Annotated in this window: 99 protein-coding genes (2 of these 99 running past the window's edge); 30 read left to right on the forward strand and 69 right to left on the reverse strand. The window is 42.1% G+C overall.

Annotated features, from left to right (window positions below; translation table 11 throughout):
• The 3 genes in view from CWB80_RS08565 to yjjG are tightly spaced (at most 49 nt apart) and all read left to right on the forward strand, a layout consistent with a single transcriptional unit that may run on beyond the window.
• Nucleotides 1-383 carry the 3' portion of a phosphoribulokinase gene (locus CWB80_RS08565; protein ID WP_054552722.1) on the forward strand. It extends 517 nt beyond the left edge of the window, so 383 of the gene's 900 nt are visible here — the last part of the coding sequence; its start codon lies off the left edge, out of view; it ends in the stop codon at nucleotides 381-383.
• 49 nt (nucleotides 384-432) lie between these two features.
• On the forward strand, nucleotides 433-972 hold the full coding sequence (gene yjjX, locus CWB80_RS08570) for an inosine/xanthosine triphosphatase (RefSeq protein WP_138598845.1): 540 nt from the start codon (nucleotides 433-435) through the stop codon (nucleotides 970-972).
• A gap of 11 nt (nucleotides 973-983) precedes the next feature.
• Nucleotides 984-1,658, forward strand: a complete 675-nt coding sequence (yjjG, locus tag CWB80_RS08575) for a pyrimidine 5'-nucleotidase (protein ID WP_138598844.1) — start codon at nucleotides 984-986, stop codon at nucleotides 1,656-1,658.
• A gap of 71 nt (nucleotides 1,659-1,729) precedes the next feature.
• Here yjjG and lpxC read toward each other — a convergent pair whose 3' ends face one another.
• The 16 genes from lpxC to mraZ form a co-directional block, all read right to left on the reverse strand.
• Nucleotides 1,730-2,641, reverse strand: a complete 912-nt coding sequence (gene lpxC, locus CWB80_RS08580; RefSeq protein ID WP_138598843.1) for a UDP-3-O-acyl-N-acetylglucosamine deacetylase — start codon at nucleotides 2,639-2,641, stop codon at nucleotides 1,730-1,732.
• Nucleotides 2,642-2,745: 104 nt separating this feature from the next.
• Nucleotides 2,746-3,993 carry a cell division protein FtsZ gene (ftsZ, locus tag CWB80_RS08585; protein WP_138598842.1) on the reverse strand — a complete coding sequence of 416 codons (1,248 nt, stop codon included), beginning with the start codon at nucleotides 3,991-3,993 and terminating at the stop codon, nucleotides 2,746-2,748.
• A gap of 21 nt (nucleotides 3,994-4,014) precedes the next feature.
• Nucleotides 4,015-5,247 (reverse strand): cell division protein FtsA, encoded by a 1,233-nt coding sequence (gene ftsA, locus CWB80_RS08590; protein WP_054552726.1) that lies wholly within the window; start codon nucleotides 5,245-5,247, stop codon nucleotides 4,015-4,017.
• Nucleotides 5,244-6,023 carry a cell division protein FtsQ/DivIB gene (locus tag CWB80_RS08595; RefSeq protein WP_054552727.1) on the reverse strand — a complete coding sequence of 260 codons (780 nt, stop codon included), beginning with the start codon at nucleotides 6,021-6,023 and terminating at the stop codon, nucleotides 5,244-5,246. The genes ftsA and CWB80_RS08595 overlap by 4 nt, the downstream gene beginning before the upstream one ends.
• 1 nt (nucleotide 6,024) lies before the next feature.
• Nucleotides 6,025-6,945, reverse strand: coding sequence for a D-alanine--D-alanine ligase (locus CWB80_RS08600; protein ID WP_138598841.1), 921 nt, complete (start codon nucleotides 6,943-6,945; stop codon nucleotides 6,025-6,027).
• Nucleotides 6,942-8,378 (reverse strand): UDP-N-acetylmuramate--L-alanine ligase, encoded by a 1,437-nt coding sequence (murC, locus tag CWB80_RS08605; RefSeq protein ID WP_206769780.1) that lies wholly within the window; start codon nucleotides 8,376-8,378, stop codon nucleotides 6,942-6,944. Before murC ends, CWB80_RS08600 begins: the two co-directional genes overlap by 4 nt.
• 17 nt (nucleotides 8,379-8,395) lie before the next feature.
• Entirely contained in the window at nucleotides 8,396-9,469 is a 1,074-nt protein-coding gene (gene murG, locus CWB80_RS08610) for an undecaprenyldiphospho-muramoylpentapeptide beta-N-acetylglucosaminyltransferase (protein ID WP_138598839.1), read from the reverse strand.
• A complete protein-coding gene (gene ftsW / locus CWB80_RS08615) occupies nucleotides 9,466-10,641 on the reverse strand; it encodes a cell division protein FtsW (RefSeq protein WP_054552731.1) in 1,176 nt (391 codons plus the stop codon). Before ftsW ends, murG begins: the two co-directional genes overlap by 4 nt.
• Nucleotides 10,638-11,963 carry a UDP-N-acetylmuramoyl-L-alanine--D-glutamate ligase gene (gene murD, locus CWB80_RS08620; protein ID WP_138598838.1) on the reverse strand — a complete coding sequence of 442 codons (1,326 nt, stop codon included), beginning with the start codon at nucleotides 11,961-11,963 and terminating at the stop codon, nucleotides 10,638-10,640. Before murD ends, ftsW begins: the two co-directional genes overlap by 4 nt.
• Entirely contained in the window at nucleotides 11,964-13,046 is a 1,083-nt protein-coding gene (gene mraY, locus CWB80_RS08625; protein ID WP_054552733.1) for a phospho-N-acetylmuramoyl-pentapeptide-transferase, read from the reverse strand.
• Nucleotides 13,040-14,428, reverse strand: a complete 1,389-nt coding sequence (locus CWB80_RS08630) for a UDP-N-acetylmuramoyl-tripeptide--D-alanyl-D-alanine ligase (RefSeq protein ID WP_138598837.1) — start codon at nucleotides 14,426-14,428, stop codon at nucleotides 13,040-13,042. The genes mraY and CWB80_RS08630 overlap by 7 nt, the downstream gene beginning before the upstream one ends.
• Complete coding sequence (murE, locus tag CWB80_RS08635) at nucleotides 14,425-15,903, reverse strand: UDP-N-acetylmuramoyl-L-alanyl-D-glutamate--2,6-diaminopimelate ligase (RefSeq protein WP_138598836.1); 1,479 nt, start codon at nucleotides 15,901-15,903, stop codon at nucleotides 14,425-14,427. The genes CWB80_RS08630 and murE overlap by 4 nt, the downstream gene beginning before the upstream one ends.
• On the reverse strand, nucleotides 15,896-17,713 hold the full coding sequence (locus CWB80_RS08640) for a penicillin-binding transpeptidase domain-containing protein (protein WP_138598835.1): 1,818 nt from the start codon (nucleotides 17,711-17,713) through the stop codon (nucleotides 15,896-15,898). The genes murE and CWB80_RS08640 overlap by 8 nt, the downstream gene beginning before the upstream one ends.
• Nucleotides 17,710-18,036 (reverse strand): cell division protein FtsL, encoded by a 327-nt coding sequence (gene ftsL / locus CWB80_RS08645; RefSeq protein ID WP_054552737.1) that lies wholly within the window; start codon nucleotides 18,034-18,036, stop codon nucleotides 17,710-17,712. Before ftsL ends, CWB80_RS08640 begins: the two co-directional genes overlap by 4 nt.
• Nucleotides 18,036-18,971, reverse strand: coding sequence for a 16S rRNA (cytosine(1402)-N(4))-methyltransferase RsmH (gene rsmH, locus CWB80_RS08650; RefSeq protein WP_138598834.1), 936 nt, complete (start codon nucleotides 18,969-18,971; stop codon nucleotides 18,036-18,038). The genes ftsL and rsmH overlap by 1 nt, the downstream gene beginning before the upstream one ends.
• A 30-nt stretch (nucleotides 18,972-19,001) precedes the next feature.
• Complete coding sequence (mraZ, locus tag CWB80_RS08655) at nucleotides 19,002-19,460, reverse strand: division/cell wall cluster transcriptional repressor MraZ (protein ID WP_054552739.1); 459 nt, start codon at nucleotides 19,458-19,460, stop codon at nucleotides 19,002-19,004.
• A 459-nt stretch (nucleotides 19,461-19,919) separates the two neighbouring features.
• On the opposite strand from mraZ, the gene CWB80_RS08660 reads away from it, so the two are divergent.
• From CWB80_RS08660 to CWB80_RS08675, 4 genes are all read left to right on the forward strand, one after another.
• Nucleotides 19,920-20,261 (forward strand): DUF883 domain-containing protein, encoded by a 342-nt coding sequence (locus CWB80_RS08660; protein WP_138598833.1) that lies wholly within the window; start codon nucleotides 19,920-19,922, stop codon nucleotides 20,259-20,261.
• A gap of 5 nt (nucleotides 20,262-20,266) precedes the next feature.
• On the forward strand, nucleotides 20,267-20,713 hold the full coding sequence (locus CWB80_RS08665) for a hypothetical protein (RefSeq protein WP_054552741.1): 447 nt from the start codon (nucleotides 20,267-20,269) through the stop codon (nucleotides 20,711-20,713).
• Complete coding sequence (locus tag CWB80_RS08670) at nucleotides 20,713-20,970, forward strand: hypothetical protein (protein WP_054552742.1); 258 nt, start codon at nucleotides 20,713-20,715, stop codon at nucleotides 20,968-20,970. Before CWB80_RS08665 ends, CWB80_RS08670 begins: the two co-directional genes overlap by 1 nt.
• An 89-nt stretch (nucleotides 20,971-21,059) precedes the next feature.
• On the forward strand, nucleotides 21,060-21,635 hold the full coding sequence (locus CWB80_RS08675; protein WP_138598832.1) for an AAA family ATPase: 576 nt from the start codon (nucleotides 21,060-21,062) through the stop codon (nucleotides 21,633-21,635).
• Nucleotides 21,636-21,676: 41 nt separating this feature from the next.
• On the opposite strand, the gene CWB80_RS08680 is transcribed toward CWB80_RS08675, so the two are convergent.
• The 5 genes from CWB80_RS08680 to CWB80_RS08700 all read right to left on the reverse strand — a co-directional run bounded on the left by CWB80_RS08680 (nucleotide 21,677) and on the right by CWB80_RS08700 (nucleotide 26,400).
• Nucleotides 21,677-22,648: a glutathione S-transferase family protein gene (locus CWB80_RS08680; RefSeq protein WP_138598831.1), complete on the reverse strand. Its 972-nt coding sequence runs from the start codon at nucleotides 22,646-22,648 to the stop codon at nucleotides 21,677-21,679.
• 9 nt (nucleotides 22,649-22,657) lie between these two features.
• Nucleotides 22,658-23,500, reverse strand: a complete 843-nt coding sequence (locus tag CWB80_RS08685; protein WP_054552745.1) for a pirin family protein — start codon at nucleotides 23,498-23,500, stop codon at nucleotides 22,658-22,660.
• A gap of 97 nt (nucleotides 23,501-23,597) precedes the next feature.
• Nucleotides 23,598-24,491, reverse strand: a complete 894-nt coding sequence (locus tag CWB80_RS23100; protein WP_283235023.1) for a sensor histidine kinase — start codon at nucleotides 24,489-24,491, stop codon at nucleotides 23,598-23,600.
• A gap of 50 nt (nucleotides 24,492-24,541) precedes the next feature.
• Entirely contained in the window at nucleotides 24,542-25,240 is a 699-nt protein-coding gene (locus CWB80_RS08695) for a hypothetical protein (protein ID WP_138598830.1), read from the reverse strand.
• 194 nt (nucleotides 25,241-25,434) lie between these two features.
• Nucleotides 25,435-26,400, reverse strand: a complete 966-nt coding sequence (locus CWB80_RS08700; protein WP_138598829.1) for a YihY/virulence factor BrkB family protein — start codon at nucleotides 26,398-26,400, stop codon at nucleotides 25,435-25,437.
• 122 nt (nucleotides 26,401-26,522) lie between these two features.
• On the opposite strand from CWB80_RS08700, the gene CWB80_RS08705 reads away from it, so the two are divergent.
• The gene (locus tag CWB80_RS08705) at nucleotides 26,523-27,602 is read left to right on the forward strand and encodes a mechanosensitive ion channel family protein (RefSeq protein ID WP_138598828.1); all 1,080 of its coding nucleotides are present in this window, start codon (nucleotides 26,523-26,525) and stop codon (nucleotides 27,600-27,602) included.
• An 11-nt stretch (nucleotides 27,603-27,613) separates the two neighbouring features.
• Here CWB80_RS08705 and tatA read toward each other — a convergent pair whose 3' ends face one another.
• On the reverse strand, nucleotides 27,614-27,769 hold the full coding sequence (tatA, locus tag CWB80_RS08710; protein ID WP_082389242.1) for a twin-arginine translocase TatA/TatE family subunit: 156 nt from the start codon (nucleotides 27,767-27,769) through the stop codon (nucleotides 27,614-27,616).
• Nucleotides 27,770-27,815: 46 nt separating this feature from the next.
• Nucleotides 27,816-28,580 (reverse strand): transcriptional repressor AgaR, encoded by a 765-nt coding sequence (gene agaR, locus CWB80_RS08715; RefSeq protein ID WP_138598827.1) that lies wholly within the window; start codon nucleotides 28,578-28,580, stop codon nucleotides 27,816-27,818.
• 159 nt (nucleotides 28,581-28,739) lie between these two features.
• Between agaR and CWB80_RS08720 the strand changes: the two genes are divergently transcribed.
• Nucleotides 28,740-30,071 carry a sugar MFS transporter gene (locus CWB80_RS08720; RefSeq protein ID WP_209327275.1) on the forward strand — a complete coding sequence of 444 codons (1,332 nt, stop codon included), beginning with the start codon at nucleotides 28,740-28,742 and terminating at the stop codon, nucleotides 30,069-30,071.
• 30 nt (nucleotides 30,072-30,101) lie between these two features.
• Here the strand turns inward: CWB80_RS08720 and CWB80_RS08725 are convergent, their stop codons facing one another.
• The 6 genes from CWB80_RS08725 to CWB80_RS08750 are packed head-to-tail and all read right to left on the reverse strand — an operon-like array spanning nucleotide 30,102 to nucleotide 36,804.
• Complete coding sequence (locus tag CWB80_RS08725) at nucleotides 30,102-30,614, reverse strand: hypothetical protein (RefSeq protein ID WP_138598826.1); 513 nt, start codon at nucleotides 30,612-30,614, stop codon at nucleotides 30,102-30,104.
• Nucleotides 30,607-32,301, reverse strand: coding sequence for a GMC oxidoreductase (locus CWB80_RS08730; protein WP_138598825.1), 1,695 nt, complete (start codon nucleotides 32,299-32,301; stop codon nucleotides 30,607-30,609). Before CWB80_RS08730 ends, CWB80_RS08725 begins: the two co-directional genes overlap by 8 nt.
• A 13-nt stretch (nucleotides 32,302-32,314) precedes the next feature.
• Complete coding sequence (gene nagA, locus CWB80_RS08735) at nucleotides 32,315-33,478, reverse strand: N-acetylglucosamine-6-phosphate deacetylase (RefSeq protein WP_138598824.1); 1,164 nt, start codon at nucleotides 33,476-33,478, stop codon at nucleotides 32,315-32,317.
• Nucleotides 33,456-34,379 carry an ROK family protein gene (locus CWB80_RS08740; protein WP_138598823.1) on the reverse strand — a complete coding sequence of 308 codons (924 nt, stop codon included), beginning with the start codon at nucleotides 34,377-34,379 and terminating at the stop codon, nucleotides 33,456-33,458. The genes nagA and CWB80_RS08740 overlap by 23 nt, the downstream gene beginning before the upstream one ends.
• 17 nt (nucleotides 34,380-34,396) lie before the next feature.
• Nucleotides 34,397-35,515 carry an SIS domain-containing protein gene (locus tag CWB80_RS08745; protein WP_138598822.1) on the reverse strand — a complete coding sequence of 373 codons (1,119 nt, stop codon included), beginning with the start codon at nucleotides 35,513-35,515 and terminating at the stop codon, nucleotides 34,397-34,399.
• 23 nt (nucleotides 35,516-35,538) lie between these two features.
• Nucleotides 35,539-36,804 (reverse strand): D-tagatose-bisphosphate aldolase, class II, non-catalytic subunit, encoded by a 1,266-nt coding sequence (locus CWB80_RS08750; protein WP_138598821.1) that lies wholly within the window; start codon nucleotides 36,802-36,804, stop codon nucleotides 35,539-35,541.
• Between the two features lie 273 nt (nucleotides 36,805-37,077).
• Here CWB80_RS08750 and CWB80_RS08755 point away from each other — a divergent pair, with 273 nt between their 5' ends.
• Nucleotides 37,078-38,538 (forward strand): Gfo/Idh/MocA family protein, encoded by a 1,461-nt coding sequence (locus CWB80_RS08755; RefSeq protein ID WP_138598820.1) that lies wholly within the window; start codon nucleotides 37,078-37,080, stop codon nucleotides 38,536-38,538.
• A 148-nt stretch (nucleotides 38,539-38,686) separates the two neighbouring features.
• On the opposite strand, the gene CWB80_RS08760 is transcribed toward CWB80_RS08755, so the two are convergent.
• The 3 genes from CWB80_RS08760 to CWB80_RS08770 form a co-directional block, all read right to left on the reverse strand.
• Nucleotides 38,687-41,365: a M14 family metallopeptidase gene (locus CWB80_RS08760; protein WP_138598819.1), complete on the reverse strand. Its 2,679-nt coding sequence runs from the start codon at nucleotides 41,363-41,365 to the stop codon at nucleotides 38,687-38,689.
• A gap of 139 nt (nucleotides 41,366-41,504) precedes the next feature.
• Nucleotides 41,505-43,751: a S46 family peptidase gene (locus CWB80_RS08765; protein WP_138598818.1), complete on the reverse strand. Its 2,247-nt coding sequence runs from the start codon at nucleotides 43,749-43,751 to the stop codon at nucleotides 41,505-41,507.
• A gap of 185 nt (nucleotides 43,752-43,936) precedes the next feature.
• Complete coding sequence (locus CWB80_RS08770) at nucleotides 43,937-44,179, reverse strand: HP1242/YdcH family protein (RefSeq protein WP_063702664.1); 243 nt, start codon at nucleotides 44,177-44,179, stop codon at nucleotides 43,937-43,939.
• A gap of 226 nt (nucleotides 44,180-44,405) precedes the next feature.
• Between CWB80_RS08770 and CWB80_RS08775 the strand changes: the two genes are divergently transcribed.
• The 5 genes from CWB80_RS08775 (at nucleotide 44,406) to katG (ending at nucleotide 51,856) form a co-directional block, all read left to right on the forward strand.
• The gene (locus CWB80_RS08775; RefSeq protein WP_138598817.1) at nucleotides 44,406-45,035 is read left to right on the forward strand and encodes a response regulator transcription factor; all 630 of its coding nucleotides are present in this window, start codon (nucleotides 44,406-44,408) and stop codon (nucleotides 45,033-45,035) included.
• Nucleotides 45,022-45,348 (forward strand): hypothetical protein, encoded by a 327-nt coding sequence (locus CWB80_RS22910; RefSeq protein WP_249362549.1) that lies wholly within the window; start codon nucleotides 45,022-45,024, stop codon nucleotides 45,346-45,348. The genes CWB80_RS08775 and CWB80_RS22910 overlap by 14 nt, the downstream gene beginning before the upstream one ends.
• Entirely contained in the window at nucleotides 45,345-46,580 is a 1,236-nt protein-coding gene (locus CWB80_RS08780) for a histidine kinase (protein ID WP_249362551.1), read from the forward strand. The genes CWB80_RS22910 and CWB80_RS08780 overlap by 4 nt, the downstream gene beginning before the upstream one ends.
• A gap of 119 nt (nucleotides 46,581-46,699) precedes the next feature.
• The gene (locus tag CWB80_RS08785) at nucleotides 46,700-49,453 is read left to right on the forward strand and encodes an alpha/beta hydrolase family protein (protein WP_138598816.1); all 2,754 of its coding nucleotides are present in this window, start codon (nucleotides 46,700-46,702) and stop codon (nucleotides 49,451-49,453) included.
• A gap of 189 nt (nucleotides 49,454-49,642) precedes the next feature.
• A complete protein-coding gene (gene katG / locus CWB80_RS08790) occupies nucleotides 49,643-51,856 on the forward strand; it encodes a catalase/peroxidase HPI (RefSeq protein ID WP_138598815.1) in 2,214 nt (737 codons plus the stop codon).
• A 259-nt stretch (nucleotides 51,857-52,115) separates the two neighbouring features.
• Here the strand turns inward: katG and CWB80_RS08795 are convergent, their stop codons facing one another.
• Entirely contained in the window at nucleotides 52,116-53,300 is a 1,185-nt protein-coding gene (locus tag CWB80_RS08795) for a BaiN/RdsA family NAD(P)/FAD-dependent oxidoreductase (protein ID WP_138598814.1), read from the reverse strand.
• 324 nt (nucleotides 53,301-53,624) lie between these two features.
• Between CWB80_RS08795 and CWB80_RS08800 the strand changes: the two genes are divergently transcribed.
• Nucleotides 53,625-55,760, forward strand: a complete 2,136-nt coding sequence (locus CWB80_RS08800; protein ID WP_138686275.1) for a S8 family peptidase — start codon at nucleotides 53,625-53,627, stop codon at nucleotides 55,758-55,760.
• 76 nt (nucleotides 55,761-55,836) lie between these two features.
• Here the strand turns inward: CWB80_RS08800 and CWB80_RS08805 are convergent, their stop codons facing one another.
• The 5 genes from CWB80_RS08805 to prlC all read right to left on the reverse strand — a co-directional run bounded on the left by CWB80_RS08805 (nucleotide 55,837) and on the right by prlC (nucleotide 62,597).
• Nucleotides 55,837-56,310, reverse strand: coding sequence for a peroxiredoxin (locus CWB80_RS08805; protein ID WP_054552771.1), 474 nt, complete (start codon nucleotides 56,308-56,310; stop codon nucleotides 55,837-55,839).
• A gap of 107 nt (nucleotides 56,311-56,417) precedes the next feature.
• Nucleotides 56,418-58,343, reverse strand: coding sequence for a methyl-accepting chemotaxis protein (locus CWB80_RS08810; protein ID WP_138599256.1), 1,926 nt, complete (start codon nucleotides 58,341-58,343; stop codon nucleotides 56,418-56,420).
• A 117-nt stretch (nucleotides 58,344-58,460) separates the two neighbouring features.
• Entirely contained in the window at nucleotides 58,461-59,216 is a 756-nt protein-coding gene (locus CWB80_RS08815) for a class I SAM-dependent methyltransferase (RefSeq protein ID WP_138599257.1), read from the reverse strand.
• Between the two features lie 43 nt (nucleotides 59,217-59,259).
• Nucleotides 59,260-60,438 carry a response regulator gene (locus tag CWB80_RS08820; protein WP_054552774.1) on the reverse strand — a complete coding sequence of 393 codons (1,179 nt, stop codon included), beginning with the start codon at nucleotides 60,436-60,438 and terminating at the stop codon, nucleotides 59,260-59,262.
• A gap of 107 nt (nucleotides 60,439-60,545) precedes the next feature.
• Nucleotides 60,546-62,597, reverse strand: a complete 2,052-nt coding sequence (gene prlC, locus CWB80_RS08825; protein ID WP_138599258.1) for an oligopeptidase A — start codon at nucleotides 62,595-62,597, stop codon at nucleotides 60,546-60,548.
• Nucleotides 62,598-62,748: 151 nt separating this feature from the next.
• Here prlC and gorA point away from each other — a divergent pair, with 151 nt between their 5' ends.
• Complete coding sequence (gorA, locus tag CWB80_RS08830) at nucleotides 62,749-64,110, forward strand: glutathione-disulfide reductase (RefSeq protein WP_138599259.1); 1,362 nt, start codon at nucleotides 62,749-62,751, stop codon at nucleotides 64,108-64,110.
• A gap of 87 nt (nucleotides 64,111-64,197) precedes the next feature.
• Here the strand turns inward: gorA and CWB80_RS08835 are convergent, their stop codons facing one another.
• Nucleotides 64,198-64,791 (reverse strand): Fic/DOC family protein, encoded by a 594-nt coding sequence (locus tag CWB80_RS08835; protein ID WP_138599260.1) that lies wholly within the window; start codon nucleotides 64,789-64,791, stop codon nucleotides 64,198-64,200.
• On the reverse strand, nucleotides 64,781-64,939 hold the full coding sequence (locus CWB80_RS22475) for a hypothetical protein (RefSeq protein WP_166338734.1): 159 nt from the start codon (nucleotides 64,937-64,939) through the stop codon (nucleotides 64,781-64,783). The genes CWB80_RS08835 and CWB80_RS22475 overlap by 11 nt, the downstream gene beginning before the upstream one ends.
• Nucleotides 64,940-65,134: 195 nt before the next feature.
• Here CWB80_RS22475 and CWB80_RS08840 point away from each other — a divergent pair, with 195 nt between their 5' ends.
• From CWB80_RS08840 to CWB80_RS08850, 3 genes are all read left to right on the forward strand, one after another.
• Nucleotides 65,135-66,175 carry a helix-turn-helix domain-containing protein gene (locus tag CWB80_RS08840; protein ID WP_138599261.1) on the forward strand — a complete coding sequence of 347 codons (1,041 nt, stop codon included), beginning with the start codon at nucleotides 65,135-65,137 and terminating at the stop codon, nucleotides 66,173-66,175.
• A gap of 184 nt (nucleotides 66,176-66,359) precedes the next feature.
• Nucleotides 66,360-68,054 (forward strand): hypothetical protein, encoded by a 1,695-nt coding sequence (locus CWB80_RS08845; RefSeq protein WP_171041503.1) that lies wholly within the window; start codon nucleotides 66,360-66,362, stop codon nucleotides 68,052-68,054.
• Between the two features lie 125 nt (nucleotides 68,055-68,179).
• Nucleotides 68,180-68,911, forward strand: a complete 732-nt coding sequence (locus tag CWB80_RS08850) for a glutaredoxin family protein (RefSeq protein ID WP_138599263.1) — start codon at nucleotides 68,180-68,182, stop codon at nucleotides 68,909-68,911.
• A gap of 54 nt (nucleotides 68,912-68,965) precedes the next feature.
• Here the strand turns inward: CWB80_RS08850 and tldD are convergent, their stop codons facing one another.
• From tldD to CWB80_RS08895, 9 genes are all read right to left on the reverse strand, one after another.
• Nucleotides 68,966-70,405 (reverse strand): metalloprotease TldD, encoded by a 1,440-nt coding sequence (tldD, locus tag CWB80_RS08855; protein ID WP_055021391.1) that lies wholly within the window; start codon nucleotides 70,403-70,405, stop codon nucleotides 68,966-68,968.
• Nucleotides 70,402-71,232: a carbon-nitrogen hydrolase family protein gene (locus CWB80_RS08860; RefSeq protein ID WP_138599264.1), complete on the reverse strand. Its 831-nt coding sequence runs from the start codon at nucleotides 71,230-71,232 to the stop codon at nucleotides 70,402-70,404. The genes tldD and CWB80_RS08860 overlap by 4 nt, the downstream gene beginning before the upstream one ends.
• Nucleotides 71,222-75,079, reverse strand: coding sequence for a YhdP family protein (locus CWB80_RS08865; RefSeq protein ID WP_138599265.1), 3,858 nt, complete (start codon nucleotides 75,077-75,079; stop codon nucleotides 71,222-71,224). Before CWB80_RS08865 ends, CWB80_RS08860 begins: the two co-directional genes overlap by 11 nt.
• Nucleotides 75,079-76,551 (reverse strand): ribonuclease G, encoded by a 1,473-nt coding sequence (gene rng, locus CWB80_RS08870; protein ID WP_054552783.1) that lies wholly within the window; start codon nucleotides 76,549-76,551, stop codon nucleotides 75,079-75,081. The genes CWB80_RS08865 and rng overlap by 1 nt, the downstream gene beginning before the upstream one ends.
• A 1-nt stretch (nucleotide 76,552) precedes the next feature.
• A complete protein-coding gene (locus CWB80_RS08875; RefSeq protein ID WP_054552784.1) occupies nucleotides 76,553-77,122 on the reverse strand; it encodes a Maf family protein in 570 nt (189 codons plus the stop codon).
• Nucleotides 77,122-77,601, reverse strand: coding sequence for a rod shape-determining protein MreD (gene mreD, locus CWB80_RS08880; protein WP_054552785.1), 480 nt, complete (start codon nucleotides 77,599-77,601; stop codon nucleotides 77,122-77,124). The genes CWB80_RS08875 and mreD overlap by 1 nt, the downstream gene beginning before the upstream one ends.
• Nucleotides 77,594-78,436: a rod shape-determining protein MreC gene (gene mreC / locus CWB80_RS08885; RefSeq protein ID WP_054552786.1), complete on the reverse strand. Its 843-nt coding sequence runs from the start codon at nucleotides 78,434-78,436 to the stop codon at nucleotides 77,594-77,596. Before mreC ends, mreD begins: the two co-directional genes overlap by 8 nt.
• Nucleotides 78,436-79,479 (reverse strand): rod shape-determining protein, encoded by a 1,044-nt coding sequence (locus tag CWB80_RS08890; RefSeq protein ID WP_054552787.1) that lies wholly within the window; start codon nucleotides 79,477-79,479, stop codon nucleotides 78,436-78,438. The genes mreC and CWB80_RS08890 overlap by 1 nt, the downstream gene beginning before the upstream one ends.
• A 132-nt stretch (nucleotides 79,480-79,611) precedes the next feature.
• Nucleotides 79,612-81,639, reverse strand: coding sequence for an SUMF1/EgtB/PvdO family nonheme iron enzyme (locus CWB80_RS08895; protein WP_138599266.1), 2,028 nt, complete (start codon nucleotides 81,637-81,639; stop codon nucleotides 79,612-79,614).
• A 271-nt stretch (nucleotides 81,640-81,910) separates the two neighbouring features.
• Here CWB80_RS08895 and CWB80_RS08900 point away from each other — a divergent pair, with 271 nt between their 5' ends.
• Nucleotides 81,911-82,777 (forward strand): 1-aminocyclopropane-1-carboxylate deaminase/D-cysteine desulfhydrase, encoded by an 867-nt coding sequence (locus tag CWB80_RS08900; protein WP_407681619.1) that lies wholly within the window; start codon nucleotides 81,911-81,913, stop codon nucleotides 82,775-82,777.
• Here CWB80_RS08900 and CWB80_RS08905 read toward each other — a convergent pair.
• From CWB80_RS08905 to CWB80_RS08915, 3 genes are all read right to left on the reverse strand, one after another.
• Complete coding sequence (locus tag CWB80_RS08905) at nucleotides 82,774-84,426, reverse strand: EAL domain-containing protein (protein WP_171041504.1); 1,653 nt, start codon at nucleotides 84,424-84,426, stop codon at nucleotides 82,774-82,776. The genes CWB80_RS08900 and CWB80_RS08905 overlap by 4 nt on opposite strands.
• 326 nt (nucleotides 84,427-84,752) lie before the next feature.
• A complete protein-coding gene (gene ssb / locus CWB80_RS08910) occupies nucleotides 84,753-85,445 on the reverse strand; it encodes a single-stranded DNA-binding protein (RefSeq protein ID WP_054552791.1) in 693 nt (230 codons plus the stop codon).
• A 20-nt stretch (nucleotides 85,446-85,465) separates the two neighbouring features.
• On the reverse strand, nucleotides 85,466-86,833 hold the full coding sequence (locus CWB80_RS08915; protein ID WP_138599269.1) for an MFS transporter: 1,368 nt from the start codon (nucleotides 86,831-86,833) through the stop codon (nucleotides 85,466-85,468).
• Between the two features lie 162 nt (nucleotides 86,834-86,995).
• On the opposite strand from CWB80_RS08915, the gene uvrA reads away from it, so the two are divergent.
• On the forward strand, nucleotides 86,996-89,815 hold the full coding sequence (uvrA, locus tag CWB80_RS08920; RefSeq protein WP_054552793.1) for an excinuclease ABC subunit UvrA: 2,820 nt from the start codon (nucleotides 86,996-86,998) through the stop codon (nucleotides 89,813-89,815).
• Nucleotides 89,816-89,827: 12 nt separating this feature from the next.
• Nucleotides 89,828-90,883: a hypothetical protein gene (locus tag CWB80_RS08925; protein ID WP_138599270.1), complete on the forward strand. Its 1,056-nt coding sequence runs from the start codon at nucleotides 89,828-89,830 to the stop codon at nucleotides 90,881-90,883.
• 14 nt (nucleotides 90,884-90,897) lie between these two features.
• Here CWB80_RS08925 and CWB80_RS08930 read toward each other — a convergent pair whose 3' ends face one another.
• Nucleotides 90,898-91,143 carry a hypothetical protein gene (locus CWB80_RS08930; RefSeq protein ID WP_130151675.1) on the reverse strand — a complete coding sequence of 82 codons (246 nt, stop codon included), beginning with the start codon at nucleotides 91,141-91,143 and terminating at the stop codon, nucleotides 90,898-90,900.
• 277 nt (nucleotides 91,144-91,420) lie between these two features.
• Here CWB80_RS08930 and CWB80_RS08935 point away from each other — a divergent pair, with 277 nt between their 5' ends.
• A complete protein-coding gene (locus CWB80_RS08935; protein ID WP_138599271.1) occupies nucleotides 91,421-91,612 on the forward strand; it encodes a hypothetical protein in 192 nt (63 codons plus the stop codon).
• 55 nt (nucleotides 91,613-91,667) lie between these two features.
• Nucleotides 91,668-92,561, forward strand: a complete 894-nt coding sequence (locus CWB80_RS08940) for a TraB/GumN family protein (protein ID WP_138599272.1) — start codon at nucleotides 91,668-91,670, stop codon at nucleotides 92,559-92,561.
• 131 nt (nucleotides 92,562-92,692) lie between these two features.
• Here the strand turns inward: CWB80_RS08940 and trpS are convergent, their stop codons facing one another.
• From trpS to rpe, 3 genes are read right to left on the reverse strand one after another with little or no spacing between them, the layout of a single operon-like run.
• Entirely contained in the window at nucleotides 92,693-93,697 is a 1,005-nt protein-coding gene (gene trpS / locus CWB80_RS08945; protein WP_054552798.1) for a tryptophan--tRNA ligase, read from the reverse strand.
• Nucleotides 93,698-93,747: 50 nt separating this feature from the next.
• Nucleotides 93,748-94,413 (reverse strand): phosphoglycolate phosphatase, encoded by a 666-nt coding sequence (locus CWB80_RS08950; RefSeq protein ID WP_138599273.1) that lies wholly within the window; start codon nucleotides 94,411-94,413, stop codon nucleotides 93,748-93,750.
• Nucleotides 94,410-95,096, reverse strand: coding sequence for a ribulose-phosphate 3-epimerase (rpe, locus tag CWB80_RS08955; protein ID WP_138599274.1), 687 nt, complete (start codon nucleotides 95,094-95,096; stop codon nucleotides 94,410-94,412). Before rpe ends, CWB80_RS08950 begins: the two co-directional genes overlap by 4 nt.
• A gap of 333 nt (nucleotides 95,097-95,429) precedes the next feature.
• On the opposite strand from rpe, the gene CWB80_RS08960 reads away from it, so the two are divergent.
• Nucleotides 95,430-95,726 carry a hypothetical protein gene (locus CWB80_RS08960; protein ID WP_054552801.1) on the forward strand — a complete coding sequence of 99 codons (297 nt, stop codon included), beginning with the start codon at nucleotides 95,430-95,432 and terminating at the stop codon, nucleotides 95,724-95,726.
• Nucleotides 95,727-95,731: 5 nt separating this feature from the next.
• A complete protein-coding gene (locus CWB80_RS08965) occupies nucleotides 95,732-95,917 on the forward strand; it encodes a DUF2970 domain-containing protein (protein WP_054552802.1) in 186 nt (61 codons plus the stop codon).
• Here the strand turns inward: CWB80_RS08965 and CWB80_RS08970 are convergent.
• The 9 genes from CWB80_RS08970 to CWB80_RS09010 all read right to left on the reverse strand — a co-directional run bounded on the left by CWB80_RS08970 (nucleotide 95,889) and on the right by CWB80_RS09010 (nucleotide 104,828).
• Nucleotides 95,889-96,731, reverse strand: coding sequence for a Dam family site-specific DNA-(adenine-N6)-methyltransferase (locus CWB80_RS08970; RefSeq protein ID WP_054552803.1), 843 nt, complete (start codon nucleotides 96,729-96,731; stop codon nucleotides 95,889-95,891). The genes CWB80_RS08965 and CWB80_RS08970 overlap by 29 nt on opposite strands.
• Before the next feature lie 53 nt (nucleotides 96,732-96,784).
• Complete coding sequence (locus CWB80_RS08975; RefSeq protein ID WP_138599275.1) at nucleotides 96,785-98,185, reverse strand: AAA family ATPase; 1,401 nt, start codon at nucleotides 98,183-98,185, stop codon at nucleotides 96,785-96,787.
• Complete coding sequence (aroB, locus tag CWB80_RS08980) at nucleotides 98,185-99,255, reverse strand: 3-dehydroquinate synthase (RefSeq protein WP_054552805.1); 1,071 nt, start codon at nucleotides 99,253-99,255, stop codon at nucleotides 98,185-98,187. Before aroB ends, CWB80_RS08975 begins: the two co-directional genes overlap by 1 nt.
• 27 nt (nucleotides 99,256-99,282) lie before the next feature.
• Nucleotides 99,283-99,801 (reverse strand): shikimate kinase AroK, encoded by a 519-nt coding sequence (gene aroK / locus CWB80_RS08985; RefSeq protein ID WP_036973192.1) that lies wholly within the window; start codon nucleotides 99,799-99,801, stop codon nucleotides 99,283-99,285.
• A gap of 179 nt (nucleotides 99,802-99,980) precedes the next feature.
• Nucleotides 99,981-102,038, reverse strand: coding sequence for a type IV pilus secretin PilQ (locus CWB80_RS08990; RefSeq protein ID WP_371351972.1), 2,058 nt, complete (start codon nucleotides 102,036-102,038; stop codon nucleotides 99,981-99,983).
• Nucleotides 102,039-102,060: 22 nt separating this feature from the next.
• Nucleotides 102,061-102,597, reverse strand: coding sequence for a pilus assembly protein PilP (locus CWB80_RS08995; protein ID WP_054552806.1), 537 nt, complete (start codon nucleotides 102,595-102,597; stop codon nucleotides 102,061-102,063).
• On the reverse strand, nucleotides 102,594-103,199 hold the full coding sequence (locus CWB80_RS09000; RefSeq protein ID WP_054552807.1) for a type IV pilus inner membrane component PilO: 606 nt from the start codon (nucleotides 103,197-103,199) through the stop codon (nucleotides 102,594-102,596). Before CWB80_RS09000 ends, CWB80_RS08995 begins: the two co-directional genes overlap by 4 nt.
• On the reverse strand, nucleotides 103,189-103,761 hold the full coding sequence (locus CWB80_RS09005; RefSeq protein WP_054552808.1) for a PilN domain-containing protein: 573 nt from the start codon (nucleotides 103,759-103,761) through the stop codon (nucleotides 103,189-103,191). Before CWB80_RS09005 ends, CWB80_RS09000 begins: the two co-directional genes overlap by 11 nt.
• A complete protein-coding gene (locus CWB80_RS09010) occupies nucleotides 103,749-104,828 on the reverse strand; it encodes a pilus assembly protein PilM (protein ID WP_054552809.1) in 1,080 nt (359 codons plus the stop codon). The genes CWB80_RS09005 and CWB80_RS09010 overlap by 13 nt, the downstream gene beginning before the upstream one ends.
• A 132-nt stretch (nucleotides 104,829-104,960) precedes the next feature.
• Here CWB80_RS09010 and CWB80_RS09015 point away from each other — a divergent pair, with 132 nt between their 5' ends.
• Nucleotides 104,961-107,471, forward strand: coding sequence for a penicillin-binding protein 1A (locus tag CWB80_RS09015; RefSeq protein WP_138599277.1), 2,511 nt, complete (start codon nucleotides 104,961-104,963; stop codon nucleotides 107,469-107,471).
• Nucleotides 107,472-107,550: 79 nt separating this feature from the next.
• On the opposite strand, the gene metL is transcribed toward CWB80_RS09015, so the two are convergent.
• Together metL and metB are read right to left on the reverse strand one after the other, a co-directional pair.
• Entirely contained in the window at nucleotides 107,551-109,896 is a 2,346-nt protein-coding gene (gene metL, locus CWB80_RS09020) for a bifunctional aspartate kinase/homoserine dehydrogenase II (protein ID WP_138599278.1), read from the reverse strand.
• A gap of 4 nt (nucleotides 109,897-109,900) precedes the next feature.
• Nucleotides 109,901-111,160: a cystathionine gamma-synthase gene (gene metB / locus CWB80_RS09025; protein ID WP_054552812.1), complete on the reverse strand. Its 1,260-nt coding sequence runs from the start codon at nucleotides 111,158-111,160 to the stop codon at nucleotides 109,901-109,903.
• A 224-nt stretch (nucleotides 111,161-111,384) separates the two neighbouring features.
• On the opposite strand from metB, the gene metJ reads away from it, so the two are divergent.
• The gene (gene metJ / locus CWB80_RS09030; RefSeq protein WP_036973203.1) at nucleotides 111,385-111,705 is read left to right on the forward strand and encodes a met regulon transcriptional regulator MetJ; all 321 of its coding nucleotides are present in this window, start codon (nucleotides 111,385-111,387) and stop codon (nucleotides 111,703-111,705) included.
• 100 nt (nucleotides 111,706-111,805) lie between these two features.
• Here metJ and CWB80_RS09035 read toward each other — a convergent pair whose 3' ends face one another.
• Nucleotides 111,806-113,047 (reverse strand): malic enzyme-like NAD(P)-binding protein, encoded by a 1,242-nt coding sequence (locus CWB80_RS09035; RefSeq protein WP_054552813.1) that lies wholly within the window; start codon nucleotides 113,045-113,047, stop codon nucleotides 111,806-111,808.
• A gap of 521 nt (nucleotides 113,048-113,568) precedes the next feature.
• On the reverse strand, nucleotides 113,569-113,784 hold the full coding sequence (rpmE, locus tag CWB80_RS09040) for a 50S ribosomal protein L31 (protein ID WP_036973208.1): 216 nt from the start codon (nucleotides 113,782-113,784) through the stop codon (nucleotides 113,569-113,571).
• Between the two features lie 233 nt (nucleotides 113,785-114,017).
• Here rpmE and priA point away from each other — a divergent pair, with 233 nt between their 5' ends.
• Nucleotides 114,018-115,343: the 5' portion of a primosomal protein N' gene (gene priA, locus CWB80_RS09045; RefSeq protein ID WP_138599279.1), read on the forward strand. The gene runs 855 nt beyond the window's last position; only the first 1,326 of its 2,181 coding nucleotides appear in the window; the start codon lies at nucleotides 114,018-114,020; its stop codon lies off the right edge, out of view.

The raw sequence follows: 115,343 nt of genomic DNA on the forward strand, positions 1-115,343 counted from the left end.
GCCATTCGCGAGAAGCGGTAATGGGCTCTATTGTGCGTTCAATGGATGACTACATTAACCACATTACCCCGCAGTTTTCACGTACTCATATCAACTTCCAGCGAGTGCCGACGGTTGATACCTCAAACCCATTCAGCGCAAAAGATATTCCTTCTTTAGACGAAAGCTTTGTTGTGATTCGTTTTCGTGGCATAGATGACGTCGATTTTCCGTACTATTTGAGCATGATTGAAGGCAGCTTTATGTCTCGTATCAATACGCTTGTGGTACCTGGAGGCAAAATGGGCTTAGCAATGGAGCTTGTGCTAACCCCGTTGATCAAAGATATTATTTTGAAAAAACGCGCCCTTGAAAATTTAGCCCCGGTTGACTTGCCGATTTAACTCACTCGGGTACACTGCTGACTCTGGTGAAAACAATGGAGTCGTCGCCTTGAAACAAACATTACGTGTTATTGTTGGTTCAAAGAACCCCGTTAAAATTAACGCGGCTAAACATGTCTTTAGTCTTTATTTCCCACATCATACCATTGAGTGCAAAGGTGAAGATGCACCTTCTGGCGTACCTGATCAGCCACTAGGTGAAGATGAAACCCGTATCGGCGCTGAAAATCGCGTTAAGTATTGCCAAGATCACTTTGACGCCGATTTTTATACAGCAATGGAAGGTGGCGCAGAACAATTTAGTTATGGCGCTGCAACCTTTGCCTTTGTAGTGATTGCAAACAAGCAGCAATTTAGCGTGGGTCGCAGTAGCAACCTACCGTTACCGCAACCTTTTTACGATGCCTTGCTAGCTGGTAAAGAACTAGGTGATGTCATGGATGAGGCATTCAATACCGTTAATATCAAACAACAAGGTGGTGCTATTGGCTTATTAACCAATCATCTTGCCACGCGCGAAAGTACTTATGTACAAGCGCTGACATTGGCCATGGCGCCATTTTCACACCCTACCCTATTCAACCAGTAATTAGGATAACCATGAAGTATAGCCACGTATTATTCGATGCCGATGAAACGCTTTTTAGCTTTAATGCATTTGAAGGTTTAAAAGTGATGTTTGCACATTACGGCGTAGAATTTACTGAGTCAGATTATCATCATTACCAAGCAACCAATAAGCCGCTGTGGGTTGCATATCAAAAGCACGAAATTACCGCCAGTGAACTACAGATAACTCGCTTTACCGAGTGGGCAAATAAACTCGATGTACCAGCAAAAGAGCTTAACGATGGCTTCTTGGATGCTATGGCCTCTATTTGTGTGCCATTACCTGGTGCAGTTGACTTGCTTACAAAGTTAAAACCACACGCCAAGCTAGGCATTATTACCAATGGGTTTGCTAAGTTACAACAAAAACGCCTAGAGCACACCGGTTTACAGGATATGTTCGATTGGCTGGTTATTTCAGAGTTAGTCGGTAAAGCAAAACCTGCCCCAGAGATTTTTCAACATACATTTCAATTAATGGGCAATCCACCAAAAGAGCAGATTTTAATGGTAGGCGATACAGCTGCCAGTGATATTTTAGGTGGTCACAATGTGGGTATCGACACGTGTTGGTTACAACACCCAGGAGTTGAGCTACCTGAAGATATTAAACCAACTTATCAAATCAATCAGTTGGTCGAGCTTGAAGCTATTCTAGGCTTATAATTCTTGATAATAGTTTGGCAAAAAAAATGACGCTTAAAGCGTCATTTTTTATAACTGTAATATGCTTGCGATTAAGCTGTCGCTACTTCTAAGCCTGGTGCTGGCATAGTCACTGGGGAATCGAAAGTTGCCCATTCCCATGCTGACTCAGTCGCCATAATTTTACGAAGTAGTTTATTGTTTAAATCATGGCCTGATTTATAAGCCGTGATTTTACCTAGAATGTTGTGGCCAGTCATAAACATATCGCCCACACAGTCTAAGATCTTGTGTTTAACAAACTCATCGCTATAACGTAAGCCGTTTGGATTTAGTACTTTAAACTCATCCAATACAACTGCGTTATCCATGCTACCACCTAATGCTAGGTTGTTAGCGTGCATATACTCGATATCTTTCATAAAGCCGAAAGTACGTGCGCGGCTGATTTCTTCAGTGAAGCTTTGTGCCGTGATATCTAAACCGATACGTTGGCGGCTTTCATTGATTGCTGGGTGATCAAACGCAATTTCAAAATCGATGTGGAAACCATCGTATGGTTCTATCTCAGCCCATTTATCGCCTTCTTCAATACGTACTTTTTCTTTAATACGAATAAAGCGCTTAGCTGCATTTACTTCTTTAATGCCGCCTTTCTGTAACAAATAGATGAATGGTAATGCACTACCATCCATGATTGGTACTTCTGAGCTGTCTAATTCAACAATTAGATTATCAATACCCATTGCCGCTACCGCCGCAATAAGGTGCTCAGTCGTTGATAAACGAACACCATCTTTGTTTGTCAAACAGGTACACAGTTGCGTATCACCAACGGCTTCTGGTGTTGTTTCAAAATCAACAACCGGATCAAGGTCTACGCGACGAAATACTATCCCAGTATTTGCGCTCGCAGGTCGGAGAGTAATAGTGACCTTCTCACCTTTATGAAGTCCAATTCCTATGGCTTTGACTACTTCTGCAATCGTACGCTGTTTAATCATAGGTTCGCTCACTTATAGTTACAGTTAGACGGCGAATTGTATCATAAATACATTCAACTGCCAATTTGTTTATTTATCGAACAAAATTACCAACAAAAACTGTCTTAGTCAGCTTGCTTTCTTAGGAAAGCTGGAATGTCGAAGTAATCGCCACCCTCTGATTTATCAGACTTTTTGCTGCTCTCAGTGCTGCTAGATACTGAGCTGCTCGTTGTACTTTGTTGTACTGGCTCTTGCTTTTCAGACGCAGATGACATGCTTACATCATCACCGCTGCTTTGACTTGCAAAGCTTGGTACATACATGCTGCTAGTTGTTTGGTTCATTGAGCTTTGTACATCAGAACCTGATGCTTTCTTAAAGCCATTATCAACAATGCCAAACTGTGGACGACGATCACCGCCTAAACCTGTTGCAACAACCGTTACACGTAACTCGTCGCTCATTTCAGGGTCAATTACCGCACCCACAACCACTGTTGCGTTTTCTGACGCAAGTGCTTTAACGTGGTTACCAACAATTTCAAATTCTTCAATCGCGATATCCATACCTGCCGTGATATTAACTAGGATACCTTTAGCGCCTGTTAAATCGACATCTTCAAGTAGCGGGCTTGAGATAGCCGCTTCTGCAGCTTCTTGCGCACGGTCAGGGCCAGACGCAGATGCTGTGCCCATCATCGCAGTACCCATCGCTGACATAACTGTACGTACGTCGGCGAAATCCACGTTGATTAGACCAGAACGTGTGATTAGTTCTGCAATACCTTGTACCGCACCAAATAATACGTCATTCGCTTTTGCGAAGGCATCTAATAGTGTAGTGCCTTTACCTAAAACTTTAAGCAATTTATTGTTCGGAATTGTAATAAGTGAATCTACAGTTTCTGACAATTCATTAATGCCTTGTTCAGCAGCTGCAGCACGCTTTTTACCTTCAAAGTCAAACGGGCGCGTTACAACAGCAACCGTTAAAATGCCTAACTCTTTAGCAATTTTAGCAACCACTGGTGCAGCACCTGTACCCGTACCACCGCCCATACCTGCTGCGATGAATACCATATCAGCGCCTTCTAAGCTGGCACGGATAGTCTCAGCGTCTTCTTCAGCAGAATTACGACCCACTTCAGGGTTAGCACCCGCACCTAGACCAGAGGTGATTTGTGTACCTAGCTGTACAGTGACATCTGCTGATGAATTACGTAATGCTTGTGCATCCGTATTCGCAGCAATGAAACGTACACCTTCAATTTGTTGTTTTACCATGTGCTCAACAGCGTTACCGCCGCCACCGCCCACGCCAATTACTTTAATGACAGCTTCTTCGCTGTGCTGTTCCATCATATCAAACATGTTTACTCTCCGACTTGAGTCTTAAAACTCACCTTGGAACCATTTAGTAATACGGTTCCACCAATTATTATCACCTTCTGCTTTCGACTTTTGTGCATTCATCGATTGCATTGTACGGCCGTATTGTAACAAACCAACCGCGGTTGCGTACGAAGGATCATCTACATAATCTGTCAAACCAACAATCCCGATTGGTTTGCCAATTCTGACCGGCATTTGGAAAATGTCTTCTGCCACTTCCATTGCACCCGTCATTTTTGCTGTTCCGCCAGTAATGACGAGACCTGCAGCAATTTGGTCTTCAAAACCTGAGCGGCGGATTTCTTCCATCGCCAACTCGAATAATTCTCTAAAACGAGGCTCAACAACCTCAGCTAAGGTATGGCGCGACATAATACGCGCTGGTCGGCCACCCACACTCGGTACTTCAATAGTGTCTTCGTTGCTTGCCATCTGGCTACTCGCACATGCATATTGTACTTTGAGTGACTCAGCATGTGATATAGGCGTTCTAAATATTTTTGCAATATCACCAGTCACTTGGTTACCGGCTACAGGAATAACGGCTGAGTGGCGAAGCGCACCATTAATATAAATGGTGATATCCATGGTACCGCCACCAATATCTAACACGGCTACACCCAGTTCTTTTTCGTCATCTGTAAGTACTGAGTAACATGATGCCAGTGCCGTGAAGATCAACTGATCGACTTCAAGGCCACAACGCTCAACACATTTCTCGATATTCTTTGCCATATCGTTTGAGCAAGTAATAATGTGCGCGCGAGCTTCCATACGTACACCGCTCATGCCAAGTGGGTTTTTAATCCCTTCTTGCATATCGATGCTGTACTCTTGTGGCAATGCATGTAGCATTTTTCGTTCTGCCGAAATAGGCACTGAACGCGCAATGTGGATGACATTTTCAATATCTTCGTCTGTCACTTCCGTGTTGTTAATTGCCACTACACCGCTTTCATTTTGGCACTGGATATGTTTTCCAGAAATCCCTAAATAAACAGAGCTAATACGGCAATCAGCCATTAGCTCAGCTTCATCTATAGCTCGACGAATCGATTCAGAAACAAGGTTAAGGTCGTTAACGCCGCCTTTATCCATACCATGCGATACTTGGCTGCCAACACCCACAATGCTTAGTTTGTTATCTGCGGTGATTTCACCAACGGTGGCCACAACTTTCGATGTGCCAACGTCTAATCCAATCACTAGGTTTCTTTCTGCTGACTTGGTCATGCCTTACTCTTATTTTCTAATTGTTCTTCTTGCACTGGCTTCCAGCTCACTGCAAGACCGGTATCATACCGTAAATCAACAACATCGATTTGTGCATCTGCACGTTGTTCCATGCGCGGATACACGTCAATAAAACGCTGTACACGCTTTGCTTTTTCTTTGCGGCCTAAGTTCAGGCGAATGCCGTTATCAAGCCATAACTGCCACGAAAAGCGCTCAGAAAGCGCTAAACTAGTCAGCTCTAAGTTATTCACTTTGAGCATTTCTTGAAATTGACTAAATGCTGTCCACGCCTCAATCTCACTGCCTTCAGGGCCGTATAATTGTGGCAAGCTTGTGGGTAATTTATCACTACTTGCTTGGAACACTTCGCCAGCTTGGTTTAACAGCATATCACTGTTCCAATGAGCTACAGCTTGATGTTCAACAACATATACTTGCAGGGTATCTGGCCATTGCTTTCTGACCGATGCCGTTGCCACCCACGGCAAGCTTTGTACTAAGCGTTGCACATGTTTTACGTCTAATTCAAAAAAACTCGATAAGTCGGCTTTTTTTATTGCACCAATAATTGCTTTCTCATCAGTATATTGGGGCTGTCCAAGTACTGATAAATGCTTTATTTGTGCGTCTTTGTTTTCTACCAACCAATCTGAGACGCCCGTGGTGATTTTTACTAATGCAAAAATCACGACTAGAAAAAAGCTCACACCAAAAATCAACGACCAATTTAGTTGCTGTTTTAATTGTTGCGCTTTTTCTAAAAAAGGATGCATATTAAAGGGTTTGCTCCAAAATGCGAACAACTAATTGCTCAAAGCTTGCACCATTCGCTTTCGCTGCCATGGGCACTAAAGACTTTTCTGTCATGCCTGGTACCGTATTTACTTCTAATAAGTAAAAGTTACCTTGCTGATCACGCATCGCATCAACACGCCCCCAACCACTTGCACCCACTAAATCAAATGCTTTTAATGCCATATCTTGCAACAATTCAGTTTCTTGCGCAGATATATCTGCAGGGCAATGATACTGAGTTGTATTCGATTGATACTTAGCTTGATAGTCATAAAAGCCATTTGGCGTCGTCATCTCAATGACAGGCTGAACATCTTGCCCAAGTACAGCAACAGTAAATTCACGGCCAGTGATCCATTGCTCAACAAGCACTTGGCTATCAAACTTAAATGCAGCGTTAAGCGCCGCATCGAGTTGCTCAGCGCTGCTTGCTTCTGCCATACCAATGCTTGAGCCTTCATGTGACGGTTTTACCATCACTTTGCCAAACTCATTAATAATCGCTTGGCTATCAAACTCATGGCGGCTATCAACAACAGTGTAAGGTGCTGTGCTTAGCCCCATTGCTTTAAATAAGTGCTTACAACGCACTTTATCCATCGCAAGCGCAGAACCTAAAACGTCACTGCCAGTATATGGGATACCCATAAATTCAAGTGCACCTTGAATAGTGCCATCTTCGCCACCACGACCATGCAGAGCAATAAACACACGTTCAATGTTTAGCTCTTTTAATTGCCATAGCGGCTGATCTTTCGGATCAAAAGCAATGGCATCAACGCCAGCACTTTGCAAAGCATTCAATACAGCTTGGCCTGATTTAAGAGAGACTTCTCGTTCGGCAGATGTGCCACCAAAAAGTACCGCTACTTTGCCAAATTTGTCACTTAACTGGCTCATACGTTTACCTGCTTTAGTTGTTCAATAGACAACTCGGTTGCTGCTAACTTTTTCACTAACTGGCCAATGTTACCAGCGCCTTGTGTTAAAACTAAATCATTATCTTGCAGTGTACTGGCAAGAACACCAGCAAGCTCGGAGCTGTTGGCAATATGTAATGGTTCTTTACCACGCTGGCGTAAACTACGACATAAACTCTTGCTGTCGGCCCCTACAATTGGCTCTTCACCCGCTGAATACACATCTAGCAGTAATAACTGATCAACATCAGCCAGTACTTTGACAAAGTCTTCGTATAAATCACGGGTTCGACTATAACGGTGCGGCTGATAAATCATCACTAAACGTTTATCTGGCCACCCTTCACGAACCGCCGCAATTGTTGCTGCAACTTCTGATGGGTGATGACCATAATCATCAACTAACATCACATTACCGCGTTCATTCTCAAAGCTTCCATAATGCTGAAAACGACGGCCTACGCCTTCAAATTTTGTCAGCGCTTCTAAAATTGCATGGTTAGCGATGTTTTGATCTTTAGCCACCGCAATCGCAGCTGTCGCGTTAAGCGCATTGTGCTTACCCGGCATATTAAGCGTAACGGCTAGGCTTTCACCTTGCTTATTCACAACATTAAATGAACAAGTATTCGCTGCTTGACTAAAATCAACCATGCGGTAATCAGCTTCTGCCGACTCACCATAGGTAATCACAGGGCGTCCAAAGCGAGGGATCAACTCCGCTGCAACCTCAGAATCAATACACACAACAGCTAAACCATAAAACGGTAAGTTATGAATGAAATCAACATACGTGTCTTTCATTTTTTCTAAGCTACCGCCGTATGTATCCATGTGATCTTCTTCAATATTCGTGATCACCGACACCATAGGCTGTAAGTGTAAGAATGACGCATCACTCTCATCAGCTTCAGCAATTAAAAAGTCGCTTTTACCGACCTTGGCATTACTTCCAGCACTGTTTAACAAGCCACCAATAATAAAGGTTGGATCAAGGCCCGCTTGTGCATAAATACTTGCTATTAAACTGGTTGTTGTTGTTTTACCATGAGTGCCCGCTACAGCAATACCGTGGCGAAAGCGCATTAATTCTGCCAACATTTCGGCGCGGCGAACAATTGGAATACGTGCCGCTTTTGCTGCTTTAATCTCAGGATTTTGCTCGTTAATCGCACTTGATACCACGACAACGCTGGCATCTTTTACATTGTTCTCATCATGGCCAATAAATACTTCTGCACCCACTTGTATTAAGCGCTCAGTCATCGCACTGTGCGCAATGTCTGAACCTGTGATACGGTAGCCTTCAAAAGCAAGTACTTCGGCAATACCACCCATGCCTGCGCCACCAATACCCACAAAGTGGATGGTGTCTATACGACGCATCGCAGGACGAGTGTTGTTTTCTTTCATCGTGCTTTCTTTCACTACTAATCTCTTCTATCTGCTAGTTGCTCACAGCGTTTTGCAACATTGGCTGTGGCATCTAAAATAGCAAGCTGTTTTGCTTTACTTGCCATTGTTGAAATTTTTTCTGGTGCATTTACGTAAGGCGTTAATAACTCAACAACCGCCGCTTGGTTAAACTCACTTTGCTGCATAATCAATGCAGCTTGCTCAGTCACTAAATACTTTGCATTGGCAGTTTGATGGTCATCGACAGCATGTGGAAAAGGCACAAATAAGGCCATTCTTCCGGCTGCCGCAATCTCACTCACCGTTAATGCACCAGCTCGGCAAATTACCAAATCAGCCCATTGATATGCGCTATCCATATCATCAATGAATTCAGCGACTTTACTATTTTCAGTTAACCCTAACTGTTGATAGCTGGCAGTCACATTCGGTTCATTATTTTTACCTGTTTGGTGCCATATATTAAGCGTTGTTAGCGCTGAAAGTTCACTGAATACAGCTGGTAAAGTCTCATTAAGAACTTGCGCACCGAGTGAACCGCCAACTACTAGCACATTAATCGGTGTCGCTGTTTGCTTTACAGTGACATTAGCGACACTTGCTCGCACAGGGTTACCCACCACTTCGCATTGTTCTTTTGCAAAAGCCGATGGAAAAGCAGCTAAAACTTTATTGGCAAACTTTGCTAGCCAACGATTACTCATGCCTGCAACAGCATTTTGCTCATGAATAACCAAAGGAATACCTAAGCTCTTTGCTGCAATGCCCGTAGGTCCAGTCACATAACCACCCATAGCTAAAACAACATCGGGCTTTTGTGCTTTTAAAATTTTGCGTGCTTGAAAAATGGCATTCATCACCATAAATGGTGCCTTGACCAAACGTTTAATACCATTGCCACGCACACCTTTCACATTGATAAAATCAATCTCAATGTTGTGCTTAGGTACTACCGTTGCTTCCATTCTGTCAGGCGTGCCAATCCAGCTAACCTGCCAGCCTTGCTGCTTTAAAAAATCAGCAACTGCAATACCCGGGAAAATATGACCACCAGTACCGCCTGCAACAACAAGTAATTTTTTACTCATCGCTTACCTCCTCGAGAGGTTGCCTGCTTAGTTGCCATTTTTGTCTCAAAATCTATTCGCAAAAGTACACCTGTTGCTATGGTCATAATTAATAAACTAGAGCCACCGTAAGAAACAAACGGCAGTGTTAAACCTTTGGTTGGCAAAATACCCGCACTTGCGCCAACATTTACCATGGTTTGAAACGCAAACCAGATACCAATAGCAAAAGCAAAATAGCCTTCGTACTCTTTGCCGCATTTCAATGCTTTTTGACCAATTAACAGGGCTCTGAATACAAACACAGCAAGCACAATCAAAATACTTAATACGCCAAAAAAGCCAAGCTCTTCACCAATCACTGCAAAGATAAAGTCATTATGTGCTTCAGGAAGATATTGCAGTTTTTGCACGCTATTTCCTAAGCCTTGACCAAACCAACCACCTTGACTGTATGCCATTAGCGATTGCACTAACTGATAACCTTTACCGAATGGATCTTCCCACGGCTCTAAAAAGCCAGTGACACGAGCCATACGGTATGGTTCAGCGATAATTAGCACTACCACGGCAGCAATACCCGTTAAAATAAGGCCAAAAAACTGCCATAACTTAGCCCCCGCTAAAAACAACAAACCAACTGTCGTCACAAACAGTACAACTACGGTCCCTAAGTCTGGTTGCATCAAAATCAAAAATGCATACACACCAAATACAGCTAATGGCTTGAAAAAACCTTTTAAGTTCTCTTGTACTTCTTCACGTTTACGTACCAAGTAACCGGCAATATAGCTAAAGAAATACAACTTGGCGGCTTCAGCAACCTGAAAGCCCACAGGGCCAATGGGTATCCAGCGCTTTGCACCGTTCACTTCACGGCCAACAATCAGCACTAAAACCAGCAAACCTAAACCCAGCAACAATAAATAGGCGTTACTGCGCTTCCACCAATCCATAGGCACATTTGTGGCAATCCAAAATAAGAAAAAGCCCATAATTAAGAACATGCCGTGGCGAATAATAATGTGATACGGATTATCAAATAATCGCTCTGCTGTTGGCATAGAGGCACTGGTTACCATCACAAAGCCAACGCCAATCAACATCAACATGCAATACAATAACGGCACATCATAAAGCTGTGGCGATTGCTTTGGTGTTAATGCGTCACGGATGTCAGCAAATGCAATCATACTGCCTCCGCCAATACGCACTGCGCAAAATCATCACCACGTTGCATGTAATTGTTGTACATATCAATGCTGGCACATGCGGGTGCTAATAAAACGATATCGCCACTGCTGCTTAACTGTTTTGCTAGTTGCACAGCTTCATGCATGTTGGTGGTTAGGTGGCCTTTTTCGGTTAATGCTACGAGAGCTTTAGCATCCTTACCAAAACAAATAAGCGCTTTCACTTTATTGTTTAAGTATGGCTTTAAGGCATCTAAATCAGCCCCCTTTGCATCACCACCGGCAATCACAACCAATTGCTTTGCTTGATCAGCTAAGCTTTCAATCGCAGCGATAGTTGCACCTACATTGGTCGCCTTTGAGTCGTTAAAGTATTTCACTCCATTAATTTCAGCGACAAACTGGCAACGGTGTGCAAGCCCAGTAAAAGCACTAAACGCTTGCTGGTAATACTCTTTAGCAATATCAAACGGGCTCAGTAATGCCATCACCGCTAAAGCGTTTTGTTGATTGTGTGAACCAACAACATTTAAGCAGCTTGCTGGTAATACTGGTTTACCGTGTGCTGCAAAGTGTTGTTCGCCTTGATGTTCAACCAAGGCAAAATCTGCATTGGCGAGCGCAAAGCTTACTTGGGGCTGCTTTGCAGTGTGTGTTGCCACATCAATGGCATTAACTACAGCAAGCTCTGAGCCATTATAAATACTTTGTTTAGAGTCTATGTATGCTTGATAACTTGAATAACGATCGAGGTGGTCTTCACTCACATTCAACACACAGGCACTTTTCGCTTTTAAGCTATGCGTGGTATCAAGTTGAAAACTCGACAGTTCAAGTACATACACATCATAGTCTTGCGATAGTAAATCAAGTACCGCAGTACCAATGTTGCCACCGAGGCCAACTTTATAACCGGCCGCTTTCAGTACTTCAAACGCCAATGTGACCACTGTCGACTTACCATTTGAACCTGTCACCGCAACAATTGGTTTATCGGTTAAACGGGCAAAAAGCTCCACGTCACCAATCACTTCAACACCAGCATCAATCGCTTTTGCTACAGCGGGTGTCGCAAGGCTTAAACCTGGGCTGATAATAATAATGTCATTGCTGGCTAAGTCTGCCTGTTCTAAATCACCAAAGTGAGTCGTTAGCTCACTGGCATGCTCATTTAGCCAATCAGCACCCGGCGGCGCTGTGCGGCTATCAACAACAATTGGCTTAATATTCTGAGATAATAAAAAACGCACAATGCCCAGACCGGTTACACCGAGTCCGAGCACTGAAATTTGTTTGTTTTTAATCTCGTTAATTACTGTCATTTACCTGATCTTCAATGTCGCAAGGCCAGCAAGCACTAGCACGATTGAAATAATCCAAAAGCGCACAATTACGCGCGGCTCAGGCCACCCCTTTAATTCATAATGGTGGTGAATAGGCGCCATTCTAAAAATACGTTGACCACGTAATTTGTAAGAGCCTACTTGTAAAATCACCGACAATGCTTCCATTACAAACACACCACCCATGATGATAAGTACCAGTTCCTGACGAACCAGCACCGCAATAATACCCAGTGCACCACCAAGTGCTAATGAACCTACATCACCCATAAATACCTGTGCTGGGTAGGTGTTAAACCATAAGAAACCAAGTCCAGCTCCCACAATTGCTGTACACACAACCACAAGCTCACTGGCGAGCGGTAAATGCGGAATATGTAGGTAGCTTGAGAAATTAACGTTACCTGTTAAATAAGCAATAATGGCAAGTGCTGCCGCCACTAAAATGGTTGGCACAATCGCTAAACCATCAAGGCCATCTGTCAGGTTTACCGCGTTCGACGTACCTACAATTACAAAGTAAGTCATCACGATATAAAACAGCCCAAGCTGTGGTAACACGTCCTTAAAAAACGGCACAACTAACGAGGTTTCGCTGCCTTGCTGCGAGGTAAAATAAAGTGCACTGGCAACCACTAACGCAATCACTGATTGCCAAAAGTATTTCCATTTAGCAATTAAGCCTTTAGGGTCTTTGCGGATCACTTTACGGTAGTCATCAATAAAACCAACCACGCCCAACGAGCCCACGACAAATAAAGTTGCCCAAACATATTTATTTGAAAGGTCTGCCCACAGTAATGTGCTGGTAAAAATCGCCCCTAAAATCAAAATGCCGCCCATAGTTGGCGTACCTTTTTTAGATAGGTGAGATTCTGGACCATCGTGACGAACCACCTGACCAATCTGCATTTTTTGCAATGCACGAATTAGCTTAGGACCAAAATAAAGTGAGATAAGTAGCGCTGTTAAAATACCTAAAATTGCGCGCAGCGTTAGGTAAGAAAAAACATTAAAACCACTGTAATACTGTGTTAAATACTCGGCCAGCCAAACTAACATGACGATACTCCATTATTGCCATTTTGCTGGCTATTTACTAAATCTGTGACCACAAGCTCCATACGAGAACTGCGCGAACCTTTTACAACAACTGTGGTTTTTTGCGTCGATTGAGCAAGTTCACTTTGTAATTGTTGTAATAATTGTTCACGGCTTGAGAAGTGGCGGTTTGGCTTTTCAAATACATCACTGGCTGATTTACTTAATACACCTAGGCTATAAAGTTCATCAATGCCTTTTTGCTGTGCATATTCACCGACTTGTTGATGATAAAAACGCGCTTCTTCACCAAGCTCGCCCATATCACCTAACGCAAAAATACGACGCCCCGGCATATCACTTAACAAATCAATTGCCGCTTTAACCGATTGCACATTCGCGTTGTAGGTATCATCAATCACCGTCAATGAGTCTGACACTTTAAGGACGTTTACACGACCTTTAACTTCACCCATGGTTGCCAGCGCCGATGCGACACTTTCGAGACTTACACCGAGCTCAGTGGTTAAGGCGGTGGCTATTAACGCATTAGCAATATTATGCTTGCCCGGTAATGCCAATGTGACAGGTACTTTTTTATCTTTATTGCAAAGCACAAAAGAAGCGCGCGCTTGTTCATCAAGCACCACATCTTCTGCCCAATAATCTAATTGTTGGCTAGTAGAAAAACGTTTTACGTTGCGATTAGTTAACTTTTCAAGCCAAAAATCGGCATAATCGCTGTCGCAATTAACTACGGCAACACCATCAGGCTTTAAGCCATCATAGATTTCGCCTTTGGCCGTTGCTACACCTTGTAATGAGCCAAAGCCTTCTAAGTGAGAAGCTGCAACATTACATACCACAGCAACATCAGGTTTCGTCATTGCAACGGTGTAAGCAATTTCACCAATGTGGTTTGCACCTAACTCAATCACCGCATATTGGTGTTGTGGTTCAAGGCGTAATAACGTGAGTGGTACGCCAATGTCATTATTAAAGTTGCCTTTTGTTGCCAGTACTTCACCATGACCAGATAAAATCGCCGCACACATTTCTTTTACGGTCGTTTTACCCACGCTACCAGTAATAGCAATTGTTTTCGGTGCAACCTGTGCCATCACAGCTGCGCCGATGTGACCTAGCGCAATACGTGTGTCACTAACCACAAACTGCACAATATCGACATTAACAGGGCGCGCTACAATAGCAGCTATCGCGCCTTTTTCTTTTGCTTGCGCAACAAATTTATGGCCATCAAAATTAGGCCCTTGTAGCGCTAAAAACACTTCACCGTCACACAAAGTACGGGTGTCAGTGTTAATATTTTTTACCGTTTGATTACCACCTTGGTAATCGGTTGCTAGAACTTTAGCTAGCCAATCAAAATCCATAGGGATCATAACTGCGCCCCTTGCGATTTTTCTTTTAATTGTTGTTGTACATATTGACGATCGCAGAAGTCGATTCGTTGGTCGCCAATAATTTGATAATCTTCGTGACCTTTGCCCGCAATAAGGATGACATCATCAGCACTCGCTTGCGAAATGGCATAACTAATAGCCTGCGCGCGGTCTGCTTCACAATGTGCGCGTTCAGGCTGCTTAAGCCCCGCAACCACATCAGCGATAATAGCGTCAGGGTCTTCACTTCTTGGGTTATCGCTGGTGACAATAATACGGTCTGCATTGCCTTCAGCTGCTTTTGCCATCATCGGGCGCTTGCCTTTGTCTCTGTCACCACCACAGCCAAACACACAGCTAACGCCACCTGGAACGTGCTTTTGCAATGCTTGTAATGCCAGTGCTAATGCATCAGGAGTGTGGGCATAATCAACAATACAAGTCGGTTGACCTGGTGCACTAAATGCCTGCATGCGCCCAGCAACAGGCTGCAATGATTTACACCCTTCAACGAGTAAATCAAGTGGGTAACCCATACCTAATAAAGTGGCCATAGCAGCGGCTAAGTTATATAAGTTAAACTCGCCAAAAAGTGTGCAATTAACTTCGGCTAGCCCCCAGCTGGTATCAAACTTCGCCGAAATACCGCTGTTATCATAAGTTACATCGCTAAAATAAACAAAACGCGCATTTTCAGGCGTGAGGTTTTTATGGCCGTAACAAATTAGATTATTGAAGTCGTATTTTTCTAACCATGCTTCAACTTGCGCATCATCTTGATTAAGCACCACAAGCTGTGGCATATGGTCACGCATTAACATTAACTTGGCATCAGCGTAAGCATCCATGGTGCCGTGATAATCTAAGTGGTCGCGTGTAAGATTAGTAAATACTGCTGCTTTAAACTGACAATTATCAACGCGATGCTGCACTAAACCATGAGATGAGACTTCCATGGCCACAACATCATTCTGCTCTGCGACAAGCTCAGATAAAATACGCTGTAAATCAACGCTCGATGGCGTGGTATTTGCAAGCTCAGTCAGATTATCAGGGTGCCCATAACCGAGCGTACCAATCACTGCTGCGCGTTTATGACAGTGCTGTGCTAAGTGCGCAATCATTGCTGTGGTTGTTGACTTGCCATTGGTGCCTGTCACACCCACTAACTCAAGCTGCTTTGATGGTTGCTGGTAAAAAGCTGCTGCAAGTGCTGGCAGCTTTTTTGCTAAATCGGTAACTAAGTAAAGTGGTTCAAACTCACTTTCGAACTCACATAAACGGTCAGCAATAACTGCCACCGCACCATTTTCAATGGCTTTGTCAATAAACTGTCCGCCATCAAGCTGATGGCCTTTAATGGCGACAAACACATCGCCAGCTTTTACATCTCGACTATCAAGACGTAGTTGGTTAACCAATAAACTATTGGCCTCAACATCAATTTGATTAAGAATCGGTTTTAAATCACGCATCGTTATCTTTGCCTTCTACGTACGCAACCGCATCTTTGTCCGGTGCAACGTTTAGAATTCTTAAGGCATTGGAGACAATCTCTGCAAATGCAGGGCCTGCCGTCGCACCGCCGTAATAAACATCTCCACCCGGTTCATTAATCATTACTACTACCGCTAAACGTGGGTTACTCGCTGGCGCAATACCAGCAAAATAGCCAACATATTCGTCACCATACCCGCCCACAGCGGCTTTCTTAGAGGTACCTGTTTTGGCAGCAGCACGATAGCCATCAACATGAACTTTTTGTGCAGTACCACCTTTTTCGAATACGCTTTCCATCATGTGAACAACCGCTTCAACGTCTTTTTGTTGGAAAATACGTTCACCCTCTGGCACTGACTCTTGTTTAAGAACTGTTAGCGGGCGCATAACGCCACCAGAGCCTAACATGGCATAAAAACGAGCCATTTGGGCGGTACTTACAGCTAAGTTATAACCAAATGATAATGCAGCAATTTCATGATCTGACCAGCGTCGATTTGGGTAAAATAAACCGCTGCTTTCACCAACCATGCCTGTACCACTATCACTGCCAAACCCCACCTTTTGGTAAAGCCCTACAAAATAGTCTTTTGGTACTTCTTGACTGACCTTAGTTACACCCATATTACTTGAATACTTTAAGATTTCTCTTAAGGTCATCTCACCATGGTTACGAGTATCTTGCACAAGGCTGCCACCCACACGCATCCAGCCAGGATAAGTATCAATAATTGAATCCGGTTGAATTGCGCCGTAGTCTAAACCAGCTAAAATGGCTAGTGGCTTAACAGTAGAGCCTGGCTCAAACAAATCGGTGATAGCACGGTTACGACGCTTGTGCGGTGCAGCATCGTTTAAGTTATTAGGGTTAAACGATGGGCTATTCACCATAGCTAATACTTCGCCGGTTTTAACATCAACAACCATGGCTGAACCCGAAGTTGCTTTATAGGTTAGAACTGCTGATTTTACTGCTTTATAAGCAATCGCTTGAATGCGCTGATCAATACTTAAATGAATGTTTTCAGGCTCAACACGTTCACGCTCATCAAGCACTTCTACTTCACGGCCTTGGGCATCTTTACGAATGGTGCGCTGACCTTCAACACCCGTTAACGCCTTTTCATAAAGCTTTTCGATTCCCTCAATACCATGACCATCAATGTTAGTAAATCCAATAACATGGGCTGTTACTTCACCGGCAGGGTAATAACGTTTTGACTCATCAAGTAAGTGGATACCTGGTAAACGAAGATCACCAATATAGTTAGCAACAGCAGGGGTAACCTGACGTTTTAAGTAGACAAAACGACGCTTTGGATTATCACGAAGGCGAGAGTTAACTTTGCTTGGTTCAATGCGTAATACATCCGCAAGTTCACGCCAGCGAATATCATTATTGTAATAAGCGGCAATACGTTTATCTAACTCAACCGTATTTTCAGCCAGTGCTTGTTGATCTTCGCCATTTTTTCTAGCTTGACGAAGAACTTTACTGATCAGTGATTTATGCAGCGCTTTCGGATCCGCATACACACTTACCACAGGTACGCTGACCGCCAACTCTTTGCCATTACGATCGAAGATCATGCCACGTTGCACATGTTGTTTTTCAACACGCACAGTTCGTTTATCACTTTCAGAACGCGCTTTATCTGGTTCAATAACCTGTAAAAAAGCGGCACGCGCAACCAGCGTCATAAAGACTAAAAACACCACTGAGCACACCAGCAAAAAACGCCATGTGATTAAGGTATTTGTTGGCTTTTTCCCTCTGCTTCTCATCGCAGTATTACCACCTGTTCGTCTTGGCTAGTTGGCCGTTTCATTTCTAATTGCATAGTCGCGACTTCTTCAATGCGCGCATGCTGTGAATAAAACTCTTCTTCTACGAGCAAGTAACGCCACTCAAGATCGAGCTCATCACGCTCTTGCAATAATTTGTCTTGTTCAATCAATTGCTGACGCGCTAGATGCGTCACCTGAACCACACTCAAACTAGATGCGAGGATCACAACCAACAAGGCCAAGGTCAGCTTATTAGCTCCTAGGCCTTTGAAAATTTCTGTAAATAAATTAGGTTGGCGATGTGTCGCTTTAGCTTTCATTACAACCTCTGCGCAACCCTTAACACTGAACTACGTGAACGCGGGTTTGCTTCAATCTCCACCTTACTTGGCTTAATGGCTTTACCCACTGCCTTTAACGTCAGGTTTTTGTTTATTTGTGCGTCCGTCAAAGGCAGACCTCTGGGTATCGCCTCTCCCTTACTCTGTTTTTTAATAAACTGCTTAACAATGCGATCTTCTAACGAGTGGAACGAAATAACCACTAAACGTCCCCCTGGTTTTAAAACCTCAACAGCGGCTTGCAATGCAGTTTGAATTTCTTCAAGCTCACTATTGATATAAATACGGATCGCTTGGAATGTGCGTGTAGCTGGGTGTTTGTGCTTATCTTTAACTGGCACAGCTTCATCGACTAAATCAGCAAGCTGCTTAGTACTTGTGATTGCAGTGTGCTCACGTGTTTCAATGATCTTATGAGCAATTCGACGACCAAATTTTTCTTCGCCATAGGTTTTAATCACATGCGTGATATCTTCTAGTTCAGCTTCAGCTAGCCATTGTGCAGCACTGCGACCACTGGTTGGATCCATACGCATATCAAGTGGGCCATCTTTCATAAAACTAAAACCGCGTTCAGCATCATCAAGCTGTGGTGAAGAAACACCGATATCCAACAAAATACCGTCAACTTTACCGATTAAATCGTTATCTTCAGCAACCGCTTTTAGGTTTGAAAAACGAGTGTGAGCAATTGAAAAACGCGCATCATCGGCAAATTTTTCGGCGGCTTTAATAGCTTGTGGATCCTGATCAATCGCCTGTAAGCGACCTTGTTCACTTAAACGCGCAAGAATTTGCCCCGAGTGCCCACCGCGACCAAATGTGCCATCCATGTAAATGCCTTCAGGTTTAATATCCAAAGCATCTATGGTTTCGTCCATCAGTACAGAGACATGTTCAAATTGCGCTGTCATTAGCTATTATTTGCCTTTTTCTTTGTGCCGTTAGAGTGAGAAGTTATCGAACTCAGGATTCGCCTCAAAATCGCCTAGGCGTTCAATTTCAGTATCTTGGCGCATTTGTTCATGCCAACGATCTTCATCCCAAATTTCGAACTTGTTCATCAAGCCAACCAACATGATTTTTTTTCCTAGTTCTGCATGGGCTCGTAACGAAGGTGCCAGCAAAATTCGGCCATTTTTATCTAATTGATATTCTGTGGCATTGCCGAGCAACATTCGTTGCATGCGGCGAGCGCGTGGATTCATATTTGAAATTTTTAATAGTCGCTCTTCTATTTCAAGCCACTCGGCTAACGGGTATAACCACAAGCAGGGCTCGTTTAAAGCAACAGTGCAAATAACCGTTCCCTGATCTTCAGACAAGATCGCATCTCGGTACTTAGTTGGTACCGCAAAACGTCCTTTATCATCCAAACTCAGTGAGCTCGCACCCCGAAACATAACATGCCTTAAATTAGGTTATTTATTGTAACTGACTATCTCTGATCCAATTTGATCCACTAAAAACCACTTTTTACCACAGTGCTCCAGTTTAGGGCTTGACAAGCTATTTTGTCAAGTAACTAGATCATCTTCAGTGCCTTCTAAAGCCAGAAAAAATAAGGCCTCAAGCAAAGCCTCTGAATTACGTGGGAAAAAGTGGAAAACATAGAAAAAAATTTTTTTTCCAATTTTATTGGCAATCTAATGGGGAAAAATGGTTAATGAATAACCAATGAACAATTACAAAATTATCTTATTCTGTAATTTTTACTTAATCACCCTGCAAGAGTTACGAAAAACCACTAACCAAGAACGCAATAAAAAGAATAAACAATTGAAAATTATTGATTTTATATTTTGGTATGAAGGTTGCGATGAATTAATCACCAATTAAATGGCAATTTTTAAGGAATGATTATGACTACCGCAACTTCAAAATCGAATTCAAGCACGGCAACAAGTAACAGTGCAAACTCGAACGCGGCTCAAGTAGAGGCGCCATTCACAGAAAAAGCGACAGAGGCAGCTCACCACGCAGTAGATGCATTATCAACACGCGCTGCTAGTGCTGAACATAGTGTACGTCAGGGTGCATCTAACTCTGCTCAAACGCTTTCGGAAAAGCAAGCAATAGCACGCGCTAAAATTAATGAATACAGTGGTAAAACTCGTAAACTTGCATCAGAAAACCCACTTGCAACAGCAGGTATTGCATTTGCTGCAGGCATGTTAGTAACTGCACTTATTCGTCGTAAGTAATTGTTATGCAAACTTCTCAATCTACAGATGAGAAAACGCAAGATGCCACTGATCAGCCATTAAACGCTGATCAGTGGCAAGATCACCTTGCTAAACTATCTGACTACGGCAAACAGCTATATATTGACTATCGCAAACAAACTGGGACTTGCAAAAAGCTTGCAGCTGCGGAGTGGCGCTTATCAACACGTTCACTCGCCTTAACTATTATACTACTTGTCTGTTTTGCCGGTGGTTTAGTGTTACTTTGGGCTGGTTTACTTGCTACTGTCGGTATCGCGATATTCAGCTTTAGCCAATCATTGTGGTTAGCCGCTATTTCACTGATTGCATTACAATTGCTTTGTCTTGCATGGCTTTGGAAGAACATTGGTTATGTCAGCAGTAAAATAGGTTTTGATCATACGCTAAAAAGTATTCGTCAATTATTGAATATTAGTAAGGATGAATGATGTTAATTGATTATTTTATTAATAAACCGCAACACAGAGTAACTAAGCTAAGCCAGCAAATGGATTTACAAGATGAGCTTAAACGTCAACACCATCAAGCGTTCAAATACCGTTTAAAACGCTTTGCGGTAAGTAAAGTGGGTGTTGCCAGTGCCTTCACTGCGGGTATGGGTTATGAAGCACTTAATAACTCAGACCACAAGGACAGTAAATTGAAACAAGTCAGCCGCTTCAGCTGGTTACTGCGTTTGTTGTGATCATTATCATGTAATGTTTGCTTTTTACTTCTCTTTGCCACCTATTTTCATTACCTTAAACACAAACGAGCAATTTGTGAGGATGTAAGGTGAAGAAAAGGATTGTACTAACTGGTGGCCCTGGCGGTGGTAAAACAACAGCCATCGATCTATTAAGACGTGAATTTTCTAATCAAATTGTTGTTGTACCAGAATCTGCGACCATGCTGTTCAGCGGTGGTATAGAACGTGGTGATGCAACTCACCTGATCAAAGCTCACCAACAAGCTATCTTCAGCTTACAAAAACACCTTGAACATATTCAACGAACCATGCACCCAGATCGTTTAATGCTTTGCGATCGTGGTAGCTTAGATGGACTTGCCTACTGGCCCGGTGAGCAAGATGAGTTTTTTGAGTGTCTGAATACCAACCTACATACCGAGCTTAATCAATATGATGCAGTGATCTTTTTTGAAACAGCAGCGAAGTCTGGGCAAAGTATTCATTCTAATAACCCAGTCAGAAACGAGTCTGATCAGCAAGCCATATTGCTTGATGACAAACTGCAAGCAGTTTGGTCTCAGCACCCTAATTTTAATTTAGTGAAAAGTTCTGAGTCATTTATTCAAAAGGTGATGTTTGGCATCGACACTATCCGCAAGGTCATGGATAGTTATAACTAACAGTTCAATCAAGTCATTAAACTGTTAGTTATCAAGGTTTATTAACCACGGTTATGAGACCGAGCGTAGTCTATATCAGGCCCTTTTGGCACAACTTGAGTTGGGTTGATCATGGTGTGGCTAAAATAGTAATGACGTTTTATATGATAAAAATCAACGGTCTTACTTACACCTTCAATTTGATATAACTCACGTAAATAGTTGCTGATCGCCGGATAGCTCTCAATAGTACGCAAATTACATTTAAAGTGGCCCACATAAACACTGTCGAAGCGAATTAAGGTGGTAAATAAACGCCAGTCGGCCTCAGTCAGTGTGTCACCCACTAAATAACGACTAGCTGTTAAACGTTGCTCAATCTTATCTAGAGCGGCAAAGAGATTATCAAAGGCTTCCGTGTAAGCTTCTTGCGTTGTCGCAAAGCCAGCACGATACACCCCGTTATTAATATTGTGATAAACAAACTCATTAACTTCATCAATTTCAGAGCGCAACGATTGCGGATAAAAGTCGCGTTCATTACCTGTAAGGCCATTAAACGCGCTATTAAACATTCTGATAATTTCAGCAGATTCGTTGCTAACAATACGCTGCGTTTTTTTATCCCAAAGCACGGGAACCGTAACACGACCAGAGTAATCGGCTTTGTTACGCGTATAAATTTGATGCATAAATTCGCTATCGAAAAGTGCATCACCGGTGCTGTGATTGTCTTTATCAAAGGTCCAGCCATGCTCTAGCATGTCAGGACTGACAACCGACACACTGATATAATCTTCAAGGCCTTTTAAATGGCGAAAAATCAAAGTGCGATGAGCCCACGGGCAAGCTAAAGAGACATATAGATGGTAACGATCTTTCTCAGCTTTAAAGCCCGCATCACCGCTTTGCCCTGCACTACCATCTGCTGTAACCCAGTTGCGTAACTGGGCTGCCTCACGTTTGAACTCACCTTGATTGTTATCGGTGTCGTACCATTTATCTTGCCATTGGCCATTTACTAGTAATCCCACAATAACCTCCTATAGTGTGCCAAATTTACCTAGCTGATAGTCACGTACTGCTTGTTGTAACTCAGCTTGGGTTGTCATTACAAACGGGCCCATATGAGCGATTGGTTGCTTAAGCGGCTCACCGGCTAGAATTAACGCCCCTGCACCCGTTTGCGAGTTAAACTCAATGTCACTGCCAGGCTCTAAAATCAATAAGCTACCTGCTTTAACTGGTCCGCCCTGTTCAGTATGAATTTCTCCGGTATGGATATAGATCATCACCTTAGTTTGTGTAAGCGGTGTATGGTAAAACTGCGTACCAGCCGGTAAAGTCACATCAGCAAGCATGCCATCAGCGGCGAGATCTTGTAGGCTAGAGTCCTGCTTTTCACCTGCAAATTGCCAGCTTCCAGCTAATGCTTTTAGCTCAACACCTTGCTCATTTTGAGTCGTTGGTGCTGGCGCTTCAGTGGTATCTTGATATCGCGGCGCTCTTAGCTTCTCGGCACTTGGCATATTTAACCAAATCTGAAAGCCATGCATACCTTCTTTAGCATCTGCTAATGGCATTTCACTGTGGATCACACCAAAACCGGTACTCATCCACTGCACATCGCCAGCACGAATTGCTTTTTTGTTACCCATTTGATCTTGGTGCTCAAAGCCACCTTTAATAATATAAGTAAAGGTTTCGATACCACGGTGAGGGTGCGCAGGAAAGCCGCCCATAAAATCACTATGATCATCGGATTTAAGCTCATCGATCATTAAGAAAGGGTCTAAGTACTTGCCATCAAAACCTGGAATACGGCTGATGTTTACGCCATCACCATCTTGTGTGGCATGGCTATTTAATTGTTGAATCACTTTCATAACTTTACTCCCGTGAATTGTATGAAGTGATTTTAGGCGCTATTTTAACTAACAACCATGAGTAAAATAAGCACCTAACGTTCTATAAAAGCGAACACTAAAGAGGTTCTATATCATCGCTCTGCGTTATTTCATGCTCAGTTTGAAGATTTGGCAAAGTTAAATAAAAAGTGGTGCCTGTCTGTTCTTCAGATTCGAAACTAATCGAGCCCTTTAATTTTTGCGTAACTAAATTCATAACAGCATAAAGCCCTAGACCAGTATTTTTTTGGACACGCTTAGTAGTAAAAAAAGGATCAAATATTTTATCTTGAATATCTTCGCTTATGCCGCAGCCATTGTCTTTAACACTTATAAAAACATTATTATGTTTAAAACTTGCTGAAACTTCTATTTTTGCGCCTTCAATCTGCCCATCAAACGCATGAAAAAAAACATTTGAAAACAAGTTTGTCATAACGTGATTAAATGTTCCTGGGTAACTTTGAATTTTTAAATCATCGGGTATGTTAAAAATCACCTCAACATTTTTATTTTTAGAATCTGACTTAAACGACATCACAATATCATGCAGATGCGGATTCAAGTTAATTACCCTTAATTCATCACAATGCTGATCAGCGGCAATTTGTTTAAAGCTTGTTATCAATTCAACTAATCGATCTAAATTAGAATGAAGTAATAAGCTAATTTCTTCTGAAGTATGTACATATTTTTCAAGTGAGCCTTTACTAACGCGTTTATCAGCTAGCACTTTTCCCATCTTTTTATTTTCATCTTCAAGGTAACTGACAGCTGTTATACATATACCTACAGGCGTGTTGACTTCATGTGCTACCCCAACAACTAGACGACCTAGTGCTGCTGTTTTTTCTGCTTCCATTAAGTATTTTTGAGTCTTTGCCATTAAATCCATAGATTCTTTAAGCTGCAAGTTTTTCTCAGTCAAAGAAGATGTTTTTTCTGCCACTTCAGCTTCAAGTGAAGACACATATAAATGATTAAGTGATTTGCGCAAACGGCCGATAAAATACAGCACAATTAAAATGGTAATAAAGCAGCAAAAAGCGACATCAAGTAGTGATCTCGCGTCGCAGTATGCAGATTTTGCTCGGTTCGATAATCTAACATAAACAAAAAGTTATTAATGTGACTCATTATTTCTGACTTTGCCAAAAAGTAATCATCACTATACAAACTCAGAATCGCGTCAATTTGCTCCTTTTCCATATTCTCGTCAGATTTATTTGCTAAAGCTTGAAAAGCAGCGTACTCAATTTTTGTTAAATCATTTGATGCTTTTTCTGCAAGCCGGATTTGTTGCATCTCCTCATCTGTTATACCAATGGAATTTAGCATAGCTTGGAGTGATTTTTTTTCACCGTCAGGAAATGGAGCCTTACCGTTATGAGGCATTAACATATCCCAATAAACACGGTGATAATCTTCTGGACGTGGAGCTTCACCATTGCGAATAGCTAGAATTTGGTTAAAAAAGTCTAAAAATTTAGTATTGCCTGTTACCGTATAAGCCCTTGCCATTAAACTTAATTGATCTGAACTTTGTCTGACTTGCTCAGCCAAAATATAAGACTGATACCTAACCTTAGTTTCAGCCTCTATGGTTTTTAAACTGCCATACATTAAATAAACTGACAAAGCCGTTAACCCAGCTAGAATTACAGCAACCAAATTAAGTAAAGATAAACGCTTAATATTAAGTTGGAGCTCTTTTTGCATTTCATGACCTATAAATATGATTACAGCTAGAGATCGCAGATTTAACTTTCTGACCTACTGATACGTAAAATCACAGTACGAGTCATAAAAACCAAAATCGAACTTTAGGATTAAATATTTAATAGAAGTCAATTCTAAAAATGTCAATTAGGGCCTAGGGGTTACCTTAAGTCTAGGAGTAACTCGACTGCGTCTTATTGCTCATTTTCTCGTTGTTTAATTGTCAATCTATCGGCCACGATCGCGCCGCGTTTCCCTACAGCTTTTTCTGGCCCAATAGTGCTATCAACTAGAGTTTGTTGCTCTGTACTGGCATTGATAGCCGCACCAAAAATGATGATATATGCGCTGATATAAAGCCACATCAACATGATCACCACACCACCTAGCGATCCATAGGTTTCGTTATAACTAGCAAATTGAGATACATAATATGAAAAACCAATTGATGCGATGATCCACATTAACGTAGCAAGTATTGAGCCCGGCGTGATCCAGCGCCATTTAGCTGGAGTTCGATGAGGCGCATAACGATATAAAAACGCTAAAGCGAGATTAAAAATAATGGCTAACAATGGCCAAGTAATGAGCTGAATCATTAAGTCGATAAGCTCTGTTAAACCAACTAAGTTGAGTACAATCGGTAAGATACCAATGATCAATAATGCCACCAGCGCAACTACAATAGCACCCAGAGAAAATAAAAAACGCACCACTAATGCCATAAAGAACTGACGCTTATTACGCTGATGATAAGTAATATTACAGGCGGTAATAAGTGCTTGGCAGCCTTTACTGCTACTCCAAATAGTTAATAGCAAGGTACCTATGGCACTTGCACTCAATACCTTATTTGACTGCTGAGTGATATCGCTAACTTGAAGCAAAATGATGTCACGACTACTTGCAGGTAATATCGCAATCACCTTATCTAACTGATCATGGATATCTGTGGGAGAAGCAAAATAGGCATATATGGATACAATAGCTGCCAGAGCAGGAAAAATAGCTAAAAGAGCATAAAATGCCACGCCTGCTGCTACAAAAGATAAATTGTCTTGTGATAGGTTGTGATAAACCCGTTTACTGATATCCCACCAACCTCGAATTGGGATTTCCATCGGTGAACGAGCTTGAAAACCGCGGTTACCATTCGCCATAAGTGACCCAAAGAATGACTGTGAAAAGTACAATGCTGCAAACAACTTGCCAGTAATTATGGCGCCTGAATTGCATTGAACTAAACTTATTGAAGCAACTTAAAGATCCATGGAGCGGTGCAATGAGTTATTATTTACTTACTGAAAATCAACTAGCTAACATTTTAACAGCATCAATTTCCATAGCATCTCAAACAATTTCTGAAAGCTTATCTTGGCAAGACTTAAACTTTCAAATTACGCAGTTTTTACATACTGCATGGCAAATGTTACCTGCACTGACACTTGGTATTGCGGCCATCATTATCTGTTACTTGTTGGCCCGCCCTTTATCTTATCTATTAATAAAACCGCTTGGCTTTGTCAGTGAAAGCAAACTTTTACATGTCGTTACGAGGCGCTTTTTTAGCATTATTATTATCTTGTTTGGAGTCTACTTATTTTTGCGTCTAGCAGGGCTAACCAGCTTTGCTGTGGCTATTATGAGTGGTACTGGCTTAGTTGGGCTTATTTTAGGTTTTGCTTTTCGCGATATCGCCGAAAACTTTATCTCAAGTATGCTACTTAGCGTACAGCGCCCTTTTCGTATTGATGATGTTATTGAAGTAGATGGTCGTTTAGGAGTAGTTAAAAAGGTTACGGCGCGCGCCACTACCTTGGTTGACTTTGACGGTAATCATATTCAAATTCCCAATGCGACCGTATATAAGAACGTTATTAAAAACCTCACCGCAAACCCAAAAATGCGGGGCCACTTTAATGTTGGCATTGGCTACGATAATGACATTCGCTATGCCCAGCAATTAGCAATGAAAGTGGTTAATCAAAACCCTGCTGTTATTAATGATCCGCCAAGCCAAGTACTTATTAATTCATTAGGCTCAGCAACTCTTAATCTAACCATTTATTTTTGGGTAAATAGTAACGAACACAGTACTATCAAAGTGGCCTCACAATTGATGCGAGAGTTGGTCAATACTTATTTAGCGGAGCAAATAAGCATGCCGGATGATGCTCGCGAGCGAATTATTTTAAATAGCGAAAACGATACCGAACAGCCAAACAATAATGTAAGCGCAGAGCTAAAAACAGCAAAATCACTTGACGACCATAGCCTTGATGATGTTAGCAGTGATGCCGATGATATCCGCGAACAAGCAGATCAATCTCGCGACCCAGAGCAAGGTAATAACATTATTTGAGACAAAGATTATCAGGCTTCGTCTTTGGGTTTATCTTGCATTGCACGTTTAAACCCTTTAATTGATGTCCCTAAGTCACCACCGATCCGTGACAGTTTTTTTGTGCCAAATAAAAGCACCACAATTGCGGCAATAATAGCTAATTGCCAAACACTTATTCCTGCCATAATAACCTCCTTAAGGTTTAGGTAATTTGTCAGTATGCTACTAGCTCTAAACAGTGATTACGTCGATCCCCAAAGCAACCAATGACTCAACAAATTCAGCTGGCATGTTTTTATCGGTTACTAGCACATCGATTGATTTTAGTGGTAATACATTATACAAAGCCCGTTTACCAAATTTACTTGAATCAGTTACAGCAATCACTTGATCTGCACGTGTGCACATTGTTCGGTTTAACATTGCTTCAGGCTCATAATGGGTGGTGATCCCCGCTTCAGGATCTATGCCATCCACTCCTAAAATAACCTTTTTGAAATTATATTTACTGAGTGCTTGTTCAACTTCATTTGAGTAAAAAGACATTGATTTCTTGCGCAATTGCCCACCCAGCATAAATACATTGGCATCGTCTATATCAGCTAGTACATGTGCGATATTGAGGCCGTTTGTCATCACGGTTAAGTCTTGTTTGTTGATCAATGCTTTCGCGACTTCTTCGGTTGTGGTGCCCGAATCAATAATTAGTGAATCGCCATCATCAACTAAATTTGCAACAGCTTTTGCCAGTAGAACTTTCACAGCATAATTTTCGTTATGCTTATCTTTAACTGATAACTCTTTGACCAATTTATCACAAGCAATTGCGCCGCCGCGAGAACGAACAACCAGACCACGCTTGCCCAGTTCGTTAAGATCATGGCGAATACTAACCTCAGAAATATCAAAAGTTTTCGCAAGATCTTTAACATTTACTTTGCCATTTTCCTCGGTCATCAGAACGATTTTTTGTCTTCTTTCTATTGTGGTTAGCATAGCTGGCCTGTTGTTTATATAGCTGCTTTCAAATTCGTAGTTCAATATTACACAATTTACAGTTTCAAAGCCAAGCTTAGTTTCGAAATAAAATAAAACTTTCAAAACTTACGAAAAATGTTTTATCATTAATCTACCGTTAACTTATTGATGACAAAAATGACAACACAAAGCTCACTATTAGAGCAAACAGAACACACCAACCGTACACAATTACTACCTATGTTGATCATAGGTGGCTTGTTTTTCTTATTTGGCTTTATAACTTGGCTCAATGGATCTTTGATTCCATTTCTACAAATGGTCTGTGATCTCAACCATATTGAAGCTTACATGGTGACATTGGTGTTTTATATCGCCTATACCGTCATGGCACTGCCGAGCGCTAAGATATTGAAATTATTTAGTTATAAGCATGGTATGTCATTTGGTTTAGGCACCATGGCATTTGGCGCGTTGTTGTTTATTCCTGCCGCACAAATTCAGGCTTATTGGTTATTTTTGGTTGCCTTATTTACTTTAGGAAGCGGCCTCACCTTATTACAAACCGCTGCGAATCCTTACATCGTGCTAATTGGTTCTAAAGACACGGCAGCCGTACGCATTAGCATCATGGGTATTCTCAATAAGAGCGCAGGTGTGGTTGCTCCATTGCTCTTCTCTGCGATTGTATTTAGCGACATTGCCAGCTTTAGCCCTGAAGCTCTCGCCCAATTGAACAGCATTCAAAAGCAATTGCAGTTACAAGAACTGGCTAATCGTTTAATTACTCCTTACTTTGTAATGGCAATCGCATTAGCGATATTAGCGGCGTTGATTATGCTGGCTCCATTACCTGATATTGAGCAACCAAAAACTAGCAACAACAGCGAGAGTAAATCAGTACTGCAATTCCCACACTTGGTTTTAGGCGTGATAGCTCTATTCTTTTACATAGGTGCAGAAGTCATTGCCGGCGACACCATTGGCCTTTACGGCAAAGAACAAGGGGTATTGCAGTTCGCTGAACTCACCTCTTACACCATGGGCTTTATGGTGCTAGGTTATGTGTTAGGTATCGTGTTAATTCCTCGTTTTTTTAGTCAGCAGCAGGCGCTGATATTTTCCGCGTTAAGTGGTTGTGTGTTTTCACTTGGCATCATTTTGATTGATCCGCAACAAACTGCGATTGCAAACGTAGTGCTCTTTTGGCTTGCTGATAACAGTTTTCCAGATACTGTGTTATTTGTTGCATTACTTGGTTTATCGAATGCGCTGGTATGGCCGACCATTTGGCCTATGGCCCTTGCAAACCTTGGTGATAAAACCCAAACCGGCGCGGCATTACTGATTATGGGTATTTCAGGTGGCGCGCTATTACCTTTGGTATACGGTGTATTTGCAGAATATACGGGCAATGCACAACAAGCTTACTATCTGTTGATCCCTTGCTATGCGTTTATTCTTTATTACGCACTGATTGGTCACAAACTAACAAGTTGGCGAAAGTAACGACATGGGCAGGCTTAGTTATTTTAATTTTTAACTAGCCTGCAATTTTTCTGATGTGAAATAGCCCAGTAGCAAAAATTCACGCACAGTAAAAATACACTTATAAATTAAATACTCGTCACGCTTATCAGGGCTCACTTCTGAAAAAGGTAAGGCTTGCTGCGCTATTATGCGCTGTTGCTGCTGCGAAGAGATAGTAAATAAACTTGTGAGTTTATTTGCTAATTGCGACGATGAAAGAACACCTTCTGCAATCAGCTCAGCGCCTTTTACACATGCCGTACGTTCAGTCAGAGTTAGTGTATTTGCTAGCATTAAATCTGTGAAAGCGACTAAATTAAAATACAGCTGCTCATTTGGCTCTAGCTCTAAAATAACAGCCTGCATTTGCGTGACCACATCCCGATGCGCCGCTGCTTTAAGCACCTCAAAATGATTGCCATCCGTTTTATCAAATAACTGAGTCGCAGCCACTGGCGTAATAGCCGCACCGAATAATGCAGCTAAACATTTAATGGCATTTCGCCTTTGTAGATCAGCCATAAAACACCCCGTTTTGATAATGCCGTACAGCGTGATCCGCGGCTCTTGCAGTAAATGCCATATAGGTTAACGAAGGGTTCTGATAACCCGATGAGCACATAAACGAGCCATCAGTGACATAGACGTTTCGCACACTATGAATTTGGTTGTAACGATTAAGCACTGAGGTTGTAGCATCATGCCCCATACGCGCAGTTCCCATTTCGTGGATGGCTTGCCCCGGCGCTGAGCCTTTATCGTATGCTTGTACATTTTGATAACCTGCTTTGCTTAGCATCTCGACGGCTTGCGTTTTCATATCCTCGCGCATGCGTTGCTCGTTTTCAGCAAATTGGCAATCAAAATTAACTAAAGGTAATCCCCATTGATCTTTTAATACCGGATCTAAGCTCATTTTATTACGATGATAAGGCAGGCATTCACCAAAGCCTATTAATGCAACTTGCCAAGGCCCAGGTTTGGCAAGCCCTTCTCGAAAAGCCTTACCAAAGCTAAGTTCTTTAAAGCCCCGTCGCCAATCTTTGCGTGTTGCGTATCCTTGATAGCCATAGCCGCGAATAAAGCTATGTTGCTCGTTATCATCAAGGTTTCGAAAGCGCGGGATATGAAAGCCAACGGGTCTGTCGCCATCATTAAAGTCATCAGCAAAGCCCCTAGGCTCGCCAGTTGCGCCAACCCTAAAATGGTGATCCATGAGGTTATGACCAAGCTCTCCACTATCGTTCCCTAAGCCATTAGGAAAAAGTGCAGAAGTTGAATTTAATAACAAGGCTGTTGTTGCCACCGTTGATGCACAGCAAAAGATAATCTTTGCTCGCGCGATACGCTCCTTTTTAGATTCAGCATCAATTACTTTCACGCCCGTAGCTAGTCCGCTATCTGGATTGTAAATAATCTCTTTGGCAATGGAGTGAGTCTGAATTGTGAGTCGCCCTGTGCGCATCGCTGCAGGTAAGGTCGAGGCTAAACTACTAAAATAACTACCGGTTGGACAACCTCGCATACAGCGGTTGCGCTTGCTGCATGGAGCACGACCTTGCTCAGGCTTTGCCTTAGTTAAATGCGCAACTCGCCCGATGGTGAGGTGCCGATTAGTGTAGTGAGTTAATAAACTTTGTTTAAGCTGCTGCTCTACGGCATTAAGCGCAAAAGGAGGTAAGTAAGGTCCATCTGGTAGCTGAGGTAAGTTCAGCGCTTCGCCAATAACCCCGATGTAGGCTTCGACTTTATCGTACCAAGGCGCAATATCTTGATAGCGCACAGGCCAATCAACGCCGTGACCATCTTGTTTGTTGGCTGCAAAATCTATATCACTGAGGCGCAAGCATTGCCGCCCCCAAGTTAATGAGCGCCCACCAAGATGATATCCTCGGATCCAATCAAAACGTTGCGATTCTTGATAAGAGTGCTGCAAATCATTCACAAACCAGTGTTTTATTGATTGTTTGGTGGCATAGCCAGTGCGTGCTTGTTTAGCTTGATTCTGCTTTTCTAGAAGGCTGGGCCTGTCGCGAAAAGGCAGTTGCCAATCTTCTTTAAACGCAGTGATATAGTCTGTACCGTGCACAACCTGTCTGCCACGTTCAAGTAGCAGTACATTGAGTCCTTTTTCGGTCAGTTCTTTAGCAGCCCAGCCGCCAGTAATGCCACTGCCAATAACAATGGCATCGAATACTTTTGCCTGCATTCTCACTTAACTTTTAAAAGATTTGCTTACCCGCACAGATCGTTGCTTGAACAGAAAAGTCTTTATCGAGCAGGGCAAAATTAGCCTGTTTACCTACCGCAATACTGCCTATTTGCTCCGCTTTATTTAAAAACTCAGCGGGTACTAAACTGGCCATGTTAGTTGCTTCGACTAGGCTTGCGTCGGTTAGGTTGTAAAAACGTTCAACGCCAACTTCCATGGTTAATGTACTGCCCGCTAAAGAGCCGCTCTCAGTTCGCGCAACACCTTGCTCAACCACAATAGGAAGCTCACCTAAGCGGTAGCGACCATCTTGTAAGCCTCCGGCGCTCACGCAGTCTGTGATCAGAGCAATTTTATCTGCCCCTTTTAAACGGTAAACCATGTTCATGATGCTCGGGTGCAAATGAATACCATCAGGAATAAGCTCAACCATGGCATCCTTGTCCATCAACAGTGCCCCCGTACAACCAGGATCTCGATGATGAATACCGCGCATACCATTAAAAATATGCACACCACCGCAGGCTCCATGGGCAAGAGCTTGTGTTGTTTGCTCAAAATTAGCATCTGTATGACCCAGCATCACACGCACACCTTTATCGGTGATATAGCGGATCATGTCGGGGGATTTAAGTAGTTCTGGCGCTAACGCAAATGAGCTTAAGCAACCTTCACATGCGGCATAAATTTCATCAAATCGCTGTTTAGTAAGCTCTAAAAAAAATGACTCGTTATGCGCGCCTTTATGCGCTTCTGCAAAGAATAAACCTTCGTTATAAGCCCCTAGCAACTGCGCCCCAGCCAAGCCTTTTTGATAGGCACTCGCCATATTTTTATAAGCTTGAATTGAGACGTCCCAGTCTGCAGTCACCGTTGTGCCAACAAACCCCGTTACGCCGTGCTTTGCTAAAGACCGAGAAATAGTCTCTAACGACTCTGGCGTGCCGTCCATAATATCGCAGCCTTCACGACCATGAATATGCAAATCGATAAAGCCCGGAAATAAGCTATGCTCACCTAAATCGATTACTTTAATCTCTGGCTCAATTTGCGTGGTAATAGCACTAATTTTACCTCGCTCGACCAAGACCGCATGATCGAGTAAAACCGTCTCAGCAGTCACCACTTTTGCGGCCTTTAAATAATAGCGATTAAGATCCGTTGGAATTAGCATGAACACTTCCTATTATTGCAGCGCCTCTTACGCCGCTAGAATCACCAAACTTTGCACGCTTCACGTCGGGCACGGCAAAACCTGAAAATAAATGAGTTTGAATCGCATCAGGGAGCTTTTCTACTATTGCATCAATGAGCGACAACCCCCCGCCAAGTACGATAACTTCTGGGTGCAAACTTTTACTAATAGCAGCAAAGGTTTCGCCAAGAATATCTAAGTAACAGGTGAGCACCTTTAAGGCTTGCTCATCACCTAGCTTAATATCGTTTGCCCATTCAATCGCTGATTTAGGGGATTGCGTAATATGTTGATACAGAGTTTGTACACCGGGCCCTGCAATATAGCTTTCTACACAGCCATTTAAACCACAGCCACATTTTAAAACGGGCAGCTGATATTTTTGCTGCAAATATGCTGAAAGTGGTAAATGGCCGTACTCCCCTGACATGCCCAAACCTTGGTTAAACAAAGTGCCATCAATACACATACCACCCGCAGCCCCCGTACCAACAATGGCACCAAATACTCGGCTATAACCTTCACCGGCTCCGCCATTTGCTTCTGATAAAGCAAAACAGCGGGTGTCATTTAATATCGCAACAGGGCGCTTTAATAATGCTTGTAGGTCGTCGGCAATCACCTTACCTGTGGCACAAGGCACATTGGCAGATAACACTTTGCCAGCCTCATTAATGATACCTGGCATACCGATGCCCACCGCACCTTGGCTACTTGTTAATTCATCGGCCTTTAGCACCTGCTGATATATTGCCTGCAAAAATTGCTGATAATCATCAGTTGGCGTAGTAATACGCCAACTCTGCTGTTGCTCTAAATTATTATTAAAAATGGCGGTTTCTATTTTTGTTCCACCAATATCGAGTCCATAAACAGCCATACTCTACCTAACACTTTCTAACAAGAAGTTAACGGGTAAATAGTTACCCCTTGTACAACACGGTTAACTTCGCCCGTTGGGCAAGGATTGTCAGGTGTTAAACCGAGTGAGATTGATTTAAAAAATGCAAAAATCTGACAATAAACAATATAATACAGACCTTGCCACACATCATCCAGCGGTTGCTGCTTTGTACCTACCGATAATTTTTCTATGCGCAGGCATTGCTGTTCATTGACTAATTCATTATATAAATCAGTATCATATAAACTGCTGTATAGATTTCCTGATGACATCAATAGTACGGCAGTTTTGGTATTAATAATGGTTTTCGGGCCATGCCTAAAACCCAAAGGCGTTTCAAAATAACTAATTAATTCACCATTTGTTAACTCTAAACACTTTAATGCAGCTTCTTTGGCGTAGCCAAGTAAAGACCCGGCTCCTAAAAACACTAAGCGCTCAACGTTACTTTGTGCAAAACGCTTAATGTCATCAATTTGCGTATCGAGTAGCTGATTAGTATGCGCCACAACTTTTTCTAATTGAACGCTATCTGGAGTAAAAATACACAGTGTTGAAATCAGCATTGAGGTAAAGCTACTTGTCATTGCAAAGCTCTCATCAAGTGTTTCTTTTGGCATTATCACACTTAAGCTATTGCTTTTAACTGATGCGCTTTTAGCTAACTCACCGTTTTCATTACAGGTAATAACCAAGTGATAACATTTATCAACGACTTGCTCTACAATATCGACCGCTGCGACACTTTCAGGGCTATTTCCAGAGCGCGCATAAGAAATAAGTAAGGTTGGCGTGCCCTTTTGTAAAAAACCATATGGGTTTGAGACAATATCAGTGGTGCTGACAGCACATACGTCCAAATCGGTTTTCGCAGTTAAATGAGGTGTTAAAGCCTCGCCCACATAAGCTGATGTACCAGCGCCTGTTAAAACAACTTTTAAGTTATTAAGTGCTAAAATCGGCGCTAAAAAATCATTAATCTCAGCTCGCTTGTTATCAATCACTGATGCCGTATTACACCATGATTTGGGTTGTTGTGTGATTTCTCTTGCGGTCCAATAAGCGTTCTGTTGCTTAAGTTCTGTTTCGTTTAAGGATAAAAACTGTGTCATATTAAATTCTCTCTCAACACCACTTATTGATTACAAGCAAGCGAATAGCTATTCGTCACTTCCATTATTTTGTTAAGTACTAACTCACGCGGTGATGAGTTAATTTGGCCCTTAGTTAATGCTTTGTATTGCATTGGCATAAATTGGCTAAGTAAGGTCTGTGGAATAATTTGCCCTTCTAAGTTCTCAAACAGCGTTTCTACTGTTTGTTTTATCTCATCTTCAGGCCAGTAATAACGGATGCGATCGCTATAACTATAAGCCCTAAACAGCTTAGCTTCAGCACCCTGCGATGGGTAAAACTTATTCCAATAATGTGGTTTTTCTAGCATGATGCGCTCACAGACATCACGTAAATTAGAACGCTTAGCAGGTTCAACTAACTGATCTTCAATATAAGTTAAAGCAAATAAACCTTCGCGTAGTGCATAGGTAAGCTGTGGCCCCACTTTTAATATGGCAAAGTGATCTTGTACTAACTCGCGATAGCAATGATCTGGCTGGTAATCAGTAGAGTGAGCTTCATACACAAGATTATCGACAGTAGTGATAAACTCTTTCAGTTTTTGCGCTTCATTAGGTTGATAATTAAAAACTTGATGATTATCAAACTCAACCCCCGGCTGCACAACAACAGCAATAACACGCGACCACACGTCACTTATGTTTAAGCTAGCAAATGCTGCCTGATGTAATTCGATTGTTTGCTGTACCCCTTCAACATGGGATACTTCAATAATTTCATGCTCTTCTGTTGCCCCACCCGGAGGAGGAACTTCAGTACCAACCACATACAGAATATCGTTATCTTTTGAGACCGACTCGGCAGCTTGGCACATCAATGCTGCACGCTTGGCAATTTCTGCATCAGCTAAACGTTCTCCATCGTCAGCGCATGGCATGCTGGCATCTAGATGAATTTTTTTAAAACCCGCACTCGCATAGGCTTTAACAAGTTCAACAGCTTTTACCATCGCAACCTCTGCAGGCTCATTCACCCAACACACAGGACCTAGGTGATCACCACCTAAAATAATGCGCTGGGTATCTAAACCCACTTTTTCGGCTATTGCATAAACAAATTCAACAAAGTCATGAGGCTTCATACCCGTGTAGCCACCAAACTGATTAACTTGGTTTGCCGTAGCTTCAATTAAAATTTCAGTGTCATCATTAAGAGCTTGCAACATCGCTGCTTCGATAACGAGTGGATGCGCGCAGCATACAGAGTAAATTCCCTGCGCTTGCCCTACTCGATTGTTATTAATAATCGTTTTTAATGCATTCATGGTTCTCTCCAAGCAGCTTACATCAAAGGTTAGATACGTGATTTGAAATTACAGTAGCACACAGCGAAACACCACGCAACAAAATGAAAGAAAACGAAAGTGCAAATCAAAGCTAAAATTTGACCTAAAAAACCACAAAAAGGCATTAATGGTAATACAGCCACCAATTTGAAAGATTTTGAAAGCATTTAATTGTAATTAACTTTTAGTTGCGATATAACAGAAACAACTGAAACCCACTATTAAAATAATCTCAGTGATTTAGGTATCGTTATGACAATAGATAGACGTAGTTTTTTAAAATCTGCCGCAGCCATTACCGCCGCGACAGTCGTGACTGGCTGTGCGAAAAGCCAACAAGGTGATAATCAAAGCACACCTCTTGCAGCACAAGGTAAAAGCGTAATGGGCTTAGCTGTGCCTGCAATGGATGTGGTGCGTGTTGGTTTTATTGGGGTTGGTCAACGTGGTAGCGGCCATGTGAAACATCTTTGCCATATTGAAGGTGTTGAAATCAAAGCTATTTGCGACACAGATAAGCTAATGCTAGATAAGTCTGTTAATTATGTTATTGAAAAAGGCTTACCTAAACCAACTGCTTATACGGGTTCAGATAAAGCCTATTTAGATATGCTCGCTCGTGATGACATCGACATTGTGATCATTTCAACGCCTTGGAAATGGCACACACCGATGAGTGTTGAGACCATGGAAAGTGGTAAACATGCCTTTGTTGAAGTACCTGCAGCAACCACCATGGAAGAGTGTTGGCAATTAGTAAACACCGCAGAGCGCACGCAAAAGAACTGCATGATGATGGAAAACGTTAACTACGGCCGTGACGAGTTAATGGTTTTAAACATGGTTCGTAAAGGCGTATTTGGTGAGTTATTGCATGGTGAAGCAGCTTATATTCATGACTTGCGTTGGCAAATGAAAGAAATTGACCGCAGCACAGGCTCATGGCGTACTTATTGGCATACCAAAGTAAACGGTAACTTATACCCAACCCATGGTTTAGGCCCGGTTTCTCAGTATATGAACATCAACCGTGGTGACCGCTTTGACTTTGTTACTTCAGTCAGCTCACCTGCGCTTGGCCGCGCCGCCTATGCAGAACGTGAATTCCCTGCAGGCCACGAGCGTCGTTCACTAAAATTTACTGCTGGCGACATGAATACCAGCATTATTAAAACAGTGAAAGGTCGTAGCATTATGGTTCAGCACGACACCACAAGCCCTCGCCCGTACAGCCGCCATAACCTAATTCAAGGTACTAATGGCACATTTGCAGGATTCCCTAATCGTATTGCTCTTGAAGATGTGCCACCAGCTATCGCGAAAATTTACCAACAGCAATATGAAGCAGAGCTCGCTGCCTGGGAGAAAGCAGGTTCACAGGGTCGTAAGCCACATATGCAAAACTTCCATAGCTGGGATCAAGATATGGAAAAATGGCGTGCTGAGTTTGATCATCCACTGTGGAAACGCATGGGTGAAGAAGCAGTACGTAACGGTGGCCACGGCGGTATGGACTTCATTATGCTTTGGCGCATGATCTACTGCTTACGCAATAATGAGCCACTCGATCAAGATGTATACGATGCCGCAGCATGGTCATCAATCTTCCCGCAAAGTATGGCATCGGTTGCTGATAGAAGTAACAGTAAAACAATTCCAGACTTTACCCGTGGCGCTTGGCAAACAGGTAAGCCTCTAGGAATTGTGTCTTAACACTTTCTCTCCTGAAAAACTAAAAGCCCGCCCTTTGCCCTGCGGGCTTTTTTATTTCATTGTTCACTCCCTTTAGAGCTTTACTCTATAAAACTTTACCCACAAAAAAGCCCGCAACGTCAGCGGGCTTTTTAATTAGGCCTTTAGCTTACTGAGCATGTGCTGCAGCGCGGAAAATCGTGTTAGCTAAAAGTACATTCATGCCCTCAAGGTAGGCGCGGTAGGTTGGTGATTGTGTAAAGCCTATTACCATGCCTTTGCCTTGCGGTTGATGAACAAGCAATGGCTTATACGCAAGCTGTGCTTTATTTTGCTGCCACAGATAACCACTTGCTAGCACATCATCTTTACCTGTAAACCACGCTAGGTTTTTACCTGAGTTCAGTGTTATAGGCGTGTAAATATCATTACCGTAAGCTACCGCAACAAGGTCTTTATCAACCCCAGCGGTTAACCAGTGCTCTTGGTCTACTTCAACATTAGCAAGTACACCGGCTACATAGTCTGGCGATGTATGTGGCTCAATGCTCGCCGCTTTTAAATCATCGCGAGAAGTGAATAACTGCCCTGCCACTTTACTGCTTTTATCATCGCTGCTATCGGCTTTATCTTCTCGGTAAGCTTGCTCGCGTTTAACATCTAACAAACCGTAATCAGCGTTGGTGGTAAAACGGTTAGCATTACCGAGGGCAATCAACACGCCGCCTGCTTCAACCCAGCTTTTTAAATTAGCCGCGCCCGATTTACCGAGTGCTTGCTCATAATTACCTTCAGGTAAAATAAGCACTTGGTAATCACTTAAATCAGCCCAAGCAAGCATAGGTGTGCGAATAGCTGTCACCGGGTAGCCAAGCTGTCTTTCGATAACAAAACGAGTGTTACCGGCGCTTAGCTCTCGAGTGGCTGCATCCCATGCAATCGCCACTTTTGGTGCTACCATAGGCACTGTTTTGTTACTACCAAAGCTTGGGCCTTCAATCACCCAACTTGAATCAACACCATCAACTATTGCACCAGTTTGCTCGGCAATTTGGCTAATTTTAGTCAGTAAGTCTTTATCGTTTAGGCGCTTTTCGATTACTAAGCTACCCGCTGGGTAGTTAGTTTTATCACCTAATACAAATGCTTGGTCAGCACTTTTCAGTTTAATGCCAGCTTGCAGTGCTGCTGTTAAAAAGCGTGCTGCGGCTGTATCACCCCATGCAACAATATAAGCCACTGAGGCTTCTGGATTATTCACTTTACCAAGCAATGTGTCGTCGGCCTGAACCGCTTTACTATCTGCGCTAACTGCGCGACCACAACTATCGCTATCAACATTAAACATCATCGGCAGCGACCAACCTGTGACATCGTAAATTTCATCACCTAGGTTACGAGCGCGGCGTCTTTCTTGCTCTTTTACAAAAGCCTCTGCCATATCTACTTGGTCAGTAAAGGTGGTACGTACAAATACCCCGCGTGGCTGTGCAGTATCAATAAAATAGCTGCCTGCTTTGTACTTAACGCCACAGGCTTTGAAGTCTTCAGTTGCTTGTTTAACTTCAACACCATGTTCAGCCATTAAGGTTGCGAGTCTATGAGCGCCTTCACGGTTACTTTGTTTAGGTAAGATATAAACACGCTCTTTGCTATCTTTACCCGAATCAATCGCATCAACTTGATATTGATAAAAGTCACCTAGTAGTTTTTCACGTTGATTGGCAGCCCCTTCGGCAGTCGAAATTGAGGCCACAAACTGACGCTTTACAGTATTAAAATAGGTGAGTAGTTCGCCGGTATTTTTCTCAAAAACATGGCCACGCGCAGAGCCTACTTCGTAAGTTGATGCTGATGCACCATAAAATACTGGCCAGCTATCACCGTAGCCTGGGTAAAAGGCATCAAAAATTTCACGGGTAAAGTAATCAAAGCCAAATTCATCAAAATACTTCGCATGATTTTGCCCAATCGCATCCATGTTGGCGATTTGAGTTTTCGTCATATGCGGATTAAATGGCTGAGCAGCCGGTGCAAAGTAGTAAGATTGGTCGCCGCCCATTTCATGAATATCAACCACTACTTGCGGTTTATATTTATTGATTGCAGCCACTCGGCCTTTACTTTCAGGTTGAGTAAGTGCTAACCAATCGCGGTTCATATCAAACAAATAATGATTTGTTCGGCCTCTTGGCCACGGCTCATTATGCTCTGCACTTAACCTATCTGCACTGTGCTCAAGACCTACGGTCGCATAATAACGAGTAACAAAGCGCTCACGGCCATCAGGGTTTTGCAATGGGTCGATAAACACCACGGTGTTGTTTAAAATTTTGCTGTTAACGGCATCATTCGGGGCTGCTAGTAAGTGATATGCAGTGAATAATGCAGCATCGGTTGAGCTAATTTCATTACCGTGCACGGCATACTGAAGCCACACAGAGGTCGGTAAATTTTTAATTAGTGACTTAGCTTCTTTTTCAGAGGTGATACGCGGATCAGCCAAGGCTTGGGTGTTATTGGCGAGGGTTTCTAATGAGCGAATATGCTCCGCAGTGCCAACCACCGCATAAACCAGTTCACGACCTTCCCAGCTGTTTGCGTACTTAAACACTTTAATACGATCAGGCGCAGCTTGTTCAAGGGCGCTTAAATAACGACGCATATCGTTGTAATTGGTAATGCGCTCACCTACATCGTATCCGAGCACTTGTTTAAATGTTGGTATTTGCTGATTATAAGCCGTGCCTGGCCACATTGCTTCGGTATTCGCTGCACTGGCATTAAAGCTTGCCGTTATTGCCACAACACTCACTGAAATGGCTTTTATTATTTGTTTGGCGCTCATTATTTTTCCCAAGTAAAAGTATCTGCTTTGTACATTACAAAAGTATTGAAAATAAACAAATTAAAAACGTTAGATTGGCAAAAATTAAAGACATAAAAAAACCGCAGCAATTGCTGCGGTTATTTTCAAAATAGCAGGGCTATTTAACTAAGGTCATTTCATCAAGTAGGTAACCTGCGTTATCAACTTCTTCCATTAACCAAAGCATGTATCGAATATCAACGTGAATAGCACGGGTGATTTTGGCGTTAAAGTACCAATCTTTGGTGATTGATTCATAAGTCGAGTCAAAATTAAGACCCACTAATTCACCTTTACCATTCATGACTGGCGAACCTGAGTTACCCCCTGTGGTATCAGCGCTACTTAAAAAGTTGACTGGTACTGAGTTAACTTCAAGAGGTTTAGCCGCTTGTGATTCACAACCAAAGCTGAATAAGCTACAACTTACGCCTGGTAGACCTAAGTCACCACGGTAATACGCGCCAAACGCTTGCTTTTTGTATGCTTCAAGTACTTTATCGGTAACAACAAATGGTTTTTCACCTGTGTGTTTAGCCACTAAACCACGTAGTGATGTAAATGGCGTTTTATACACAGCATCTGCCGCTGGGTAACCATCAACTTGTGCGTAGCTTACGCGTAATGTGCCATTTGCATCTGGGTAAACTGGCTTACCTTTAGCATTATTGAAAGCGATCACGGCTTGCATATACTGCGGGCGAATTTCAGCTAAACGACCCGCCATTTCTTTTTCGTCAGCTTCTTGTGCCATGTTGGTATCGTATAGAGCAACAGCAAGCTTTATGAATGGGTCGTTTGATGCTTCAAACTCTGCAACAGATTTACCAATCCAGTTAACACGTGCTTCTACATCTGTAAGCTCTGTATTAGCATAAAAAGAAGCAATAATCGCATCAAGCTCAGCTTGTGTTGTGGTATCTGTAATACCTAAGCCGTCGTTTAATGCCGCAACTTGCGCTGCTTTATCTTGCGCTAAATAGTTACCTAAGTAGCTTAACCATAAGGCTTTATCGACTTCAGGCGTAAACTGTTTTTGTAAACGCTCTAAACGCGCTTTAAGCATTGGAAGGTCACGCTCTTGATAACCCATTTCGCGCTCTGCATTTGGTTTTTCACTTTCTTTAGCTAAACGATATAAACGAATTGCCGTGCTTAGTAAGTCTGCGCGTTTTGCATAATCAAAGTAAAAATGGCTTTGTTGCTGTGCATGTGCTTCAACTAATAATGACTTTAATGCGTGATATGAATCTGCGTATGCTTTACGTTCAGCACTTTGTGCAAACCAAGCGAGGTACTCTTGCTCTTGAGCAGCTTTAATACCCGGAATATCCGTTACTTTAAAGCCATCTTGTAAGCCTTCCAGTTTCTTTAAACGGTTGTTAGTGCTTTTTACACGAGAGGCATATTTAACTTGTGCTTGCTCATCGCCTTCACTCTGCTTGGCGATTACGTCTAGGGTCATGTTATAAGTATTAAGCAATGTTGGGTAATACCAACTCGCAGAATAATTTACTTCGTCTGCAAGCTTATAGCGGCTAGTTCGACCCGGGTAACCGGCCACCAGCACACCATCACCTAAGCTTACGCCGCTCGCATTCACTTTTAAGAACGACTTTGGCTCATAAGGTACGTTATCTTCACTGTAATCTGCAGGCTTACCATCTTTACCAACGTAACCACGTACAAAGGTAAAATCCGCCGTGTGACGTGGGTATTCAAAGTTATCAATGTCGCCACCAAAGTTACCCAGCGCTTCTGCTGGAGCATACACTAAGCGCACATCTTTGATCATCAGTTGTTTGATCATGAAGTACTCTAAGCCATGGTGAAAATCACGCACGGTACAACGGTAGTTAGGATCTGACTCACACTCGCTGATCAAAGCTTTGCGATTTGCTTGAATTGCTTCATAACGCGCTTTGCCGTGTAGTTCTGCAGGTAAGTTACCCAGTACGCGCTCAGTAACATCATCCACTTGTTCAGTTACATACAAACGCTCTTGCGGGCCTGCAGGTAGCTCTTTTGATAAATCAGCTGCTAAAAAACCTTTTTCAATTAAGTTGTTTTCTGGTGTGCTGTTATTTTGAATCGCGCCATAAGCACAGTGATGATTAGTTACCGCTAAGCCTTTTGGTGACACAAATGACGCAGAGCAATAGCCTAAACCAACCACTGCATTGAGTGGGTATTGGTTAAGATCTGCCACTTGTGATGCCGGTAATTCAATACCAACGCGGTCAAACTCGCTTTGTAATTGTTTTAATTGATGCGGTTGCCACTGCCCTTCATCAGCGTGCGCGCAACCGACAGCGACAACACCCATGAGTGCTAATGAAGTAGTAATAATATTTTTTTTAATCATGTTAATCCTAGTCAGTGCAAAGCACTATTCCATTGTTGCCTTAAAAAATCGCGCTAAGACTACCATAACCTTGATTGACTCAAGACATATTGCGATTAAATACAATTGGAGAGTAAAAATAGAGGGGAGAAAAAGCTCCTACCGTAAGAATGCAGTAAGCAGGAGCATTAGCTTCGATTCAATTATTAAGCATTGGCTTTTAAAAAGTCATAAAGTTCATCTTTAAGCACGGCGCGTTGATGCTTTTTTTCATGCATATCCGCATCTTCAATCGGCGAGTTTTGCAATTCAAGCTCACGAATTTCTTTATCCATATCATCATAACGCTGCATGGTTTTCTTGAAATGAGCATCGTGTTTTGCAAGGCTGTGGATTAGTTCATTAAACTCAGGGAATTCATTCAATAACGAGTGTTTCTCACCTAACATGGGCAACTCCTTTGGCTAGAATTTCAGTTCAATTTCAATGTATCACCCTAACATACAGAGTCAATGTCGCAACCTTGTCCAAGATCAATAATACAGCGATTCATACAAGTTTCTGAAACTCATGGAGTAAGCAACAAAGAAGATGTAGTTCGCACAAAATTCTAAGAATTATTCCTAGACATAACCATTTGAATTAGAGATATAATCAAATTTGATGGAGGGAAACATGCGTATTGGTATTATTGAAGATCACCAACTAGTAAGGGATAGCTTTAAAAAGTTACTAGAACTACAACAGGAGTGGCAGGTAATTATTGAAGCCTGCACGGTTAGCGAAGCTAAACTTGCCGTTGAAATTGAACAACCTGATATTTTTATAGTTGATATTTCAATGCATGAAGGAGAAACTGGCCTAGCATTTTTAAGCTACTTAAATAGTTACTACCCTGAAACTAAAACAATTGTTGCCTCCATGTATGACTACGAGCCTTATGTAAGCAACGCTCTTAGCTTGGGCGCGCAAGGTTACGTCTCTAAACGTTCAGCATCAGAAGCCTTAATCGACGCTGTCAATTCTGTAATTAAGGGCGGCAGGTATATAAGTGAAGATGTGAAGTTTAACTATAAAGACCCTTCTAATAAACTCGCTTTACTAACACCAAGAGAAAAGGAAGCTTTACCTCTATTTGCAAAAGGGCTTAACGCAAAACAAGTGGCGCAACAGTTAGACATGATGCCTAAAACTGCTCATGTGCATAAGGCTAATATTTACCAAAAACTTAAAGTATCTAACTCGTTCGATTTACTCAAAATTGCAATAGATAATGGACTCATTGCGCTTGATGAACTGGCATAATTTTCCTTTCGTGAATGTATCTGTAAACCAAGCTTTTGCTGAGTTTACAAAACAAGCTCTAGTCGCTGTTATTTACTTTGTTACCTTATGCTTTTCTTCTTGGGTAAGTAATCATTTAGAAACGGTGGCGCAAAGTAGCGCCATATTCTTGCCTGCGGGAGTTAAGCTCGCTTTTTTATTATCTTCCCAATTAGGTTTTGGCCAATTCTTTGGTTTAGCTCAAGGCTTTATGCTGCTTATATCGGCATGTTTTATAACGATGCTTGGCACTTCGATTTATTACATGGCTTTTGGCAAGAAGCTACCTACATGATAATAGTACACTGCTTTAAAGAAAGTCGTTGGCCACCCAAGATCGATGCTAATACCGGCGTTATCTCAATCGTTTTGTTGGCTACTTCAACAGCCGCTATCAAGTGGTTTTTGTTTGCTAGTGCTTTTGAGTTCACTACATGGTTAGCTGGTAAGCAGTTATTACAATACCAACTCAATATGACCCTAGGTGATTTAACAGGGACACTACTCGTTGCGCCAATATTGCTAAGTATTAAGGAAAGCTATAAACATAAAATTACGCTAAACAACTATTTACTCGTAATTGCGCTGTTAGCCCTGACCATAGTTTACCTTGCAGCCTATATACATAGGCCTGACCTATATTCTCTGCTACGCTTGTTCTCTTTACTGCCTATTCTTTGGTTTTCTTATAAGTTTGCTACAACAGGTGCTATTTTGAGTGCTTTACTCAGCAATAGTCTAATTGTTGTACAGGCAGGCATCCAACAAGATGCAACGAATACTTATATAAGTCAGTTATTTATCTTAGCAAACTCAATTACTGGGCTTTTAATTGGTACTGCAACAAATGAACTCAAATTAAAAAACGCTGAATTACAACAAAGCAATGAACAACTTTCTCAATTACTTGCTAAAAACAAACAACTTGCAAAACGGATGGTTACAATCCAAGAAGACGAACGCAAATATCTGTCTCAAGAATTACATGACGAATTAGGGCAAAATCTCACAGCGCTAAAAACAGATTTAGCAGTATTATCACTCTCACAACAAAACAGCAATAATTCAATCATTGCTACCCTTAGAGAAAATGCCAAAGCTATGTATGACTCTGTGTATCAAATTATGCATCATTTGAGACCGAGAGAGCTTGACGAGTTAGGCCTTGAACACGCTCTAAAAAATGGCAAATTAAAATCCCTATTAAATAAAGCTGATATCGAGTATCAAACGAACTTAGATATCAACAGTACCTTGGCTGATGAACACCAAACGGCTATTTACAGAATCTGCCAAGAAGCTGTTACCAATTGCATTAAACACAGCAGCGCCTCACAATTATTAGTTCAGTTGAGTGTAAATAAACAAGCCATAGATCTCTTAATTAAAGATAATGGTGAGCAAGTGCGTAACAACGCAGAATCTGGTGGCTATGGCCTTTTATTTATTGAAGAGCGAGTGCTTGCTTTAGGTGGTAAGTGTAGTTTTGACACGCAGGGTGGCTTCACTATTAAAGTATCTTTTTAACTTCATGTATTAGAGTTACGTAACCAACGTGATAAATATGCGATTTATCGTTTCTACTCGAATTGTTTATTAAAAACGCTACACTGGGTGCGTCAATTTAAAAACAACGAGAAAGATGAATGAAAGCGCAATTATCACTTTTGAGCTTAGCCTTGGTGACAAGCCTTGGTAGTGCACAGGTTAGTGCGAAAGAAGCTCTGCAATTTAAAGACGTGTTTGATTTTAAATACGCAAAAGGCACCCAACTTTCTGAAGATGGCCAAATTCTTAGCTTTAGTGCCGACCCTTATCGCGGTAATGCACAAGGTCAGGTATATACATTAAACAACAACACCCTGCTAACTAGCGTTGAGCGCGGTACTCGCCCAACTATTAATAAAGCAGCAAACTGGGTGGCTTTTACTCAAGTTCCAACCCTACTTGAAAAAGAAACCACCAAGAAAAAAGACGAGCTAAAGAACAACCTTGTTTTAGTGAACACTAACAATGGTGATCAACAAACCTTTAACGATGTAAAAGACTATGCACTATCGGATGATGGTGTGTGGCTTGCTTACCGACTAGATAAGAAAGCAGATAAAAAAGACAGCGAAGAAAAAGACGAAAACAGCAGCGAAATCAAGCCAGACAAAAAAGATAAAAGCTTTGATTTAGTGCTTGTTAACCTTCAAAACAAAACCACTCACACTGTAGATAATGTATTTAGTTATGCAATGAGTAGCACTGGCGAGCAATTATTAGCAAGCCAAAGCTACAGTGATGGTGCCGACAACCAAGTTGTATTAGTTGATCTTAATAATGGCTTTGCAACGAGTGTACTGATTGATGAGCCGGGTGTTGTGGCAAACAAAATAGCTTGGCAACCAAACAGCAATAAAGCAGCGCTATTAATTGGTAATTACGTTAATGATGATACACGCCGTCGTGACCACAGCTTACAGCTTTTACAAAATGGGGCACTTTCAACCATTAATTCTGCAGATAGCAGCTGGACTATTGGCAAAACAGCATCGCTAAAATGGTCTGAAGATGGTGCTCGTTTATACTTTGAAAACCACCCTAAACTCGCTGCAAAAGTTGCCCTAAAAGAATACAAAGATGAAGCCTCTTTATATGATTTCGATACCATTCGCGACCAAAAGGGCCTTAACGTTTGGCACAATAAAGACGCTGAAATTAAGCCACGCGAAGAGCAGCAATGGAACAAAGCGAATAAGCTTCGTCATTACCAAGCGGTATATCATGTAAATGGTCAGCAAGTTGTGCAGTTAAGCACGCCGAATATGCCTGAGGTTTCACTTAATACTCATCGCGAAGCGCTATTGGGCTATTCAGACCGACCTTACCTAGAACGTATTATGTATGGCGGTTTTTACGCAGATTACTTCAGCGTTGATGTTAAAACCGGTAAACAAACCGCTATTGTCAGCGACTATCCGTTTAGACCAAGCCTTGCGCCTAATGGTCAATTTGCGGCATTTTTCCAAAATAGCCAAGTGCAACTTAAAGATTTAGGTAACAACAAGGTTTCGACCTTATCTAAAGCAATTAACGCTATTTTTGCTGATGATAAACATGACTACCCATCACCTCAGCCGGGTTATGGTTTTGCTGGCTGGTTAAACGACAGCAGCCAAGTACTGGTTTACAGTAAATTTGATATTTGGGCTTTTGATGTCGCAACACAAAAAGCAACGCGCCTAACTCAAGGTAAAGAAACCAATACCCAATATCGTGTTATTAAACTAGATAATGACCAAGTGGGCTTTGCCAAAGACGAAACATTATTACTAAGCGCAACCAACCTGCAAGATAAGCAAACTGAAATTGCAAAACTCGACTTATCAAGCAATAAGGTAAGCAAAGTACTTTCGGGTAAAAAGCGCTTTGATGTAGTGAAAAAGGCGAAAAATGCCGATAAATATCTTTTTACTGCACAAACATATCAGCAATTCCCTGATTACTACCAAGCTGATTTTAGCTTCAAAAAGCCACAGCGTGTTACCAACCTCAACCCACAAATTAGCAACTTTGCATGGGGCGAAAAACCTGAGCTTATTAGCTATAAAGGGTTTGATGGTGAAGATTTACAAGGCGTATTAATTAAGCCTGCGGGCTACAAAAAAGGCGATAAGGTGCCAGTGGTTGTGTACTTCTACCGCTATATGAGCCAACGCATGTATGACTTCCCGAAAATGGAATTAAATCATCGTCCTAACTTCCCGATGTTTACTTCAAATGGTTATGCGATTTTCTTACCTGATATCCGTTTTGAAATTGGTCATCCGGGTAAATCGTCAACCCAAACGATGATCAACGCCACTCAAAAGTTGATTGATTTAGGCATTGCTGATCCAAATAAAATTGGTTTACAAGGTCACTCATGGGCAGGCTACCAAAGTGCCTTTATGATCACGCAGACAGATATGTTTAAGGCGGTTGTATCGGGTGCGCCAGTATCTAACATGACCAGTGCATACAGCGGTATTCGCTTAAAATCAGGTCTTGCTCGTCAGTTCCAATACGAAACAGGGCAAAGCCGCATTGGTAAAACGTTATTCGAAGCGCCAGAGCTATACATCGAAAACTCACCGGTGTTCTTCGCTGATAAAGTGAATACCCCAATTCTGATTATGTTTGGCGACAAAGATGATGCTGTGCCATGGCACGAAGGTGTTCAATACTACCTAGCACTTCGTCGTGCGGGTAAAGATGCCACCTTCTTACAATACGAAGGTGAACCACATCACCTGAAGAAATTCCCTAACCAAGTGGATTTCTCAGTACGCATGATGGAATATTTTGATCACTACTTAAAAGGCAAACCAGCCGCTGAGTGGATCAAAAACGGCGTACCCTTTATTGAAGAATAAGCAACAAGCTGAATTTAAGCTTACTGCACACCTCCCCTAGAGCCAGCATTTTCGCTGGCTTTGTTCTATAAAATCAATTAAACCATCTGTTTTTTCGATTTTATCAATCGATTTAAACCCCAGTTTGTAAGTGGAAAGTTAACCTGAACAAATCTATATTTCACCCAACTTCTAACTGGAGACTACACAATGTTTAAAAAATCAACGTCAGCTTTGTCTAAAGTAGCTGTTGCGGTATCACTATTGGTGGCAACAGGCGTACAAGCTACAAACGACATCAAATCAAACCAATTCTGGTGGCCAGAGCAATTAGATCTTAGCCAACTTCGTGCCCATGGTGCAGAGTCTGATCCTATGGGTCCTTACTTTGATTACAAAAAAGAATTCTTAAAGTTAGACCTAAACGCAGTGAAAGCTGATATTGAGAAAGTATTGACTGATTCTCAAGATTGGTGGCCTGCTGACTACGGTCACTATGGTCCATTCTTCATCCGTATGGCGTGGCACGCATCAGGTACTTACCGTACGTTTGATGGTCGTGGTGGCGCAGGCGGTGGTCAACAACGTTTCGACCCGCTAAATAGCTGGCCTGATAACGCAAACCTTGATAAGGCACGTCGTTTACTTTGGCCTATAAAACAAAAATACGGTCGCAGCATTTCTTGGGCTGACTTGATGGCGTTAACAGGTAACGTTGCGCTTGAATCAATGGGCTTCAAAACCTTTGGTTATGCCGGTGGTCGTGAAGACGATTGGGAACCAGATTACGTATACTGGGGCCCTGAAGGCAAAATGTTAACTGACGAACGTCGTGACAAAAAAGGCAAACTTAAAGGCCCATTAGCGGCAGTTGAGATGGGCTTAATCTATGTAAACCCAGAAGGCCCTCACGGTAACCCTGATCCACTACTTGCAGCAGACGACATCCGTTTATCATTCGGCCGCATGGCAATGAACGATGAAGAAATCGTTGCACTAATCGCCGGTGGTCACAGCTTTGGTAAAGCACACGGTGCGAAAAAAGCGACCTGCTTAGACAAAGAGCCTGCAGCAGCCGGTATCGAAGAGCAAGGTTTAGGTTGGAAAAACAAATGTGGTAAAGGTCACTCAGAAGACACCATCACTTCAGGTCTTGAAGGTGCATGGACAGTGACACCAACACGCTGGTCAATCAACTACCTACAAAACTTATTTGCTTTTGAATGGGTTAAAACTAAGAGCCCTGCAGGTGCGACTCAATGGATCCCTGAAAATGGTCAAGCGTCTAACCTAGTGCCAGATGCACACATTAAAGGTAAGCGTCATGCGCCTATCATGTTCACAACTGATATCGCGTTAAAAGCAGATCCTGAGTTTCGTAAGATTTCAGAGCGTTTCTTAAACGACCCGAAAGAGTTCGAACTGGCATTTGCTAAAGCATGGTTCAAACTAAACCACCGCGATATGGGCCCACGTGCTCGTTACCTAGGTGACTTAGTGCCAGAAGAAGTATTAATTTGGCAAGACTACATCCCTGCGGTTGACCACAAACTAGTTGATAGCAAAGATATCGCGTCACTTAAAGCTAGCATCTTAGATTCAGGTTTATCTGTATCTGAACTAGTGCGTGTTGCTTGGGCATCAGCAGCAAGCTACCGCGACACAGATATGCGTGGTGGTGCAAACGGTGCACGTATTCGCTTTGCTCCGCAAAAAGATTGGCCGGTAAACAACCCGAAAGAAGTAGCTAAAGTACTTAGCAAACTTGAGAAAATCCAAACTAAGTTCAACAAAAAAGCATCTGGCGGTAAAGAAATTTCACTTGCAGATATGATTGTTCTTGGTGGTGCGGCTGCAATCGAAAAAGCAGCAAGCGACGCGGGTTTCTCTATCGCAGTACCATTCAAGCCAGGTCGTATGGACGCGTCATTAGAAATGACTGACGTTGAATCATTCGAAGTACTTGAGCCAACAGCTGATGCGTTCCGTAACTACTACAGCTCAGCATGGAAATCACCGGCTGAAATGTTAGTTGAACGTGCTGATTTACTAAGCTTATCAGTACCAGAAATGACTGCACTACTAGGTGGTATGCGTGCCCTTAACGCAAATACTGACCAAACTAAACACGGTGTTTTCACGAAAAAACCTGGCACATTAAGCAACGATTTCTTCGTTAACCTATTAGATATGTCAACGAAGTGGTCTAAGTCTTCTGAAGAAGGTGTTTACGAAGGCCGTGACCGTCAATCAGGCAAACTTAAGTGGACAGCAACACCAGTAGATTTAATCTTCGGTTCAAACTCAGAGCTACGTTCAATTGCTGAAGTGTATGCCTCTGACGATGCTAAACAGAAGTTCGTTGATGACTTCGTAGCAGCGTGGACTAAAGTGATGACGCTAGATCGCTTCGACCTACGTTAACCCTATATCAATCGTGTTAAGTCGATTGGTATCATATTTTCGCAACCAACAAAGCCGCTAAGTTAGCGGCTTTTTTATTTCAAATCGAGTTATTAGAGCACTTTGAGATTTACAGGCACTCGAGTTCAGCTTATTACTCAATAGCATGAAGCCACCGTAACATTAGATGTAGGTCGCCATTTATGGCGTCATAATAAACGCGCTAAAGCACGACCTACAAGCAAGTGCTAACCTAGCAACTAGCAGCTAGTAACTTAAATCAACAATACTGCCCTGCTGCAAAGCCGCAGCTCCAGGCGTATTGGAAGTTGTAGCCGCCTAGCCAGCCGGTGACGTCGGTGACTTCGCCGATGAAATAAAGGCCCTGTGACTTTTTCGCTTCGAAGGTTTTTGAGCTTAACTCGTCGGTGTCTACACCGCCAAGCGTTACTTCGGCTGTTCTATAACCCTCTGTGCCGTTTGGTTTAATTTGCCAATTGTGAATGTAGTCATGTAATGCGTCGATTTGCGCATGGCTTAGCTGGTTTACATTGCAATCAGGGATCGCTTTCGTGTCGTGCAGCATTTCAACAAAGCGTTTTGGTAAAATGGTCGCTAGGGTATTTTTTAGTGACTTTTGCCCTTGGCTTTGACGCCAAAGCTCAAGCTGCTGCTTTAAATCGAACTCGGGTAACAAGTTGATGTACACAGTTTGCCCTGCACGCCAAAAAGAGCTGATTTGTAAAATAGCTGGGCCCGAAAGGCCACGGTGAGTAAACAAGATGTTTTCTTTAAACTGGGTGCCATCTTCACTGGTAACCAGACAAGGAATGCTGATCCCCGATAACCCATCAAAGCGATCTTTATCATGCTGGTGCAACGTAAATGGCACTAATGCCGCCATGGTTGGTAGCACTGTTAAACCAAATTGCTCAGCAATTTTATAACCAATTGGTGATGCACCGAGCTTAGGCATGGTTAATCCGCCCGATGCGACAACTAACGACTCGCATTGATAGCTATCTTGCTCGGTAATAACTTCATAACCCGCATCGGTTTTTGTCACGCTGAGTACTTCGTTACGCAGCGCTATGTTAACACCTGCCCACTCACACTCAGTTAAAAGAATATCGACGATATCTTGTGCGCTGTTATCACAAAATAGCTGACCCAGCGTTTTATGGTGATACGCCAAGCCGTGACGGTCCACCAGCTCTATAAAGTCATGTTGGGTATAACGGCTTAAACACGATTTTACAAAGTGAGGATTGCCACATAAGTAGTTGTCTGGGCTTGCGTTTTCATTGGTGAAGTTACAACGCCCGCCGCCGCTGATTAATATTTTACGGCCCGGCTTCTTGCCCATATCAAGCACAGTAACATTGCGACCACGGTAGCCTGCTTGTGCAGCGCACATCAAACCTGCGGCGCCGGCACCAATCACAATTACATCTACTTGGGTCATTACTCATACTCACTAAAAAAATTTAGCTGATTATAACAAGTTATTGTCGTCGCTGTGTTAACTCAGAGATGTTTTTACAAAAAAGATAAAACCAAAAAACGAAATAAAGCAAAAACTCAAAACCATAAAATTATAACTTTATTATGAGAAAACAACAAAAAAAACACCACAAAAAGACTGATTTAGACGTCTATACATTTAGTTATAACCAAAATAGAGACAACCATAATAAAACGATATTTTAACTAAATTAACATGTATTTTACCTTTGTCCCCCTTCACGAAAAACATCGTGGAGATTTACATAACAATCTAGGGATCATTATGACAACTAACAACAACTTGAAGAAATGCGCAATTGCACTGAGCTTGACTGCGTTGTTTGGAACAACAGCAGCTATGGCTACTCCAGATCAACTTATGTCACCATCTATGCAGGAAACTGCAGCTAAATTACAAGGCCAAGAAGGCTTCGGTACTCAATTTATCATCAAATATAAAAACAATAGTGATGAAATGATGACCATGTCGGCAGCAGAACAAACGCCGACTATGATGAACAAAAAAGCAAAAGGCTTTATTAAAAACTTCAGCAGCAAAAAAGGTAAAGTAAAAGCACAATACGTTCGTGCAATGGCGATGAGTAATCACCACGTAATGCGTGCTGATAAAAAACTATCAGCTGAAGAAACCCAAGAATTTATGCAAGAAATGGTCGCTTCTGGTAATGTTGAATACATCGAAATCGACCAAATGTTAAAGCCGTTTGCGACGCCTAACGACCCTCGTTATGACGACCAATGGCACTACTACGAGCAAGCGGGCGGTCTTAACCTTCCTACTGCTTGGGATACAGCAACGGGTAGCGGTGTCGTTGTAGCGGTACTTGATACTGGTTACCGCCCTCATATTGATTTAAATGCTAACATTCTTCAAGGCTATGACATGATCTCTAACGTGTCTGTAGCGAACGACGGCGGTGGTCGTGATAGCGATGCACGCGATCCGGGTGATGCAATCAGCGCTAACGAATGTGGTTACACACACAGTGCACAAAGCTCAAGCTGGCACGGTACACACGTTGCGGGTACTGTTGCAGCAGTCACTAATAACGGTGAAGGTGTTGCCGGTGTTGCTTACAACTCAAAAGTAGTGCCTGTGCGTGTACTTGGTAAATGTGGTGGTTTAACTTCTGATATCGCTGACGGCATCATCTGGGCATCGGGTGGTTCAGTTTCTGGCGTACCAGCAAATGCTAACCCTGCTGATGTTATTAACATGAGTTTAGGTGGTAGCGGTTCATGTAGCTCAACAACGCAAAATGCAATCAATCAAGCGCGTAACAACGGTTCTGTAATTGTAATCGCTGCAGGTAACGACAACGATAACTCTGCAAACTACAACCCTGGTAACTGTAATGGTGTTGTAAACGTTGCATCTGTTGGTCGTAACGGTGGTCGTGCATACTACTCAAACTACGGTAGCAATATTGACGTTGCAGCACCGGGTGGCGCACAAAGCTTTGCGAATGACTCTGAAGGTGTGTTATCTACTCACAACTCAGGCTCTTCAAGCCCTAGCAGTGATTCATACCACTACTCACAAGGTACATCGATGGCAGCTCCACATGTTGCGGGTGTCGCAGCATTAATCAAACAAGCTAAGCCATCAGCAACACCTGATGAAATCGAAAGTATCTTAAAATCGACAACTCGTTCTTTCCCAGCAACATGTACTAGCTGTGGTACAGGTATTGTTGATGCGGCAGCCGCGGTTGCAGCAGCCTCAGGTACAACACCGCCACCACCAACGGGTAACGTATTAGAAGATGGTCAAGCACTAACTGGTTTAAGTGGCTCTGCTAGCAGCCAAACTTTCTACACAATGGAAGTTCCAACAGGTGCGACTAACGTAACCTTCACAATGAGTGGCGGTTCAGGCGATGCTGACCTTTACGTTCGTGCAGGTAGCGCACCAACAACATCAACCTATGATTGTCGCCCGTATAAAGGCGGTAACAACGAAGTATGTTCTATCGATAACCCAACAGCAGGTACTTACCATGTAATGCTGAATGGTTACTCTGCATACTCAGGTGTTAACCTAGTAGGTGATTTAACAACTTCTGGCGGTGGTTCAGGCTCAGGTTCACCACAAGCAGGTGGTGGCACAGTAACAGATATCTCTGCAAGTGCAGGCCAATGGAAGCATTACACTATTGATGTTCCTGCCGGTATGGCAAGCTTTACAGTAACGACATCAGGCGGTACTGGCGATTCAGACTTATTCGTTAAGTTTGGTAGCCAACCAACATCATCAAGCTATGATTGTCGCCCTTACAAAAACGGTAACGCAGAAACTTGTACGTTCAGTAATCCACAAGCAGGTACTTGGCACTTAAGCTTAAATGCTTACCGTACTTTCTCGGGTGTTACACTGGATGCGCAATATCAACCTTAATAGTTGATCTCCTAAGTCACCCCCAGGGACTTTCAGCCGGACTTACGTCCGGCTTTTTTGTATTTATGAATTGCTATTAAAGCTTTTCTAGCACAGCTTCAGCGCGGCTTACTACAAACTCTTTGTCTTGTTCAACAAACAGCCCTGTTACAGTTTGGTTTTCAACGATCATTGCATAACGTTTAGAACGTATACCACCAAAACCAGCTGTGTCTTTATCTAAACCAAGTGCTTTGGTAAAACTTGCATCACCATCTGCTAACATACGAATATGCTCAGCGTTATGAGCTTCACCCCATGCTTTCATTACAAATGCATCGTTCACCGATACACAGTAGATTGCATCAACGCCTTTAGCAGTAATTTTATCGGCCAGGGTAATAAACTCAGGTAAGTGAGCATTAGAGCATGTTGGTGTAAATGCACCCGGCACGGCAAACAACACTACTTTTTTATCTGCAAATAATGCCTCTGTTGTTAAGGTTTGCATGCCTTCGCTAGTTAATTCACTAAGGGTTGCTGTAGGTATAGTTTGGCCTTGTTCGATCATCGTAATTCCTTGAAAGAAAATAAGAGTACAGAGTATATACCTAAAAAATTGAATACAGCATGATTTTAAGGACAAACAACGTAAACCATTGCTCGCCCTTTGGAGGGTTATAAACCTAAGCTGGCTTTAATGGTATGCATTTGCTCTTGTAGGCGATGCTGAATATCACTAACCAGAGAGTTTGATTCGCTTACCTGCCCTTTCATGCTTTGCATTGATTGACTGAAGTTTTCTAGTAAGGCGTTTTGCTGTTTAGCCAGCTCCATAGCATCAAATGCGACCTTATTTGCATCTTGCGCGTTGCCAGCTACGCCTTCGGAGTTACGTTTAAGTTCTTGGGCATTTTGTGTTTGTAGCTCGGCATCATTAGCCAGTGCGCTAATTTGCTCCGATACCATGGTGGAGTTTTCACTTAAGCGGTTTAACTGATTGTTAATATCATCAAGTGAACCCTGCGTTTGTCTGGCAAGTTTTCGTACTTCGTCAGCGACCACCGCAAAGCCTCGGCCATGCTCACCTGCACGCGCCGATTCAATCGCTGCATTCAGTGCTAATAAGTTTGTTTGCTCAGCAATATTTTTGATCACCTCAATAACTTGGCCCACATCATCAACGCCTTTTAATAGCTCTTTTAAGCTATCTAGGCCTTGCTCAACGCGTTCTTCAGTACGTGAGCTTGCGGTTAACATGCTATCTGCAAAGCCTAGGCTCTGCTCCATCGCACCAAAGGTTTGTTTGGCGTTATCAGCAACTTGACCATTGATGTTATTGACCTGTTCACCAATGTCTTGAATATCAGTAAGTAAACTTTGGTTTTGTTCAACCTGAGAGTGGCTAGCATCAGTTTGCTGGGCAATCGTATGTAAGTGCTCGCTCATCTCTAGCATAAAGTCATTAATAACCTTAAGCATTTGTGCTCGTTCTTCTGCTTCACCACGCTGGCGCTCAATCAATTGATTAAAGTAATGGGCAATTTCACCGACTTCAGTTTTCGGATTTTTACTCTCAATGTTTTTAAGCTCATTACTCTCAATTAAGAAAGCAAAGCCATCACGCAATTGACGCAGCGGGTTAAGCACTTGGTTACGCTGTACGAAATACACACCTGCTGCTAAAACCACCAGCATGCCAATGGCTACACAAAATACGATAAACACTTGCTGCTTAAGGTCGCTCTGTTCATCTTTTAGCTTTTGCTCTGCACCGAGCACCGTTGTAGACAAGGCGCCGATTTGTTCGCGCAATGCTTGCATGCCGGTTTGTCGTTGCTCAGCTTGCTCAAGAGTGGATGCTAAATCACGTGGGAAGCGTTTGGGCCAGCTACTTAACTCAGCTTTGATGTCACCGGCCAAATCTTCTGCTTCTTCGCCAAAAAATAAAGCGTCTTCATCCACTTCGCTCATTACACCTAAATTTTCGAGTTTATCGATTTTAGCCCCAAGCGCATTTAGGTTTTCAACACTTTGATTAAGGCTGTTTTTAGTGTCTTGATCAAAGTTGATCACTAACTTATAAGTGTACAAAGCAAGTGAAGTGACTTCGCTGTAGTAGTCAGCAGCTAGTTGGTAATACTCAAGTGCAAGCGCTGTTTGCGGCTGTGCTTTACTTGCATAGCCAATTAATGATGAAGCTGAACCTGCCATTTGTCTTAACGAGTTATCAAGCAGCGCCATTTCGTTACCAGACAGCTTACCTAAAGCGCGGTACTTACCATTGATGTCTTTATCGAGTGCTGTTAGCTGGCTATTAAGCTGACTTGCAAGATCACTAGGCAACTTAGCTAAATGCAGCTTTTTAACATCACTTATCAGCGTAGAAGCTTTATTTAAGTGTTGGCTGTCACCTTGTTCTAAATAATCATCAAGGTAGCTTTTTAAATCAATAATGATGGTGTTTTTTAGCTTGTTATAAGCGTTATCTTGTTGCTCTAAACCGAATAAGGTTTGACTTGCCCAAAACAGAGTGGCTGCTAATAAAATACTAGCGAGAGTAAGTAAAACGGCCAATAGCCGAGTAAATGATGACACGCGCATAAACGATATTCCCAAGTAACGTTGCGCGCGTAGAATATTAACCTTTTATGACAATATGATGAAATACCACCATAAACAACTACACGAAAAAACCAGACACATCCAAAAACATTAGATTTAAACCATTGCCGCTTTTACATATACATCAAAGCGGTTCTTTTTGGTTTTGATTTGCATACTCGGGGTTTTGTCATTTAAAAATGGCGCGTAATCAGGGCGCTTCACAACCACTCGCTTACTAGCAAGCGGATAAGCAAACTCTAATAGATCATCGGCATCGCTATCTGAGCCCACAAGCTCTTGGAATACTCGCATTTCTTTTTTAACGAGGGCTGATTTTTCACGATGAGGAAACATAGGATCTAAGTACACAACATCAGGAGTATCACTACACTGCGCCAGTAACGTATGACTAGAGCCAAACACTAAGCTCATGTTTTCTTTCATCCAAGGGCCAATTTCTGCATCGTTATAGGCGCGTTCTAGGCCATCAAATAATAGCGCAGCAACTACTGGATGGCGCTCATGTAAAATCACTTTACAGCCTAGTGATGCCAGTACAAAGCCATCACGACCAAGGCCTGCGGTGGCATCAAGAACCACTGGTGTGGCACCTTTATTTAACCCTACAGCCTTTGCTATAGCTTGCCCTTTACCTCCACCAAACTTACGGCGGTGAGCAGCAGCACCCGTTACAAAATCAACGTGGATTGCACCTAGCTTAGGTTCGTCCTTTTTTTTCAAGCTAAGACCTTGGTCGTCATAATGAAGCGAAAAGCCCGCATTCTGCTCAGCCCACTTAGCTAAACCAAAACGCAACTCTATTGCATCTAAATAAGGACGCATTTCTTTAAAAGGACAATGAATTACCACACAAAACTCCGAGCTATATTAATCGGCGTCAGTATAGCATGGCTTAAAATAGCTCGATATCCGTTTGTGAAGTGACATCTTCAGTGTGACTAGGCTCTGCCATTTTTTGTAAACTGGCGAGAAGATCACTACGCGCTTCAATAATGTGTTTTAACTGATATTTTATAAACGCTAAATCATCATTGAGCGAAGAAAATAATAACTTAGTCTGCTCTAGTTGCTGTAGATGAAAAGTTACTTCATCACTACTCGACAAATTGCTTTGTGCGACTGACTTATTTAACTCATCCAATTGCGCAGCTAGTTTTTCAACCGCTCGTTCGCGTGAATCACTGTTTTGATACATTTGTTGAGATAGTTCATTAAAGGCATTCCCAATTTGCTGTGCCTGAGTCAGTGCCCGCTCATTAATTTCCATATCTTGAACTTTTGCGTTTGTGACTTCGAGGATGTGCGGGAATAAATCTTTATAACGACCATAGAGTTGGGCATCATCTAATGGCATGTTTTTAACCAGCATCGACACTTTAGGGTAATTAATAATGGTGCGGTGGCTAAAATCAACAAAGCGATTCGCATCACGATGTTTTTCAAGTAACTCCTGCTCTAAAGGACATACTCCACCTTCGGCACAGCAAAACACGCCAACATCGTGATACCAAAACGCCAGCACGACATCAAGCTCCATCGGGTTAAAAAACTCAAACATATGCTCAGATAACGCTTTGATATCATGCGCATGATAAGTCTGCCCAACGTAGCGCATGATGCGTCCCATATCACCTGAATCTGTCATCGCTATTTCGGCGGTTATTTGCGCTCGCTCAACATCACTGGTTAATTTTTTTGAATGCTGGCGGTACTGATATAACACACGAATTCGTGCCATCAGCTCTTCAGCATTGAATGGTTTTACAATGTAATCAGCTGCACCTGCGTTATAGCCTTTTACACGGTCTGGTAAGTCCGCTTTACCCGATAAAAACATCACAGGAATATCTTTAGTTTGCGGGTTAGCTTTTAATTCGTTACACACCTCGTACCCTGATTTAGCAGGCATTTCAACATCAAGTAAAATAATGTCTGGGCTGTACTTTATCGCCTGCCTTAATCCTTCTTCACCATTTTTAGCATGGATCAACGTGCAAAAGCCCGATAGTGATTCTTCAATCACATGATGGACATACTTATCATCATCAATGGCTAATACAAGTTTTGACATACTTAATTCCTGCAACTGTTTTTAAAAAGAATAGTACGCAAGATTGAATTTGCTAAGAATTATTAATAAAAAAGCGCCTTACGGCGCTTTAGTTTAAGTAATGTGTATTATGCTGCAATACCACTATGTCTTAGTAGTGCATCAACTTGTGGTTCGCGTCCGCGGAACTTTTTAAATAGCTCCATAGGCTCTTCGCTTCCCCCTTTTTCTAAAATGTTCTTTAAGAAAGCTTCGCCCGTTGCTGGGTTAAAAATGCCTTCTTCTTCAAATTTAGAAAACGCATCGGCCGAGAGTACTTCAGCCCATTTATAAGAGTAATAACCTGCGCTATAACCGCCTGCAAAAATATGGCTAAAGCCATGCTGGAAACGATTAAACGCTGGCGCTTTAACAACAGCCGTTTTACTGCGTACCTCATCAAGTGTTGCTTGAATATGACATGGCTCACCCGCTTTGTAAGTATGGTGAATAGTAAAATCAAACAACGAGAACTCAAGCTGACGCAGCATTTGCATACCTGATTGGAAGTTCTTCGCCGCAAGGAGTTTATCTAGTAACTCTTTTGGTAATGGCTCATCTGTTTCGTAATGACCCGAAATAAAGCTCAGCGCTTCTTCTTCGTAACACCAGTTTTCAAGGAACTGACTTGGTAACTCAACCGCGTCCCATGCAACACCGTTAATACCAGCCACTGGCGCTGCATCAACTTGTGTCAACATATGGTGAATACCATGACCAAACTCATGGAATAACGTAGTCACTTCGTTATGCGTAAACAAAGCAGGCTTATCACCCACTGCTTTATTAAAGTTACACACTAAGTACGCAACTGGGGTTTGTAATTCGCCGTTTGCACGTACTTTTCGACCCATGCAGTCATCCATCCAAGCACCGCCACGCTTGCGATCGCGGGCGTATAAATCTAGATAAAAGCGACCACGTAACATGTTGCTGTTATCGTAAATTTCGAAGAAACGTACATCAGGGTGATAAGTATCAAACTCTGTCACTTCTTTAACACTAATACCAAATAAACGATTAACGGTAGTGAATAAGCCACTTAGAACTTTATTGGCTGGAAAATATGGGCGCAGCACTTCATCAGAAATCGCGTACTTCTCTTGCTTGAGCTTTTCGCCGTAGTAAGCGTAGTCCCATGCAGCCAGTTCAGTCACACCGTGCTTATCTTTTGCGTAAGCTGTTAGCTCAGCAAGCTCTTGCTCAGCTTGTGGCTTAGACTTAGCAGCTAAATCTTCTAAGAATGAGAAAACTTGCTCTGGCGTTTCTGCCATTTTAGTCGCCAATGACATATCAGCGTAGCTGTTAAAACCAAGTAACTCGGCAAGTTCATGACGCAGGGCAAGCTCTTCGCTCATAATAGCTGAGTTATCAAATTCACCAGCGTTAGGACCTTGATCAGAGGCACGCGTCACAAACGCAGTGTAAAACTCTTCACGTAACTCGCGGTTATCAGCATAAGTCATGATTGGTAAGTAAGATGGAAAATCTAACGTGAATACCCAGCCTTCTAGCTCTTTGCTTTTAGCTGTATCTGCACCTAGTGCTAACGCAGACTCTGGTAAACCAGCCAGTTCGCTTTCATCTGTAATATGCTTTTGCCAAGCAAGCGTGGCATCCATTACATTGTTACCAAACTTAGAGGCCAGCTCAGATAAACGCGCACTAATTTCGCCATAACGCTTTTGTTGTTCAGGCTTTAAGGCAATACCAGATAGCTCAAAATCACGCAGTGCATTAGTAATGGTTTTTTGTTGGGCAATGGTCAGAGTTTTAAATTCGTCACTGCTGTGAAGTGCGTTGTAAGCATCATACAAACCTTGATGCTGACCAACAAACGTTGAATACTCAGATAACAATGGCAAACATTGCTCATAGGCTTCACGTAGTTCATCGCTGTTAACGACAGAATTCATATGTGATACCGGTGAAAATAAGCGTGATAACTTGTCATCAGCTTCTTCAAGCGGAAGAACCAAATCATTCCATGTGTATGATTTAGTTGCCAGTACCTCATCTATTTTGGCACGGCACTCAGCAATCGCCGCTTTTAATGCTGGCACTACATGTGCTGGTTTAATTTTAGAAAACGGCGGAAGCCCTTCTAAACCAATGAGTGGGTTATTTTCTGCAATTGTCATTTTCGTTCTCAAATTTTATGCGAAGATGATTTTGAAGTTGGGGCGAATTGATGAAATACAAGGGGCTTAACCTTGGTCTTTATTATGCTATTATCAACTTATTACTAAATCGATTAATTAATAAAGAATTATCTATTTTTGAGGACAAACTATGGCTCAGCATTTTGATTACATTGCAATTGGTGGTGGTAGTGGCGGTATTGCCTCTGCAAACCGTGCAGCAATGCGTGGCGCAAAAGTCGCTCTTATTGAAGCAAAACACATGGGTGGCACCTGTGTAAACGTGGGTTGTGTTCCAAAGAAAGTAATGTGGCACGGCGCACAAATTGCTGAAGCAATTAACGCATATGCACCTGACTACGGCTTTGATGTTGAATTAAAAGGTTTTAGCTGGGCTAAATTAGTTGAAAGCCGCGAAGCTTACATTGGTCGTATTCACCAAGGTTACAACAAGTACTTATCTAGCAATGGTGTAACTGTAATCAATGGCTTTGCTAAGTTTGTTGATAACAAAACAGTTGAAGTAAATGGTGAGCTATACACGGCAGACCATATTCTTGTTGCTGTTGGTGGCCGCCCTACTATTCCTAATATCCCAGGCGCTGAGCTTGGCATTGATTCGAACGGCTTCTTTGAACTAGACGCACAGCCTAAGCGTGTTGCTGTGGTTGGTGCAGGCTACATTGCCGTTGAAATCGCTGGTGTACTTCATAGCCTTGGTACAGAAACACACTTGTTTGTTCGTAAAAACAAACCACTACGTACTTTTGACCCATACATTGTTGATACGCTTATCGATATTATGGCAAAAGAAGGCCCAACTCTTCACACTGAGTGCACACCTAAAGAAGTAGTTAAAGAAAGCGATGGCAGCTTAACCATTCACTTTGAAAATGGTCACAGCCAAAACGTTGATGAAGTTATTTGGGCAATTGGCCGTACACCTACAACTGACAAGATCAATCTTGCTGCGGCAGGTGTTGAAGTAACTGAAGCTGGTTACGTTAAAGTAGACGAATTCCAAAACACCACAGCTGAAAACGTATACGCAGTTGGCGATATCATCGAAAACGGTATCGAACTTACGCCAGTAGCCGTTAAAGCAGGTCGTATTTTATCAGAGCGCTTATTCAATAAAGAACTACCTGATGATTTAAAAATGGACTACGAGCTAGTACCTACTGTGGTATTCAGCCATCCACCAATCGGCACAATTGGTTTAACAGAGCAGCAAGCGATTGATCAATACGGCAGAGATAACGTTAAAGTATATAAATCAAGCTTTGCAGCAATGTACACAGCGGTTACTCAGCACCGTCAAGCATGTAACATGATGCTAGTGTGTGCAGGCGAAGACGAAAAAGTTGTTGGCTTACACGGCATTGGCTTTACCGTTGACGAAATGATCCAAGGCTTTGCCGTTGCAATGAAGATGGGCGCAACCAAAGCAGACTTTGATGCTGTTGTGGCTATTCACCCGACGGGCTCAGAAGAGTTTGTAACGATGAGATAAACTCGCGTTGCGAGTCAATTTTAAAACCTTGTGGTGCTGCCACAAGGTTTTTTATTGAGTAAATTTGGTAGTGATTTCAGTACACTATCAAAGCTCAGAAATTGCTTGACTAAAAATACGTTTAAGTAAATCTAGGTTTAAATTCACACCTGCAATATTCGCATCAATCCACTCTCTCTGAGAGATTGGAGGCCACGAAACCTTATAGCCGATGCTATATAACATTTCTTCAAAAAAGAAACGTAGCACTCTACCGTTACCTTCGCGGAATGGGTGAAGTAAATTTAGCTCACAAAACAAGTCTGCCACTTTTTCAATTAGTTCATCATTATTATGACAATTCGATATTGCCGGAATGGTTCGAAATAATTTGTTAGCTTCAGGCTCAATACGCGTCCAAGTACAAAAGCGGGTATTACCCTTGGAGATATCAACATCCCTAATTTGACCTGCCCACACATATAAGTCTTGAAATAAGTGGTGATGAAGATGTTTTAAATGCTCAAGTGAAAACTTAGATAGAGGTTGTTCGGGGGAGTCATAAGTTCTATAGCGTTCAGCGGTAAACTCAGCTTCAGCTTGATCTAATATATCCGATTCTCGAATATCTAATAAATTAATTAATACATCAGAGGCAGGGTAGCAATATTTATCTTGAGCTACCCCGTATTTATCGCGCATATTTACGCTTCAATTCAGCAATACTTTTGCCTTCACTATTAGTTTTCAGCGTTAGACCTTCATAGCTTAAACTGACCTTAAAGTTATCCATATCGGGCATAAACTTAGTTTTTTGCTGATTGCTAGTCTTAGCAGTTTTGGTAGTCATAAACCCTCCTGTAATACTGATAATTCTAGCTTATTCAAGCATAAATTGCCATTAATCAACTTATTCGAAAGTACAGCCAAAAAGAAGAGAAAAAGGCAATTAAAATACTGACCAATTTAAACTTTTTATTGCCTATGATTACAAAGTGATGGGGAGTTGTTAAACTCAGCTAAAAGAATAAAAACGTAAACTACTTTGCAATCAATCACTTTATTCCCTGTACACCTTGTACAGAGTATCTTTCTGTTCCAAATGTTATTTGGTGCATTATTAATTAATAGCCAAAAACAAAGTCGTTCCTTGGTGCTGCTGTTTGCATTTCAAGGCTGTGTGTGCGCCTTTAACCTGCTAGAAGGGTTAGGGTTTTCTAGTTACTTAATTACCCCTGCATTTACATTACTGTATGGGCCTATGATTTACTTTTTTACCTTGTCGATTACAGGTAAACAGCCCTTTAAAACATCACACTACGCGGTACACTTAATTCCTGCGGCTATTTCCTTGGCCTTTACCCACTACACGCAAGCGATCATTTTACTTGGTTCGCTCAGTCAACTTGGTTATTTCTACTTCGCTTATGGCATTTTAAAGCGCTATCACAAACAACTTATGCATGCTCGCTCAGATGCTGAGAGCCTTAAATTAAAGTGGCTGATCAAAGCATTATTTATTTTTGCCATTATTGTCGTATTTGATTTGCTGCGCATGAATGTGCAACCAATCACGCCGCTCGATATAAAGATGCACTGGTATTTATTAAACGAAATACTGTTACTGCTGATGTTTAGCTTTTTGTTGTTTCACACCATCAAAAATAGCTTTCAATTCGAGCCAGTCACATTGTCAGAAGAACCCGAAGCTGAACAAACTGATTCGGCTGACGAGCAACTTGCGCAGCAAATTTTCTCAACCATTGATAACTTGATTATTAACGAATCGCTTTATCGACAACCTAGGCTCTCACTAAACGACTTAGCAAATCAAACAGGGCTCGGTAGTAAAGAAATATCTTGGGCTATTAACAGCACAACGGGGAACAACTTTTGTGAGTACATCAACCAGCATAGAGTGAATGATGTTAAACGCGAAATAGAGCAAGACTCACCTCAAAAACTCAGCCTGATAGAGCTGGCATTTCAAGCAGGCTTTAATTCTAAATCGACTTTTAATGCCGTGTTTAAAAAAGAAACGGGATTAACACCGAGTCAATTTAAGAAGCAAACGCAAAAGAATTAGCTCATAAAACAGACAAAAAACGTCCTAAATCCTGTTTTAGGACGCTTTTTTACAACTCAAACGCTAATTTAAACAAAAAACAACTTTGAGACTCCTGATGTACAAGTCCTATTTTTTACTACTAACTTTGTGCCTATTAATAAACTTTTCGGGTTTTGCTTTAGCAACGAATCACTCTTTAGAGGTGACTAATCAAGCTTTAAAAGTGCAGCCAAGTCGTGTTGGTGCAAGCGACCCAATCGCTTACTTTCAATCGAAAACAGCAGCAATAGAATTTGCTAAACAACAAAACTGGGCTCAGGTGAATAAACTCACAAAAATGCTCATTAATGAATATCAAAATGATGGCGATACTTGGTATTTACTTGGCCTCAGTTACTTTCAATTGGCCGATTATCAAAATGCCAGCAATGCTTTGCAACGCGCACTTGCAATTGGGACTAGCTTAAAAGGCATTCCTAATGGGGCCAGTAACCCGAACGATTTAATGGTGAAAATTGCAGAGGCATACGCAGAGCTTAAAAACCAACAGCAAGCTGAGTATTGGCTTAAAAAAGCACTGGCAGCAAGGTGGGATGACCGCCCAACACTTGCTGGCACCAGCTTATTTAAATCTGGTATTAACCCTCACTTTGAACGCTTTGCGCAATCGGCCAGTTATAAATCACTTGCGGGTAATAATTTGGATACTGAACTCAATCGAGATCAAAAATGGCGCGCCGATTTAGCGTTTTTAGTCTCAGAAATTAAACGTTTACACGTGGCAATGTATCAAAACATGAGCTCACAACAGTTTGCAGAAAAAGTAGCTGAGATTGATAAGTCGATTCCTATTCTAACCGATCAGCAAATTGTTTTTCAGTTTATGGAGCTAATTGCATTACTTGGCAATGGTCATAATCTATTGATCCCAGCATGGGGTGAAACAGGCAACTTTCAGCAACTACCATTTCAGTTTTATCAATTTAGTGACGGTTTATACATCAGCAAAGCAAGTAGCGATTACCAGCAATATGTTGGCTATAAAGTTGAGGCATTTGCCGATACACCAGCCCAGCAAGCTCTTGAGTTAACTAAACGTATTAATGCTCGCGATAATGAAATGCAAACCCTTTGGTTGGGTCCCTATTATTTAAGTTTGCTTGATGTGCTAAACGGGCTTGGCATTAGCAAAGGGAGCGAGGTAACACTTACGCTCAGCTCACCACAAGGCGCTATCACCACAGTAACACCAGCGCTCAAATCAATGCAATTTGCAGGTTTTCCTAAGTTACCAAAACTTGCTGAACACCCCACGCTTAGATACTTAGCAAAAAACAATACGCCGTTTTGGAGCGAACAAATCAAAACGAATAAATTACTGTATGTACAATTCAATGATGTGCGAAATAACAAAGATCTCACCCTTGCTGAATTTGCCATGCAGCTACAAGCACAAATCAAACACGATGACATTGAGCATCTGGTGCTAGACCTTCGCCATAACAGTGGTGGTAATGGCTCACTCACCCCGCCTTTGGTGGCAACGGCCGCATTTTTTAACGTATTAAAACCACAAGGAAAGCTATTTATATTAATTGGCCGCAATACGTTTTCGGCAGGCCATGATGTAGCTGTAAAGATTGCCAATATAGTGCCAGCGATTTTTGTAGGTGAGCCATCAGGCACCCGCCCAAATGTGGCAGGTGAAGCTGGCTGGTTTAACCTGCCATACAGTAAACAAACAGGCCTTATTTCGAGCCAATTCCACCAGCAAAGCCGAGCGGAAGATCATCGAATCTGGTTAGCGCCCGATATGCCAATTACGCTTTCTGCAAAAGACTACTTTGCAGGTATCGATCCGGTAATGGATGCTGTTTTAACTATAACTAAACAATAACCAGTGCTGGCACAAACCTTGTAACTGTTAATAAAGTAACCAGTTATAGCAAGAATTTGCTCTTGTTTACTGTGTAATTAAGTAGTTATTACGCAGTAAACAAGGCATTTTTACAAGGAGGCACTGTGTCTAAGTCTGCAATTTTATATCGCATGGTGACCGATGAGCATATTTGCCCATTCGGTTTAAAATCAAAAGATTTACTTGAGCGTCATGGTTACGATGTTGATGATCGTCACTTAACCAGCCGTGAGCAAACTGACGAATTCAAACAGCAGCATGATGTAAAAACCACACCACAAACCTTTATCAACGATAAACGCATTGGTGGTTACGATGATTTACGCGACTTTTTTAATCTGCCCGAGGCTGGCCAACAAGGTACCAGTTATACCCCTGTATTAGCGATTTTTGCAGTGACTATGTTACTAAGCTGCGGTTTCACTTATGCCAGTGGTGAGGCTTTATTTTCTATGAAGAACCTGCTGCTGTTCGTTGCATTATCCATGGCGGTATTAGCGATACAAAAGCTGCAAGACTTATACAGCTTTTCTAACTCATTTATTACCTATGACTTACTAGCCATGCGTGTCGTGCCCTACGCCTATGTTTATCCATTTATAGAGGCGTATGTAGCGATAGGTATGGTGGCTAAATTACCCGCCTCAGCTGTAGCACCATTTTCACTATTTATTGGTGGTATAGGTGCGATATCGGTTATTAAGGCTGTGTATATCGATAAACGAGAGCTTAAATGCGCCTGTGTTGGTGGCGACAGTAATGTGCCGCTCGGCTTTATCTCTCTGAGTGAAAACTTATTTATGATTGCCGCAGGTATATGGATGCTATTGAGCTAATACAAAAACGCGAGGGATTACCCTCGCGTTCACTATAACCATCAGTAGGGACAATTATGCCGTACCACCCACAGTTAGGTTATCAATTTTAAGGCTTGGTTGACCCACACCAACAGGTACGCTTTGGCCATCTTTGCCACATACGCCAACGCCTTTATCAAGCGCTAAGTCGTTGCCTACCATCGAAATTTGCTGCATCACTTCTGGGCCATTGCCAATCAGTGTTGCGCCTTTGATAGGTTGCGTGATTTTACCGTTTTCAATTAAGTAGGCTTCAGAGGCACTAAATACAAACTTACCTGACGTAATATCCACTTGGCCGCCACCAAAGTTAGGCGCGAAGATACCTTTTTTCACTGAGCTGATGATATCAGCTTGGCTGTGCTCGCCACCTAACATATAGGTGTTGGTCATACGCGGCATAGGTAAATGAGCATACGATTCACGGCGTGCGTTACCAGTAGGGTTAACACCCATCAAACGGGCATTTAGCTTATCTTGCATGTAGCCCTTTAAAATACCGTTTTCAATAAGCACGTTATACGCAGCTGGTGTCCCTTCGTCATCCACGTTCAATGAACCACGGCGATCAGCAATAGTGCCATCATCCACGACTGTACACAGTTCAGATGCCACCTTTTGACCTACTTTACCGCTAAACGCTGATGCGCCTTTACGGTTAAAGTCACCTTCTAGGCCATGGCCTACCGCTTCGTGTAGTAACACACCCGGCCAACCTGCGCCTAGCACGACTTCCATGCTACCGGCAGGTGCATCGATTGCTTCAAGGTTTACTTTTGCTTGGCGAACAGCTTCTTCGGCGTATTCCATCCAGCGCGGTTTGCCATCGACTAACTCTTTAAAATAGCCATAATCTAAACGCGCACCGCCCCCTGCACCACCGCGCTCACGACGGCCGTTCTTCTCAAGTAACACTGAGCAGTTTAAGCGAATAAGCGGGCGAATATCGGTGGCAAAGGTGCCATCACTTGCAGCAATTAACACTTCTTCATAAACCGCCGACATTGAACTGATCACTTGCTCAGCATCCGGCGCTAATTGACGAATATAGTTTTCAAGTTCACGTAGCAGGCTTACTTTGTCATCGTTGCTCATGCTTTGAATTGGCTGATGCGGCGCATACTGCTCTTTAGCAGCTACATCACTGAACACCTGAATTGTTTTGTTTTCGCCAGCATTGGCAATGCTACGCGCAGCCGTTGCTGCTTTGTTTAACGCTTCAAGGTTAATCGCATCTGAGTATGAAAAACCGGTTTTTTCACCGCTAACAGCACGCACACCCACACCACGCTCAACGTTGTATGAGCCTTCTTTTACTAAACCGTCTTCAAGCACCCAAGATTCGTGATGGCTCGATTGAAAATACAGGTCGGCATAGTCAACTTGGTGCTGATGAATAAAAGCGAGCGTTTTTTCTAATTCTTCTCTTGTTAATTGGCTGTCATGTAATAAATGCTGTTCAACCGTGTTCATAATAAATGCTCTCTAAATCGTTGCTGAGACTGCACAGGCATGTCTTGGCGAATTGTATTCAAGCGGTTTAAATCAAGCTCATGGCTGATAAACCCGGTACCAGAGGCAAGCTCACTGAGCGTTTCTCCCCATGGTGAAATAATAATGCTGTGACCATAAGTGTGGCGGCCATTCTCGTGCTCGCCCCACTGCGCTGCGGCAACCACATAACATTGTGTTTCGATTGCACGTGCAGCTAATAAAATATGCCAATGAGCAGCACCGGTGACTGTGGTAAAGGCACTGGGCACTAAAATAAGCTCAGCCCCTTGGCGCTGCATGGCGGTAAATAAGCCACTAAAACGTAGATCATAACATACTGCTAAGCCAATTTTACCAAATGGCGAGTCGACCACCACAATATCATTGCCTGCTTGCGTCGCATCAGACTCTCGGTAACTGCGGGTAGTGTCGGCTACATCTACATCAAATAAATGAATTTTATTGTACTGCGCAACCACATCGCCTTGGTTGTTAAATAAAAACGAGGCGGCTAAATACTTACCATTTTGCTGCGAAACAGGCAGGGTGCCAGCGGCTAACCAAATATCATGTTGCTTGCATAAATCGGCAAGTTTCGCTTTATATGCCTCACTTTGGTGACCTAATTGATAGCTTGCTTGGCTTTGCTTACTAAAGATCAAAAAGCTTTCCGGTAAACACACTAGCAATGGCCGAGTTGCAGGTAACTGATTCAACGTATCTGCTAAAAAAGCGAGATTTTGCTCAGCATTCATACTTGAGCACATTTGTACTGCAACAACCTGTGGGTGAGGATTAGCCTTCATTATTATCTAAACTCGCTGAAGATGCGGCATCTTTTAATTTTAGTTGCGTCGACGACTGCGGCTGGCTTTGCGCGGCTTGCGGTAACGTCACTTCACGGCTCTTACGATCAACTTCTTCGACAACAGGATCGTTCATACTGCCTGTTACTTTAAAGTTGATCTCTGAGATCACCCGCGCTGAGTGAATCACTTTGTCGATTGCCAACGCAGCAAGACCACTTACCGGATTAACCATCCATGCCACAATCACTGGAATACTCGACGTTACCTGCGGCGCAACCGCTAGGTCGTAATCAATTTCAAAGGTATTTAAGTTTGTATGGCCTTTAATCGTTAAATCAGCAGGCACACCATCAAGTTTGGTATCTTGAGTGTAAGCAATGCCCTTTTCTAGCTGCATCGTGCCTTGCATGCTGTTATAGAAAAAGCCTTTGGAGAATACATCCCTAAAGTCCAGTTTCAGCTTACGCACTAACGAGTCTAAACTCAGTAATGAGAATACTCGCGCACCACCATCACTGATCTCAGCAAGGTGTCCTTCACCTAAACGCCAATCTAACTCACCGGCTAAACTTGGTACATCAAAGCTATAAGGTGCGCCTTGCCAAGCAAGATCAAACTTAATATTGGCGTCAGAGTCTTTTACTGTAGTAGTGATATCAAACTCATCAAATAGCGCACCAATATCGTCACTTTGTAAGTTACCACTAAAGCGTGTTTGCCCATCGGCAAATTGCCCTTTACCGCGCAATACGTGATCGCCTTTGTCGATAACCAGCTCAGTAAACAAAAGTTTATCGTTCTCCCCAACTAAGCTACTTTTAATTTTATCGAGCTGATACTCAGCGACTTTACAATCTTCACAGTTAAACTCGATGGCTGGGACTCGGGTTAACCAGCTTAAATCTTCAGGTTCAGTGCTTTGCTCTGTTTGCTCTGCAACTTCGTTAAAATTAATACGCAGATAGTCAGTAAAAATTTGAATTGGTCTGCGTGTTTCACCGGTTGGGATCAGTGCATCGGCACGTAATTCTTTAGCATTTAGCTTTAACTCTAAATCTGATTGTTTTGGCGCTAAGCGAAATTCAAAATCATTAAAGTCGATATTGTGTAGTGCCAGTTTATTAAATTTTCCCGTTACGTTGTTGAATGCAGGCATCACACTTGGCGCATCTGACTTAACTTTGGTAAGCGCAATAATTTGATCAATTAAGCCAAACCAAGGCACTATTTCGGTTTCTGGTAAATCAATAGATACCGCAAAACCTTCACGGTTCAAACCTAAATCTTGTGCACCTAAAATTAAATGGGCATTACTAAATTTCTTTTCGCCATTATCTAAAATCGCATTAAAAAATAACTGCTCATCAACATTTGCGGTGATCAAATTAGAAATACGGTCGCCCTGTACCACTGCAGTTAATGGCCATTTCTGCTCTGCGCCTTTGTTATAAGGTGCAGGTAGTTGGCTAGTCACACCGATTAAATTACCACTCACATCGGCGCGGTAATTAAAGTCATTCGGTAAAAAGTTAAGCGACACATTAATATCTACATCACTTTGGCCGCTTAAGTAACCGGCCAGTAAACCATGGGCCTGTTCAATTAAAGGCTCAGCTTCAAGTGCTAACTTTATAGCAATTTCAGCGCGATAGTTATCAGCCACACTTTCACTGTTATAACTTGCAGTGAGCGGCATACCCATCCAATCTGCTTTGGCATTTTTTAAGTCGATTTTATCGTTGTTAAACTTAACAATACCGGTCATGTGATTAAGTGTGATCCCAGGTTGTGCAAGGTAAATAGGAATATTAGCTAACTCAACTTCACCAATCGCATCAACATGACCAGACTCTAGATCTACTAGTAATTCAATTTCAGCCTGCGCTTCCCCTTTAGCTTGAACTACCTCAAATACATCAGCTAACGGTTTTGCTAACGGAGTCGCAGAAAAGAAGGGATTAAGCTTATCGCCATGGGCGCGTTTATTAATAGCAACTTTTAAGACATCTGCATTCATTAAATCGGCAATACTGACATGCACGCTATCGCCAAGGACTAGATTAACCAGCTTGCCCGACTTGCTATAGATATCCATGCGCTCATTTTCGAAATGTAAAATGACGTTGGCATCTTCAACTTCTGGCCAGCTTGGTGAAAACTTATAGTTCGCGTTTTCAACATTCGCTAACACTTCAAATTGACCTTGCTGCTCTTTGAACGGAAACCCTTTAAATGGCCCTGAGAACAACACTTGCGCTTTATTTACTTCGCCACCTTTAATGGCTCCATTGAGGTAGCTAACAAGGCTTTTGCTCATGACAGGTAACGGAAAATAATGCCCAGCGACTTTAGCATCAGGGGCATAGGCTTCAGCATATAAATCTAACCGGGGTTCATCAGTCAGGCTGAGCATCATCTCAGCAGCCACAGTTACTTCGTCGTTATCAAGCCAAATATTATCGCTACTAATGCGCCAGCCATCATCGTAATGATGAAGGTCTAGTTCTACATTTAATTGGTTATAGGCAATATCTTGGCTAAAGCTGCCGTTTGTTAATAGTTGATTATTCTCGCCATAAAGCTGAATTCGCCCAGCTGATTGATTAATTAAGCCATTAACGCGGATAGCTTGCCCACCCGGAACACCTTGCAGCGACAGCCAATTAATTTGTTCGCCCTGAAACCAAAGTTGCCAGTTATCCTGCTGACCTAACTCAAGGTAGGCATCACTTAACTGACCATTGGGTTGACGAGCTAAAAACGGGGCAAGTACTTCAAAGTTACTTAACTGTGATAACTTGGCCAGCAATGCAAAATCAAATTGCTTTAACCAAATTTGATTTTTATCGCCAAGCTGAGCTTCAAATTGTAAGGTTGGCCATTGTTTTAAATCGCTTTCAAAGGTAAGTCCGGTGCTTTTTAAGCGCCAGCCACCTTGCTTTGGAAATAAATGAAAACCACCTTCGCTTAGACTGATTTGATGCGCTTCTTGGTTTTGTTGCCAGTTGATAAAACTCGGTAACCACTGCACTTTTACATCGCTGATCAGGCCTTTATCAAGGCTAAACCAAGTTTGTAAGTTGATGTCGGAATTAAGCTGCTGTTTGTCGGTATTAATATATTGCGCCAGCCATTTAGATACATCAACGTTCGCCGCTTGCACATAGATATCACCTGCCATGGTTTCAAGAGTCGACCCATTCAGCGCCATACGGGCGTCAAAGCTACCAACAGAAATTCCTGGTAACGCTAATGTACCTGAGCCTTGATGTTGCTCAGGGGTATTTTGCCAGACAATGTTTTCAAGAATGAGCTTACGCTCTTTACCATCATTGAGGATAAAGTTAAGGCTACTATCTTGCACTGCAAAGTGCCCTGTTTCACCAAGAAACAAACCTTCGATAAGTTCTTTTTGCTCAAAGTTACCTGATTGTTGATTATTGCCTAAATCAAGCATCGTTGGTAAATCGACATCAGCATGAAAACCATTGATCACAAAGTAGCTCGATTTAAGCTGACGGGTTTTTACCGATTCCCATAAGTTAACTTCAAGGCTCGCTTTATCAATGGTGAGTGCAATGGGTGAGGTTTGGTTATCTTCAAAGGAAATATCTTCGATGACTAAGGCGGGTCCTTTCCCCTGCCAACTGGCTGAGATTGAGCCAATCGCTAAATTTACATCAAAACGTTCATACAAAAACGCTTCAATGTCATCTTTATAGTCATTCGCGTATGGCAGTGAGTACTTTACCACAGAGACAATAACGGCCAGCAGTACGAGAGTAATAGCAAATACTTGCCATAACTTACGTAAACAATAAAAGCAGACCGTTTTTGCCTTCATTACATCATTACCACATCAAACTGTTCTTGGTTGTATAAACTCTCTGTTTGAATACTGACTTGCTTACCAATAAATAGTTCCAGCTCAGCAAGGTTGTGATACTCATCATTGATCAATGCTTCGCTTACCGAAGGCGCTGCGTAAACCATGAACTTATCAGCTGCATAGGCACGGTTTACCCTCACGATTTCACGCAAGATTTCGTAGCAAACCGTTTCGACCGTTTTTTGCGAGCCGCGCCCTGAACACGCTGGACACACATCACAAAGAATGTGCTCCAAGCTTTCGCGGGTGCGTTTGCGGGTCATCTCTACTAAGCCTAGTGCAGATAAGCCATTTATGTTGGCTTTTGCACGATCTTTTGCAAGCGCAGATTCAAGTGAATGCAATACTCGGCGTTTGTGCTCATCACTAATCATATCGATAAAGTCGATGATAATGATGCCGCCTAAATTACGTAAACGTAGCTGACGAGCAATCGCTGAGGTTGCTTCGATATTAGTATTAAAAATGGTCTCTTCGAGGTTACGGTGGCCAACAAACGCACCGGTATTTACATCAACGGTTGTCATCGCTTCGGTTTGGTCGATAATTAAATAACCTCCCGATTTAAGCTCAACTTTACGATGTAGTGCTTTTTGGATCTCGGTTTCAACATCGAATAAATCGAAAATAGGTCGCTCACCCGGGTAGTATTCTAATGCTCCCGATAACAGCGGCACAAATTCTTCAGTAAATTCTTTAAGCTCTTGATAGGTTAGTTTTGAATCAACACGAATACGCTCCATGTCTTCACCTACGTAGTCACGTAGAGTACGAAACGCCAGTGTTAAGTCTTCATGCAAGATACTTTCTTTACTGGTTTTTTTGCGCTTAGTGACGATTTTTTGCCACAGCTTTTTTAAAAATTCCGCATCGTGACGTAGCTCTGCTTCAGATGCACCTTCTGCTGCGGTACGAACAATAAAGCTGCCGTCATCATCACCATATTCAGCAACAATTTTCTTTAAACGCGAACGTTCTTCTTCGGTTTCAATACGCTGGCTTACACCTACATGTGTTGCATCTGGCATAAACACTAAATAACGAGAAGGAATCGTGATATCGGTTGTTAAGCGCGCGCCCTTGGTACCTAGCGGGTCTTTAACCACTTGCACCATGATATGTTGACCTTGGCGCACAAGCTCTCGAATATCTTGTACTTTTTTGATTGGCTGTTCGTCAACGCCTTCTACAATTGAGGCACTGTTTACAATGTCTGATGCATGTAAAAAGGCGGCTTTCTCTAAGCCAATATCAACAAACGCAGCCTGCATACCCGGTAGTACGCGGCTGATTTTACCTAGGTAAATATTGCCCACGATCCCAAGGTTGCCAATTCGCTCTAATTGGATTTCTTGCAGTACGCCATTTTCGATAAGCGCAACGCGACTTTCGCTCGGTGTAACGTTGATCAGTAATTCGGTGCTCATGTTACCCTCTTAAAAATTCGTTTAATAACTGCTCTGTCTCATATAAAGGTAAGCCGACAACCGCAAAATAGCTACCCGAAAGGTGACTCACAAAGCGACCACCCAAGCCTTGAATACCATAACCACCGGCTTTATCTTGCGGCTCACCACTATGCCAGTAAGCATCAATTTCAGCATCGCAGAGTGGTTTAAATGTAACATCGGTGACAACAAGGCAGCTTTTTACTTGCTCACTATCAGCAATTGCCACAGCCGTCATCACTTGATGAGTACGGCCAGATAAGCGCTTCATGGTGGCGGTAAAATCAGCTTGGTCTAGCGGCTTACCAAGTGCGGTATCATCAATGACAACCACGGTATCGCTACCAAGTACTGGGCGGTCGGTGTAACCCATAGCAACGCCCGATTGTGCTTTGAGTTTGGCTAGGCGCTCTACATAGTCACGCGGGGCTTCGTTTGGAAATTGGCTTTCATCAGCATCAACGCTAAATTGAGAAAACTCAACGCCAAGTTGGCTGAGCAACTCTTTTCGGCGCGGTGATGCAGACGCCAAATAAATTGCGGTTTGCATTATCTAATCCTGAAATGACGGCGATATTTACGCAAAATTAAGAATATCCACCACCAACAAAGCATGCCGGTTAGCACTGGCCACATATAATGCGGGCTAAAATAAACGCCCATTAAAAAGTGGTTAAGCCAAAATTGCATGAGGTGGTAAAGCGTTAAAAACAAAGCAATTAAAATGCTTTGCTGCCATAAAGAAAAGTTTCTAATTTTTTGGAAGTTACTCGCAGTGATAAATATACACACCGAATAAGTCAGTGAGTTCACACCGAGTGGCGAACCTGATGCAAGGTCCATTAATAAACCAACGACCCAGGCTGTGCCAATATTTAGACGGTGCGGCACCGCTAACGACCAATACATTAATACCATTAACACCCAGTCTGGGCGGTATGGCTCAAACGAAATTGGTAACGGCATTAGTGCCATTACCAATGCAAAAAAGATACTGATAGCAATCAGCAAAGAGTGACGACTATTCATTGCTGATGCTCTCCTGCTGATTACGCCACAGCACAACCAATAAGCGAATACGGTCAAGTTGCGCAATTGGCTCAGCATAAACTTGCGCAAAAGGACGCCCTTCATCGCGGTTAATTTCGGTCACCACGGCAACCGGATAACCCTCAGGGAAAGTACCACCAAGACCAGACGTAACCAAAATATCGCCAATACGAACATCAAGGCTATGCGGCACATGCGAAAGCTTTACCACGTTAATTTTACCAATACCCTCAACCACGGTACGCACATCGTTACGTAAAATACGCACAGGTGTGGCATGAGTTGTATCTGTCATCAGTAGTACGCGCGAGGTAGTTGACCCCACTTGAGTGATTTGCCCTACAACACCCATTTCGTCAATCACAGCTTGGCCTTCGCTTAGGCCATCGGTTGTACCACGGTTAATAACCACTTGGTGGCTATACGGGTTTGAGTGAACAGAGAGGACTTGTGCAATAATTTTACGATTTGATTGTTTAGCCGATGAACCAAGTAAAGCACGTAATTTATCGTTTTCACGAGATAGAAATTGCAGTTGTTGTAATTGTTCGCTTTGTAGTAACTGCTTCTTTTTTAATGCTTCGTTTTCGGTTAAAAGCTGTTCGCGGGTATGCAGATTCTTCGCGCCAATACTAAATAGCTCATAGGGCAAGTTGGCAAGGTAAATAAGTGGGCTAACTAGAGTGTTTAGGCTGGTGCGAATTGTTGTACCACCTTGCGTGTAGCGATCGCCCACGATCAGCACGACACTCAAAAGCACTGCGACAAAAAGCCGCAGTTGCAAAGAGATGGTACGACCAAAAAGTAACTTCATTAGTCGTAGCTAAATACGTCACCACCGTGCATATCAATCATTTCTAGTGCCTTACCGCCGCCACGTGCAACACAGGTTAATGGATCATCAGCAACCACAACTGGGATACCAGTTTCTTCCATTAATAAACGGTCTAGATCCTTTAATAATGCACCACCACCGGTTAATACCATACCGTGAGCAGAGATATCAGATGCAAGCTCTGGTGGAGATTGCTCAAGAGCAACCATTACCGCGCTTACAATACCCATTAATGGCTCTTGCAGTGCTTCTAAAATTTCGTGCGAGTTAAGGGTGAATGAACGCGGCACACCTTCCGCTAGGTTGCGACCACGTACTTCAATTTCAATTGGCTCATCTGTTTTGAAAGCCGAACCGATTTGGTGTTTGATGTTTTCGGCAGTTGCTTCACCAATTAAGCTACCAAAGTTACGACGTACATAGTTAATGATAGCTTCATCAAACTTGTCACCACCGATGCGTACAGATGAAGAGTAAACCACACCATTTAAAGAAATAATGGCAACTTCAGTTGTACCACCACCGATATCAACAACCATTGAACCGGTTGCTTCAGACACTGGTAGGCCAGCACCGATAGCCGCAGCCATTGGCTCTTCGATTAGATAAACTTCACGAGCACCGGCACCCATAGCCGACTCACGAATCGCACGTTTTTCTACTTGTGTTGCACCACAAGGCACACAGATAAGAACACGCGGGCTTGGGCGCATAAAGTTGTTGTTATGCACTTGCTTGATAAAGTGTTGTAGCATTTTTTCAGTCACGTAGAAGTCAGCAATGACACCGTCTTTCATTGGACGAATTGCTTTAATGTTACCCGGTGTACGACCTAACATTTGCTTAGCTTCGGTACCGACAGATGCTACGCTCTTAGGGCCACCAGCACGCTCTTGACGAATAGCAACAACTGAAGGCTCGTTTAATACAATACCTTCTTCTTTTACGTAAATTAGGGTATTGGCTGTACCCAAGTCGATCGATAGATCGTTTGAAAAAATACCACGGAGTTTTTTAAACATGAGGCTGGATGACCTTTGAAAATTCGTTCTTATACTAGCTGCTCTCACTCTATCATGCTAATCATGAAAAAGCGCAACTGCTTTAATTAAATTGCTAAAAAAGGAAGCATCCATTGCTTCCTTTTTAAATTCTTATCGTTCGCGTACTAAACGGAAACCGATATAGTTTGCACGAAAATCTGGCGCTAAGATTAAGCGCGTTGAAACGCGTGCTAGGCTTGGAGCAAAATTCCATGCACCGCCTCGAACAGCCACATCAGACTGCCCTGACTTTTTGTTTGTCCATTCCCACACATTACCTACTGTATCGTATAGGCCGAATGCGTTAGGAGAAAACGACCCTGTTGGTGCTGCGCTCCTGTTTGACCATTCGCTTCCACACCAGCCACAGTTCGCTAAATTTTTACCAATTTCGTTACCCCAAGGGTATTCAGTTTCTTTACCTGCACGTGCAGCGTATTCCCACTCAACCTCGTTTGGTAAACGAAATAACTGGCCTGTTTGACCCGATAACCAATCTGCATACGCTTTGGCATCGTTATAAGTTAAACAAACCGCCGGGAAATCGCTTTCTTGATCAAAACCCGGATTGCGCCAGTTTAGAGTAGCTTCCCAAACTGGTTCACCATTTAAGTAATATGCACAGCCGCGATCTTTTTCTGCTTCTGTTTTATAGCCGGTATTCGCAACGAATTGCTCATACTCACCAACGCTTACTTCTTTGCTTTGCATTGCAAATGAGTTAGCAATGGTTTTTTCTACCACTGGGCGCTCATTCGCTAACCCATTGCCGTTAATGTCACCCATCTTAAATTTACCAGCGGGAATAACTACAATGCTGGCAGAACTGGTTTTATTAACAATACTTGCAACAGGTGCTGTTACAGGTTGCTCTGGTGCCGCTGTCACTTCAGCAACAACTGGCTCAGGCACTTTAACTAGGTTTGCATTAATGGTTTGTGCTTTACGCAGATCAATTCGCGCTTTATAGCTTTTGTAGCCACGTTTGCGAATTTCAATATCATGAAAACCTTTTGGTAATGATGTCGTTAACCTAGTTGCACCATAGCTCACACCATCAATAAACACTTCATCATCATAAACATTTGAACGCAGTGTTAATTCAACCATTTTAGATTTATTTTGATCAGGTAATGGTTCAACCTTAATTGGCTTTTTTACAGAATAATCGCTTACGGGTTGCTCATTAAAACGTGATACAGAGACCACTTGATTATTATCCTGAGAGTTACTGAATGTTAACTGACTATCTGAATACGTTGCGTCGTAATTTGCTTGATAATTACCGGCCAAAGGCGTGCCATAATCTGCACAAAAACGATTGTCTAAATTAAGTAGGCTACATAAACGACTGCTGTTTACATCACCGCGCATGGTCACGCTTAAATTAACGTTGTAGTTACCTTGACCACTAAAAGCACTGTTCACGACATGGCTACTTAAAATCTTAACCTGTGCACCGGCAAGGTTACGTTTTGGTTCAACTAAACGCTCTTCTGTTAAGTTAGCAAAAATCTGGTCTACAAAACGTTTAGTGGCTTTTTGTAAACCCATTTGTTGGCCACGCTGCTCACAGGCAGCAAGCGTTTCGGTACGCTTACAGTTAATCGTATGATTAACTTCTAGCGTGCCTTCACGTGTAAACTCGTTACGTAAACGCTCAACACGTGCTGTTGCTAACTGCTCTTTTAAGCTTTCTAAGGTATTCAGTTGAGTGTGCTTTGATACACGAATTTGCTCGATATCTTTTCTATGCGAAGCAATTGCCGCCAATTGCATCGAAATATCATCTTTGTTTTGTTTATGATCAACCACAGCTTTTTGGTAACGCGACTGCGCATTGCTGATATCAAGGGTTGGGTCATCAATCAGTCGGCGATACATCTCATTCATTGCATCTAGCGCTTGGTTTTTTTCTTTATCTAGCTCAGTTGAGCGGGCGCGCAATAATTCGAGTTGTTTTTGTAACTGACTTTCTTCTTTTAGGTGTTTTTCGAGGATTAGGGTCGAGTTATCGTATTCGGCTTGTTTTTTACTGATCTCTGATTCAATGCCAGTTACCGTAGCTGTATCTTGTGCAAATGCACTTGTCGCTAGCAAACTAACTGAAATTAACAGAGATAAAGGAGCAATTCGCATATATTCCATTCCCAAAAAGCGGCAATTATTTGGTCATTATTATTTTTTATAATTAAACTCTTATGCTATGTACTTGCAAGGCAAAACACAAGCTTTGTTCAATTATTATCTCAGTTTACCTCTATTACCTTAGTTGATGCCAGTAAATAACAAAATCATTTTGGTTTAATTGACTAATTTCTATCTCTAAGACGACTTTGCTACAATTGGGCGTGTTTATTTACTAAAAAATGATACCGTGAATAGTTCTTTTGAATCACCAGTACAAACAATTCATCACCCCTTATTAGCGGCACGTAAAGTTCAGCTCAGCATCAAGCGTGATGATCTTATTCACCCGCAAATTAGTGGCAACAAATGGCGTAAGCTAAAATTTAACTTGCAAGCCATGCAGCAACAGAAGAAATCTGAACTACTCACTTTTGGTGGTGCATTTTCAAACCATATTCATGCCACAGCAACTGCGGGTAAACTATTTGGTTTTAAAACACACGGCATTATTCGCGGCCCTGAACTAGACGAAGCAAATCCAACACTTAACTACGCAAAGCAATGCGGTATGAGCTTACACCCAGTAAATCGAATTACTTACCGGTTAAGGCACGACCACACTTACTTAGCACAGTTACAAGCACAGTTTCCGAATGCCTACATATTGCCAGAAGGCGGCACCAACGCAGCTGCGCTTTTAGGTTGCAAAGAGTTAGCACAGAGCCTACCAAGTTCTGATGTGATTGTTTGCCCTACTGGCAGTGGCGGTACATTGGCGGGGTTAATTGAAGGCGCACCGCAGCACACAAAGCTGTTAGGTGTCGCAGTACTGAAACAAGCGCACTACTTAATTGATGAGATAAAGCAGCTAAGTAATAAAGCAAATCAGCAACAAAACTGGCAGCTGCTTTGCGACTTTCATGATGGTGGCTACGGAAAGTTTAGCGATAACTTGTGGCAATTTTGCCAAACTTTTAGCAAGCAACACACAATTCCGCTTGAGCCAATTTACAGCGGTAAAATGCTCTTTGCTGTATGGCAACTTATAGAGCAAGGCTACTTTGCTAAAGGTTCGCACATCATTGCAGTCCATACAGGTGGGCTACAAGGGTTAAATGGCCTCAAGTACCGAGGACTCATTGACTAACTATAGGGCGTAATATCCGCCAGCTTTTGTAATGGCTCGGCAAAGTAAAAGCCTTGCGCGGCAATAACACCTAAGTTTTTTAAGGTCGCAAGTTCGTTCTGTGTTTCTACTCCAACTGCATAGACAGGAAAGTTTAGTTCTGCCCCTTTAGTAATTATTTGCTTAACAATTCTTTGTTGCTGAGCACTTGTGTCTATATTATGAATTAGCTCTAAAGCTAGCTTAATACTACAAATGTTATTAATGCCTTTGTAGGTCGCTAGGTGCTCACTGCTGCGTACATTATCAATAACTATACCTGCCGAGAGTTTTTCTAAACACTCGAACTGTGTACTAAGCTTTTTATGCTGTTTTAAATAATCATCTTCGCTGAGTTCAAATTGCAACCTGTCGATACACTTAAAGTCATCTGTCTGCTGATTTAACCAATCCCAAAACTCATCATTGAACCAGTTCATCGCATGCAAGTTAATACTTACCTTTAAGCTAACAGACTCATTCAACAACATCTTTTTTACTTGTAAAATTACGGTTTTATCTAACAGTAAAACATCTTTTTTACTACTCATGTGTGGAATAAAGTGCCTAGCAGCAAGCAAACCTAAGCTTTTGTGTCGAATACGGATCAATGCCTCATGCTGCAAAATATCGCCCGTTTGCAAGTCAAATAACGGCTGAAAAAACAACATAAAGTGTTTTTTCTTTATATACTCAAAAAGATGTTCTTTGCTATCAGCCAGCATGTTTGACTGCGTGTGACCAAAAGGTAAGCGATGAATATGCTGCCAAGCGCTTTGTTTCGCCAGTGCTAATGCCGATTTAGTAAGCTGATAAACCACTGCCTGATCAGCCCCTGTGCGGTAATTACACACACCAATTTTTATATCAGCGCGAGACAAATCACTACGGTAATTTAAACAAGCTTGATAGATAACTTGATGTAGTCGCTTTGTGTATTTATCAATTTCAGTGGCAGGTACATTATTTAAGGTGACAGCGATACCGCCAGAAGGCAGTAATTTAACAGAGCGATTTACAAGCTCACCAAAGCCTTTAGCAATCACTAATTTAAAGTAGTTATCGATATCAAGGTTAGCAGGAAACGGGCTTTTCCAAAAAAATAGTGCAAACAAATGATTATAATTAGTTGGCACACCATATAAGATATTCAAATCTTGGTGCGCTAATGGTTTTGGAGATGTTAACTGCTTTGGCGGTGCCTCAACCACTTGCTGCTCTTGGCTTTGTATTTGTGGCTGCTCTAAGGTTTCTAATTGCTTGAACATTTTTTTCCACCAACGGAAACCCCAATACCCAGTGCCAAGCAATATTAAATTTAAAAATATAAATAAGTGACTTTCAACTAACCATGAAGGCCAATGAAATAAGCGTAAATTAACGGTCTTATAGCTAAAAACCTCCTGCTCAAGATCGATGAAATTCGCAAAGTTTTGCGGAACGTCGCTAGCATTCATTGCAAAGCCTTGGCTTTTAACTAATGTGGCAATGATATCTTGCGACACAACCGGATCAAGGTTCAGCTCATACACCTGCTTGGCTAGTTCAGTGCCTGTTCGGTGCACTTTGTCGTGTAACACATCACTTAAAAAAATATTAAAAACAACTAACAGCAAAAATGCGGCCGCCACGTAGATGGCCTCCGGTTGCTTTATTCGTGAAGTTAAGTCTCGTTTCATTTCACAGGTTAGTTGCTTAAACATACACAAAGTGTTGTTCAAGAACCCTATAAATACAAGGCTGCGGGGCGATTTAAAGCAATATCAGAAATATCCTATAACCAGCGCTGTCAAAAGTTTTGTAATTTTAAACACCTAGCAAAAAGAGTTTATGAGAATTATTTTGTAATCAACACAACCCAAACAAAAGTAGTGATTACGAAGTATTGCGTAAATAAAAAACCCAGCAACTAAGCTGGGTTTTAAAAATTAAATCTACAATCTAATTATATTGTGAATTAGAACGGGATATCGTCATCAAAGTCGATTGGTGGTTCCATTGGATTTGATGCGCCGCCTTGTGGGGCATTTTGAGGCTTAGGAGCAAAACCACCTTGTTGAGGTGCATTGTTTTGCTGCTGACCATAACCGCCACCATATTGGTTATTGCTCTGCTGCGGCGCAGACTGCTGTTGTGGACGCTGTTGCTGCTGTGCTGGCGCAGACTGTTGCTGTGGAGCATAGCTGTTATTGCTTTGTGATTGCTGTGCACCACCGCCGTAACCGCCACCTTGTTGCTGACCACCTTGGTAACCGCCTTGTGATTGACCACCTTGATAGCCACCGCCACCACCTTGCTGCTCACCACGACCGCCTAACATTTGCATTTGACCGCCCATGTCTACCACGATTTCTGTAGTGTATTTTTCTTGGCCTGATTGATCAGTCCATTTACGCGTTTGTAAACGACCTTCAATGTACACTTGTGAACCTTTACGAAGGTATTCACCAGCAACTTCTGCTAGTTTGCCAAATAACACGACACGGTGCCATTCAGTACGCTCTTGCATTTGCCCTGTGTTTTTATCTTTCCAGCTATCTGTCGTAGCAATGCTGATATTCGCTACGCCATTGCCATTAGGCATATAACGTACTTCTGGATCTTGGCCTAAATTACCAACCAAGATAACTTTGTTCACACCGCGTGCCATGGAACTTCTCCTATAAAACGTTAGATTAAACCAGCCACTTTGCGTGCTTGGTCTAGGTCAAATTCTTTATCATTAATCTTTAAATAGCTGCGATTTTCATCACAGACAACCGTTGCTTCAATTACGCCCGGTAAAGCAACAAGACGAGAAGCAAGCGCTTTTGCCTGCTGCTCTGAACTTAATTCAGTCATTAAGCTAATTATTTTACTTCTTGGTGGGACTTGCATATTCCAAGCAAGGATAAGCCATATTACCCCAACAAGTGCCGCCGCCGCAAACACTGCTTGCGCACTTAATGCTTGAGCAACGTAACCCCCTAATAAACCACCTAAAAAGGCACCAAAAAACTGCGTAGATGAAAATACCCCCATCGCAGAACCTTTCTGGTTTGCTGGGGCAATACGCGAAACAAGTGCAGGCATAGTTGCTTCTAAAAAATTAAAAGCAATAAAGTAAACCAACATACAAATACCGATGCCAATCACCGAATCAACCCATAACGACATCGCGAGCATACTTAAAACAAGCAGTGCGATTGAGCCAATAAAGGCTTGTTTTTCTTTTTCTTTACGAATAGCCACAATCATCATTGGTGCCATCAAGAAAAACGCTAAAAACAGCACAGGGATATATAAATACCAATGATGGTCTGCAACTAAGCCGTCTTTTATCAGTTGGCCTGGTAAGGCTACAAATACGGTAGTTAATGTAAGATGAAGCAGCATTACGCCAAAATCGAGGCGTGCTAATTGTGGGTGTTTAATCAGTTGCTTAATATCATCAAGCGTAGCAAGTGTGTCACCTTTTGGCGCCTTATTGACAGCATTAGGCACCAAAAACAACACAATTAAAATACCTAAAATGGCCAGTCCTGCGGTAAGCCAAAATACCCCAGCAACTCCCCACGATGCAGCAACAATAGGCCCTAGTAGCATAGCAACAGCAAAGCTCATACCAATACACATACCAATCACGGCCATAACTTTCGGACGTTGTTCATCACGGCTTAAATCAGAAGCAAGCGCCAATAAGGCACTGGCAATCGCCCCCATGCCTTGAAGTGCACGCCCAAGCGTAACCATTTGCACAGACTCAGCGGTTGCCGCAATTACAGAGCCAAGTGCAAACACACAAAGGCCACCAATAATCACTTTTTTACGACCAATTTTATCAGACAACCAACCCATAGGGATTTGCAGCACGGCTTGCGTTAAACCATAAGCACCAATAGCAAAGCCAATCCAAAGCGGCGAAAACCCTTCTAATTGCTGCCCATAGATAGCCAATACTGGCATCAGCATAAATAGGCCAAGCATACGGAATGCAAAGACGCTCGCCAACGAAACGGCAGCGCGTTTTTCTCGAGAGTTGAGTGAAGATGCTGTCATGAATTACTGATCTTGCTGTCTATTAAAATTTGAGCGTGGATTCTACCACAAGCGAAAACTAAATAATCACCTGTAAGTGATGATTTTTTCTTTGATCAAGGATTAATCTTATCGCGTATTATGAGATACTGAAAAAATAATTAGGTAATAAAACGAGATAGCATGGAAAACATTGAAGTCCGAGGCGCCCGTACGCACAATTTAAAAGACATCAGCCTAACCATTCCCCGTGATAAGCTGATAGTTATCACTGGCCTATCTGGTTCAGGGAAATCGTCTTTAGCGTTTGATACTTTGTATGCAGAAGGGCAACGTCGTTATGTTGAGTCACTGTCAGCGTATGCACGACAGTTCTTATCACTAATGGAAAAACCCGATGTTGATCACATCGAAGGCTTATCGCCGGCTATCTCTATCGAACAGAAATCAACGTCGCATAACCCGCGTTCAACGGTCGGTACGATTACCGAGATTTACGATTACCTACGTTTATTATTTGCCCGTGTAGGTGAGCCTCGCTGCCCTACTCACGACTTGCCACTTGCAGCACAAACGATCAGCCAAATGGTCGATACGGTTTTAGCGCTTCCTGAAGGAAGTAAGCTAATGCTATTAGCGCCAGTAGTAAAAGATCGTAAAGGTGAGCACGTTAAGCTGCTTGAGCAACTCGCAAGTCAAGGCTTCATTCGCGCCCGTATCGATGGCGAAGTCTGTGACTTATCAGATCCACCGACCCTTGAGCTTCATAAAAAGCATACTATCGAGGTCGTGGTTGACCGCTTTAAAGTTAAAGATGGCCAACAACAGCGTTTAGCTGAATCATTCGAAACAGCCCTTGAGCTATCAGGTGGTATTGCCCATGTAGCGGCAATGGACGATTCACTCAGCGAAGATATGCTTTTTTCTGCTAATTTTGCATGCCCAACGTGTGGCTACGCTATGAGTGAACTTGAGCCGCGTTTATTCTCGTTTAATAACCCGGCAGGTGCGTGTCAAAGCTGTGATGGTTTAGGTGTGCGTCAGTATTTTGATCCAAACCGTGTTGTACAAAATCCAGAGCTAAGTTTATCGGGCGGTGCAATTAAAGGCTGGGACAAACGCAGCTTTTATTACTTCCAAATGCTGCAAGCTGTCGCAGAGCATTATAAGTTTGACCTAGAAGTGCCTTTCCAAGAGCTTAGTAAAGAGGCCAAAAAGGTAATTCTTGAAGGTTCTGGCAAAACTAAAATTGCCTTTAACTATCGTAACGACCGTGGCGACTTAATTACGCGTAACCATGAGTTTGAAGGCGTTTTAAATAATATGAATCGCCGCTACCGTGAAACCGAGTCAAACTCAGTGCGCGAAGAGCTTGCTAAATACCAAACAAGCCAAGCGTGTCCGAGCTGTCATGGCTCGCGACTACGTGAAGAAGCTCGCCATGTATTTATAGGTCAAACAAACTTGCCAGCTATCACCACAATGAGTATTGGTGAAAGCATGGCATTTTTTGATGGCTTGAATTTAACTGGTCAGCGCGCACAAATTGCCGAAAAAATTCTCAAAGAAATTCGCGACCGTTTATCTTTCTTAATCAATGTCGGCCTTAATTATTTATCACTTGAGCGAAGTGCCGATACCCTTTCTGGTGGTGAGGCTCAGCGTATTCGTTTGGCAAGCCAAATTGGTGCAGGCCTTGTTGGTGTTATGTACGTACTGGATGAACCATCAATTGGTTTGCACCAACGCGATAACGACCGCCTACTAAAAACCCTTATTCACTTACGCGATTTAGGCAACACCGTTATTGTGGTTGAACATGACGAAGATGCCATTCGCGCTGCGGATCATATTATCGATATCGGCCCGGGTGCCGGTGTTCATGGCGGCCATGTTATTGCACAAGGTACCCATGACGATATTCTAGCTAGCAAAGATTCAATCACGGGTCAGTACCTCTCTGGCGAAAAGAAAATCGAAGTACCGGCGGCTCGCCATCAAACTACCGACAAATGGCTTGAGTTATTTGGTGCCACAGGTAACAACTTAAAGAACGTTGATTTACGTATTCCATTTGGTTTAATGACCTGTATCACAGGTGTATCAGGCTCAGGTAAATCGACACTTATCAACGACACTTTATTTAAACTGGCTCATACCGAGTTAAATGGCGCAACGACCGCAGAGGCGGCACCGTATAAGTCAATCAAGGGTCTAGAGCATTTTGATAAAGTGATTGATATTGACCAAAGCCCAATTGGCCGTACTCCGCGCTCAAACCCAGCAACTTACACCGGTATTTTCACCGGTATTCGCGAGCTATTTGCGGGTACTCAAGAAGCCCGTTCACGTGGCTATAAAGTGGGCCGTTTTAGCTTTAACGTTAAAGGTGGCCGTTGTGAGGCTTGCCAAGGCGATGGTGTGATCAAGGTAGAAATGCACTTTTTACCTGATGTGTATGTACCTTGTGATGTATGTAAAGGTCAGCGCTACAACCGTGAAACCCTCGAAGTACAGTACAAAGGTAAAAACATTCACCAAGTACTCGAAATGACCGTAGAAGATGCCCGTGACTATTTTGATAAAATTCCGGCTATTGCACGTAAACTGCAAACCCTAATGGATGTAGGCTTGTCGTATATTCGCTTAGGTCAAGCTGCTACTACCCTCTCTGGTGGTGAAGCACAGCGTGTAAAACTAGCTCGCGAACTTTCAAAACGCGATACAGGTAAAACCTTATATATCCTTGATGAACCAACTACGGGTTTACACTTTGCTGATATTCAGCAATTATTAGTCGTGCTTCACCGCTTACGCGATCACGGTAATACCATTGTTGTTATCGAGCATAACCTTGATGTGATCAAAACCGCAGACTGGATTGTCGATTTAGGCCCTGAAGGTGGCTCAGGCGGTGGTGAAATTTTAATTTCTGGTACACCTGAAGACGTTGCCGATTGTGAGCGTTCACACACAGGAAGGTACTTAAAACCATTACTATAAAAAGGATATTGCGTGCGTAGGTATTTAAAAATTGCAAAATGGCGCGCTAATAAACAGTTTCAACAACAGCAACGTAGCTGGCAGCCTCATAAAACGAGACTGGTTGAACAGTTAAAAGCCATTTGGTTTAACTTAAGTACCGCGCAAAAGCTCTATCTTTTAGCATTAAGCAGCCTGATTGTTCTGCAATCGGGCTGGTTAAGTGCCACCATCACCATTATTGCGCTTGTTATTGAGTTTTGGCCCAAGTTTAACCAACTTTGGCACTCGCTTGCCGGCAAAGCACTGATTTTAATCTTCTATGCCAGTATCGCTAATTTTGTGTTGGCTGGTGCAAGCGGCATAGTTAATGATGTAACTCATGTCTCAGCTAGTCACTTTAACTACACACATAACTTTGCCACCCTGTTATATTTACCACCTTGGGCAATGGGAATAACCCTAGGTACTTTATTGTTATTTCAACTTTTTTTACCTTTTTATATTTTTGTTTTATTGCTGATAAAGCCATTTGGCTCTGAGCGAGTTAAGTTTATTAGTCAAAGCTACTCACCATTATTAACCGCCATTGTACGCTTTGTTTTAGCGTCGGTAGTCTTTATTAACTTAATTTCATTTCTTGATGATAAGCCACCTGAAGAAGTGCTCGACAATATGGTCAGCACCTTTGTGGATAGTAAAGTCATTGCCAAGGAATCAGGTGAAGAACAGCAAAAAGCAGTCGAAGAACTTGGTAAAAAGCTCGAGCAACAACTTCCTGAAAATACACAAAGCTCAGCCTCAAGCCAAGACGTAGATGTAGAAGTTGACGGCGAAACCGCCGAAAACCTTCGCCAATTTTTAGATACCAAAGGTTACTTTGAACGTAGCAAACGTTTAATTGCCATGTTTGCTTACAGCTTTGAAGCCGATAGTTATTCACGCTGTTTAAAAGTAGAAAACAGTAAAGCCGTTGAGCTGAATGATTATGAGATTGTGCAAGTAACCCCTGATCACCATGCTGAGTATGGCTATCGATTTGAAGTCATTGCGTGCGACTCGCCAGGCGTTACCCCAGTAGAAAAATAGCGCAGCAATCTATACTACTCACTTGGCTTACTGCGTTTTTCTCTTATGAAATGAAATATCGAAAGCCCAATAAAGCCAAAGCAAACTAAGGCGATTACTAAATTAGGTATAAAAATAAGTAACATAGCGGCATCATAGCCGATCTTTGCGAATGCAGCACAAAGGCTACCAATGATAAGCTCAGTTAAGATTAGCTCCCATTCTAATGAGCTATTCGCAGGTACAGTTTTAGCCGCATAATGTTTTACTTTAAAACCCATATCAAAACCTCCAAGTTCCTATTTGCTGCATCCAAACTATCATCAAAAGACAAAACCGCAAAAATTAAATGATTTAAAACCTTATTTCCTCTCATAAGAATTAAACTTAAAACATTGAAAATATTCAAATTAATATTTTCAAACCTTATATATAAATTGCTTAGAACTAGATAAGCGACTCTAGCAGCTTTCCTCGCTATTGTAGTTTCCATCAACGGGCTACCAACCAATTTTGCTTCGCTGATAAAACTAATCAACCAATTAAAGGAATTAAATTATGGCTAACTCAGTCTTAAAAATGATGTCACTTTTAGCGGTCACTGCAATCATTATCACATCAACGAATACCTTACTTAATGCTCAAGGTACTCAAAAGCTAAACAAGCAATTAGAGACCTCTATCGAAGCATCTATTGAGCAAATGAACAATAAAATTGATCAGCAAATTGAGCAACAACTGAATAAGTAATACTTGGCTTGCTCAGCATGCTGAGCAAGCTTCTTTAAATTAACAGGCTTAAATAATGAAAACACTAACTAGACACTTGCTAATCTCATCAATTGCTGCGACAGGCCTATTAATAAGTGGTTTTGGTGCAGCAAAAAGTGCCGTATGGAAAGTTAGTAAAGGTGATGAATTTATATATGTTGCTGGTTCAATCCACGTTTTGCCGCCCAAGGAACTCCCCATTCCTGATGAATTTAATCAAGCGTATAAACAGGTTGATATCTTAGTACTTGAAACTGATGTGCCCGCACCAAGCGATAGCTCAGCACAACTCACTATGCTTAAAACTCTTAGTTATCAAGCTGGCGAAACACTGAGTAGCAAGTTATCAGCAAAGGTGAAACAGCAACTAGAAGAACAACTTGCCCAGTATGATATGAAACTCAGCGAACTCGATAGCTTTCGCCCCTTTATGTTAAGCGTGCTAATCATGTCGCTAGAACTTCAAAAGCAACAACTTATGGGTGAAGGTGTTGATAGTTACTTCGCGAAATTAGCTAAGCGAGATAAAAAAGAAATCGCTTATCTAGAGACCGTGGCTTTTCAATTAGATCTGTTTAAACAAATAGGTAGCCAAGACGAAAATGCCTTTATTGAGTCACTATTAACGCAAATTTCTAGTTACCAAGCACTGTACATCGCAATGCTTGATGCATGGAAAAATGGCGATATGCAAGCAATAGATGAACTTACTCTTATGCCTTTACAAGAACATGACCCTAATACTTACCAAATGTTGATCAAGCAACGAAATCTAACTTGGCTTGGTCATATTGAAAATTATTTTACTAATTCGCAAAAAGAGTTACTGCTCGTTGGCACAGCCCACTTAGCTGGTGAAGATAGCTTGTTAGGCTTATTAAAAAATAAAGGTTATGTAATTAAACAATTGAATACAGGTGAGAAATAAAAAATGGAAAAAACAGACAAAACCGCTGCTGCACTTATCTGTTTATTTACAGTATTAATGGCGCTTAGCTTTTAATAGCTAAAAAATACCGCTATCAAGCGGTATTTTTATTTCAATAATTTATCACAAGCTTACGGGCGAGGGATAAAACCTACCGCATCGTAGACTGCTTTTAATGTTTTTTCAGCGCGGATACTCGCTTTTTCAGCACCTGATTTCATAATGCTATCAAGTAATGACTGATCTTCGCGAATTTCTTTAAAGCGTGCTTGAATTGGCTCAATCATATTAACAACCGCTGCTGCAGTGTCTTTTTTCAGGTGACCATACATTTTGTCTTCATATTCAGGCACTAAGTCTTCAATTGAGCGCTTAGTGGCCACTGATAATAAAGTAAGTAGGTTCGATACACCTGGTTTTTCTTCACGATCAAAGTAGATACGAGCTTGCTCGTCTGAATCGGTTACTGCTTTTTTCAGTTTCTTTTCAATCTTCTTCGGCTCATCTAATAACATAATGTAACCGTTTGGATTTTCATCTGATTTAGACATTTTCTTGAGCGGATCTTGTAAACTCATTACACGTGCGCCGAACTCAGGAATGTATGGCTCTGGTAGTTTGAACACGTCACCGTATAGGTTATTGAAACGTGTTGCAATATCACGAGTTAACTCAAGGTGTTGTTTTTGATCTTCACCCACTGGCACTTGATCCGCTTGGTATAGCAAGATGTCTGCAGCTTGCAGTACAGGGTAAGAGAACAAACCCACATTAACGTTATTAGCATGCTTAGAAGACTTATCTTTAAACTGCGTCATACGGTTAAGCTCACCCATTTGCGCGTAACAGTTTAACACCCAACTAAGCTGTGCATGTTCTGGCACTTGAGATTGTACGAATAACGCCGCTTTTTCTGGGTCGATACCACATGCCGCATAAAGCGCAATACCGTCAAGCACGCGCGAGCGTAGTTGCTCAGGATCTTGGCGTACTGTAATAGCGTGTAAATCAACTAACATAAAGAAACTTTCGTGGTCTTCCTGTAGCTTAAGCCACTGGTTAATAGCGCCAACATAGTTGCCTATTGTCATACCACCGGTTGGCTGAATGCCACTTAACACTACTGGTTTACTCATGATGTTCCTTTATATTTTTACTAAACTAAAAAGACGAATTTAAAATGCACTTACCTTTGGGTAAGAACGGGTATTATATCTAAGAAATTCTCGCAGAGGTACTCTGGATTGAAATCAGCGAGGTTTTCACCTTGGTTATAGCCATAACTGAGTGCGACAACGTCAACCTTAGCAGCTTTTGCTGCCAAAATATCACTTTTTGAATCGCCAATCATAACCGCTTTTTCAGGGCTAACATCTAATTGCTGACAAGCAAATAGTAAAGGCTCAGGTGATGGTTTCTTTGCCATATCATCGCCACAGACAATAAACTGAAAATGACTAGTCAGTGACAGTTTATCAAGTAACTTTTCGGTAAAACGGCGCGCCTTATTGGTGATCACCACTTTAGGAATACCAGCAAGGGCAGCAAGCCCCGTTTCTACATGCTGATAAAGCGCACTGTAATCGCCTACAACTTGGTCATAGTGCTGATAAAACAAATTAATTGCACGCTCAGCAAGGGCTTCATCTAAATGCTCACTGATTTGCATATCACCACTCAAACCACGCTTTACAAGTGTTTCTATGCCATTACCTACCCAGCCTTCAACTAGCTTTTGTGTCACAATCGGAAATGCAAGATCAGTTAGGGTTAGGTTCATCGCAATGTATAAATCATAAACACTGTCGACTAAGGTGCCATCTAAATCGAAAAATGCCGCATCGTATTTCATGGCTCAACCTTTGCAAGCTCGTTACGCATCGCATCGATAACCGCTTTGTAATCTGGTTGATTGAAAATCGCCGAGCCTGAAACAAACATATCAGCGCCCGCTTCGGCAATTTCAGCAATGTTATCAACACCAACGCCACCATCAACTTCTAAACGAATTTTGCGACCTGAATCATCAATAATTTTACGCGCTTGGCGAAGCTTTTCGAGGGTATGAGGAATAAAGCTTTGGCCGCCAAAACCAGGGTTAACCGACATTAATAGCACCACATCAACTTTATCGAGCACATGCTCAAGGTAGCTAAGGCTGGTTGCAGGATTAAATACAAGCCCTGCTTGGCAACCACTGTCTTTTATGAGTTGCAAGGTACGGTCAATATGCTCACTGGCTTCTGGGTGAAAGCTGATGATAGAAGCGCCCGCTTCAGCGAAGTCGGGAATTAGACGATCGACAGGCTTTACCATAAGGTGCACATCAATCGGGGCTGTAATGCCGTAATCGCGCAGTGCTTTACAAATCATCGGACCAAAAGTTAGGTTTGGCACATAATGGTTATCCATCACATCAAAATGTACAACATCTGCTCCACTTGCTAGTACACGATCAACATCTTCACCTAAACGGGCAAAGTCGGCTGATAAAATAGAAGGGGCAATTAAATACTTTTGTAATGTTTCCAACATGAGAGATTCCATTAAAATTTGCGACTGCAAGAAGAGCGCATAATGTAACCCAATCGACTGCTGATTTAAACACCGCAGCTGATTGTTAAAGGGCGATTGCTTTAAGCTAATCCTTTTAGCCTATTGAATTAGTGTTATTTTAGTCAAAATTTGAGCAATAACTCTATTAAAAAGCCATCTACAACACAATAAAATGAAACAAATAATAAACATTAAATTTACTTTAAAGAGCTAATTTTATTAAATTTTTATTTAATTCAGCGATAATTAAGTTTGTTATTTGAGCAATTGTTATGTATGCTTGTTTAAGTAACACAAACAAGGGTTATTCTCATGCGTGCTTTTAAAATAGGGATCTTAATCGCGTCCGCACTTACGGTTGCTGCGTTTGTATCTTTTTCATCTGCTGATGAAGACGACTTTTTAGCAGCGGCGTCTGGTTGCTCATGCAACACGCTTAACGCATCATCATCTTCTGCTCAATGTATGAAAGCAGAACAAGAAACAGGATGGTTTTCTTGGTTAACGGGTGATAGCCGCAGTGCTCAGTTCCATTATCTTGATTTACTTGAGTTATTAACAAGTAGTGAAGAGTCAAAGAAAGTTAGCGGTTTAGGTTCTAAGTTCTAAATCGTATGAACAAATTCATGAGTGCATTACAAAGTGTCTTTGCGGCATTTTTTGGTGTGCAATCAGAAAATAAGCGTCAAGCTGACTTCAAAGAGCACTCGCTCAGTACTATCATCGTCATTGCCCTGATTTTTTTCAGTCTATTTGTAGCAGCGATTTATTTCACCGTTTCTTTGGTGCTAAATACATAGCCATTAGCTCGTTCACTTTATTGCGAGAACCGCCCTTGGGGCTAATCGTGCGTTTTACCTGAATCTCATCTAATGATGCTTGGCTGTAGATTTTACGCGTCCACACTGTATCGTGGTTAGAAATAAGTACCGGCGTGTTATTTTCGAATGCGGCTTGCTCAGCTAAATTCGCCAAGTTTGCTTGGTCATCTAAATTGAAACCGCCTTTAGCGTAAGAAGTAAATGAAGCTGTTTTACTCAAAGGCACATAAGGTGGATCGCAATATACAACCGCATTATTAGGAATAAGCTTAAATACCTTGTCATAACCTAAGCAAGTAAAGGTTGCTTGCTGAGCTTTTTCAGCAAAGAAATGCATTTCTTTTTCAGGAAAATACGGGCGCTTATATTTACCAAAAGGAACATTAAAAATACCTTTCAGATTATAGCGACACAACCCGTTATAGCCATGGCGATTCATGTATAAAAATAAAATCGCACGCTCATACACATCACTGCTTTGATTAAACTGAACACGATATTCGTAATAGGCTTCGGGGTGGTTATTAAGCTCTACAAACAACTTTTTAGCGTCGCTAATAAACTCATCGGGCGTGCGCTTAAGCTCAGTGTAAAGATTGATCAGATCCGCATTTATATCATTTAAAATATAATGCTTAAAATCAGTATTAAGGAATACAGAGCCAGCACCAACGAAAGGTTCAACTAAGGTGTCAGCATCCATACTCGCTTGCTTCAAGCGGGTACGAATATCTTCAACTAGGCTGTATTTTCCACCTGCCCATTTAAGGAAGGCTCTGGTCTTTTGCTGCATCTGCTCTTAACTTCAATTCGGTGTTGCGCGATTTTACACTAATCAGCTTTAATTTACTGATTTAGTGAAGCGATTTCTTGTTTAATTTTACTTATTTTTTTATAAAACGGCTGATTTTTACGCACATTATCAGAAAGTGTTGTTACGCCCTTCTTAGCATCATTCAGTGTGGTGTAACTACCATAAGTTACAATCCACCACGGCTTACCACTCCGTAAGCTTTGGTAAGTATTTACTTGCCCTTGCAAGCCATTTTCAGTAATAAACTTATCGCTAATCTCTTTTTTAGTCACCGCAAGTAATTGGATAACAAAATTGTCATCTGGCTGAGATAAATACCACGCATTTCCTACTAATGGCAGCTCTGGCTCAATGGCAGACTCGGTTTGCTCAGCATCGTTGATGACGGCAGCTATAACTTCATCTGTCGTTGGTTGCTCAGTCTCTTGTGTTATTCGCTCTGCTGGCAAAAGGCTATCAACAATCGCAGCCACGTTATTGTTATGACTTTCATTCTCACGGTTTTCTATCGCAGAGTTATCAACTGGCACCTTAGCTGCCTGAGTTGTGTTGTCCTCATCATTAGTAGCAACTTGCTGCTCGGCTTGAAGATCGTCTTGAGTTTGTTCTAGAACTAGCTCTTTGCTTTCTACTCGACCATTGATTACTGCTTCTGCAGGCAGTGCTGTTGCCACAGAGTTCGTTGTATCCTGCTGGTAATGCGCTTTCCACCACTCAGTCATATCAGCTTTATATAAAAAGCCAATGATCAGCACCATGGTCGTGATTAAGAGCAAAATTAAATAAAGCAGTTTATAGCTTTTTTCTGGTGCGCGAATGTCTGCAGTTTGTTGTTCAGGCTGCCAAGCAAGTAATAAAGCTGGGTTACCATGCGCTTCTTGTAAAAAGGTGCGAAAAACGGGGTCTTCTTCAACAGGGAGGTTATCGAAAAACCAACGCATCAGTTGCTTACTTTCACTTAAATTTAGCGACTCTAAGTGGATTTCAACTGCTTGACTAAACTGCCCTGCCGATTGTGATGCAATCAGTATGTATAACGTGCTCGGGCTTTGCTTGGCAAGGACTTCTAATTGCTGAATTAACTCTTCAGATAAATGACGCCCTCCATCAATGACCCATAAACAATCACCACAAGGCTGTTGTTTATAAAGTTGATAGAAGTTTTCAGACAAACTTAAAGCGTGATCAATTAGTGGGTTGCTAAAGCTTTGTTCTAACAGTTCAGTCATAAACTGTTGGTCGGTCATTTTTCCCGACAACTGAACAAACGCTTTATTAAAGTCGAGGTATTTATCCGTGATGAAGGTTTCTAATAAATAGCTTTTACCAAGGCCAGAAGGACCGAGTAAGCAAATTAGGTTTTGCCCATATTCAAACTGCAGAGCGATTCGATCAACTAGCGCAGCACGGCTAGGCAATATTTGCGATTGCATTAGCGCGCTATTAAATCACAAACCTGCTGATCAGTAACATCACTTACCAGCGCACATTGACCAAATTGGGTAGGTAGAATAAAGCGAATCGTGCCTTTTTTATTTTTCTTATCTTTACGCATGTGCGTTAAAAACTGCTCGCTGGTCATTTCTGCCGGAATATCGACAGGTAAATCATACTCAGCAATCAATTTAATAATGCGTTCAACTTCTGCTGCGTTTAAGTCATCACGGGTATGTGCAAGGCGTGCTGCCAGTACCATACCTGCCGCAACGGCTTCGCCATGTAGCCAATTACCATAGCCCATTTGCGCTTCAATTGCGTGGCCAAAGGTGTGCCCTAAGTTTAGTAATGCACGTAAACCGGCTTCTTTTTCATCTTGTGCAACAATCAAGGCTTTGATTTCACAACAGCGATAAATCACATGCTGTAAAGTTTGTTCATCAAGAGACTTAAGTTTAGTGATATTTTGCTCAAGGTAAGCAAATAACTCAGTGTCGTAAATAAGGCCATATTTAATCACTTCAGCCATGCCCGCTGCGAATTCACGCTCAGGCAAAGTATGTAGCGATTGCGTATCGATAAATACTGCTTGTGGTTGGTAAAACGCACCAATCATGTTTTTACCAAGTGGGTGGTTTACTGCCGTTTTACCGCCAACAGATGAATCGACTTGCGAAAGCAAAGTCGTTGGCACTTGAATAAAAGGCACGCCACGTTGATAACATGCAGCAACAAAACCAGTGAGATCACCCACCACACCGCCACCTAAGGCAATAAGGCAAGTATCGCGGCCACAGTTATGTTCAAGTAAGAACGCCGAAATCTTTTCAAACCACTCAAGTGATTTATATTGTTCGCCATCAGGGATGGTAAAAGATAACGGGTTTAGATCAGCCAACGACGTCATTACATCATCAAGATATAAAGGTGCAATGGTGTCGTTGGTGATAATGATAGGTCGACAGTCGCCGATGTGCTCGCGCAGCCGACCAGTCTCTTGAAGAGCAGATTGACCAATATAAATAGGATAACTTCGCTCGTCCAAATTAACTGTTAATTCAAGCATAGCTAGTTTCCTTTTTATTATTGGTTTTTAAAAATCTAATTTCTCGATGATTTGATTAGCAACAACTTTCGCGCTTTGCTCATCAGTGCGGACAACAAAATCAGCAACTTCTTTGTATAACGGTTCGCGTTCTTCAGCTAAGCGCTCTAGTACATCACGCGGTGCTTCTTCTGTTTGCAATAATGGGCGACGCTTGTCGCGCTGTGTGCGTGCAACTTGCTTTTCGATTGGTGTCTCAAGGTATACAACAATACCACGAGCAGAAAGCTTGTTACGTACTTCTTTACTGATCACAGAACCACCACCTGTTGCAAGAACGATACCTTGCATCTCAGTTAGGTCTGAAATTACAGTTTCTTCACGAAGTCGAAAGCCCTCTTCACCCTCAAGATCGAATACCCAAGCAATGTCTGCTCCAGTACGACGCTCGATCTCTTGATCTGAATCGAAAAATTCAAGGTGTAATTGGTCAGCAATGTGACGACCAATTGTGCTTTTGCCAGCCCCCATAGGGCCCACTAGAAATATATTACGTTTCTCAGCCATATCTTTTTAGTACAAACGAACTCTAAAATTTGAAATAAAACCCCGCCTAACGACCTGGCCCCAAAATTAAGGAGGGGATTATCTCAGTAATTGCTTGGGTATTTCAAGTCAATTAGCATAAAAAGCCAGATTACGAGCAATTAAAAATGCTAATTGCTCGTTGCTTAAGAAAAAATCACTTAATCAATTTGAATTTTAGGGGTTACGAAGATTAACAACTCTTTCTTCTCGTTAAATTCACTCGTGCTTTTAAACAGCACACCCAAATAAGGAATATCACCTAACAATGGTACTTTCTTAGTTGAGTTAACGATTTGCTGCTGGAAGATACCACCAAGCACCACTGTTTGACCATTTTCTACTAATACTTGGGTTTGGATTTCTTGGGTATTGATCGCCACAGCAGAGCCTGTTGGCGTTTGTACCGTATCACCACGAGTATCTTGTGTAATTACTAAGTCTAAAATCACCTTGTTGTCAGGTGTGATATGAGGCGTTACTTCTAAGCTCAATACCGCTTTTTTGAATGTTACTGTCGTTGCGCCACTAGATGCAGCTTCAACGTATGGAATTTCTGTACCCTGCTCAATACGTGCTTTTTGTTGATTAGCCGTCGTGATGCGTGGACTTGCGATAATTTCGCCGCGGTTTTCTTCTTCAAGCGCACTTAACTCTAAATCTAAAATAGTGCCATTGGCTAGCTTAGCGACTTGCACACCAATACTACCCGCAGGGCTTGAAACCGGTAAATTGACATTTAAGCGATCAGAAATACTTGGAATATTATCGTAAGAGCCCGCACCAAACATGCCGCCAGCGCCTTCTAAAGAGCCAGAAATAGCACCATCGCTTCCTACGTCACTAATACCCCAACGAACACCCAAGTCTTCTTGCACATTATCATTCACTGTCACCATACGTGATTCAATCACGACTTGCTTAACAGGAATGTCTAGGGTCTCAACCATACGACGCACACTTTCAATACTTTTTGCAGTGTCTTTGATCAGCAAAGTGTTCGTTCGTTTATCAACAGAAACACTTCCTCGCGCTGAGATAATGCTATTTGTGTCTGTTTTCAATAGGTCTGCAAACTCTTCAGCTTTTGCATAGTTAAGGCGAATATATTCGCTATAAAGCGGTTCTAAGTCTTCAACTTGCTGCTTAGCTTTAAGTTCTTTAGCTTCTCGGGCAGCCAACTCTTCAGAAGGGGCGACCATTAAAATAGAGCCATCCATGCGCTTATCTAAGCCTTTCACTTTCAATACTACGTCAAGCGCTTGATCCCAAGGGACTCCTTCTAGTCGTAAAGTAATATTGCCTGTAACAGAATCACTCGTTACTAAGTTAAATTCATTGTAACCTGCGATTATTTGCAGTACTGAACGCACGGGAATATCTTGGAAGTTTAACGTCATTGGACGTCCTTGATACTCAATTCCCCCTTCAAGGTAAGCGCGTTGCGTATCATCTTTTTCGACAGTTAAAGTAAAAATATTCTCAATTTGCTGATGAGTGAATTTAAATGCAGCGTTTGGCTCAACCACGATACGTGTCATATTGCCTTCTTTAAACGTCTCAATATTGCTAACGACTGTGCCAAAGTCCATCACATCAAGCTGATAAAGTAGATCATCGAGAATATCAGTATGGTGGAACTCAGCAATAATTTTGCCACCACTTTCGTGAACATCTATAGCTGCTTGCGTATCTTGTAAAAATACTAACAGCCTTGCTTCGCCTTTTTCACCACGGCGAAAATCTATCGACTGAACTGTATTTATATAATTATTGGCTGCTGAGAGTGGATCCGCTATTTCGTCTCCACTAATTGGGTTATCAGAAACATGCAGCGTTAGGATGTTATCTTTAGCGAACGTTTTATAGATTTTTAATTTATCTAACGATACAACGACCTTCAAACCATCAGCGGTCATGGTGCTTGTTACATGCTGAATACCTGCTTGGTTCACAGGTACATCACGCATTTCATTATCAACACCTACATTACTGAATAACATTTCGATGCGTGCTGGTGAGTTATACACCTGGACTTTTGGTTCGAATGTCAGTGCCTCATCAAACACAAGCTGTAGTTGTGTTTCGCCTTTCATTAATGGGTTATAACGCACATCATATAGTAAAGGTGCCGCAACTGCTGACTGCGCTATTAAAAAAGCAAGTGCAGCTAACATGAACTTATGCATGTTTTTAAACCAAGCCATTCCTTTATGCATATTTTTTTTACCTTTCATAAGATTAACTTGCACCATTTGTATCCGCCTCTAACATTTCTAGCTTTGTCAGACGCTCTTTCCAACAACCAGCCCCATCAGGGATTAATTCTAATAATTCTATGTAATTGTCGTGCACTTCTTTTATTTCACCATGATACAAACCAATGTAATTACCTACGGTTACGCGATAAAGCGTTTCATCTGCCGCTTTGATGAGTGCCCAAGTATTGCCAGCTCGGCCTATGGTACCTTTCATAAGCAAATTATCTAATGGGTATTTCTCAAGAGGTTGGCGAACTCGATTTGGATCAGGATGAAGACAGTTCTTCACCTGCACAAGGTTATTTTGAATAATCTCAGGCTTCGGAGCAACAAATGGGCTGCGAAGTCTGCCTGCACTGTATTCAAAATATTCAAATTGCGCTATCTGTGGGATCGGTTCAACTTTCGGCGTTGTGCTAGCTTTTACCTGATCGATAAACTCTTTTTGCTCAGCAGTATCATCATTACAAGCGGCTAACGCAAAGCTCATTAATATAACTAAGGAAAGCTTCTTCATTTTTTAGTGCCCCCCTCGTAACGATATGTTTTGGCTACAACACTAAAAGTAAGCTCGCCATTACCTAAAGTTTGAATTGTAAAATCATGCAAACTAACAATACGCGGTAATTGTGCTACTTTGCCGACGAATTCACCGAATTCATGGTAAGTACCCACCACCTCAATTTTTATCGGTAGCTCTGTATAAAATTCTTTTTCAATTTCAGGTAACCAACCAATTTTTAAGAAGGTTAAACCACTTGTCGTTCCAACATAAGATAAATCATCAAGCAACCCAGGTGTTTCATTCGAGGTAGGTAAGCGCTTCAATAGTTGAGAAAATTTCTCTTCCATTTCTACCATTTGTTGGCGATACAGTTCTAAGTTGCTCGCTAAAGCATATTTTTGCTTGTAAGTGTTACGCAACTCAGTTTCTTTTGCTACGGCACTGTGATAGCTGGCAATCTCATCAGACACCAATAAGCTATAACTAAAATACAACACGATTGCAGCTACAAAAGCACAACATAACGCTTTTACAGCAATGGGCCAATCACCCATGTTTTCGAGCTCTATTTCATTCCAATCTATTTCAGTTAACGATTTGATATCAAGGTTCATTACGCGCCTCACCTATCTGATCAAACGGTTTAACATAAAAATCCATATTAAAGTCACTTAATAGTCTTGATGTCTGCTCACCTGCAACAATGCCTTGCATTACTGGGCGCTCTAGTAAATAAGAACTTTGAACTTGACGTAGCATGGTCGATAAGCGGTTATTCGATTCGCTACGACCTGTTACATGAATTTGGTCACCACGGCGCTCCAACTTAGTCAAATAGACACCTGCAGGGACTATTTTCGCAACTTCATCCATAATTTGTGTACCTAAGTTACGACTACTTTGCAGCTCTTCAATTAAACGCATTCGTTGCTGTAAGTTTTCTTTCTTTTTATCAAGCTCATTAATTTCCCTAATACGTTGATTCAAAAGAGCGATCTCAGTATTTAAAAAGTTATTCTTTGCATCTTGGCCTTGACGAAGGCCGCTGTAAAAAGAGCTCAATAGATACATACTGATAAAGCTGACAACAACAACAGAAAAAAGCACAGTTATAAATTTATTCTGTGAGTCTTTTCTTTGCTGTTCTCGCCAGGGCAGTAAATTTATATGTGGCATGATGAAAAGCTCCTTAATGCCAGTCCTGTGGCTATTGCAAACTGAGTTCGGTGACGCTGCAGCATATTCCGATCCACTTTTGCGGAGATTTCAATGTTTGCAAATGGCTCAGCAACCACCGTATGGATTCCCAGTTCTTCAATTAAAAGCCTGTCAAGGCCATCAATCATAGCTGTGCCACCCGTTAGAACAATATAGTCAACTTGCTCTTTACCACTGGTTGTTAAGAACATTTGTACTGCGCGTCTTACTTGCTGCAATAGTGATGTTTGGAATGGCGCTAACACCTCAAAAGTATAATTTGGTGGTAAATCCCCTGTTGTTTTACCTATTTCAGCTTCATCAAAGCTTTTATTATAATAAGCAACGATACTATTAGTGTATTGATCGCCGCCAAATACTTGGTCACGGGTATAAATTGTTTCACCCTCTTGCACCACACTAACCAACATCAGAACAGCACCAATATCAACCACAGCGACACACTTATTGTAAGCATCGCTTGGCAACTGTTGATAGTAAACATCCATTGCTCGGCTGAGGGCATAACTTTCTACATCGACCACTGCCGCTTTTAAGTTGGCTGTTTCAAGAGCACCTACACGAGCTTGCACACTTTCAGTTCGCGCTGCCGAAAGAAGTACATTAACTTTACTTGGATCCGCTTCGTTAATAGCCAGTTTTTCGAAATCGATATTAACTTCGTCGAGGGGGTAAGGAATTAGGCTGTCTGCTTCAATAGCAATTTGTGACTCAAGTTCAGCATCAGTTAATGATACATCCATAAAAATTACTTTTGTGATCACGGTTTGCCCAGACACTGCAACAGCAGCGCGTTGTACGGATTTAGGTATTTTTCTTTTTAATTTCGCGATAACATTACCTATTGCTTCTATGTCTTGAATAGAACGTTCAGACATAGCGCCTTTAGGCATAGGTTCAATAGCTAGTGCTTCAAGCCGCAAACCAGCGTCTGTCTCCTGCAATAACACTGCCTTTATACAGTGTGATCCGATGTCGATCCCTACCATCATAGATGAAGGCTTTTTAAATAGCTGACTTAGCATGTTTGCAACTTGGCCTTTGTTTTAATAATAAACAAGTTATAATTTTTATCTGAAAAAATATTATTCATTTTTTAATCAATATATACTAGCAGTCTCCGATTCTAATTGGGAGTCCATTTAGGGAAAATATAAGTGATTTTATTAAAGCGAACTTTACAATTTATTATCATCTGCTCATTCTTAGGACTAATCACTTTAGTTGGTCTATACTATTACGTTAAACCCGACATTCCTAGCGTTCAGGTTTTAAAAGACGTTCAGTTACAGACACCTATGCAAGTTTTCTCACGAGATGGCTTATTGATCAATCAATTTGGTGAAAAACGCCGCATTCCAGTAACAATAGATCAAATACCCCAACCATTAATCGATGCAATATTAGCAACAGAAGATAATCGCTTTTATGAACATATTGGCATTGATCCAATTGGTATAGTTCGCTCAGCCATTGTACTCATATCTACCGGTGAAAAGAAACAAGGCGCAAGTACGATAACCATGCAGCTTGCCCGTAACTTCTTCTTAACCCGAGAAAAAGCATATATCCGTAAAGTTAAAGAGATCTTCATAGCTCTTCACATTGAAAGTATTTTAACTAAGGACGAAATTCTCGAATTATACTTAAACAAAATCGAATTGGGTAATCGCGCCTTTGGTATTGGTGCAGCTGCGCAAGTTTACTATGGCAAAGATTTAAACGAGTTAACTTTAGCGCAAATGGCGATGATTGCAGGCCTACCTAAAGCACCTTCTGCACTTAACCCTATTCGTAACCCAGTTCGCGCAAAGGCTCGTCGAAATGTCGTATTAGGTCGTATGTACACCGAAAAGTACATCACTCGAAGCGAATATGAAGAGGCTATTAACGCACCTATTACTGCAAAATTTCACGGCGCAGAAATTGAAGTCTATGCCCCGTATATTTCAGAGATGGTTCGTGCTGAAATGGTAGCTCGTTATGGTCACGAGCGCGCCTATAATACTGGTTTTAAAGTTTACACCAGCGTTGACTCTAACATTCAACAGGCTGCTCAAGATGCGATTGTTGATAACCTACACGCTTACGATATGCGTCATGGCTTCCGTGGTGCTGCGGCTCAGTTATGGGACAGCGAAAATGAAAGCCCTCTTAGCCAAGAAGAGATCTTATCTAAATTAAAAGATGTCAAAGAATTTGGTCCGCTATTAGCAGGTGTTGTCACCAACGTCGCTGAACAATCAATTGATGTGCTATTAAAAAGCGGTGAACAAGTCACTGTGCAATGGGATGGTCTAAAATGGGCGCGTAAATATATTACGCGTTACCGTCAAAGCTTTGCACCAAAAACAGCTACCGAAATTTTATCAGCGGGAGCGCAAATTTGGCTGCGTAAAAATGCAGATGAAAGCTATATCCTTAGCCAAGTACCAGAAGCATCGAGCGCACTTGTTTCACTTGATCCGCAAGATGGTCGCATTAAAGCGATTGTCGGTGGTTATAGCTTTGAACAAAGCCAATACAATCGCGCAGTTCAAGCAAAACGCCAAGTAGGCTCAAACATTAAGCCATTTATTTATTCAGCGGCACTTGAGAATGGTTATACGCTTGCTTCTATTTTGAATGATGCACCAATTAATCAATGGGATAAAAGCCAAGGTGTGGCATGGCGCCCTAAGAACAGCCCAGCGGTTTATAATGGTCCTATACGTATTCGCAGAGCACTCGCACAATCGAAGAACGTAATCTCGGTGCGCCTATTACGTGGTGTTGGCCTTGAGCGTACAGCCGATCATTTGCTTAAGTTTGGCTTTTTGAATAACGATATTAACCGCAGTGAATCACTCGCACTCGGTAGCGCTTCAATCACTCCACTTGAACTAGCCCGCGGTATGAGTACATTCGCCAATGGCGGTCATTTGATAACCCCTTACTTTATCTCTGAGATTCAGGATTCGGCGGGTACTGTTTTATTTAAAACAGAGCCTGAACTTGCTTGTGATGCGCCTAAGCAAACTGTAACCCCTGAGTTTGCATCTCTTAACCAGAATCAACAGAGTTTTACTGAAGCGGAGATAACGAAAACACCTCGCTGTGCGCCTCGTATCATTTCTAAGCAAAATGCATTTTTAATTTCGCAAGCTATGCACAGTGCAATTTGGGGGGGCGGTAGTTGGACCCATAAAACAGGCTGGAGTGGCACAGGCTGGCGTGCACAAGCACTTGATCGTCGTGATTTAGCTGGTAAAACAGGTACCACTAATGATTCGGTAGATACTTGGTTTAGCGGCTTTAATCGCAATGTAATGACTTCGGTCTGGGTTGGTTTTGATAACCCTGGAAAAGCGCTAGGCCGCTCGACTTACAATAGTAACCTCGATAAATCGCAAATATCAGGTGCAGAATCCGGCGCTAAAACCGCGCAACCTGCATGGGTCGACTTTATGCGTGCAGCCCTTGATGGTATGCCAGAAGCACCTATTGAGCTTCCTGAAGGTTTAGTATCGGTTCGAATCGACTTAGCAACAGGTCTATTGAGTCACAAAAATGATTACACCAGTCGTTTTGAATACTTCATTAAAGGCACTGCACCAACTAAGTACGTACTCGATCAACCAACAGACGTATTTGAAGAAAAGCTCAGCACAGAGGAAGAGTTGTTCTAAATAACTAAGTTGCTATAAGACATAAAAAAGCGCCCTTGGGGCGCTTTTTGCTTAGCTATTTAAACTAAGATCAGCAAAATTACTTTAGGTTATTTACCAGCCAATATAGGTCTGAGTGCACCCCAGCGGCAGTGACTTCTTTACCCGCTCCTGGGCCTTGGATCACCAATGCATTATCTGTATACCACTGTGAATTGATCACAAAGATGTTATCGCCCGGTTTAAGGCTTGCTAGTACATCATCTTTGCCAACATTGACTAAACCAACTTGAGCCTGAACCTTACCATCTACGAGTGTTATAGCACCGGTGTAGCGCACCACTTTATCTTCCACCGCAGCTTGGGCTGCTTTTTCTGTCATGAATTCATCAAGTAGCTGTTTGTTTGCAAGGAAATCTTGCCAGCTTCCTGATGCAAGCTGTTCAGGCATCAGAGGTGTTAAAGCAATATCATCAAGCTCTAAATCAAGGCCTAAGTCACGCGCTAAAATTAGCAGTTTGCGCTGCATATCACGGCCAGATAAATCTTCACGAGGATCTGGCTCTGTATAGCCCATTTGCTGAGCTTGAAGCACTAAATCTGAAAACGGCACACTGCCATCATAACTGCTACATAACCAAGATAAAGTACCCGAGAATACCCCTTCAATGCGGTTAATGCTGTCTCCGCTATTTTGCAAATCAGCTAAAGCGAAGTTAATCGGTAAACCTGCACCCACACTGGTGTTATAACGCCATAACAGATTTCGCTCAGCCAAATTAGTGCGTAGGTTTTGATACCAGCTATTTTCTGCAGTGCCCGCGTATTTGTTTGCACTGATCAAGTGACAGTTAAGTTCAACAAAGTCAGGGTATAACTGACTGAACGCCTCACTGGCAGTGATATCAATCACCACTTTGTGCTCATAATCTAGTTCATTGATACGTGCTAATAATTCAGCTTTGTCGTAGCTTTGCGCTTCATTATGCCACTGCTCTTGCCATGTTTCGGTATTTAAACCACTGGCACTAAAAAGCATTTGTTTAGAGCGTAAAAGAGCAACTACTTTTACTTTGTACTGAGCAGATAAACGCGCAAACTGAGCTTGTAGTTGCGATAAGAACACTTCGCCTACATTACCAAGTCCAGCAACGATAATGGCCAACTCTTGACCTTTGTTTACCAGCTTGTCATGTAGAAGAGTTAAAACATCACTATCAATTGCCTGATCGTTTAAGATCAACACATAGTTATCGTCTTGTTGTACAAAACGAGGATGAATACTTTGCTCTTTTAAAAGCGCTGTGGCTTGCTCTGTTAGCGCAGATACATCAGCTGTTGGGGCAACTACTGCACAACCACTTAAATTTGACTCGACAATATTTGCACGGCCCGCTAAGTGGCTGACAACTTGGTGAGTGCTTTGACCTGGCACTAATAAGTAAGTATCGCCCTCTTTAGTAAAGTGATGCAGGCTGTGTTGAATTAACTGACTAAGCTCACCGACTTCACCACTGCTTAGTTTATCAACCCGTAATAAATCGATGTTATCTAAGGTCGTAATAAAACGTTTTGCTTTACTATAACCTTCTTTTACTACCTCGGTTGGCGTTGCATCACAATCAAAGCTACTTCTTACCACTAATTTAATTTCTGAGTCTTTTAACGGCGACAAGGTTTTTGCATGCAATACTGGGTTACCTAAACGCGCTAATAAGTTAGCTTGCTCGCGGCATACTTTGGCGTACTTAACCGCATTTTTAACTTTACGAGGGTCAGTACTAAATACCCCTTGTGTATCTGTCCAGATAGACACTTGCTTGGCAAAAGTATAACTCGCTAACAAAGTGGCACTGTAATCACTGCCATTACGGCCTAATGTCACCGTATTACCTTGGCAATCTGCAGCTATAAAACCCGTTACTACGTTGATATGTGTTCTGCTAATCGCATCACTGCATTGCTGTTGGTTTTTTTGATGTAAAAGCTGGCCACCATTTAGAGTAAATAGCTGTCTTGCATCAACATCTTGCGAATCGACACCTAACTGATTTAGATAAGCGGCCAATAACCGCGCCGACCACACTTCACCATGAGCAAGTAAAGGGGCTTCAAGTAACTGCTGCTGACTAATTAATTCATTTAATGCAGCAAGTTCATCTTTTAACTGTGCCAACGCCTGTTGTTTATTCTGCACTATAAGTAGCTGCTCAATAAGCGCACGTTGATTGTTATCAATAAGCAATAGAATATCGCTAACAGCTTGGCTATCTTGCTGCTGGTAACTTTGCCAAAGCTTTACCAGGGTATCGGTTGTTTTACCCGATGCCGACACAACGACGCAATCGCCCTGCTCAGTATTAGCAAGAACGATGTTCGCTACCGCATGATAACGATCTGCCGAGCTTAAGCTTGAGCCACCAAATTTATGAACAATATTTACCATTTTTCTACCACAATGCCGTATGTGCTGGCGTTAACTTAAATGACGCGTTTTGTTGTGTATCTTGCTGTGCTTGCTTAGCTTCAGCTTTTGTAACTTGCAGTCCTTGACCTGGCTTAACTAAATTGAAAACACGGTCTAAATCAGCAATGAGATCTTTTACGTCTTCAATGCCTACAGAAATACGGATCAAGGTATCGCCCACACCAGCTTCAAGACGCGCTTTAGGCTCCATGCCTGCGTGGGTCATTGTTGCAGGGTGACAAATCAAACTTTCTACCCCACCTAACGACTCAGCAAGGCTAAAGTCTTTAAGGCTTGTTAAAAACGCAGCAGCATCGTTGATGTCGCCTTTAATATCAAAGCTCACCATGCCACCAAAACCGCGTTGCTGTGCTTTAGCAAGCTCATGTTGTGGGTGAGAAGCAAGGCCAGGGTAATAAACTTGGCTCACATAAGGAGAGCTTTCTAAATACTCAGCAATGGCAAAGGCATTTTCTTGGTGCTGCTTTAGGCGTACATTTAAAGTACGTAAACCACGAAGCGTTAAGTAGCTGTCAAATGGTGCACCAGTAATACCGATATTATTCGCCCACCAAGCAAGCTCGTCGCCTAGCTCTTGCGTTGCAGCAATCACTGCACCGCCCACTACATCAGAGTGACCATTGATGTATTTAGTGGTTGAGTGCACAACAATATCAACACCAAACTCAATTGGGTTTTGTAATGCAGGTGATAAGAAGGTGTTATCAGCCGCAACCAAAGCACCACACTGCTTAGCAATACTAGTGATTGCTTTAATATCTGTTAAACGCAAGATTGGGTTACTTGGCGTTTCAATCCAAATCAACTTAGGTTTAATCGCTAAAATTTCTTGGAGATTTTCAGATTTAGTTAAATCCAAAACTTTTAGTTTTAACAGGCCACGCTTTTCAAGCGAGGTGAATAAACGATAACTACCGCCATAACAGTCATGTGGGATCACTAACGTGTCGTCACTGTTTAATAGCTGAGTGGCTAAATGCACAGCAGACATACCTGTTGCAGTGATAATACCTTTAGCACCACCTTCAAGTTCAGCTAAGGTTTCAGCTAAGATATCGCGATTTGGATTACCGCTGCGACCATAGTCATACTGGCGCTTAGTATCAAAATCAGCAAACGAATAGGTGGTTGATAAGTATAAAGGAGGCACAACCGCACCATGATGTTTATCGGCTTCTATGCCGTGACGAACAGCAATCGTCGCTTTATTTTTTTCGCTCATTTCATCACCTATTCTTTAATTGGATGTTTAGACGTCTAAAAGGTTAGATGATCAAATATGAGAAGTCAAAGCATTTATCGCTTACACATAGAAGTTTATACATTTACACCACTAGATGGCTAAATAACTAGTATTTGACTATCTTTTTTAAAGAGATAGAATTTCCGCATCTTGCGCTGTGAATAAGGCGTAAATCACTGACAACCGAGGCAACGAAACAACTTATGGCTAAATGGAACGGTGAATACATTCACCCATATGCAGAACACGGTAAAAAATCAGAACAAGTAAAAAAGATTACCGTATCAATCCCACTTAACGTATTAAAAGTATTAACTGACGAGCGTACACGCCGCCAGATCAATAACCTGCGTCATGCGACGAACAGTGAGTTATTGTGTGAAGCTTTCTTACATGCTTTTACAGGTCAACCATTACCAAATGATGACGACCTACGTAAAGACAACCCTGAAAAGGTACCTGAAGAAGTTAAAAGAATTATGCAAGAAATGGGATTAGATATCCCAGTGCTTGATTCAGAATAAGTATTTCGGCCATCGGATCACCGCCGATAATCGCAGATATAAAAAAACTCAGCCTAGGCTGAGTTTTTTTATTGAGCGTTATACCTAAGGCTAATTAAGTTTAACGCATGTAATCTTCTGGCATATCGATTTGCGCCACACCCGACTCTACTGCCGCTTCAGCAACAGCACGTGCAATACGTGGTAATAAACGCGGATCCATAGGCTTAGGAATGATGTACTCGGCACCAAACTCAAGTGACTCAACGCCAGCCGCTTTTAATACTTCACTTGGTACAGGCTCTTTCGCGATGCCACGAATAGCATGAACTGCAGCAATTTTCATTTCATCATTAATTGCCGTTGCACGAACATCTAACGCGCCACGGAAAATGAATGGGAAACAAAGCACGTTATTTACTTGGTTAGGGAAATCTGAACGACCCGTTGCCATAATTAAATCGTTACGCGCGCTGTGTGCAACTTCTGGAGCAATCTCAGGATCTGGGTTTGAACATGCAAACACAACTGGCTTGTCTGCCATCAGCTTAAGATCGTCTGCAGTTAACAGGTTAGGACCTGATACACCAACGAATACATCAGCATCAGCAATAACATCTTGTAATGTACGCTTATCGGTATTGTTAGCAAATAATTGCTTATACTCGTTTAAGTCATCACGACGTGTATGGATCACACCTTTACGGTCAAGCATATAAATGTGTTCACGCAGTGCACCACACTTAATTAAAAGCTCCATACAAGCAACAGCAGCAGCACCAGCACCTAAACATACGATGATAGCATCTTCGATATCTTTGCCTTGCACTTCAAGGGCGTTAAGCATACCAGCAGCTGTAACAATAGCGGTACCATGTTGGTCATCGTGGAAAACGGGAATATCACAGCGCTCGATAAGCGCTTTTTCGATTTCAAAACATTCTGGCGCTTTAATATCTTCTAGGTTGATACCACCAAACGTATCAGCGATGTTAGCAACCGTATTAATGAAATCTTCTGTTGTGCGGTGTTTAACTTCAATATCAATTGAGTCAAGGCCAGCAAAACGTTTGAATAGTAAGGCTTTACCTTCCATTACAGGTTTTGATGCAAGCGGACCTAAGTTACCTAAACCTAAAATTGCGGTACCGTTTGAAATAACTGCAACCATGTTGCCTTTGCCTGTGTATTTATAGGCGTTTGCTGGATCAGCAGCAATTTCACGGACTGGTTCAGCCACACCTGGGCTATAAGCTAAAGCGAGATCGTTAACCGTTTCGGCTGGCTTGGTTAGTTCAACACTAATTTTACCTGGAACGGGGTGAGCGTGGTAATGTAATGCTTGTTCACGAAAATCTGACATAACGCGATAGTATCCTGCAAAAAGTTAAAAAGTGAGAGAGCTTGCATCAGTACGATACCTGTAATGTATAAAAATTCCAAGTATTATCAGGTCTATCCTGTTATATGCTATATCGCTTAATTTTAAAGGATTTCCCAACAATTTCTGTGCATAGTTGCGATTAATCAGACATAAAAATTCATCTATTTATGACCTTTTAAGCACGTGTTGTTGTATTTTATACGCACGTACACTGCAATTAGCCGAAATTAGCCCAAAACAGCCATTTCAACGAAGTTCACAGCATTTACTAACAAAGTTATTTAAATTTATTATTTTTAATAACTTTTATGAAAGTTTATACAACAAAGAATATAGCCAAGGGGTGGCACTTTGTCTGCAAAATTAGCGACATAATGGGCATAACACTCAGAAATAGTTATGCAAGTTACATAAGTGAAGATGATGAGTGAGTAGCGGTGTTAGAATTTCAGGTATAAAAAAAGCACCCTAAGGTGCTTTTTTTAACTAAACAGCAGAGATTACTTCTTGCTGCTAAGTGCACCGAAGCGCTTGTTGAAACGATCAACACGGCCGCCAGTGTCTAAAATCTTTTGCTTACCAGTGTAAAACGGGTGACACTCAGAACATACGTCTAAGTGGATGTCTTTACAAAGAGTTGAGCTAGTTTCGAATTTGTTACCACATGAACAAGTTGCAGTGATAGCTTCGTACTTAGGGTGAATACCTTCTTTCATAGGGAACCTCTAGTTAAGGCCGTATCGCTCTCCAAACCCGAAGTCTGGCACCATACGCAGTTAATACAATTAATAGGCCGCGTATTTTATAGCTCAAGAAGCCTTACGACAAGCTTTAAATACATCTTTCGCTAAAAAAATAACCAAGTGGTCTGTTGTTCAGTATTTGTTGGTAGGTTTTTAACTGCAATTTTAGTACATTATCTTTCTATCTTTGTTTCAGTTGAGTTGTTATGCACTTTGTAGAAGTTGCCATAAAAGTCCCTTTACAGCGTACCTTCGATTATAAAGTTGAACAGCTGCTGCATAGCCCTGAGTTAAAGCCAGGTATGCGGGTTCGCGTGCCATTTGGTAGTCAAAAAAAGGTTGCCGTGGTACTGGCTCTTAAAACATCAACCGATGTTCCCGCTGACAAAATCAAGCCGATTATTGATGTTATAGACGACACGCCAGTGTTATCTGAGCAACATTTAGCATTACTAAAATTCACAGCACGCTACTACTGTTACCCATTGGGCGAGACCATTCATACGGCACTTCCGGCTGCATTAAGGCAAGGCGAATGCCCAGATAAAACCAGTATTAACATGGTTGAGCTGACCGATAAAGGTGCAAAACTGCCGTCATTAAAAGCAAAAACTCAGTTAAGTTTATTAAAACAGCTAGCCGAGTCGGGCAAGTCATCGGTCACAGAATTAAAAGCGCTCGGATTTACAAAAAAAACCATCGACAGTCTGCTTGATAAAGAACTGATCACCCAGTTTATTGAGCATGATAACCAATGGCAGCAACGCGCGCCGACTGTCGGTAGCAAGCCGGTGCTTAATAAAGAGCAAGCTGTTGCCTGCACCAGCATTAACCAAGCTCGTGGCTTTACAAGCTTTTTGCTTGAAGGAGTTACCGGAAGTGGTAAAACCGAAGTGTATTTGCAATGCCTAGAAGAAGTACTGAAAAAAGGTCAGCAAGCCTTAGTATTAGTGCCTGAAATTGGCTTAACACCCCAAACTGTCAACCGATTTCGTCGTCGCTTTCCCGATACCCCAATTATGCTATGGCACTCAGCACTAACAGATAACGAACGCTTACAAACTTGGCGTTTTTGTGAAAAAGGCAGCTGCGCCATAGTGATCGGCACACGTTCGAGTATTTTCTTGCCCTTTTTATCTCTTGGCATGATCATCGTTGATGAAGAGCACGACAGCTCGTTTAAGCAACAAGATACACTTCGCTATCATGCTAGAGACCTAGCCGCTTATAGAGCATACCAACATAATATTCCGCTCGTTCTAGGCAGTGCCACACCAGCACTTGAGACCTTACATAAAGCAATTAATAACAAATATCAGCTGTTGAGCCTCACTGAACGGGCCCAAACCAGTACTGATAACCAGTTCCAATTAATGGACATGAAAGGTCAGCCTGAGCAAGCAGGGATTGCCCATGCCAGCCTTGCCTATATGCGCCAGCATTTAGAACGTGGTAAGCAAGTGATGGTGTTTTTAAACCGTCGTGGTTTTTCGCCTACCCTTATATGCCATGAGTGCGGTTGGCTAAGTGAG

The sequence above is a fragment of the Pseudoalteromonas sp. S1650 genome, assembly GCF_005887195.1.
GTDB lineage: Bacteria > Pseudomonadota > Gammaproteobacteria > Enterobacterales > Alteromonadaceae > Pseudoalteromonas > Pseudoalteromonas simplex.

Bases quoted from the DNA above. Each gene is read 5' to 3' on its own strand.
- CWB80_RS08890 (WP_054552787.1), bottom strand. From the start codon at position 79,479: ATGTTTAAAAAACTCCGTGGTATTTTTTCAAACGATCTATCGATCGAC.
- ssb (WP_054552791.1), bottom strand. From the start codon at position 85,445: ATGGCACGCGGTGTGAACAAAGTTATCTTGGTTGGTAATTTAGGCCAA.
- CWB80_RS08720 (WP_209327275.1), top strand. From the start codon at position 28,740: ATGACAACACAAAGCTCACTATTAGAGCAAACAGAACACACCAACCGT.
- CWB80_RS08700 (WP_138598829.1), bottom strand. From the start codon at position 26,400: ATGGCGAATGGTAACCGCGGTTTTCAAGCTCGTTCACCGATGGAAATC.
- CWB80_RS08780 (WP_249362551.1), top strand. From the start codon at position 45,345: ATGATAATAGTACACTGCTTTAAAGAAAGTCGTTGGCCACCCAAGATC.
- trpS (WP_054552798.1), bottom strand. From the start codon at position 93,697: ATGAGTAAACCAGTAGTGTTAAGTGGCATTCAGCCAACCGGTGGTATG.
- aroK (WP_036973192.1), bottom strand. From the start codon at position 99,801: ATGGCTGAGAAACGTAATATATTTCTAGTGGGCCCTATGGGGGCTGGC.
- gorA (WP_138599259.1), top strand. From the start codon at position 62,749: ATGGCTCAGCATTTTGATTACATTGCAATTGGTGGTGGTAGTGGCGGT.
- CWB80_RS08915 (WP_138599269.1), bottom strand. From the start codon at position 86,833: ATGACAGCATCTTCACTCAACTCTCGAGAAAAACGCGCTGCCGTTTCG.
- rpe (WP_138599274.1), bottom strand. From the start codon at position 95,096: ATGTTGGAAACATTACAAAAGTATTTAATTGCCCCTTCTATTTTATCA.
- CWB80_RS08820 (WP_054552774.1), bottom strand. From the start codon at position 60,438: ATGTCAAAACTTGTATTAGCCATTGATGATGATAAGTATGTCCATCAT.
- murD (WP_138598838.1), bottom strand. From the start codon at position 11,963: ATGACAGTAATTAACGAGATTAAAAACAAACAAATTTCAGTGCTCGGA.
- CWB80_RS08835 (WP_138599260.1), bottom strand. From the start codon at position 64,791: ATGCGCGATAAATACGGGGTAGCTCAAGATAAATATTGCTACCCTGCC.
- tldD (WP_055021391.1), bottom strand. From the start codon at position 70,405: ATGAACACGGTTGAACAGCATTTATTACATGACAGCCAATTAACAAGA.
- mraY (WP_054552733.1), bottom strand. From the start codon at position 13,046: ATGTTAGTTTGGCTGGCCGAGTATTTAACACAGTATTACAGTGGTTTT.
- CWB80_RS08775 (WP_138598817.1), top strand. From the start codon at position 44,406: ATGCGTATTGGTATTATTGAAGATCACCAACTAGTAAGGGATAGCTTT.
- CWB80_RS08640 (WP_138598835.1), bottom strand. From the start codon at position 17,713: ATGAGAAGCAGAGGGAAAAAGCCAACAAATACCTTAATCACATGGCGT.
- nagA (WP_138598824.1), bottom strand. From the start codon at position 33,478: ATGCTAATTCCAACGGATCTTAATCGCTATTATTTAAAGGCCGCAAAA.
- CWB80_RS08785 (WP_138598816.1), top strand. From the start codon at position 46,700: ATGAAAGCGCAATTATCACTTTTGAGCTTAGCCTTGGTGACAAGCCTT.
- CWB80_RS08705 (WP_138598828.1), top strand. From the start codon at position 26,523: ATGAGTTATTATTTACTTACTGAAAATCAACTAGCTAACATTTTAACA.
- CWB80_RS08950 (WP_138599273.1), bottom strand. From the start codon at position 94,413: ATGAAATACGATGCGGCATTTTTCGATTTAGATGGCACCTTAGTCGAC.
- CWB80_RS08765 (WP_138598818.1), bottom strand. From the start codon at position 43,751: ATGATTAAAAAAAATATTATTACTACTTCATTAGCACTCATGGGTGTT.
- mreD (WP_054552785.1), bottom strand. From the start codon at position 77,601: ATGAATAGTCGTCACTCTTTGCTGATTGCTATCAGTATCTTTTTTGCA.
- CWB80_RS08965 (WP_054552802.1), top strand. From the start codon at position 95,732: ATGAACAAATTCATGAGTGCATTACAAAGTGTCTTTGCGGCATTTTTT.
- tatA (WP_082389242.1), bottom strand. From the start codon at position 27,769: ATGGCAGGAATAAGTGTTTGGCAATTAGCTATTATTGCCGCAATTGTG.
- metL (WP_138599278.1), bottom strand. From the start codon at position 109,896: ATGGTAAATATTGTTCATAAATTTGGTGGCTCAAGCTTAAGCTCGGCA.
- ftsW (WP_054552731.1), bottom strand. From the start codon at position 10,641: ATGATTGCATTTGCTGACATCCGTGACGCATTAACACCAAAGCAATCG.
- CWB80_RS08990 (WP_371351972.1), bottom strand. From the start codon at position 102,038: ATGCATAAAGGAATGGCTTGGTTTAAAAACATGCATAAGTTCATGTTA.
- CWB80_RS08745 (WP_138598822.1), bottom strand. From the start codon at position 35,515: ATGACACAGTTTTTATCCTTAAACGAAACAGAACTTAAGCAACAGAAC.
- metB (WP_054552812.1), bottom strand. From the start codon at position 111,160: ATGAGCGAAAAAAATAAAGCGACGATTGCTGTTCGTCACGGCATAGAA.
- CWB80_RS09005 (WP_054552808.1), bottom strand. From the start codon at position 103,761: ATGCCACATATAAATTTACTGCCCTGGCGAGAACAGCAAAGAAAAGAC.
- CWB80_RS08995 (WP_054552806.1), bottom strand. From the start codon at position 102,597: ATGAAGAAGCTTTCCTTAGTTATATTAATGAGCTTTGCGTTAGCCGCT.
- CWB80_RS08960 (WP_054552801.1), top strand. From the start codon at position 95,430: ATGCGTGCTTTTAAAATAGGGATCTTAATCGCGTCCGCACTTACGGTT.
- rsmH (WP_138598834.1), bottom strand. From the start codon at position 18,971: ATGACAGCGCAATTTGAACATGTCTCTGTACTGATGGACGAAACCATA.
- CWB80_RS08695 (WP_138598830.1), bottom strand. From the start codon at position 25,240: ATGCAAAAAGAGCTCCAACTTAATATTAAGCGTTTATCTTTACTTAAT.
- metJ (WP_036973203.1), top strand. From the start codon at position 111,385: ATGGCTAAATGGAACGGTGAATACATTCACCCATATGCAGAACACGGT.
- CWB80_RS22475 (WP_166338734.1), bottom strand. From the start codon at position 64,939: ATGACTACCAAAACTGCTAAGACTAGCAATCAGCAAAAAACTAAGTTT.
- CWB80_RS08860 (WP_138599264.1), bottom strand. From the start codon at position 71,232: ATGAAGGCTAATCCTCACCCACAGGTTGTTGCAGTACAAATGTGCTCA.
- CWB80_RS08935 (WP_138599271.1), top strand. From the start codon at position 91,421: ATGGCTAACTCAGTCTTAAAAATGATGTCACTTTTAGCGGTCACTGCA.
- CWB80_RS09035 (WP_054552813.1), bottom strand. From the start codon at position 113,047: ATGTCAGATTTTCGTGAACAAGCATTACATTACCACGCTCACCCCGTT.
- murC (WP_206769780.1), bottom strand. From the start codon at position 8,378: ATGAAAGAAAACAACACTCGTCCTGCGATGCGTCGTATAGACACCATC.
- CWB80_RS08755 (WP_138598820.1), top strand. From the start codon at position 37,078: ATGACAATAGATAGACGTAGTTTTTTAAAATCTGCCGCAGCCATTACC.
- CWB80_RS08760 (WP_138598819.1), bottom strand. From the start codon at position 41,365: ATGAGCGCCAAACAAATAATAAAAGCCATTTCAGTGAGTGTTGTGGCA.
- CWB80_RS08670 (WP_054552742.1), top strand. From the start codon at position 20,713: ATGTTAATTGATTATTTTATTAATAAACCGCAACACAGAGTAACTAAG.
- mreC (WP_054552786.1), bottom strand. From the start codon at position 78,436: ATGAAGTTACTTTTTGGTCGTACCATCTCTTTGCAACTGCGGCTTTTT.
- mraZ (WP_054552739.1), bottom strand. From the start codon at position 19,460: ATGTTTCGGGGTGCGAGCTCACTGAGTTTGGATGATAAAGGACGTTTT.
- CWB80_RS08595 (WP_054552727.1), bottom strand. From the start codon at position 6,023: ATGCATCCTTTTTTAGAAAAAGCGCAACAATTAAAACAGCAACTAAAT.
- CWB80_RS08770 (WP_063702664.1), bottom strand. From the start codon at position 44,179: ATGTTAGGTGAGAAACACTCGTTATTGAATGAATTCCCTGAGTTTAAT.
- CWB80_RS08660 (WP_138598833.1), top strand. From the start codon at position 19,920: ATGACTACCGCAACTTCAAAATCGAATTCAAGCACGGCAACAAGTAAC.
- CWB80_RS22910 (WP_249362549.1), top strand. From the start codon at position 45,022: ATGAACTGGCATAATTTTCCTTTCGTGAATGTATCTGTAAACCAAGCT.
- CWB80_RS08800 (WP_138686275.1), top strand. From the start codon at position 53,625: ATGACAACTAACAACAACTTGAAGAAATGCGCAATTGCACTGAGCTTG.
- rng (WP_054552783.1), bottom strand. From the start codon at position 76,551: ATGAGCACCGAATTACTGATCAACGTTACACCGAGCGAAAGTCGCGTT.
- yjjG (WP_138598844.1), top strand. From the start codon at position 984: ATGAAGTATAGCCACGTATTATTCGATGCCGATGAAACGCTTTTTAGC.
- CWB80_RS08895 (WP_138599266.1), bottom strand. From the start codon at position 81,639: ATGCGAATTGCTCCTTTATCTCTGTTAATTTCAGTTAGTTTGCTAGCG.
- CWB80_RS08740 (WP_138598823.1), bottom strand. From the start codon at position 34,379: ATGGCTGTTTATGGACTCGATATTGGTGGAACAAAAATAGAAACCGCC.
- CWB80_RS08975 (WP_138599275.1), bottom strand. From the start codon at position 98,185: ATGCAATCGCAAATATTGCCTAGCCGTGCTGCGCTAGTTGATCGAATC.
- ftsA (WP_054552726.1), bottom strand. From the start codon at position 5,247: ATGACCAAGTCAGCAGAAAGAAACCTAGTGATTGGATTAGACGTTGGC.
- CWB80_RS08630 (WP_138598837.1), bottom strand. From the start codon at position 14,428: ATGATCCCTATGGATTTTGATTGGCTAGCTAAAGTTCTAGCAACCGAT.
- CWB80_RS08865 (WP_138599265.1), bottom strand. From the start codon at position 75,079: ATGAAGGCAAAAACGGTCTGCTTTTATTGTTTACGTAAGTTATGGCAA.
- lpxC (WP_138598843.1), bottom strand. From the start codon at position 2,641: ATGATTAAACAGCGTACGATTGCAGAAGTAGTCAAAGCCATAGGAATT.
- murE (WP_138598836.1), bottom strand. From the start codon at position 15,903: ATGCGTGATTTAAAACCGATTCTTAATCAAATTGATGTTGAGGCCAAT.
- CWB80_RS08665 (WP_054552741.1), top strand. From the start codon at position 20,267: ATGCAAACTTCTCAATCTACAGATGAGAAAACGCAAGATGCCACTGAT.
- CWB80_RS08795 (WP_138598814.1), bottom strand. From the start codon at position 53,300: ATGACCCAAGTAGATGTAATTGTGATTGGTGCCGGCGCCGCAGGTTTG.
- aroB (WP_054552805.1), bottom strand. From the start codon at position 99,255: ATGCTTGAATTAACAGTTAATTTGGACGAGCGAAGTTATCCTATTTAT.
- murG (WP_138598839.1), bottom strand. From the start codon at position 9,469: ATGAGTAAAAAATTACTTGTTGTTGCAGGCGGTACTGGTGGTCATATT.
- CWB80_RS09010 (WP_054552809.1), bottom strand. From the start codon at position 104,828: ATGCTAAGTCAGCTATTTAAAAAGCCTTCATCTATGATGGTAGGGATC.
- ftsL (WP_054552737.1), bottom strand. From the start codon at position 18,036: ATGAAAGCTAAAGCGACACATCGCCAACCTAATTTATTTACAGAAATT.
- prlC (WP_138599258.1), bottom strand. From the start codon at position 62,597: ATGACAATTGCAGAAAATAACCCACTCATTGGTTTAGAAGGGCTTCCG.
- CWB80_RS08970 (WP_054552803.1), bottom strand. From the start codon at position 96,731: ATGCAGCAAAAGACCAGAGCCTTCCTTAAATGGGCAGGTGGAAAATAC.
- CWB80_RS09000 (WP_054552807.1), bottom strand. From the start codon at position 103,199: ATGAACCTTGATATCAAATCGTTAACTGAAATAGATTGGAATGAAATA.
- CWB80_RS08940 (WP_138599272.1), top strand. From the start codon at position 91,668: ATGAAAACACTAACTAGACACTTGCTAATCTCATCAATTGCTGCGACA.
- CWB80_RS08600 (WP_138598841.1), bottom strand. From the start codon at position 6,945: ATGAGCCAGTTAAGTGACAAATTTGGCAAAGTAGCGGTACTTTTTGGT.
- CWB80_RS08810 (WP_138599256.1), bottom strand. From the start codon at position 58,343: ATGCGCGTGTCATCATTTACTCGGCTATTGGCCGTTTTACTTACTCTC.
- CWB80_RS08725 (WP_138598826.1), bottom strand. From the start codon at position 30,614: ATGGCTGATCTACAAAGGCGAAATGCCATTAAATGTTTAGCTGCATTA.
- CWB80_RS08930 (WP_130151675.1), bottom strand. From the start codon at position 91,143: ATGGGTTTTAAAGTAAAACATTATGCGGCTAAAACTGTACCTGCGAAT.
- CWB80_RS08805 (WP_054552771.1), bottom strand. From the start codon at position 56,310: ATGATCGAACAAGGCCAAACTATACCTACAGCAACCCTTAGTGAATTA.
- katG (WP_138598815.1), top strand. From the start codon at position 49,643: ATGTTTAAAAAATCAACGTCAGCTTTGTCTAAAGTAGCTGTTGCGGTA.
- CWB80_RS08730 (WP_138598825.1), bottom strand. From the start codon at position 32,301: ATGCAGGCAAAAGTATTCGATGCCATTGTTATTGGCAGTGGCATTACT.
- ftsZ (WP_138598842.1), bottom strand. From the start codon at position 3,993: ATGTTTGATATGATGGAACAGCACAGCGAAGAAGCTGTCATTAAAGTA.
- rpmE (WP_036973208.1), bottom strand. From the start codon at position 113,784: ATGAAAGAAGGTATTCACCCTAAGTACGAAGCTATCACTGCAACTTGT.
- uvrA (WP_054552793.1), top strand. From the start codon at position 86,996: ATGGAAAACATTGAAGTCCGAGGCGCCCGTACGCACAATTTAAAAGAC.
- CWB80_RS08750 (WP_138598821.1), bottom strand. From the start codon at position 36,804: ATGAATGCATTAAAAACGATTATTAATAACAATCGAGTAGGGCAAGCG.
- CWB80_RS08875 (WP_054552784.1), bottom strand. From the start codon at position 77,122: ATGCAAACCGCAATTTATTTGGCGTCTGCATCACCGCGCCGAAAAGAG.
- CWB80_RS08685 (WP_054552745.1), bottom strand. From the start codon at position 23,500: ATGAAAGTGATTCAACAATTAAATAGCCATGCCACACAAGATGGTGAT.
- agaR (WP_138598827.1), bottom strand. From the start codon at position 28,580: ATGCTAACCACAATAGAAAGAAGACAAAAAATCGTTCTGATGACCGAG.